The following is a 115343-nucleotide window of genomic DNA, read 5'->3' as shown; positions in this document are numbered from 1 at the left end:
TTGAGTTTCTTTAAATCTATAAAAATACAGGACATAATAAAACCATTAAGAAGGATTGAAGAAATAAAGTATAGTTAAGATGAATCATTCTGATTTTAAGCTTAAAGCGAAGCTTATCTTAACACTCTTGGCACCTTCATAATCTTAATGGTTCAAAAGAAATACCTCATATTATAGGTAATATCAATAATAGGATTAGAATAAAACATGAAATTAAATTTTACACAATGTAATTTTATACAATACATTTGCCACGTGAAATTATTCGTAAATTTATTACCATTTCACACCAATTCAAATATTAAAATTACATACGAATGGATACAAACCTGGAACAAAAAATCAGAGGGATATTTCAGCAGCAGAAAACCTTTTTCAAAACCAATCAGACCAAAGATATTGAATTCAGAAAAGCACAATTAAGAAAATTCCGTGACGTTTTTCTTCACCATACCGATGCTCTTTGTGAAGCTTTGGATATAGATTTGGGGAAAAGCAGAAAAGAAGCGGAATATGTGGAGATTCAAATAGTAATCAGTGAGCTTGATTATTTGCTGGAAAACATTGATGAATGGGCAAAACCTACTTCCGTACCTTCAAAACCACATCCTTCAGGCGCTGAAGTTGAGAGCAAAATAACCTATCAGCCTTATGGAGTTACTTATATTATCGGACCTTTCAACTATCCTGTTCAATTGACATTCAGTCCGCTTATCGGAGCTTTGATCTCTGGAAATACCGCAATCATAAAGCCTTCAGAAAATACTCCCCATGTTGCTCAGGTTCTTGAAGATATTGTCAAAGAATCATTTGATGAATCTTATGTAGCAGTTATTCAGGGTGCTATTGAAGAAAACACTTTATTATTAAGCCTTCCTTTTGATTATATTTTCTTTACAGGAAGTCCCAATGTTGGTAAAATTGTCATGAAAGCCGCTGCAGAACAGTTAATTCCGGTTACTCTGGAACTTGGAGGGAAATCACCTACGATTGTTCATAAGGATGCAGATCTGGATAAAGCTGTAGCCAGAATATCTTACGGAAAATGGATTAATTGCGGACAAACCTGTGTGGCTCCTGACTATATTTATATCCATGAATCTGTAAAAGATTCTTTTATAGAAAAATTCAAAGCGTATTTAAATACAGCGTATGAAGGCAATTCTCTGGGAAAAATCGGAAAGATTGTTAGCCCGAACCAGATTAAACATCTGGCAGGTTATCTGGAGGCAGCTCCTGAAAAAGTAATCTACGGAGGAAATTACGATCTTGAGAACCGTCACTTTGAAGCCACTTTAATGGATAATGTGAACTGGGATGATCAGGTAATGCAGCAGGAGATTTTCGGCCCTATTCTTCCTGTTATGACCTATAATGATATTGAGGAAGCATTGGAAGAAATCAATAGCCGTCCTAAGCCGTTGGCATTATATATTTTCACAGAAGATCAGGAATTTGCCGATTATGTTTTAGTCCATACCACAAGTGGAGATGCTGAGATTAACAGTGCTATTATCCACGTGGGTTCACACTATTTACCTTTTGGAGGAGTAGGAACTTCGGGAATGGGAAAATATCACGGAAAATTCAGTTTTGAGTGTTTCAGCCACAGCCGTTCTGTTCTTCAGGTAAAATAAGAGTATAAATGTTATAAATCAGGACTGTTCATCTTGGAACAGTCCTTTTTTTGGCAAAACAGAATTGATATTTTTATTGCAGAAAATTTGCATTTTTCTTGTAAAGAAAAGCCCTTAACAAACTTTAACCACATATAATTTTTACAATTCATTAATATTTAAGATATTTGCGCATTGTTTTAAAAATAAAGAATGAAAAAAATCTTTGTAATATCATTCATATCAGTTGGATATTTTCTGAATGCACAGAGTCTAAGCAACTCTCCTTATGCAACGTATGGAATTGGAGATGTGAAATATGATAATACGATCGAAACTACTTCTATGGGAGGTATATCTACTGCTTTTATTAGTGATTTTACCAGTAGTTTCAATTTTGCCAACCCGGCAAACAACGCCAATTTTGAACTTACGAGTATCAGACTGGAAGCTACCAACGAAAACAATTATTTCAAATCGAACTATAACGATATGAAATCTACAAAGCATTCTACGTATCTTTCCAATATTTCGATTGCATTTCCATTATCTTCAAAAGTGAAAATGGGAATCTCTTATCAGCCATACAGTTCTAAAAGCTACGACATCGTAACAGAACAGCTTGCCAGTGATAACACGACTCCTCTTTACAGAAATAACTTTAAGGGAAGCGGAACTTTGAACACGGCACAGCTTGCGGTTTCTTATAAAATTAATCAGGAATTATCTGTAGGGGCAAAAGCTAACCTTTATTTTGGAGACCTTAATGACCTTAATGAATTCCGTGCTTACAACAACAATCTTGGTACGTATGCCGGTGAATATGTTAATGGTTATGAAACTAAAAACAGAGTCCGAAACTTTAACTTTACACTGGGTACAAGCTACCAGACTTTAAATACGCGTACTGATAAGAAGTTTACAGTAGGTGCTACTGCTACTTTTGGGAATACAAGTAATATGACTACTCAGTACACCAACAGTACGTACAGATATTCTGATGCTCAGGAAACCACTAAACTTTCTGGTTCAGAAACAATCATCGAACAAAAAGAAACAAAATCTAAAAACCTTCTTCCATTACAGGCTTCACTAGGGGTTGGATACGGAAGTGAGAACCATTGGTTTGTATCAGGACAGGTAGACTATAAAAAAGGAGAAGATATCTCTTATTTTGGTAAAGATTTCAGTTACCAGGATACTTACAGAATTTCTGCAGGGGGTTGGTACCTTCCAAATTATAACAACTTTAGAAATTACTTCTCAAGAGTAATCTATAGATATGGAGCATTCTATGAAAGAGGAAATCTAAACCTGGAAGGGAACAGTATTAACAAATTCGGTATTTCTGCCGGAGTAATGTTACCATTTAAGAATAGTAGTATCACCAGAATGAGTGGTCTTGAAATCGGATTAGAAGTTGGTAAGAGAGGAACTCTTCAAAACAACCTGATCAACCAGAATTTCGTCAACCTGAGAATCGGCTTTAATTTTGCTGATAAGTGGTTCAGAAAGACTCTTTATAACTAAAATGAACTTTTCAAAAAAAATATCATATAAAAATATAGCATGCCTTTTTAGTTGTGCTATATTTTTTATATTGACATCCTGTGAGGAAGATCTTACCAAAAGAAATGGCAGCCAAAGCAAAAACTTTCCTTCACAGATCATCAACAATGCCAATATTATACAGCGTGATTCCGGCTTTATTACGTTAAAAGCCAAAGCGCCCATTATTGAAAAATACGAGCTGATTGACAGCCCATACGTGGTAGCCAGAAAAGGAATTGACATTGAGTTTTTTGATAAAAAGAAACCTAAAGTTCCTGGAAGGATTACCGCCAAATATGCCCGTATTTTTGAATATAAAAAATTCTATGAAGCTAAAGGTGATGTAAGGATAAAAACCAATGAAGGACAGAGATTTGCCATGCAGAGTATCTATTGGGATCAGAAAAAAAACAGAATCTATACCAAAGATACAGTTTATGTTACCATGGAAGACGGTTCTACACTGGTAGGTGCCAACGGAATGACCGCCAAGGATGACTTTTCCGAATACACATTCTATAACAACTCCGGAGATTTCAGTTCTAAAAGAATTTCTGAGAATAAAAAATAATTTCAAAAACAATGAAAGCTCTGGCTATTGGATTGATGTCCGGGACAAGTCTGGATGGTTTGGATATCTGTCTTGCTGAATTTGAAAAGAAGGACATATGGACCTTTCAAATCCTTAAAGCTGAGACACTCTCCTATTCTGAGGACTGGGAAATTCGACTTAGAAATTCTATTCACCTTTCCTCTGAAGATTTATTGGAACTGCATTCAGAATATGGTTTTTATCTTGGACAACAGGTTAAAAAGTTTATTCATCAACATCAGCTTGAAAATATTGACCTGATTGCTTCTCATGGACATACCGTTTTTCATCAGCCTAAGAGAAAATTTACCCTACAGATTGGTGATGGTAAGGCTATAAAACTGGAAACCGGACTCCCTGTTATCTATGATTTCAGAAGTCAGGACGTATTGATGAAAGGAAATGGAGCTCCTCTGGTTCCTATAGGTGATGAATTGCTTTTCTCTGCATACAGCGCTTGCCTGAACCTGGGAGGTTTTTCCAATATTTCTTTACGTTCGGAAGGAAAAAGAATTGCCTTTGATATCGCCCCGGTAAATATTGTTTTGAACTATTTAGCCCAACAGCTTCATAAAAATTTTGATGAAAACGGAGCATTGGCAGCAAAAGGGAAAATAGATGAAACTTTGCTGAATCAGCTTAACACTCTGGATTTCTATCAAATTTCACATCCAAAATCTTTGGGAATAGAATGGTGCCATCAACATATATTTCCGCTTCTTGAAAATATTGAAACATTGGATGCACTGGCTACTTTTACAGAACATGCTGCCCAGCAGATTGCCAATGTCATCAATGAGTATAGTATAAAAGACATCCTTATCACCGGAGGAGGTGCTTACAACACGTTTTTAATTGAAAAAATAAGAGCGAAAACACAAGCCGAAGTGATCATCCCCGAAAAAGAGATCATCAATTATAAAGAAGCCCTGATTTTTGCCTTTATGGGTGTTTTAAAAATGAATAATGAGATCAATGTGTTGTCTTCTGCCACAGGAAGTTCTAATGACCACAGCTCAGGAGTTATCGTATAAGATCTCTCATATAAAAATAAAAAAACCTTCATTTTGAAGGTTTTTATTATTTATAGGCTTCTATTTTATCGGTAAGCGTATTGATAAAGTTCTGTAAAGGCTTTTCCACCATCATTTTGATGAATGGATTGAATTTTCCTTCAAATAACATCTGAACTTCAGTCTGGTTTTCACTGATTGGGTTCAATGTAGCAGTTAATGAGAAGTCTAAGCTTGAACTTGCAGATCTTAAAATAGCTTTCTGATCGTCTACTTCATCAATTTTTAATGCGATTTCAGGCATACCCTGTAATCCAAATTTAAATCCGTTATCTCTTGTTTCAAATTTCTGAAGACCATCCGGCATAAAATCTTTATAATTTTCAGGTGATTTCAGCAACTCGGTAAGTTCTTTGGATGATTTATTGACAATAATCTTTCGTCCTTCTAAATTCATTTTTTATTTTTGTATTTAAATTCTTAACTATTACAAATGTATAAAGTTTTTGTCAACGAAAAAAAATTATTACTGTCTAAGCATCCTGAAGAACTTGAAAAAAAGCTTGGATACGAAAATTATACAACTTTAGAGATCGCATTGGATCTTTTGGAGAATACTTCTGTGCAGGAACTGAATGTGTATGGAGAGAATTTGGAAGAAATCTGGCAGGAGTTTCAAAAGCTTTTCAGAATTATAGAGGCTGCAGGAGGTCTTGTTAATAATCCTGAAGGTAAAATTCTTTTCATCAAAAGACTCGGCAAATGGGATCTTCCTAAGGGTAAAATGGAAAAAGGAGAATCCAGAGAAGAGTCTGCAGTAAGGGAAATAGAAGAAGAAACAGGTTTGAGTGATGTTGAACTTGTACAATTTATTAATACTACTTACCATATCTATGTAGAAAGAAATGGTGAAAAAATCTTAAAATGTACGCATTGGTTTGAAATGAACTTTAACGGCGAAGATACTTCCAAACCGCAAATAGAAGAAGGTATTACCGAAGTTGCATGGAAAACGACATCAGAAATTGAAAATGAAGTGTTCCCGAGTACTTTTAAAAACATCAAACTGATTGTAAAAGAATTCTGGGATTCGAAGAAATAAATAACAGAGCTAGAAGAGTGAAGCCGGAAGTTTGTATCCGGCTATTTACTTTTTCAGATAATTATTTAACAATGAAATTTTATAAAGTTGAATAAAAAAGAGAACACTCTTCAATTGCCTTCAAAAACTTCCCTCTCCCAGCTTCCAGCTTCCTTATTTTAAATAAAGTCAATCACTTTCTCCAGAGCAATTCCTCTGGATCCTTTCAACAATATATTTTCGGACTGAATTGTATTCTGTTTTAAATAGTCTGTTAATTCTGCTGTATTTTCAAACGCAAGGTCTGAAGAATTAACTGCTTTAAAATGTTTTCCAACAGTAATAATCTCATTGAAATGAAGGTCCTGAGCTAATTTTAAGATGTTCTGATGCTCTTTCTCACTTTCATCACCCAATTCCAGCATATCTCCGATAATAATGGTTTTACTGCCTTCAAAGCTGATAAAGTTATTCAAAGAAGCAGTCATAGAACTTGGATTGGCATTATACGTATCCAGAACCAAAGTTCTCCCCTCTTTTTTCACTACCTGAGATCTCATATTCGTTGGGGTGTAGAGTTCCAACGCATGTTTTATTTTTTCAAAGCTGATTCCAAAATGAAGTCCTAAACTTGCGGCAGCACAAAGATTGGTAAAATTGTACTCTCCTGTCAATTTTGAAACCGCTTTCACTCCCTGATAGGTCAATCCTACAAAATGTTCTTCTGAAAAAGATTCAAAATGATAATCAGAGGTTTCTGCTCCAAAAGTTATTTTAGGGGAATAGTTTTCAGTTTTCTCTACCTGGATAGGATCGTTTTCATTAACTACAATAGTTCTGTTATTGTTTTTAAGATAATCATAGAGCTCAGACTTTCCTTTGATGACACCTTCAAAACCTCCGAACCCTTCCAAATGAGCTTTTCCAAAATTGGTAATATATCCGAAATCAGGTTGTGAAATAGTACACAGAAATTCAATTTCTTTCTGATGATTAGCTCCCATTTCAATCACAGCCATTTCATGTTCCGGTTTAATGGAAAGAATAGTCAACGGAACTCCGATATGGTTATTCAGATTTCCTGCAGTATACTGAACATTAAATTTTTCAGAAAGAACTGCGTGAATCAACTCTTTGGAGGTTGTCTTTCCATTACTTCCCGTAAGTCCTATAAAAGGAATAGCAAGCTTGCTTCTGTGATAAATGGCCAGCTGTTGTAAAAACGCAAGAGTAGATGGAACATAGAAAATATTTTTATCTCTGTTTTCAAATTCCGGAAGTTCAACAATCGCTGCCAAAGCTCCGTCATCAATGGCTTTTTCCGCCAGCGTAGCTGCATTGAAATTCTCACCGGAAAAGGCAAAGAAAATATCATTCTCTGCTATTTTTCTGCTGTCAATAGTTACTTTTGCCGCCTGCAGAAATAAAGGATAAAACTGTTCTATATTCATTTGGAAATATATATATTTTTAGAAGTCATAAGAAATCGTTCAATCTATACGAGTGTTTTAGGCTTTTTAGCCCAAGCGATTTCATGGTTCAAAAATAAAAAAACCTTCCGAAAGTTCGGAAGGTTTTTTATAAGTATTTTTTGATAAATATTATCTTCTAGTTCTACTCTTATCGCTGGCTTTAGCATCCTGTGCAACACGGAATCCTACCCAACCATAAGCTCTGTTTTGATTTTTATATCTTCTTTGTCCCGGATCCAGCCAGTAAGCTGTATCCTGCCAAGAACCACCTTTTACTACTCTAACCTCGTTAGAAATTCCGGAAGTTCTGTCTTTAGTATCCTTCTGTAACTTCACTCTACCCGTTCCATCTACAACAAAGCTTTTCTTAGGAGCATTGTACATATCGAATCCTGCAGCAGAATCAGAAGCTCTGTAATATTCTAAAGAAGACTGTCTGTCACCATCTCTGTAATTTCTGTAGTCAGCGATAGTTTGTCTTTCGAACTGTCCAGGAAGACCTTTATATACTAATCTTCCGTCAGCTAAAGTGTCATATTTGATAGTACCTTCGTCGATCATTTTGTAAGTACCGTCACCGTTTCTTACGATCGCCTGAGGCATATTTCCTCTATAGTAGTTGAAATCGTTGTAATCTTCATCGATGATTGGTCTATAAACGTCAGCCGTCCATTCAGAAACGTTTCCGTACATTCCATAGATACCCAAATCATTTGATGGATATTGTCTTACATCAGAAGTCTGAGCAGATCCGTCATTCTTCCATCCAGCGATACCAGAATAGTCACCTTTACCCATTTTGAAGTTTTCAAGGAACATTCCTCTGTCTCTTCCTTTAGTACCTCTTAATCTTTCGATTTCAGGTTTTTTACCCAGATATTGGTTATATTCTCTGGTTTTAGCCATACCAAGAGCTGCATATTCCCATTCTACTTCAGTAGGAAGTCTGAACTTCTGTACCATGGCAGAATTTGGAGCTCTGTTAGCTGCAAGCAATCTCTGGTTGGTTGTTTTCATACCAGTTTTTTGCTGCATTCTTTTCTCATTAATGTATCCTTGCATTTCAGGATCATTCGCTTTGAATTTATCCATGTTGAAAGCAGTACCTCCCTGGTTGTTGGATTCGTTGATATACAAATCTTTAGCAATAATACCAGCCTGCATCAAAGCTTTTTCGTTCGCTCTGTCTGACAGCCATTCACAGTATCTGTTTGCCTGAGTCCAGGAAACTCCTACTACCGGATAGTAATCAAATTCCGGAGAACGTAAGTACGTTTCGTTATAATCGTTTCTTGCTAATTTGTTGTCCCATAATAAGGTATCCGGTAAAGCACCGTTATAGATCTCCTTAAAACTCGGGTCACTTGGTGGGAATACATACTTCAACCATGTAAGGTATTCGCGGTATTCGTAGTTAGTAATTTCAGTTTCACCGATAAAGAATGAACTTACCTGCATTCTGCGAGGTGTATTATTCCAATCGTGCATAACATCATCTTTCACTAATCCCATTGTAAAAGTTCCACCTTCTACATATACCATCCCAGGCCAACCCTTCTGCTTCTGTTGCTTTCCTGCAAAAAACCAACCCTGTTTTTCGTTTGGTTTCCAACCTGTTTTGCTGACAAATTTTTTGGTACCGCCACCTTTGCTGGTTCCTGATCCGCCACAGCTGGTTAATGCAAGTGTAGAACTTAATGCTATTAATGAAAACAACTTTAGTTTTTTCATAGTCGATATAAATATTTTCAAAGTACAAAGAAAAAATAAATTATTCAATAAATCAAGTAAACATTTGATTTTTTTGAAAAACGTTAACAAATTAATTTTATTGTATCACAATTTAATTCTAAAATTTTCATTTATTTTGTAATTTAGCAATTTCAATAGTAAACATGAAACGAAAAATTACGATTTTATCTTTAATCGCTTTTGCATCAACACTTTACGCCCAAAGAAACACCATTGAATGGAATGGTTCTAAAATTCAGGATTTTGGTGACACAAAATTAAATCTTCCCAATTTTAAAAATGAAGGTTTTTCTTTCAGCCAAAATAATGTTTTTATAGTAAGCAAGCAAAAAATCGGAGAAAAGCAATTAAAAATCTCAGACCTTGTTTGGGAAAACGTTTCTAACCAGGAATTGTTTGAGTTGGATAAAGGCAGGCTTCCTGATTATGATGTAGCAGATGTTTCCTATTATACTTTAGAGGGTGAAAGCTATGCCAGCATTAGTATTGCTTTATTTAAAAATGTAAAAGGGCGCGTTCAGAGATTATCTTCATTTAATGTTTCAGAAGCCTCTTCTTTTATCAATACAACAGGAACCGTTAATAAAATAGGTACTACCGGTAATCCTTTATCAAGTGGAAATTTTTATAAGATAAAGGTAGACAAGTCCGGAGTATTCAAAATCACTTCCCAGTTTTTAAAAGATAACGGAATTAATCCGAGTTCTGTAAATCCTAAAAACTTCAGGATTTATGGAAATGGAGGAGTAATGCTTCCTGAATACAACCAGGATCCAAGATACGGAGCTTTACAGGAAAACTCCATTCAGGTAGTAGGTGAAGATGATGGAGTATGGAATGATAACGACTATGCTCTTTTCTATGCGCAAGGGCCTGATGGGTATAACCTTTATGACACGGGCAATGGAAATGGTTTTAAAAGACATGATACCCGATTCAGCGAAAGAAGTAATAATGTCAAAAATATTTATGAAGATTTCTCTTATTATTATATCAATTTTGACAAAGGTGCGGGAAAAAGAGTTCCTACTGTAGACGGAAATCTTCCTGCCCAGCTGATTACAAGATATGACAGTTACCAGGTAATTAACAAAGATCAGAAAAACCTTTTAAAAGTAGGAAGAACATGGGTAGAGGATACTCCTTTCTCCAATGAAAAGACCATAACATTGACTACCAATTCACCTATACAGGCGAATGATGTAGTACGATACAGAACGCAGGTGGTGGCGTATAATTCTCAGCAGAATACGATGGATTTTAAAATCAATAATTTAAATCCACACCCACAGCAGGTAATTCCTATGGATACTCCTTCCTATCAGTATACCTTCTATCCTGTAACATATACCGGAACATTAACCAATCTTACCGGAAACCAGTTTACATTGGTTTATAATCCTGATATTTCCAAAAATCCAAATGGAACTTTCTATTTTGATTATCTGGAAGTTCAGTATAAAGAAAACCTTGCATTCAATGGTTCACAAATGAACTTCAGGGATTATTCAATTCTAAGTGGAAGCAATACAGACTACGGTTTCAGTATCACTAATGCAGCTAATATAGAACAGGTATGGGATGTAACGGATATTACCAACGTTAACAGAAGAGTGAATAAAGCAGGAGGTGGTTCTTTCAACTTTGCCTACACTGCTGCTGATCAGAATTTCAATAATGAATTTGTAGCGTTCCGTGCTGATGCTGCTTTTAGTCCACAATTTGTAGGAAGAATTTCGAATCAGAATCTTTCCGCAATACAAAACGTAGATTATCTTATCCTTACTGTACCTGAAATGATGGGGCAGGCACAAAGAATTGCCAGCTATCATCAGACCACTCATAACTACAAAGTAGAAATTGTTGACATTAACAAAATCTATGAGGAATATGGCAGCGGAAGTAAAGACCTTACCGCGATAAGAGATTTCGTAAGCAAACTCAATACTCCTCTGGGCAGACTTCAGTATGTATTTATTCTTGGGGATGCTTCATACGATTATAAAAACAGGGTTCCGAATAATTCAAACGTTGTTGCCAGCTACCAGAGTGAGCAATCTTCTGATTACGTATCATCATTTGTTACGGATGATTATATTGTCATGACCAAGCCACAGACTACATTATTAATTGAAAACAATTTACCGGATGTGCCCGTGGGTAGAATTCCGGCAGCTAATGTAAGTGAAGCCGGGGATATGATCAATAAAACACTGGCTTATAACAATTCTCTTCAAGGGCAGTCATCTCCTTTCGGAGACTGGCGTATGCGACTTGACTTTGTAGTGGATGATAATGAGGAAGGAGGAGGTCCTTTTCATAATGTAATGAACAATTCACTGGTGAATATTTTTGAACAGCCAGGCCAGCTGGATCTTAAAGAATATAATGTTAAAAAATTATATATGGATGCCTTTACCGCTCAGAGTACATCTGGAGGGCGAAGATATCCACAGGTAAACCAGGCTATTTCCAATGCGATCGGAAACAGTTTATATTTATTCTATTTCGGGCATGGAGGAATCAATGGTTGGGCACAGGAAAGAGTGCTTACCAGCACAGAGGTTCAAAATGCCAACAACTTCTCTAATGTATACAGCAGATTCCCTTTTGTCTCTACCATCACTTGTGAATTCACATTATGGGACGAACCTGCTACCAATTCTGTTGGAGAACAGTTTATAAAAATGAAGCAGGGAGGTGTTTCTACCATGATTACTTCCAGCCGTGCTATTGGGGTAGATTACGGACGTGATTTTACCAATACATTTACTCAGAATATTTTTAAATTAACCAATGACGATTTTAATTCTTTAGGAAATGCCCACTTAATTGCCAAAAAACAAAAAGGACCAAACAGCAACCATTTAAAAGTAAACTTCCTGGGTGATCCTGCTATGAAATTAAGCAGACCTCAAAGACTTTTGGTTATTGATAATATTGAAACTCCGGTTCCAGGATTGATCAGAGGTTTGGATTTTGTAAAAATTAAAGGACACATCAATAATCCGAACGGAACACTGAACAATACCTTCAACGGAAAAGTCAGCATTAATATTTTTGATAAGAGATTAAACAAGAAAACACTTAACAACAGTGGAATTTTAACTCCGGTTTTAGATTATACTGAAGAAGGAAGTGCGATTGTAAAATCTGCCGGAACTGCGGTAAACGGAGTCTTCACTGCTGAATTCTATGTTCCTAAAGATATTAACTATGCTGTAGGACAAGGAAGAATACTAGCCTATGCTGACAACAAATCAACGGATGTTTTTAACAACCAGGCCGTACAGGTGGGAGATATCAATCCTAATGGAATCAATGATAATCAACCTCCAAAAGTAAAACTGTATATGAACAACACCAACTTTGCAGATGGTGGAATCACCAATCAGAATCCTATGCTTCTTGCCTGTCTTACCGACGATACAGGAATCAACTCAACAGGATCCGGCGTAGGACATGATATTACAGTATATCTTGACGGACAGATTATCAATACCGTGGTCTTAAATGATTTTTATGCTCCGGGAGAAGGAAACGGATGCTTAAACCCAAGTCTTGCCGAATATCAGAAAGGGAATGTAACCTACCCTTTCAGAAATCTTTCCATAGGGCAACATCAATTATCATTTAAAGTTTGGGATATAAACAATAATTCGACAACTGCTACGTTAAATTTTGAAGTTAAAGATGAGTCTGACCAACACCTGACGATCAACCGTCCGTTGAACTGGCCAAATCCATTCACCAATAAAACCTATATTCAGTTTGAACACAACTGTGATGATATTCTGGATGTAAACGTACAAATTTATACAATAACCGGAAGATTGGTAAGAACTTTATCGCAGCCAGTGGTTGCAGAACCGTTCCTACAGGGCTTTAGAACCCCTCGCCAGGCAATAGAATGGGATGGAAGAGATGATTTTGGATCTACAGTAGCAAAAGGTACGTATATTTTTAAGATATTTGCAAAAAGTCAAAATCAAGAAAAATGCAAAGGAAGTGCTACAGCTGTAGAAAAAATGGTACTTTTGAAATAATAAAACAGAACAATAGATAATAATATTAATAAAAAACTGATAATATATAAAAGACAACATATGAATTTAACTACTAAACTGCTATTAGGATTTGGTTTGAGTGCTGGTTTTTTAGGCTATTCGCAAGATTTAGGTAAAGTAAACCCAGTTCTTACCGGAGCTCCTTTCTTAAGAATTGCACCTGATGCAAGATCGGGAGGTATGGGAGATCAAGGGGTGGTAACCTCTCCGGATGCATTTTCACAATTCTGGAATGCGGCTAAATACCCTTTCAGCAGGACAAGTTCTTCCGTAGGTCTTAACTATACGCCTTACATGGGAAAACTTACCAATGATGTATTCTTATTATATGCTTCGTTCCATAAGTTTTTAGGGCAGGAAGAAAGATCTACAATCTCCGCGAGTATCTATTATTTCAATATGGGACAGGTAGACCTGACTCAATTGGTGGGTACAGAAATCGCGTCTATGGGTACATCAAAACCAAACGAATTCTCCATTGACGTTGCCTACGCTTTGAAACTTTCTGATTCATTCTCCGGAGCTGTTACCGGTAGATTTATCCGTTCAGACTTAGCCGGAGGATTCAACACAGATACAACACTTAAGGCTGCAAACAGTTTTGCAGTAGACGTTTCAGGATACTATACCTCTCCAAGATTCTCCAGTATTGGTGGATATGATGGTAAAGTGAATGCAGGTCTGGCTATTCAGAACTTAGGTCCGAAACTGGATTATACAGGAAATGAAGAGTCAAGATCTTATCTTCCTACTATGGCAAGATTAGGGGTTGGATACGATATGTACCTGGATGACATGAACAGAGTGGGAATTTCTGTGGAAGGTTCAAAACTATTGGTTCCTGGATCTGAGTATGCAGGAATAGACCCGAATACAAGACAGCCTATTTATCAGATCCCGAATGTAGGACCAATGGCTGGTATCGGAAAATCTTTCAAAAATAAAAACAGTATCATGTACAGTGGTGCTTTAGAATATTCTTATGACAATGCATTTTCTGTAAGAGGAGGTTACTTCCATGAAAGTGAAGAGCAGGGAGCAAGACAGTTTGCTACTGCAGGGGTTGGTTTAAGATACCGTTCTTTCGGACTTGATCTTTCTTATCTGATCAACATGTCTAAGATCAACAGTGCTTTGGATAATACACTTCGTTTCGGTCTTACCTGGAACATTGGAGAAGAAACATCCAACAACGATCGTTAATAAAAGCAACAGCTCTATAAAAAAAGCCTCATACACTGTATTGAGGCTTTTTTTATGTCAATGGTCAATGGTCAATTCGCTTCGCTTGTCAATTTATTTTACTCACTGCAAGCATTCACCATTCATTTTACAAAGCAGAAATTCACTGTTAAAAGATTCGTCAATGGTCAATGGTCAGTTCGCTTCGCTTGTCAATTTCTTTTACTTATTGTAAGCATTCACTTTGCGGAGCAAAAATTCACTATTGACCTTTGAACAAATTAATGGTATAATCAAGGAGCTTTCCGTCGCCATATTCTCCATGTCCGGGAACTACAATTTTCACATCCGGATATTCTTTTTTTACTTTTTCGACAGTATTGGACCAGGCAGAAACATTAGCATCACCTAAATATCCTTTACCCGCCTCCTGCTCTTTTAATAAACAGCCTCCAAATAAAACATTCTCAACCGGGAAATACCCTACAACATTATCTTTTGTATGTCCTTCACCAAAAAATTTTGCGATAACATCTTTGTCTCCTACTTTTAGCTTTACAGCATCATTGAAACTATTTTCAGGGATAACAAAATTATTTTCTTTGGCTAATTCGATGGTTTTAGTATAAGCATAAGAGGGAATATTATGTTTATGAAAAGCCATCAATCCTCCTAAACTGTCATCATGAAAATGGGTTGGAATAATAGCCTTAATTTTTGCATCGAGCTTTTCATTAATCCATTGTATCAGTTCTTCTGAACTTTTGTCATTAGTAGGTGTATCAAAAACAATCGTTTCGTGATGGTCTTTCACAATTAATCCATTACAGGGTACATTCCCGAAATCATTCGTCTGTTTAAAGGAAGTATGAATAAAAGAATTTTCCGAAATCTGAGTAATGATCAGGTTTTTTGATTCATAAATTTTCTTTGCTTTAAAATGATCTTTGCTCTGCGAAGTACAACTTAGAATAATAAAAGAGCACAAAATGACAAGTATATTTTTAATAATGATCTTCATGAAACAATTATTTAAGATTGATAAGCTAAAGTAAGAATTCATGGAACAAGATTTGTTAGCTGTTGTGTTAAAAGTGATCGATTGTGAATTGTGAATCATTCCTATGTTTCCTCTGCCAGTTTATTTTAAATAGCATACAGCTCAATTAAAAAAAATATAACATTTAAGTTGTGAAAAGTCTCTTTTTTATGGCAATTTTCTTAAATTCAATAGCTATTTTTGTAGTATGAACTATTCGGCAGAACTAAAAAAATTTGTAACCAGTCAGTATGTATATTCTGCCATCAGAATTACATTAGCTACTGTTCTGCCTTGTTTAGTCCTCGCCCACTTCGGGATTTTGAAAGAATATTTTCTTTTTCCACTGGGAACCAGCTTTGTAGCCCTTACGGACCAACCCGGACCTTTTATCCGAAGAAGAAATGCCCTTACTTTTGCCATCTGCTGTTTTGTATTTGTAGCGCTCATTGCAAGTCTTGTGATGAATATCAAAGTACTGGTATTGCTGGAAGTCATTGTTTTCGGGATGTTTTTCTCCCTCATTGGCGTTTATGGGCAGAGATTGGCCGCTGTAGGTTCACTATCACTTGTAGTACTCGCGATCTTTATTGACGGCCACCTTACAGGAAGTAATATCTTTAAAAGTTTATTGATTTTCGCTTCCGGCTGTATATGGTTTTTGCTTATATTCCTTATTGTAACCACCATTCGTCCTTATAAACTGGCAAGCCAGATGATTGGAGAAAATTATCTTCAGCTGGCAGAGTTTTTAAAGATCAAAGCTAATTATTATCAGAAAAATCCTGATTTTAATAAGCTGACAACTCAGGTTATTGCCAAACAGATTGAAATAAAAAACCTTCAGGAGGATACCAGGGAAACGGTTTTTAAAACCAGAACCATCGTCAATGAATCTACAACCACCAGCCGTTTATTAATGCTGATGTTTCTGAACTCAATGGACCTTCATGAAAAGCTGATGACTTCTGAAAGTGATTATCAAAAGTTACAGCAGAGTTTTGAAGACAGTATGATCCTGGTAAATATCCATGATTATCTTAACCTTTTGGCAGAAGAGATTACCAATATCGGAATTGCATTACAAAGCGGTACCAGAGCAAAACCTATGTCCAATCTGGAACTGGAATTAAAGAACTTAAACTACAATTATTTCGAACTCAGAAATAAACAACTTTCACCTGACAACCTGGAAAATTTCATGATCCTGCGCCAGATCCTGATGCGTATCTATGAAATCACAAAAGAAATTAACGAGATCTATAAAGTATTTTCGCAGGATATAAAGCTGGCGAAAAGTTTATCTACAGGGTTGGATCTTAAGAAATTTATGCCTAATGAACCTAAACTTAATGCTAAGGTTCTAAGAAATAATATATCATTATCATCATCCCATTTCCGCCATGCCATAAGAATTACAACAGCATTATTGCTGGGATATGTTTTTTCTATGTTCGATTTTCTTGGACTGGGACACACCTATTGGATATTAATTACCATTACAGCAATCTTAAAACCTGCTTATTCCATCACTAAACAGAGAAACCTTCTCCGTCTCTATGGGACAATTGCAGGAGCAAGTATTGCTTATGGCATTCTCTATTTTATACATATTAACGGAGTTTTATTTGCTATTCTGCTCATTAGTATGATCATGTGTTTCAGCTTTTTGAAAGGACGGTATTTCTGGGCAGTATTATTCATGACGATCTATGTTTTCCTCAGCTTTAATTTTTTAAATCCCGGGAAAGTCAATATTATATTTAAAGATAGAATCTTTGATACTGCTATTGCCGGAATCATAGCTTTTGTAGTATCTTATATCGTATTGCCTGTTTGGGAACATACCCAAAATCTGGATCTGATGAAAAAGTCTGCCGCGGACAACCTTATTTATTTCCAGAGTGTGATTTCTAAATTTTTAGAAGGAAAATTCGATCTTGAAGATTATAAGGTAAAGCGAAAAAATGCCATTATTTCACTGGCTAATCTTTCCGATAATTTCCAGAGAATGATTTCCGATCCTAAAAACCAGCAGAAAAAACTGGAAGTTGTGCACCAATTTGTGGCTACATCACATCTGATTACGGCATATACCGCTTCCCTGTCTCAATACTCCAAAAGTAATGAGCAATATCCTGAAATAGATGCTGAAAGCTGGAGTAGAAAGATTGAAGCAGAAATGCAGCAGACCTCTACCCTTCTCAACGGAAATGATGTCAACGAAACATTGAAAATGGAAAGCCGTCTTGAGCCGGAAGATTCCTCCATTGAAGATATGCTTCTGAAAAGAAAGACTGAGATTGAGGAAAACGAAATTGTAGACCGGAGAGATCCTGATAAAATATCACATTTAACAGAGCTTAAAAACATCCACGATATTCTGGAGCTGATCTATGATGTCGCAAAGGAACAGAGAAAAGTGATCGAAAAATATAAAAACGAAACTGAGCCTACTCCTCCACAATCGTAAAGCAGTAATCGTCAAAAAACTCTACCCTCGCTTTGAACTCGTCTGAAAACTCATCATCATATACACGACAGCTTATTTTATGAAGGTGCTTCAGTTCAAAAGGCTTTACTTCATAATTCTTTTTTAAAGACCAGTATTTAGAGTGATGGATTTTGTACATACTTTCCTTTACACTCCATATAATAGTATAGAAAGTATCAGCTTTATCCTCAGGAATAAATCCACGCTCATTTTCATAGGTGAATTTATCAATTACCCTTAAAATTTTAGGATTGAATTTTTCAACATCGATTCCTATTTTATTTTTAGATATAGCAATCGCTGCAAAGGGAAAAGAATGCGTAATAGAAATTTCCGCATCATTGGGAGAAAGAAAAGGTTCTCTTTCTTTGTATAAAATTTTAGAATTCGGCTTCAACCCTTTCAGGAGCTTGCGTACCATAAGGACTTCCAATAATTTTTTAGGATGATAATCTTTTACCTTCTCGGCATTTTCAGGCTCCAGAAGTTGGTTGATATCAAGTTCTTCACTTTCATCGTACTTCCAAACCAGAATTGTGGCGTTATCATCTGAAAAATCTCTGTAGAGGGGCATTCTTTTTTTATTGGACAAAAATACTAAAAAAAGCTTGAAGATGGGAGCTAGAGGATGGAAGTTACTATTTGTTATAAAAATAACAGATCAATAAAGTTAGAAGAATTCATTGATGAAAAAAAGAATGGAAGATGGATGCGGGAAGGCGGAAGTTACTATTCGTTATAAGAATAAATTAAAGATTAAATAAAAAAATGTTCATGAAAAACGGATTCTTTGTTTCCTTAATCTTTACAAGCTTCCAGCATCCAGCTTAATTATTTAGACTGATGATTCACATCATTTCTATGCTCTATAATTTCCAGATTCGAATCTACAAAATAAGCGCTTCCGAATCCGTTGACATACGACCCTTTTACAGGCTGAAGAGCAATTAAAATAAAATCTCCCATTTCGGAAATTACATCTACCACTTTGCCGTGATTTTCTTTAAGTTTAGCAACTACAGTATTCCATACTTCAGAATCTCTTTCAATCTGAGAAGTAGCTGCTTCAATTGTTAAACGTTCACGGGCATAAATCTGCTTGGTTGCTGATTCATCTTCAATAAACATAATGGATGTTTTTCTTCCGTCCGCAAGGTTTTTAGTATGTTTTGCCATGAAAGATACCAGAATATAAAAAGTCTGATCTACCTGTACAAAAGGAGCATAACTTGAGTTAGGATTTCCTTCTGCATCCACAGTAGCCAGAATGATGCTCTTAGATGCATTGATTAATTCTTTTACTTTAGGAGTAACTGGTTTGGATTTCTTTTCTGTATGAGTTTGATTCATAATATATTTATTTATCAGCTAAAATTAACTATTTATATTAAGACTAAATAATATTAACTCATGTTTAATCTCATAAAACTGATCTTGGTTTGTCGTTTTTATATCTTAATTATAAATCGTAATTTTGCCTTTCGTTATCAATTGAATTTAAAAACTATTCATTACATATGAGTACTACAACACAATACGTTCCTTATAAAGTTAAGGATATCTCCCTTGCAGAATGGGGTAGAAAAGAAATTACCCTTGCAGAAGCAGAAATGCCAGGTTTGATGGCTATCCGTGAAGAATACGGACCATCTCAGCCACTGAAAGGAGCAAGAATCGCTGGATGTCTTCACATGACAATCCAAACGGCTGTGCTTATCGAGACTCTGGTAGCTTTAGGAGCTGAAGTTACTTGGTCATCTTGTAATATTTTCTCTACACAGGACCACGCTGCTGCTGCTATTGCTGCTGCTGGAATTCCGGTGTATGCTTGGAAAGGTTTGAATGAAGAAGAATTTGACTGGTGTATTGAGCAGACTTTATTCTTTGGTGAAGACAGAAAACCATTAAACATGATTTTGGATGATGGTGGAGATTTAACAAACATGGTTTTTGATAAATACCCTGAATTTACAAAAGATATCAAAGGTCTTTCTGAAGAAACAACTACAGGAGTACACAGACTTTACGAAAGAATGAAGAACGGAACTTTAGTAATGCCTGCCATCAACGTAAATGATTCAGTAACTAAGTCTAAATTCGACAACAAATACGGATGTAAGGAATCTGCTGTAGATGCAGTAAGAAGAGCTACAGATGTAATGTTAGCTGGAAAAAGAGTGGTAGTTTGCGGATACGGAGACGTAGGTAAAGGTACTGCAGCTTCATTCAGAGGAGCAGGTTCTATCGTTACGGTTACAGAAATTGATCCAATCTGTGCACTTCAGGCTGCAATGGACGGTTATGAAGTAAAAAGATTAGACACTGTGGTAGACAATGCTGATATCATCATCACTACAACAGGTAACTTCAACATCGTTAGAGGAGAACACTTCCTTAAAATGAAAGATAAAGCTATCGTTTGTAACATTGGTCACTTTGATAATGAAATCGATATGGCTTGGTTAAACAAAAACTACGGTCAGACTAAATCTGAAGTGAAGCCTCAGGTAGATATCTATACAATTGAAGGAAAAGAAGTAATCATCCTTGCAGAAGGTAGATTGGTAAACTTAGGATGTGCTACAGGTCACCCAAGTTTCGTAATGTCTAACTCTTTCTCTAACCAGACATTGGCTCAGATCGAATTATGGAACAATTCTGCTGCTTATGGAAACGAAGTATACATGCTTCCTAAGCACTTAGATGAGAAAGTAGCTGCTTTACACCTTAAGAAATTAAGCGTAGAGCTGGAAACTCTTTCTCCTGAGCAGGCTGAATATATCGGAGTAGACGTAAAAGGACCATTCAAGCCTGAGTACTACAGATACTAAGATCTCAACAAAACATGATATGATCCCACTATTTCTAAGATAGTGGGATTTTTTTATGGGGAAAAATAAAGCATTCGTTATTTTTGTCCCCTAAAAAAATAACATGAAAAAATTCTTATTTCTGGGACTCATGAGTTCTGTTGTATTCTTTAACAGCTGCAGCAGTAATGATGATAATGAGGGAAACAATACCTCTTCTAAGGTATTATTGAGCAAAGTTACTATAGTTTATTATGACAATCCGGCTCAGCCGCAGACAAGCATACAGACTCTGGAATACAATAATCAGGGTGAACTTATCAAAACATCGACAGCTTTAGGAACTTCCAAGTTTGAATACAGTAACGGAAAACCTGTTAAAACTACTTATTATAAACCAGATGGTACGGTAGACTATTATTCAGCTTATACTTACAATGGTGATCTGCTTACCAAGGTTCAGGCCATCTATACTAGTAACCCGGATTATAACAGAACGATTACTTATGCTTATAATACCAACGGACAGGTAATTTCTTCATCTCTTTGCCAGTCACCAGCCTGTTCCAATCCTATTGTGGATACTTATACTTATGATGGAAACAATATTTCAACAGAAATTTCAGAAGGTGGAGGATCCAGCTACAGCACTAAAATTGTTTATTCTTATGATGATAAACTGAACCCATACGTGAATATCAACAAATACTTAAAAATTATGATGGGAGGAGCTTATGCTGTAAGCCCAAACAATTATCTTGTAGAAAAGATAAGCTTTAAAAGTAATGGAACCTGGACACAAAACCAAACCCGAACTTCCACCATTCAATATAACAGCGCCGGTTTTCCTACTCAGGTGATCTCAAAAGAAGCCAACGGAAACCTTTCCGCTCAATATAACTACGAATACATCACTCAATAATACAAAGCTCTCCATTTTGGGGAGTTTTTTTTGGGCTGATTCCCGCTATCCGCTCATATTCCTCACGCCAGTCCTATCATTCAATAGGAACGGGCTTTAGCCCGTTTATATAAAATAAAAATAACATCCATCGGCTTTAGCCGAAACATAAACCTGCTTCATCCTTCTATCCAGTATTTTTGTCCCCATTCTTATGGCTGTTTTTACCAATAATTAATATATTTAGCCTTTATTTAATAAAAACTTTTAATACATGAAAAACCAATTATTTATCGGGTTGATGAGCTCATTTTTATTCCTCAACTGCAGTAGCAATAATGACGAAAATAATGAACCCAATCCTTCTGACTCTCAAATATTATTAAGTAAAGTCACTACAGTTTTTTATACAAGTCCCTCCGGTCCACAAACCAGCATTACAAAATTAGATTATAACAGTCAGAAACAGTTAATAAAAATTACATCAGAAACTACAACCTCCGTTCTGGAATATGACGGTGCCGGAAAACCTTCAAAAATTACTTACCATAAAGCAGATGGTACCGTAGCTTATTATAAAACCTTTACCTATAATGGTGATCAGCTTACGATGATTAAGAAAATAGGTACAGATACTCACGATAACACAACAATGACTTATACCAATGGTAAAGTTACTGCCACTTCTACTTGTGAGTCTTCCAATTGTCCAATCCCGTCTACCATGTCATATACTTATAGTGGTGATAATGTTTCGGAAGAAATCTCGGTCGGTGATGGTATTGGCGGTCCGCATACTAATAAAAAAGAATTTTCATATGATAATAAAGTAAATCCCTATTCTTTGATGGGCAAATATTTTAGAATGATTATGGGAGGAGCAGAGTTTTTAAGTCAAAATAATTATACCACAGTAAAAATAAGTGGCAAAGATGGCACTGGAAACTGGAGCCAAATTATGAATTTTACCTATCAGATAGAATATAATAGTAATCAATTGCCAACTCAGGTCATGGTAAAAGTGGATAATAATGATTATGCAAAATATACTTACGAATACATCACTCAATAAAACAAAGCTCTCCATTTTGGGGAGTTTTTTTATGAGCTGATTCCCGCTATCCGCTCATACTCCTCACGCCAGCCCAATCATTCAATAGGAACGGGCTTTAGCCCGTTTATATAAAATAAAAATAACATCCATCGGCTTTAGCCGAAACATAAACCTGCTTCATCCTTCTATTCAGTATTTTTCCCATATTTTCCCTTTGTCAGAGCTCTATTTATAAAAAATGAATATCTTAGCCCTCTTAAATAAAACATTAAACTATGAAAAAACAAAGAGTATCGAATGCATTCGTCGCTGCGTCGTGGGTAGCATTGGGAGCGGGAATGATTGGCTTTATTGTTGGTCTTGCAAGAGCAGAAATGCTGCTGAATGAGAAGGGATATTATTTCACCATCCTTCTTTATGGTTTATTTGCCGTGGTGTCTTTACAGAAAGCAGTACGTGACAAGTTAGAAAACATTCAGGTAACAGATATTTATTATGGAATCTGCTGGTTTGCCACATTATCATCTATTGTATTACTGGCCATCGGACTTTGGAATGCCACCATCCTTCCAAGCGAAAAAGGTTTTTATGCCTTTGCCTTTCTACTGGCCCTCTTTGGAGCCATCGCAGTTCAGAAAAACACCCGTGATAATATGCTTCAGGAATAAAGTAAACTCTCCAAAACGGAGAGTTTTTTATTTAAATAATTTCATTAAAATTTATAAATTACTACAAACTTTACATTTAAGTTAAAAATATATTAAGTTTTTTGCTATTTTAGTAGTGCTTATTTCACAAACTAATGACATGTACAAAAAACTATTAACTTCTTCTCTATGTATTCTATTATTTCAGCTTTCAAAAGCACAAAACGAATTTATCACCATTTGGAAAACCCAGAATGCACAACTCATTAAATTTCCCGGGAGAGGAACTAATTTCAAAGTCTACTGGGAGGAAGTAGGATATCCTCAGCATAACGGGACAATCAATAATGTAACTTCCACTACTGAATTTACCATCAACGTAGGAACACCTTTCAATCCTACTCCATCTCAAACCAGCTACAGAATTAAAATCAGTGACGGCAACGGAAGTTTTGATCAGGTGAGATTCTTTGACAATACATTAGTTCCAGCTTATAATGCTTCAGACCGTTCAAAAATTACTCAGATTACCCAATGGGGAAATATAAAATGGAAGAGCTTTGACAATGCTTTTGTGTACTGTGATAATATGGACGTAACAGCCACGGATGTCCCGGACCTCAGCATGGCCACCAGTATGCGTCAGATGTTTTATTTATGTACTTCACTCATCGGCAATTCTTCTTTTAATACATGGAACACCTCTACCATTACAGATATGTATTATATGTTTGGTGACGATAATCTCTTTAACCAGCCTCTGGGAGATTGGGATACTTCGAATGTTACAGATATGTCTTACATGTTTGACTATACAGGATTCAACCAATCTTTGAGTAAATGGAACACTGCAAAGGTGACCACCATGGAACACATGTTTCATGATTCAGAAAATTTCAACCAGGATATTCAGAACTGGAATACAGGGAGTGTCACCAATATGAACGAAATGTTCCGTGACACCGCTTTTAACCAAAATATAGGAAGGTGGAATCTAAGTTCATTAACAGCAGCTACCAATATGTTTCTCAATTCTGCTATGAGCTGCCTGAATTATGATAAAACACTTTTTGGATGGAGCCAGAGTTCTTCAACACCTAATAATATTGATTTATCAAGTGCTTCTCCATTAATTTACTCTCATGCTGATGCAGTAACTGCCAGAAATTATTTAATGAATAATAAAGGCTGGACTATATCGGGCGATGTTTACAACGGACTCTGCAACCAGACCCTTTCAACTTCTGAAAAGGATATAAACAACAAAGCCGCCATTTATCCCAATCCGGCAAAGGATATGATTTATCTGAAAAACATTCCACATCCGGTAAGCTTTATCATCACCGATATAAGTGGAAGAACTATTATCAAAGAGAACCTGAAAAACGATAAAATTCCTGTTCATGTTTTAACTCCGGGGAATTATATCTTACAGATTATGACAAAGACTACGGCTCATTCTTTTCCATTCATCAAGAAATAGTCATAAAACTAATAACCATAAACTATGAACATGATTTTAAAAAAAATTCCAATACTCATTTTTCTTTTGCTGATATTCATGGCAAAGGCACAAAATGAATTTATCACGGTATGGAAACCCAGTCTTACCCCACCTTCCTATCCTTATGCAGGAATTCCTGTTAACTCAAACAATAATCAGATCTGGTTTCCCGGAAGAGGAACGAATTATCAGATCTATTGGGAAGAAATTGGCTACCCTTCACACAATGCCACTTTAACGAATATAACTTCTACCTCTCAGCTTCTGATCGATTTCGGAGTTCCACAAAATCCCAATCCAGCAGATGCTACTTACCGGTTGAAAGTAAGCAATGGAAACGGAAATTTTCACCAGATAAGGTTTGCCGACTGGGACATGTACAATGATAACGGAATTGTAGGTGATGTACATAAAATACAATTAATAGAACAATGGGGAAATATTCAGTGGTCTTCTATGGAACAGGCATTTCAGGCATGCAAAATTTTAGATTTTACGGCAACAGATATTCCTGATCTGAAGGAGGTAACAGATTTGTCCTATATGTTTTCAGGATGTTATGGTTTAATAGGAAACCCAACAATCAACAACTGGAATACATCTAACGTAACAACATTGCTTGGAACATTTACAGGATGTTTTGTTTTTAATCAGCCGGTTGGAAACTGGAATACTTCCAATGTGACTATGATGGGAATCACATTCAATGTAGCTAAACTTTTCAATCAGCCATTAGACAATTGGGATACTTCTAAAGTAACTTCTACTACAGCCATGTTTAATGGAGCTGCTGAGTTCAACCGACCTATTGGAAATTGGGATATGTCTAATAATCTTGATTCAGAATTTATGTTTTCCGGGGCTACGAAATTTAATTATCCACTTAAAGACTGGAATACTTCAAAAATCATAGAAATGAATCACATGTTTAATGGAGCAAAGGCCTTCAATCAGGATTTATCTATTTGGGATACAAGCAGTGTCACCATTATGAGTGGTATGTTTTATAATGCTGAGAGTTTTAACAGCAATATTTCCAATTGGGATACAAGAAAAGTAGAATGGATGCAGGATATGTTCAACGGTGCCAAAAGTTTTAATCAGAATATAGCAAAATGGAATGTAGCTTTAGTAAAAAACATGAATAACATGTTCAGTAATGCCATTCTTTTCAACCAAAATTTAGGAAGCTGGAATTTGAGTTCTTTATTGAACGCTTCCAATATGTTTAAAAACTCTGCGCTGAACTGTCAGAATTATGATAGTACTCTTTACGGCTGGAGCCAGAATCCTTTAACCGCAGATAATATCAATCTGTCCTCAGTTTCACCACTTACGTATTCCCATAGTGCAGCAGTAACGGCCAGAAACTATCTGATTAACAACAAAGGCTGGACAATCAGTGGAGATACATATAACGCAGAATGTCAATCTTTCCTTGGAACTTCTGATGTAAAAGTAAAAGGCGAACTAAGCATTTACCCGAATCCTGCCAGTCATATTATTTATGTAAAGAATTCCAAAGCTAAAGACTTCAAAATTATTGATATGAGCGGCAGAATTGTTTTAAGCGGGAATTTGACAGATGCACAGATCAACATCCAGACTTTAACTTCCGGGAATTATATTCTACAGCTTTATTCAAAAGAAGATATCCAAAACCTGAAATTCATCAAAAAATAACTATACAACTAATACCTATAAATAATAGACATGATTTTAAAAAAGATTCCTACACTTATTTTTCTAATGCTGGCCTTCGTTGCGAAAGCTCAGGATGAATTCATTACCATCTGGAAACCCGCATCTACCGTATTACCAGCAGTAAATGTAGACGCTCCCTACCAGGCAACAACTCAGCAGATATGGTTTCCCGGAATTGGTGATAATTATGATATTTACTGGGAGGAAGTAGGCTATCCGCAGCACAATGGTTCCCTTCTCGATGTAACTTCCACAAAACAGGTTCTTATCGACTTCGGGACGTCAATCGCAGAAAAAAATGATGCCAAATACAGGGTAAAAGTTACGAATGGTAACGGAATTTTCAGGCAAATAAAATTTGGAACGCCTCAACTATTTCCTGGCCCTGAGCAAGTTTTTCCTATCTGGCAGATCAATGGAAGTTCAGATAAAATACTGGAAATAGAACAATGGGGAAATATTTCATGGACTACCATGGAGAGTGCCTTCAGCCTATGCAGACTTATGCAACTTACAGCAACAGATACTCCTAATCTTAATAACGTGGAGGATGCTTCTTTCATGTTTTATGGCACAACCAGTTTTATGGGTGCCAGCTCTATGCAAAACTGGGATACTTCGAAAATTAAGAATTTTAGTTTTATGCTCTCTCTTTTATTTGATGTGAATCCTTCTACTGCATTAACAGAGCAGTTCAACTCACCTTATCTGGACAGCTGGAATATGTCTTCAGCAACCAACCTCAGCTATATGTTGGGAAACAGAACCGTTTTTAACCAGACTCTCAATAGCTGGGATGTCTCAAAGGTGACGGATATGAGCTGGATGTTTGGACAATGTTTAAGCTTCAATCAGCGTCTGGATAACTGGGATACTTCAAGCTTAGAAGACATGCATTTTATGTTTCATATGATTCCTGTTTTTAATCAGCCATTAAACTGGAATACTTCCAAAGTGACCAATATGGCCCATGTATTTCATGGCTGTACAACCTTTAATCAGTCTTTAGACAATTGGGATATGACAAAAGTGACCAGAATAGACCAGATCCTTAATTTTGCTTCAGGTTTCAATCAGTCATTAGGAAACTGGAACTTAGTTTCTCTTACCAATGGTAATGCTGCTTTAACAATGTCTGGTCTTAATTGTGAAAATTACAGCAAAACCCTTCTGGGATGGGCAGACAATCCCAATACAGCCAACAATGTTTCATTAGGTTCTGTACAAGGATTAAAATATGCTTCCAATGTATCAGACAAAAGGGATATTCTCATTAATAAAAGCTGGTCAATAGTAGGTGATGCTCCTGGAAGCTGCCTATTATCTTCATCAGATATAAAGCTGAATAAAAAACTTTCGCTATATCCTAATCCCGCTGTGGATGACATTCACGTTGAAGGTTTAAGTGATATAAAAATTTATAAAATTTATGATGCCAGCGGAAGATTGGTAAAAGAAGGAAATCCCAATAATGACATCATCAATGTAAGCTCCCTGCCTAAAGGAAATTATATGATACAACTGATCATGAAAGAAAACACCTTCACTTCAAAATTCATTAAGAAATAACTATAAAATTTGTCTATGGTACTCAAAAGATTTTTGGTCGGCTTTTTTATTTTGCTGGCATTCATTGTGAAAGCCCAGAATGAATTTATCACCATCTGGAAACCTGCTTCTACTGTAGTTCAGCCAATCACTGTAAGTGCTCCTTATCAGGCAAGTACTCAACAAATATGGTTTCCCGGAATTGGTGAAAACTATGATATTTATTGGGAAGAAGTAGATTATCCCCAGCACAACGGTTCGCTTACTAATATAACCTCTACAAAACAGGTTCTTATTGATTTTGGTACATCAATCGCAGAAAAGAATGATGCAAAATATAGGGTAAAAGTAAGTAACGGAAATGGGATTTTTCAACACATAAAATTTGGAGATGCACAGGAGGTTCAGCTTCCGGATCAGATCTTCCCGGTGTGGCAGATCAACGGAAGTGCGGATAAGATACTGGAAATAGAGCAATGGGGAAACATTACCTGGACAACAATGAACAGTGCTTTCAGCCAATGTAAACTTGTTCAGCTTACTGCTCCAGACATTCCGGATCTTAGTAATGTTGAAGATGCTTCTTATATGTTTTATGGTGCAAAAACCTTTACAGGCGCAAGCTCCATGCAAAACTGGGACACTTCCAGAATTAAGAAGTTCAGATTTATGTTTGCTATTATCTTTGATAGTATCAATAACTCACTTCCCGATCAGTTCAATCCTCCATATTTCAACAGCTGGAATATGTCATTAGCAACTGATCTTAGCTTTATGTTTGCAGGGAGAGGGATCTTTAACCAGACATTAAACAACTGGGACGTTTCAAATGTCACTGATATGAAATGGATGTTTGCTCTCTGCCCAAACTATAATCAACCTATGGATAACTGGGATACGTCAAACCTTGAAGACATTCGGTTTATGTTCCATTTTGATTCTGGTTTCAATCAATCTTTAAATAATTGGAATACGTCTAAAATTACCAATATGGCCCATGCTATTCATGGCTGCACAGCTTTTAACCATTCTTTGGAAAATTGGGACATGACCAAGGTTACCAAAATAGACCAGATTCTGAAGGAAACGCCGAACTTTAATCAATCCCTTGCAAGCTGGAATCTTGCCAGCGTTAATAATGGAGCCCAGGCTTTGATGCAGACAGGAATGGATTGTGAAAATTTCAGTAAGACCCTTGCCGCATGGGCAGATAATCCTAATACTGCCAATAATGTTGATTTAGATATTGTAACACCTTTAGCTTATGCTTCCAATGCAGCAGATAAAAGGAATATTCTCATCAGTAAAGGATGGACAATGTCTGGTGATACAGTAGGAAATTGTTTACTCTCTTCATCGGATGTAAAACTGAATAAAAAACTTTCACTATATCCCAATCCCGCTGTGGATGATATTCATATTGAAGGACTAAGTGACATTAAAAAGTATAGAATTTTTGATGCAAGCGGAAGACTTGTACTGGAAGGAAACCCCAATAAGGATATGATTAATGTAGGATCTTTACCCAAAGGAAATTACATTTTACAGCTCATTCTGAAAGATACTACCCTCTCTTCAAAATTCATTAAGAAATAAAACAAAGAAGCCTCGCTGAAAAGTGAGGCTTTTATTTTGAGTTTAAAACTCAACTATTTATCAAAATGATTAGGATGCTGGGCTTTGATATCATCTACCGTTCCCAACACTTTATCTTTTAAAGAATCCTGATATTTCTGAAGCTTAGCTGCTACTTCTTCATTACCACTTCCTAAGATTTTTGCTGCTAAAATTCCTGCATTCAAAGCACCGTTCAAAGCTACAGTCGCTACCGGAATTCCACCAGGCATCTGAAGAATAGACAACACAGAATCCCATCCGTCTATGGAATTACTGGACAAAATCGGAACTCCAATCACCGGAAGTGTTGTACAGCTTGCCACCATTCCCGGAAGATGTGCTGCTCCACCTGCTCCAGCTACAATGACCTTAAGCCCTCTTTCCTGAGCAGTCTTTGCATAATCGAACATTCTTTCCGGTGTTCTGTGTGCTGAAACTACAGTTAATTCATAAGGGATATCAAGGCTTTTAAGAAAATTTGCAGCCTGTTCCATGATCGGCAGATCACTCTGACTGCCCATAATAATTCCTACCATCTTCAATTTTATTAGATGTTCAAAGATAAAAAATAAAGATGGAAGTTGGAAGAAGGAGACTGGAAGTTCTTTTTGAACATCATCAAATACTTAAGTCTATACTAACATCAACCATTCAACTAGCAACTTTTCCTTGCTAATCTGTACCAGTAAAAAACAAAACAACTGTACCCATTATAATCATTTTAAAACCTCTACATTTGTTTGTTACACTTTATTTACGTTGAAAGATTATAAACTTATTTTTGCTGTTCTCACTGTTGCCATTGTCTGGGGAACGACTTTTTTGGCCATCCGTGTTGCTGTGGAAACAATTCCTGCATGGTTTGTTGCCGGAATCCGACAGTTTCTGGCTTCTGTTATCATGCTTGTCGTTCTTCTTTCGAGAAAGGAATTCAAGTGGATTGGCTGGAAGAGTTTAGGATACCAGATTATTTTCGCATCCCTGATGCTGGTCGTTGCCAATGGAATGACCACTGTGGCTGAAGAAACGGTTTCAAGCAGCCTTGCCTCGTTAATCAGTGCATGCTCACCTATTCTCGTGTTCCTGGGAAGTGTGGCGGTAGGACTTCAGAAATTTAGTTTACGGGCGCTTAGCGGTGTTCTGCTTTGCTTCAGCGGAATTCTTTTTATCTTCTGGGACGGACTTAAAGATCTTGCCAATCCTGATTACAGAATGGGAATGATTTTCCTGTTCTGTGCCATTGCAGGTTGGGCTTCGGGAACTATTTTCACCAAAAAACTCAATATTCAGAGTGGAAATATAACATTGAATTTATTCTATCAGTTCCTGTTTGCAGGAGTAGTTCAGGTTATCCTTGCATTTCTGTTTTCTGAAAATTATAACTTTGGAAACTGGAGTATTAAAAGTATTTCAGCTATGTTATATCTTGCGGTCTTTGGTTCTGTAGCGGCTTTTTTTGCCTTCCATTATGCACTGACAAAAATTTCACCCGTTCAGGTTTCTATTCTTGCTTATATCAATACCATTATTGCTATATTTTTAGGCTGGCTGATTATGGATGAAAAGGTGACTTTCAAATTTATTCTTGCAGCTGTCATGATCATTTGTGGTGTTTTTATTATTAACTACAAACCGGAGATGTTCAGGAGGCAGAAAGCATTATAATACGTGAAAACTTCCTTATTTTTTCATTTGCTCTATTGTATTTCCATCCATTAAATTCGGTTAAAATTTACAGGTAAGTATCAGAATTTCTTTACATTTGCCCAAACACAACTAATTATAACCATGAAGCAAAAACTATCCATCATTGCGGTTTTACTTCTTCCTGCATTTTATTTTTCTCAAAAAGCAGAGCCCAGGGAAGATATCAAACTGAAAAGCTTTGAGTATAAAATCTATATTCAAAACAAAAAAGACAAAGAAACCGATCAGGAATTATATCTGATTCCTAATAAAGGCGATACTATCAGAGAAAATGCTCTTGTTAAAAAAATATCAGGGGAAGAAACTCACAGAGGTATGTACAGAATTAACAATACAGAAATTCATTTTGTAGATATTGATCTTACCACAGAAAAAATCAACCATAAAATCTATAGTCCCAATAAAAAGGGAGTGCTAACATTAGTCAAAGAAAATTCAAATCTGACCTCTTACTCAAAGGATCTTCCGCCAAAATTTAAAGATAATAAACCTCCGCATCCTGAATTCGCAGGTGGAGAAGCAGCCTTATATCAATGGGTTGAAAAAAACATATATCCGGTCCTGGAAAAGAAATATAAGAAAAAAGAGAAAGGGAATTCTGTTCTTGTTTTAGATATAGAACCAAACGGAATTCCAACTTTTGTAGAAATAAAAAATTTGAATATTTCTGATACCATCAAAAAACAACTCACCGATATCGTAAAAACATCTCCTGTCTGGAAGACCAATATACAAGGGGTTGACGTGTCGGGAATTGTCTTTATTCCTTTAGAATACTAAGGATTATCGTCAGGGAGCATTTTCATATTCGTTCTATTTTCCTTATATTGTATACTCCAACCGATACAATATGCTGAAAAACACATTTTTTTTATTTCTTACCGCCTCTTTCCTTTTGATAAGTTGTGACTACAAAGAGAAAGAGAAAAACCTGACAGACAGGGAGAAACAACTTTTAGACAAAGAGAAACTATTTGCGAAGAAAGAATCCGAATATCAGTCACTTCTGAAAATGAGGGACAGTATTTTTTCCAAAAAAGATTCTGTAGTTATTACTTCTTCATGGCCTACGGAAATTTCCGGCCCATGGAATGGTAAAGTAATCTGTACAGAGTCCAACTGCAGCGAATATGCGGTAGGCGACCAACGTACTGACATCTGGGAGTTTGATAATGATTCTACCCAGCCTATTACCAAAATCATCAACAATAATAATCTGGTAAGGCTATACACAGGCAAGTTTGAAAACAATGAGATCAGACTGTCTTTCAAAACCGATTCTACAGCCAAAAAGAATGTAGAAATGAGCGTTCTTCTTAATGATATTTCGGACAACAAGATCAAAGGAACCAGAACCATCACATCGGATGGCTGTACCGCCAAGTTCTCTGTTGAATTAGTACGTTCCACAAAATAAACACCTATGATTTTACTGAGTATACACAACCTGAGTCTTCCTATAGAAGATCCGGTACTGAAGTTCCTGTTGGTACTGGTCATCATCCTGGCAGCACCATTGCTGCTAAATAAAATTAAAGTTCCCCACCTTTTGGGGCTTATCATCGCCGGAGCCATCATTGGTCCAAACGGATTCAATGTATTATCCAGAGACAGCAGTATTGTAGTAACCGGAACTACCGGACTTCTTTACATCATGTTTCTGGCAGGGCTGGAGATTGATATGGGTGACTTTAAAAAGAATAAATGGAAAAGCCTCACCTTTGGTATTTATACCTTTACGGTTCCCTTTATATTGGGATATCTGGGAGGATATTATCTTTTACATTTCTCCATGCTGACTTCCATTCTGTTTGCCAGTCTTTTTTCTTCTCACACTCTTATTGCATATCCGTTAGTGAGTAAGTTGGGAATTGCGAAAAATAAGGCAGTTAATATTACCGTTGGAGGAACAATGATCACAGATATTCTTGCGTTATTGGTGCTTGCTGTGATTGTGGGGATGTCTCAGGGAGATGTAGGAACTGAATTCTGGGTTAAACTATCAGTTTCATTTGTAGTTTTTGCCCTGATTGTACTTATTGTATTCCCCATCATCGGACGTTGGTTTTTTAAAAGAGTGGATGATAAAATCTCTCAGTATATTTTTGTACTGGTCATGATTTACCTGGCGGCTATGCTTGCTGAACTGGCCGGTGTAGAAGCCATCATCGGGGCATTCTTTGCCGGATTAGCTTTAAACAGACTTATTCCTCACACGTCTTCTCTGATGAACAGGGTTGAGTTTGTAGGAAATGCCATCTTTATTCCTTTTTTCCTGATCAGTGTAGGAATGCTGATTGATTTCAAGGTATTCTTTAAAAGCTGGGAAACACTGGAAGTTGCCGGAATTATGCTGGTAGCCTCTATCGGAGGGAAATATCTCTCTGCAGTGGCGACTCAAAAGACCTTCAGGCTGACCAAAGAGGAAGGAAAACTAATTTTCGGATTAAGTTCTGCTTCCGCAGCAGCAACACTGGCTTCCGTAATGGTAGGATACAACATCATCCTTTCTGAAACCGAAACCGGAGAACCTGTAAGATTATTGAATGAACATGTCTTGAACGGAAGTATTTTACTGATTCTTATTTCCTGTACCATCTCCTCTTTCATTTCTATGGCAAGTGCTCAGAAAATTGCGGAAAGTGATAATGAAGATACCGTTTCCGGAAATACCCATGAGGAAGAAAACATTCTCTTAGCTATTAATCATGAGGCAACTGTTGAGAGAATGGTCAACTTAGGAATTCTGATCAAAGCACACTCCAATACTGAAGATTTGTTTGCGTTGAATGTCATCAATGAAGATAAAAATGAGTCTTCAGTGAAGAATGCTGAAAAACTACTCCATCAGGCAGCAGATGCGGCGGCAGCGGCAGATGTGAAATTACAGGCTTTAAAAAGATATGATAATGATGTCATCAATGGAGTCAATAACGTGATTAAAGAACAGAAAATTACAGACCTTATTATCGGACTGGAAGATGAAAAAGGGTTCTCCCCTTCCTTTGTGTATAACCTTTACAACGGTTATCTGCAGAATGATGATGTGAATGTACTGGTATATCACGCTGCACAACCGCTTTCCACCATTAAAAAATATGCAGTGATGATTCCTGAAAACGCTCATCAGGAGGCAGGATTCTTCCATGCATTGCTGAGAGTATGGAACATTGCCCGAAATTCCGGTGCTACGGTTGTTTTTTATGCTCCTGAAAACATTATTGATATTCTTCAGAAAATCATTAAAAAAGCCAATATAGAAGCAGAATTCATTATCATGAGCACATGGCAGGATGGTGAAAGAACAGCGGCACAGCTTAAAGATGATGAAGCTTTAATTATTCTGATGGCAAAACGTGGAATGAAATCTTATATTCCAAGAATGAGGCTGATCCCTGAACTTCTGAACAGGAATTTAAGCGATAATAATTATCTGCTGATTTTCCCTTTCTCAGAATATGATAAAAACAGTCCGGAAATACGTTCGGTAGGAAATCATGGAGATTTTGTGGAGATTGGAAATGTGATTCAGAAGATATTTAAATAAGAGATTGGAAGCTGGAAGAGGGATGATGAAGGTTATTGATATATGAATAATCATTTTTATTAAATCATCAAACCATTCAGTCATCAATATGAATGGGTTATTATCCTAAGCGCAGTCGAAGGGAGCCCGATATAAATAAGAATAACATAAATAAAATTGGCTTTAGCCGAAACCTAAAATTAAGTTTCAGCTAAAGCCAATTCTTATTGAATTTCGTATTTTGGTCAAAAAAATAACCTATGAAACAAACTATCGGATTTCTCTTCTTTTTTCTGTCCATCATTCTTTCTGCACAAAGCCTCACTCTTTCGGATAAAGAACTGAAAAAGAAATTGGATTCTATCAAAACTGAAGGAAATCTACTCTATTCTTACGAAAATGCATCATGGCATGCAGGAGATCTTGTAGGCAGCAATAAAAGGCTTGCTGAAAATACCGGAAGCTATATCACATACCAGAAAAATGACACCATCAAAACTTCCTTTCTTAATAAAGCCGGTAATATGGTGATCGCAGAACTTTCTTTCAAAAATAACCAAGCAAAACCTGTAAAAGAAAATTTTAAAGAAAGGGTAATTAATGAAACTGAAAACACTTTAAAAAATATCCGTTCAACTGTTATTCCTCAGCTGTCTGATCCAAAATATGCGGTAACGGTACCACAAGGCTATAGTCTTAATATGATTATTATCCCGTTTAATGAAAACTATAAAGTTTATTTAATACCAGGTACGGCACAGTCCGGAGTCATTCCTTTCGGAAATGATTATCTTTTTGTTTCTGATAAAAAAGGGAATATTATTTCCCATAAAAAATTTCATTCAAGACTTATTCCAACCTCTACAATATTGGAAAATGGAGGAACAGTAACAATGTCTACTCACAGCCATTTGGTAACCAATCCTTTTATTTCAGCAACGGACATTTGCACGTTTAAACTCTATGCACCGCTTACAACGCTGGAAGAATTTTCTGTTTTGTCAACAGCTTTAGGAAGTTATATGAAATACAATTATAAAAAAGACAATATTGAGGTGGTTAAGAAGCCTTAATTATAAAAATATTTAAACCATCAATAGCGTCGGGCTTTAGCCCGATGTGAACAATCGAAATAAAATTGGCTTTAGCCGAAACCTAAAATTAAGTTTTGGCTAAAGCCAATTGAATAGATAATTATTGATAAACGGGCTAAAGCCCGTTCCTATTGAATAAAAACATAACAAAAAGGGAGCTGTTTTAAAGATAAAAAACAGCTCCCTTATTTATTGTAAACTGATATTATTCAGCAATCACTCTTACCATTCCTTTCACCTGTATAAGCTTTTCCATAAGCTCTTCTCTGGAATCTGCAAGAACGTTGATGTGCCCCATTTTTCTTCCCGGCTTGGTCTCTGTTTTTCCGTATAAGTGAATGTACGTTTCAGGAAGCTTAAGAACATCATCCATTCCTTCATACACTACTTTTCCGGCATATCCTTCTGCTCCTACCAGATTCAGCATTCCGCTGTAAGTGATGGCATCGGTATCAGCTAAAGGTAAGTTTTTAACGACACGGTACATTTGTTCAAACTGGGAATTCGTATTTCCTTCCTGGCTCTGATGTCCTGAATTGTGCAGTCTTGGAGCAGTTTCATTCACCCATACTTTTCCTTCTTTATCAAGGAACAATTCGATGGCAAATAATCCCGGAGAATTCACCGCAGCTAAGAATTTCTCAGTAATAGAATCAATCTGGTTCTGAACATCTTCTGTTAAAAGAACCGGACATACATTGAAGTCTAAAAGATTCAGCTTTGGATCGGCTACCATTTCTGTTACAGGGAAAATATTGGTTTCTCCTTTCTCGTTTCTTGCTACGATAACAGAAAGTTCTTTTTCAATATCTACAAGACTTTCGATAACAGATGCTTCCGTCCACAGATGCTGATAGTCTTCTTCCGTTTTGATTACCTGTACTCCTTTTCCATCATAGCCTCCCGTATTCATCTTCTGAACAAATGGCAGCGGCATGATGATCTTTTCATCACTGTTCCATACCACCTGAAATTCCGGGCTTGGAATATCATGAGCTTTATAAAATTCTTTCTGAAGGATCTTTTGCTGAATTGTTTTGATGATATTGGCATTCGGAACCACTTTTATTCCTTGTTTTTCAAGTTCTGCCAATGCATCAGCATTTACGTGCTCAATTTCAATGGTGACAACATCTTTATCTTTTCCGAAGTTCAAAACCGTTTCATAATCATTGAAATTTCCCTGCGTAAAATACGAGATATTATGGCATGGTGCATCAGAAGCCGGATCCAGAGTATAAAACTCATCATCATACTTCAGTGCACTTTGTATCAACATTCTTCCCAGCTGTCCGCCTCCCAGAATTCCTATTTTCATTTTTTATTTTTATTAGATTTACTCTTATTGAATTTTATCAATTTTTAAATAGCCCAGTCCCATTGGGTTCTCCTGATTTTCTTCATCAGACTTTTGAAGAATGATAGTATATTTTTCTTTCATATAGGCCGGAAGGATATCACTTACATTGAAAATATCATCAATATCCACTCCATGCTTATCATCAATATGACTTACTGCACCTTCAAACCCCATGGTCTGATAAAATTCCGTAGCTTTTGCTCTTTTTATAATCTCTCCCATAGACTGTCCTACCATTAAGTGCTGCTCATGAAATTCTTCAAAGAAGCCTGGTTTATAACCTCCTAGATTCAGAAAAAACAATTGGTTTTCTGATGTTTTTTCACCTTTTTCTGCAATTTCCACCTTGTAGCCGTCTGCAAATCTCACTTCCTGATAACAATCCAGGTGAATTTTTCCTTCTGCTTCCTTCCAAAATTCTTTCATATCAGGAATCAGATCTTTCAGATTCTCCGCTATTCCGAAGAAAACATCGTGCTGCTCTATATTTCTGCCTTTGGGTGTTGCCCCGAGGATGACATAAAATAATTTCAATTCATTTTTCATGCATACAAAAATACGTTAAATTTATCTTTTTCAAATGTTTGGCAGACTACTACAATAATTTTATATTTGTAGTATTATTTGTAGTATGTCAGAAATCATCATACTCTTCCTTGGCGCAATTTCCGCGGGTCTTTTAGGTTCACTTACGGGTTTAGGAGGAGGAGTTATCATCATTCCTTTATTAACGCTAGGTTTTGGCGTTCCAATGCATTATGCTATCGGTGCTTCGCTCATTTCTGTGATCGGAACCTCTTCCGGTGCGGCTGTAGCTTTCGTAAAAGAAGGTTTTACCAATATGAGAATCGGGATGTTTCTCGAAATAGCCACCACCGCAGGAGCTATTGTGGGTGCTCTGGTTTCAGGAATGCTTAACCCAAATACAATTGGAATTATTTTCGCAAGTATTCTTCTTTTAACGGTTATTTTAAACCTTAAAGGAAAACCAGATCATCAGGAACCTTTGGTGAAAGGAAGTCTTGAAGAGAAACTGAAACTGTATGGAACGTTCCCTGATAAAGGAGTTTTGAAAAGCTATTCTGCAAGAAATACCATTCCCGGATTTTTGATGATGATGTTTGCAGGGGCAATGTCCGGACTTTTAGGAATTGGTTCCGGTGCGTTGAAGGTCTTGGCGATGGACAATATGATGAAGCTTCCTTTCAAAGTATCTACAACTACCAGTAATTTCATGATTGGAGTAACGGCAGTAGCCAGTGCCCTGATCTATTTCCAGAGAGGTGAGATTATTCCGGTAATTGTAGCACCGGTATTGATTGGTGTTGTCATCGGAAGTTTTATCGGTTCAAAAACCCTGATGGTATCAAAGACCAAAAAATTAAAAGTATTTTTTGCCATTGTGATTACCATTCTTTCAATTTATATGATGTATAACGGTATCAACAAAAGCTTCAGATAATGAAAAAGAATTTTACAGATGTAGATCTGAACCGTTCGGTAGGAAACCTTCTGAGATTGGGTGTTATTCTTTCTGTGGCTACATCGCTTATTGGTTTTATCAAGTTATTTTTTGAAGGCTTTAAAATGCCCGAAAAATATACCAGCCTTGTTGTAGGTACTTCTTCTGAAAAGGTATGGGGACATTTTTGGGACTCTCTATGTAAAGGAGAAGGTACAGCTATTATTCAGCTAGGTATTCTTTTGTTGATTTTCACGCCCCTGATGAGAATTGTTTTCGCTTTAATAGGCTATTTAAAAGAAAAAGATTACGTATATGTAATCATTTCTTCTATTGTTTTAGCAATTATGGCAGTGAGTTTCTTTGCAGGTTACGCACACTAATTTTTACATTTCATAGAACTCTAACGGCAGCTGGTCGGGGTCCTGGGTAAAGAAAAATTCTTTTCCGGTAAATTCATCTATGCGGATTTCTTCACAGATTAATCCTTTTGCTACCAGTTCATTTCGTTTTTCTGTAATATTCTCCACCGAGAAAGCAAGATGCCTTAATCCACATGCTTCGGGGCGTGACGGACGTTGCGGCGGATCAGGAAAAGAGAATAGTTCTATTACATAATGCTCCCCGATTGCCAGATCAAGTTTATAAGACTGTCTTTCTTCACGGTATACTTCACGGATGATATTCAGCTCTAAAATTTCCGTGTAAAATTTCTTTGAAACAGCATAATCTGAACAGATGATGGCAATATGATGGATCTTCATTTTTTTAATTTTAATCTATTTCTTAATTCTACTATTGTATTTCTTTACAGTTATCTTTTCTTCTTGTGTCAATAATATACTGAATTTTCCATTCATTATTCTGCTTCACCAGTTGAAAACTATTAGCTCCACAATGTGATAATTTTCCTTTTAAATAAAAAGAGTAAGGCGTAAATACACTTGCCAGATTATCATCCGTATGAATGGCTTCTACTGTAATTCTTTCTTCCAGATCTCCTTTTGAAAATTTGGAAACCGAGGTAATGAAATCCGTAATACTATCACTTTTCACAGAACCGTCTTTTGTGATGGTTTGGAGCACTGCATTCTCCGCAAAAGCTGATTTTACTAATTCCGGATCTGCATTTTTCATACCAAGGAATAAGTTACGGATAGGTTTTTCAATCTCTTTATTCTGCTGCCCGAAACCTGAAATACTGACGAGCAGAAGAATGCCGGCAATTTTTTTCATATGATGAATTTTAAGAAATAAAAATAGATAAAATAAAATTTAAATTGATTAACAAATTTTAAAATTCATTTTCCTTAAATTGTGGTCAAAATTATTTCAGAGCTTTTATATGTGGATTATTTATCTGACTTTGGCCATACTTCTTCTGGTCATGACATTATTACCAAAAATTCAGCATTCTCACTGGATATTCAGGGTTCCGGAATTTGCTAAAATACAGATTACTTATCTTACCTTTTTCACTTTTACATTAGGCTTTTTTACTGATTCTAAAGAATATTTATGGTATTATCAGGGACTTCTTCTGGTCTTATTTGTTCATCACAGTCATACCCTCATCAAATATACCCGTTTTTATCCTGTAAAAAAATACAGACAACGTCATAAGTCTTCTGATAGGCTGCATTTTATTTCTGCCAATGTTTATCAGTTCAATAAAGAGTATGAGAAATTCATCGGACTTGTTAAAAAGCATAATCCTGATTTTTTCATGACCATGGAAAGCAATGGTGATTGGGAAAAGGCCATGAGATCTTTAGAAAAAGAATATACTTATCAGCATAAGGTAACTCTTGAAAATACCTACGGCATGCATTTTTATTCCAGGATTGAAATCAAAGAAGCAAAGACTCATTATTTTGTGGCTGATGATATTCCGAGTATTGAGATCCATATGAAAACAGCTGATGGCTTTTCTTTTGTTTTCTTTGGGGTACACCCGCCACCGCCAAGTCCTACAGAAGAAGAAACCTCAAAGGAAAGAGACGGCGATCTTCTAAGCACAGCCAAATGTGTGAAAGACATCAAAAAACCTGTTATAGTGGTAGGAGACTTCAATAATGTTGCATGGTCGAGATCATCTGTACTTTTCAGAAAAACGAGTCATCTTATAGATCCCAGAATCGGGCATTCTTTTGTTTCTACTTTCCATGCAAAATACCGCCTTTTAAGGTTTCCTATTGATCTGATGTTTCACAGTGAAGATATTTTTATTAAACAGCTGAAAACCTTGGAAAATTTTGGTTCAGACCACCTTCCGGTATATTGCGAGTTTTTCATAGATCATCACAATGATGAACAGGAAAAGCTTATAGAAACAGCAACTGCTGAAGAAAAAACAGAGGCTGAAATCATGATAGAAGAAGGGAAGAAAGAAGATGGAGACCGGGAAACTGTTGTTACTGAAGATTAAAAAAGTGGGCTAAAGCCCACTCCTATTGAATATTTATTCTTATTTAAAATTTCATTATATCCTTCACTACTCCATTCTTTTGAGTGTATTTTAATAATTCAGTTTCAATGAAAGTTTTGATCTGTTCTTCAGAACCATTACTTGGAAACAGAAGGTGAACATTCGCTCCGGCATCCAATGTAAAGAATAAAGGAAGTCCGGTTTCTCTTCTGAAATCCCAGATTTTATTGATGACTTCCAATGTTCCTGTTTTCATCAGGATAAAAGCCGGATCGCTCATCATCATCATTGCATGTAGCGTAAGTGCTTCATGCTCTACCAGCTTGATAAAGCTTTCCATGTCACCGCTTTTAAGGATTTCTTTCATCGGAACAAAGTTTTCTCTTGCTTCCTGGAATCTTCTTTCTGCATAAGGATTCGTATTCATCAAGCCGTGTCCTACGGTTGAAGAAACACTTTTCTGACCTTCATGAATCAGCAATACCCAATCATTAAAATTTTTGAAAACTTCATGAATTTCGGTATCGGGATACTGTACTCCGAACAAATCTGAACTTCCTGCTACCTCATCAGTTTTTCCCCATACAACAAGACCATTATATAAGCTTCGGCATGCACTTCCACTTCCTAATCTTGCTAAAAATGAAGCTTTTCTCAAAGATTCTTCTTCAAAAGTTTTTTCTGTAAAGGAAGCATCCAACGCCATCAGACATTTTGCAATGGCTCCAAATCCTGAAGCTGAGCTGGCAATACCGGAACTGTGTGGAAATGTATTCTCTGTTCTGATGATATATTTCCCTTTTAAAATCCACGGAAGATACTGTTCTATATTTCTGAAATATTTTTCAATTTTTTCGGCAAATTTCACTTCTTCGTTTCCAGCCAGGAAAGTCTGTACTGAAAAAGTTTCATTGGCTATAAATTCCATTGAAGTATTGGTTTTACAATGGTTTAAAGTATAGCTGACACTTGGGTTTGCAGGAATCTGATCAGCATATTTTCCCCAGTATTTAATCAGGGCAATATTAGACGGACAGCTTTCTGAAACCGTTTGGGTATGAATGGTGAAATTTTCTTTTCCTATAAAATCTTGTGTCGTCATAGTTTAATTTAAATCATTATTTTGAACCACCCTGTCAAAAATTTTTTTGAATTTTCGCTAGCTCTCCAAGGAAGGGGAATTTTCACATCTTCAGTTGTAATTGATGTGAAAACAGGGGGTCAAAAAAATTTTAGTACATCTTCTCTATAATATCTGCATATTTTTTAATAACCACATTTCTTTTGACTTTCAGTGTAGGAGTTATTTCTCCTGTATTGATATCAAATTCTGCCGGCATTAAAGTAAATTTCTTCACTTTTTCATAGTCTGCCAGATGGTCCTGTAATTCTTTTATTTTTTCTTTGTAAAGATGAACTATCTTTTCATTTTTTGCAGCCTCTTCCCAATTGGTAAAAGGAATATTATTCTTTTTGATATAATCCTGTAAAAATTCAAAATTAGGAACAATCAATGCTGAAACAAACTGTCTTCCTTCCGCAATCAGCATAATCTGCTGAATAAAATTATTGTTGGTCAAAAGGTTTTCAATTTGTTGTGGAGCGATGTATTTTCCGTTGGAAGTTTTCATCAGGTCTTTGATTCTGTCTGTGATGATCAGGTTTCCTTTATCATCAAACTTTCCAGCATCACCGGTTTTGAACCATCCGTCTTCTGTGAATACTTTCTCAGTTTCGTCAGGTTTATTGTAGTATCCTTTCATGATTCCGTTCCCTCTGGCCTGGATCTCATCATTTTCTCCGATACGCATTTCTACTCCCGGAAGAGGTTTTCCACTCGTCCCATGTTCAAAATGAGTAAGAGGAAAAAGAGTTAATGTAGCAGTAGTTTCCGTTAATCCGTACCCAACCGTCACATGAATTCCTACCGATTCAAAGAAACGAGTCACTTCCGGTGACAATGATGCTCCACCACAAGGTAAGAACCAAAGTCTGCCACCCATTTTTTCTTTTATTTTACTGAAAACCAATCGGTCTGCTATAGCTTCTTTGAATTTTAATCCAAAAGGAACTGGTTGTTCATTTCTTCTTAATTCGGCAGTCTCCCATCCGGTTTTAAGCGCCCAGTCGAAGATTTTCTTCTTTAATGATGAACCTTCTTCTGCTTTTTCCAGAACTCCTGCATATACTTTCTGGAAAAATCTTGGTACCGCACACATCATAGTAGGTTTTACTTCTTCCAGTGCTTTGGCAACATTTTTCGGGTCTTCAAGGAAATACACGCGGGCACCACCATATAAGCATAATAAACTCCAGCTTCTTTCAAAAACATGGCTTAACGGTAAGAATGCCAGTGAGAGCTCTTCTTCAAAGTTTTTAAACTTAAAAAATTCAAAGTGTGAGTCGAATGCTTTGATGAAATTCCCATGGGTAAGCATTACTCCTTTTGGGATTCCGGTAGTTCCGGAGGTATAGATTAATGTAGCGATATCATCATTTTCTTTCTTACAGATCTCCAGCTCCGGTGAAGCTTTTGCAATGAAATCTTCAAGATAAAAACTGTTGAATTCTTTCTTGATCCATACTGCTTTTTTGGAAACAATAATCGTTTCCAGATGATTGTCTTCTTTATGTAAAAACTCAAGACAGGCATCGTACTGCATCTGATTTCCTACTAAAACTGCTTTAGCTCCGGAATCGTTGATGATATGTTCTGCCTGTTCAGCATTATTGGTTGAATAAATTGGTACTGTGACTGCACCGATAGCCATTGATGCCAGATCCATGATCATCCATTCTGATGAATTATCTGAATAAATTGCCACTCTGTCATTCTCCTGAACTCCGGATTCTTGTAAGGCATTGGCTGTTTTAAAAATAATTTCACTGAATTTTTTCCAGCTCAGCTCTTTCCAGGCCGCATCTTTCTTTTTAAATCCGATGGCCGCTTTTATAGGATGTTTTTCTACATTTTTAAGGATAATTGCCTCTGCAAGATTCATTTCTTCAGCTTTTTGTCGTTAATATAATTATTCAGGTGAAAGTCAATACTTTCTTTTACGGGAATAAACTGATAGTTCAGTTTTTCTTTGACTTTGTGATTGGAAATGGTGTTGAATGAAGAGATGGCCTCAATATTTGATTTGGTGACCATTTTGAGTTTTGGAATCAGCCATCCGAATAGAGTGTTGGCTATTCTTCCGATATTGAGTACAGATTGGGAAAGAATTCTTGCATCTTTAAGCCCCAAGCGGGTTCTTACCTGTTTGGCAAGGTCTGCATATCTGTTATTTTCAGCAACAATAATAAAACGTTCTCCGAAAAGGTTATTTTCCATTAATCCAATAGCTGTATTGGCAACGTCTCTTACGTCAACATAGGCAGAACCTCCTGAAAAAGTAAAGCTATTGTCTTCAAAGGTTGAGAAAAGCTCACCGCTGCTTTGGCTCCAGTTTCCGCTTCCTACAATCATTCCAGGGTTGATGATCACTACATTCAGGCCTTCTGCTGATGCTCTCCATGCTTCCATTTCTGATAAATGCTTAGAAATGGAGTATGCAGAATGTTCCAATTTCGGATTAAAGTCAGAATCTTCGTCCAGTTCTCCTTTTTCATTGAAATTATCGAGAACAGCAACAGAACTTACATGGAGGAATTTTTTAACGTTTGATCCTTCGCAGGCAAACAATAGATTTTCTGTACCCTTGATATTGGTATGGTACATTTCTTTTTCATCTTTGGGATGAAAGCTTACTTTTGCAGCACAGTGATACACCTCATCTACACCTTGCAGTGCAGTTTTTAAAGAATCGAGATCATCAAAATCTACGTTGATCCATTCAATTTTATTGAAAAAATCATCAGGATTCTCCGTATAAAAGCTATATGAATGCTTTACTTCGTTTAAATTACTGCCCGGTCGTTTGGAAGCACGTACGTTTTCCCCTCTTTTAAGAAGTTCCAGTACAATTATTCTTCCCAGAATTCCGGTAGCACCTGTTACAAAAATCATTAATTATTTTCTTGATTGCTGACTAAAATATAACAATATTTTCTATCCGGCAATTCTTCAGGTTTCTGTAAAAATTACCCCGAAAAAATGCTTTTGCAAATTTGCGATTTTTAAAGCATAATTCAAGTTAATTTAACCAATATTATCATTCACAGAACAACAAACCGGAAAATTTTAACAACATCAGGGTATTAAATTTAAAAGTCCTGAAAGAATTGACAACTTTCAGGACTTTTATGGTTAAAAAACACTTTGTTTTTAAGCCATTACTTCATTATTTCTTCTTGGAGCTTTATCGCAAAGAACATCTGCAATACTCTTTGAAATAAGGTTTCCTTCTGTAAGATTATCCAGCCAGAAGAATTCTCCTGCAGCATTGATCTCTATGAAGTAATATTCATCTTCAGGAGAAACAATCATGTCTATTGCTCCGTAATCAACATTATAAATATCAAGCAGTTCTAGGAGTTTTGCTTCCACATCTGCCGGAAGTTCTGTTCTGTTCCATTTATCGATAAGATTCACACCATCTTTTCTCCAGTCTACTTTAGCATCTTCAGACTGCTGAGAATCTATTTCGAATGCAAAAACATCTCTTCCCACAATGGTAATACGAAGTTCTTTTTTCTTTTGAATCATCTGCTGAAACTGCATTGGACAGTACAACAATGAATCCAGTTCTTCCAGTTTATCTTCGCCAACAACGTTCGTAAACACTACATTTTCTACTCCTTCTTCATAAATGGCAAAACCGGTCTGCATTTTGGCCACCACATTTTGATGTTTTACAATAAATTTCCTTGCTTCATCCGGATTATTGGTAAGACAGGTTGCAGGAATTGTCAGACCTAATTTATCTGCAATTTTCAATTGTTCTTCTTTACTGTCGAGTCTTCTGTACACACTTGGTTTACCTAAGGAATAGGCATCTACAGATTCGAAGAAACCGAAAAGGGTATTACGGATTTCTCCCATTGCGGCACCGTAAAATTTAGTATCCATTTCTTCTCGCAGACCTTTTCCTATGTTGTATGCTCTTCTGTACCAGATTGCAGAAATATCATCCAGTCTGTGTTTTGCTTCAGGGGTTTCAAGAATACTTACCCATTCTCCATCCTGGAAAATAGTGGATAGTTTGTTTTGTAATGGATAAACGTCTACATCAAAGCGAATGACTTCACAATTATTTTTTTCAATGTATTCTGTTACTTTTTCAATGGAAAAATTATCTGCGGTATGGGTAATTATTAAAATTTTATTCATGGAAATTGATTCTTTTGATAAGATTGTCGGCAATTCTTTCTGCAATAGGAAATCCCAGCTCTTTCTGAAGCATTCCCCACTCTCCCTGAGGATTGACTTCAAGGAAGTAATAAATACTGTCTCTTCCCTTGATCATATCGATCGCTCCTATATAAAGTCCCATTTCTTTCATCATGGAAGTGAGATTGGCTTTAACAGCATCAGGTAATTCATATGCTTCCCAGAAATAGCCATCACGGGCTACTCTCCAGTCTGCATTTTCACTGTTATTGATTTTTCCTGTGAAGAACTCACCATCTACATATACTATTCTTAATTCATATTCTTTGTCAATGTAGGGTTGAAAAATCATCGGACAGTAAGCAATATCTGAAAGGTGTTCTAAAGATTCTTCCTCAATAACTGTAGTGGAAATCATGTTTTCCCCTGACATTGTTTTGGCAGTAACTCCGTGAAGCTTCGCAATGGCTTTTCCCCGGCAGTATTGATAGAAAAATGTCGTTATTTTTTCTTCATCATTGGAAAAAATGGTTTTGGGAATGGTTAAGTTATTTCTTTGTGCTATTTTCAGCTGAAATATCTTATTTCCATCTATTTTTTTTTCATTTTCATAAGGGTTGATCCAGGGAATATGTTCTAAAGCAGTCATCAGATTATACCTCAGGCTTCCATATTCATTGAGAAAAATTTTTTCATAATCCAGATCCAGTTCTTCGGGAGCACTGATCCTCCAGGCTTTTCTGTGCCATACGCCTTTTATAGTGTCAGAATGGATCGTATTTCCCGATTCATCCGTCAGTTCAAATGAATTTTCATGAATACTAATTTTCTGAAGGTGATTCAGACGATCGGAATTCAATCTGAAATAAGGAATATTTTGGGAGTTCAGATATTCGAAAAAAAGATCAATATTATAAAAATCCTGTGAATGGGTGATGCAGAGAATCATTTGCCGGTTGTATTAAAAAGGGAAACTTACTATTTAAGTTTCCCCTACTATTTTATTTAAAATTCGTTCTGATCTTACAGTGGAAGAGTGATTGTATCATCATCACCATCAGAAGGATATTTCAGCGTGTGCATCATATCATCTTTTGGAGAAGTTACCGTATCTATTGTCGGTTTTGTGATCAAATCTCTTTCAGCAAGTGTAATGTCACTTCCTCCTTTTACCGTTTCCGGATCTTTAACCTGTTTTTCTAAGAATGATGCGAAAAACGGCTTCTTCTTTGAGTTGTTGCTTTCCATAATGTTTTAGTTTTGGTTTGATATATAATTTAGCTTAAGCTTTAGTATATTTCTATGCTTCTAAAACATCCTCATCACCGTCAGAAGGATATTTCATCGTTACATTGTCATTGTCAGGTTTTGTAACATTATCCTTAATAGGAGTAGTAATCTGATCCTGAAGAGATGTAGTAATCTGATCTGCCAATACAGAAGTAATACCCCCTCCTTTTACTGTTTCAGGGTCTTTAACCTGTTTTTCTAAGAATGATGCAAAAAATGGCTTCTTTTTTGAATTTTTGTTTTCCATAAGTTAATATTTTTATTGTTTTTTGAAAATCCAAAGTACAAAAAATTCAAATCATGGAGAAATAATATTACGTTTTAATAAAAATTTAACATAATATCACAATTCAAAGAATAAAATTAATTCAAACCCAGAAAATCCTTCACTACATTTGCAAAATCAACCGGGTTTTCCGCTTGTACCCAATGTCCTGCATTCTTCACCGTTACTATTTTAGCTTTAGGGAATTGCTGCTTGATTCCGAATTCGTCCTGTGGCAGGATATAATTGGATTTTGCCCCTGCTATAAACAAGGTTTCACCTTCAAAAACTCCGAATTTAATCGCATTGGAAACAAATTCAGTATATTTTTCAGATAAAGTATTAAGATTGAATCTCCAACCCAGTTTTTTATTGTCATCCCAATACAGGTTTTTCGTTAAAAACTGCACGGTAGATCTTTCCGGAATATATTGGTTCAAAACAGCTTCTACTTCATTTCTTGAAGATACTGTATCAAAGTCTACTGTTTCCAGCGCTTTGATAATTCCCTGATGATGTGGTGGATATGCTTTAGGTGAAATATCTACAACAATCAGTTTTTCAACACGTTCAGGATATTTTACAGCAAACTGCATTACTGCTTTTCCGCCTAAAGAATGCCCTAAAACATGTGCTTTCTGAATGCCATAATAATCCATATAACGAGCTATATCATCTGCCAGATCATCATGAGACATGCTCTCTGAATGAAAGCTTCTTCCATGGTTTCTAAGATCGATCAAGTGTACCGGAAGATATTCTCCAAGATCTTTTCCGAAACTTCCCCAGTTGTCAAGCATTCCGAACAATCCGTGAAATACAAGAAGTGGCGTATTCGTTACATTTTCGCCGAATATTTTTGAATTTAAAATTTCCATATTTTTAGAAGTTAGATGTGAGAAATCAGAAGTTAGATAATATAAGAGATCAGAAACAAAGTTGTACTAACTTCTAGTATCTAGCTTCTAATTTCTTATTTATTACCATTTTGCCAGTCTCTTCAGATAAGCCTGAACAGTGTTTTCCAATCCCATGTAAAGTGCTTCTGAAACCAAAGCATGCCCAATAGATACTTCCAAAAGGTTGGGAATGGTATCTGCAAAGTACTTCAGATTTTCTAAACTCAGATCATGTCCGGCATTGATTCCCAATCCTAATTTGCTGGCTTCAACAGCCGTATCGTAATAAGGTTTTATGGCCTGTTCTTTATTGATAAGATAATTTTTTGCGTAAGCTTCGGTATACAGTTCAATTCTGTCTGCTCCTGTTTTAGCTGCATATTCTACAAGCTCAGGTAAAGGATCCAGGAAAACAGAAGTACGGATTCCTGCTTTTTTAAATTCAGCAATGATCTCTGTAAGGTAATCAAGATGTTTTTTTGTATCCCAACCTGCATTGGATGTAATAGCATCATCAGCATCCGGTACCAGAGTCACCTGTTCAGGCTTCACTTCCAATACCATGTCAATAAAATCCTGATGAGGATTTCCTTCAATATTAAACTCAGTCGTAACCAATGGCTTCAGATCATAGACATCTTTTCTTGTGATGTGCCTTTCATCAGGTCTTGGATGGATGGTAATCCCCTGTCCTCCGAATTCCTGAATTTTTACAGCAGCTTCTGTAACACTTGGGGTTTCACCTCCTCTTGCATTTCTTAACGTCGCAATTTTATTAATGTTTACGCTTAGTTTTGTCATTTTTTATTTTAGATGTTAGATATGAGATGTTAGAAGTCAGAAGCTTGGGGTTGGACTAAAATCCAGACTTTACACTTCTTTTGGTCTTCTAATTCGTTATCATTTAAAAGTTTATTATAAATTTATTTAAACGGGCTGAGCCTTCCAGCTTTATACTTTCACGCTTACCTGCATCACCTGAAGTTCAAATTCTTTTGAAGCCACCAATAAATGGTCAAAAATATCGGCCTGAATCTGCTCAAAACGCTCCCATTTGGAATCATTGGCAAAACAGTAAACCTCAAGAGGCAGCCCTTGTGGGGTAATCTCCAGCTGACGAACCATTCTGGTTCCGTTTTTATCTATATCAGGATCATTTTCAATATATTTCTGTGCATAATATCTGAAAACACCGATATTGGTAAGCTGTCTTCCATTCACGATTTTATCTTTATGTTCAAGCCTTTCTTTTTCTTTTTTGATCTCTGAAGCTCTTTCTTCGAGATAATCTGAAATTAAATTAATCTCCTTTAAACGCTCCACATCTTCGTCCGTCAGAAATTTAAAAGAATTGATGTTAAAGTAGATTGATTTTTTTATTCTCCTTGTATTGGATTCAGACATCACCTGCATATTTTTGATCTCAGTGGTCATCAGATCATAAGTGGGAATCGTTGAAACGGTTTTATCAAAATTGGTGATTTTGGTAGTCAGAAGATTGATTTCCGTAATATTTCCTTCGATGCTGTATTTAGGAATGCTTACCCAATCTCCTACTTTTAAATTTTTAGAAGTAGCTACATGCAGACCGGTTACAAACCCCAGAATAGTATCTCTGAAAACTAATACCAGCACCGCTGTAATGGCCCCAAGACTTCCTACAATAGTGGTTCCCTTGATTCCGAAAATCACACAAAGTCCTACTACAGTAAATATAAAAAGTCCTAAGATTTTTACGGTTTCTGAAATGGCATTCAGTGCCATTATTTTATAGAAATCCTGTTTGATGCTGAAATAATTTCTGAAAGCAGTCAATGATCTGTACAGCATTCCTGCTAACATGAGTACCAATCCCAGATTGATACATCGTATAATAAAAATGGTTGTTTTTGGCAATGCATTTTCCGGAAATATGGATCCCTGTATGCCGGCAACAGCAATCAAAGCTGCAAAATGTGCTACGGAGTTGGTGATTTTGGCCTGATAAATAGATTTTAAAATGGGAAACTTCTGTTCATTATGAAATAACCTGAAGACAGAATTAATGATGAATTTAAAAATAAAATCAGTAATAAAAAACAGGACAAGAAGTAAACTTAATTTTACAATAATATGGAAAACCCAGTCCAGCCCGGAAGGTGATATCTGGGTAATATAAATGTAAAGCTGTTCGCTCAGCTCCTGTATAAAGTTTTTAGTTTCTTGTAACTGGTCATTCATTACAGCAAATTTATGAAATTAAGAATCATCATTTTACTATTCATAATCAATTTTCATCCCAAAAAGCAGTAAACGAAAAATATTGTGAATCAATTTTTAAAATATCAAATCTTCGACAACCCTTAATTATAAATGAAAAATCAACTACAAATAATCAATTTAAGTAAAAAATATTAAAATAAATTACAATTTTAATGTTTTAATATTAAAAAATTATTACATTTGATTAAAACTAAACCCATCAAAACCAATTAAATATGAAACAAAATTACTTGTTCATCATGCTGTGTAGCCTTGTTCTGTTAGTAAACTGTAAAGGCGGTGATGACCCAATCAATCCCGAAGATTCCAAAACAATACCCACCGGAACAATAGAAGGTAAAGTATTTGCTAAAAACGGAACAAAACCTATTGGCGGGGCTATTGTATTCACTATTGACAGTAAAAATCAGGTTTACCATACCTATTCCAATGCTGACGGAACATTCAGCCTAACGGCACCTGAAGGAAACTCTACCCTTCACATTCAGACAGGGAATGGTTTAAACTTCAGAACAGAAGTTCCTGTTACCGTTAAAAAAAATGAAACCACCAGTGTGGCCGACAAAGATTCAAAACTGAATCAGATTGCAAAAATAGCTTATGTAGAAGGCAGTTATGACGAAATAGAAAGTATAATTACAAGTCTTGGTTATACAGCAACCGAAATTAGCTATCAGGATTTAAAAAATTTCAACACCATTTCTCAGTACGATATTATTTTTCTGAACTGCGGTTCCCGTAACTTCACTTACTCAGGAACCAACACACCGAGTAACGACCTTTCCATTTTCAGTAATCTCTCTACTTTTATCACGAATGGCGGAAGCATTTATACTTCAGACTGGGCAGCTGCCTATCTGGTAGGTGGAGATAAAAATGCTCCGTACTGTGGTGTTTATGGAGGTTTTCTGGATCTTACAAAGATATGCTTTAATACCAATGGTAATAGTGCAATGTATAACAACTGCAGCGTTTCCAATGCTGCTATGGCTTCAGCAATAGGATTTAGCACATTAGATATTCAGTATGATCAGCCTTTGTGGCAAAAAATCCAGCATTATGATCCTTCGTTCTGGGAAGTATTGGTACAGAAAGGTAATGAACCATTGATGATAAGAACCAATAAGTACGTCAATACAACAGCTCCTAAAACACCTGTGGGGACATCGCTAAACAATAATCAGATGACCATCTGCCATCAAACGGCAAATGGCAACAATATTACCATTACCATTAATCAGAATGCATGGAACGCTCACCAGGCGCATGGTGATTATGTAGGATCATGCTCAGCAACTACCAGCAGCGGAAATATCTACTATACCACATTCCATAACCACGCCAGTGGAAATATTGGTAAATCAGGACCGATTCTGGAATACGTAATCTTAAATTTGTAATAAAATTTTATAACTCAGTTCTCAAAGTGGTCTTTTATAAGGCCACTTTTTTTATATTGCATGTATATTTTTAAAAGAATGGATACAACGATTATTAATATTTTCTGCCTTATTCTCTTATTTATTGGAATATTGGGAACTTTTCTTCCGGTATTGCCTGGTCTTTTGCTGAGTATCTGCGGACTGTTGATCTATAAATTCGGGACGGATGCTAATCTTTCCATGATTTATATATGGGCATTCGGAATTCTTACGCTTGCTTCTGTGGTGTTAAGTTATGTAATTCCGGCAAAAACCAACAGAAAATATGGAGGTACGCGTTGGGGAAGTATCGGTTCTGTCATTGGAACTATTGTTGGGATATTTATTCCTATTCCATTAGGTTTTCTGATAGGAATGTTTGCAGGTGTATTTATTGGTGAATTACTTCACGACAGTAAGGATATGAACAAAGCCCTACGATCTACTAAAGGAGCGCTGATTGGATTCATTTATGGAACCGGATTCAGTTTTGTGGTAGGAGTGGCAATGTTTTTGGTAGTATTACTTAATATGTTTAACGTCATTTAATTAAATATAAGAAACTATGTTCCATAAAATTGTCATACTCAGTCTGGGAATATTTGCATTAACAGGATGCGATGCCCAAAAGAAATCCAGGATTAATACAAAAGCTACTGAAATGTCCACAGGTACAAAAACAACAAGCTCTGATCATCAGAAAGACGGTGTTATTTATCTGACTGAAGGAGAAAATAAGTTTTTACGAGAATACCAGATGAATGTGACATTCAAAGGAGTTTCTGAAGACAGCCGTTGTCCGGAAGGAGCTCAATGTATATGGGCGGGTGTTGCTCTTGCTCAGGTGGAAGTAATGGGAACATCTACCCGACCGATGACTCTGAACCTAGCCAGTGCAGATTACCCGGCAAGAAATTATCACCAGTCGACAGAATTCAACGGATATACTATCACATTACAGGACATTGCTCCTTATCCAAAATCACAGGATGGAACAAAAGCATTAGCCGGAAAATATAAAATCGGAATTAGGATAAAAAAAGCAGATCAATCTGCTGATTCTACCAGGAAATAGGATTCTTCCCTTTGGAAACAAGATATTCATTAATTTTTGAGAAAGGCTTGCTTCCAAAAAAACCTCTGTACACAGAAAAAGGAGAAGGGTGTGCCGATTTAATAATAAAATGTTTAGCCGGATCTATAAGTTCGGCTTTTTTTTGTGCAAAAGCACCCCATAAAACAAAAACCACATTCTCTTTTTTATCTGAAATTTCCTTAATAATAAAATTCGTGAACTTTTCCCAGCCAAGGTCTTTATGAGAATTAGGTGTATGTGCACGAACCGTTAAAGTAGCATTCAGCAATAAAACGCCCTGCTTTCCCCAGTCATCAAGCTCTTTAGAGGTTCTTACCACTCCCAGATCATCTTTTAATTCAATAAAAATATTCTTAAGTGACGGTGGTGCTGCCACCTGCTCAGATACAGAAAAACATAATCCGTTCGCCTGATAGTCATTATGGTAAGGATCCTGGCCAATAATCACAACTTCCACATCATCAAAAGCCGTAAGCTCCAATGCTCTGAAAATCTGATTTTTTGGTGGAAAAACTTTGGTTGTTGCATATTCATTCTTCACTTTCTCCCAAAGGGTGGTAAAGTATTCCGTACTTTTTATCGGGGCTAAAATTTCTGTCCAGGTCATAGTGCAAAAATAATAATATTAAAATAAGAGCTTCAGTTATACCTTAAATATCTTCACTTTTCTTTCTATCAGCATATATGAAAAATAGGACAGCAATAATGAAAGGGAAATTAATAACAGATTATTAAGATGATAAGAATTTACAATAACGAAATTCTGTTTCTTCACCATATAATGGATGATGTATAAAGAGTAGGAAATATTTCCTAAAAAATACACCACTTTAGTTTCTAAAAATGCTTTCAGATAATTTGACTTTCCTTCATACAGATATTTGATCATCAATGCTGATAATAAAGGAATAAACAAAAGTCCTTTTTCAATAAACAGCATGGATACAAACAATAGGAGAATGATATAAAGGAACAGGTTTTCCTTTTTTATTTTAAATGGTGGCAGAAGGGCAATTCCAATTCCAAGAAAATAGGAAGAAACCGTTCTTAGCAGAGAAACCAGTCCGTAAGGAAGATCAAGATATCTTGGTGATTCCCCTACTTGCATTGGATGTTCAGAACCTATATAGAAATGATCGGGAATATAAGGAAGTGCAAACCTCAAAACCAAACTGGCAATAATTAAAATTTCGCTACGTATTTTATAATGCAGGACAAGCCATAGCATAAAAGGGAATATTAAGTAACAAACCCATTCTGTACTTAGCGACCAATAGACTACATTCAGCAGATAATCAGGATCAAAAAAACATTGTAATAATGTAGCATTAATCAGAAATCCCGCTATAGAAGTCTTCACCAAAAACAATGCAATAAAAATAACCGATACAATGTATACAGGATAAATTCTATTGATTCTTTTTTTATAAAAAACCTCTATTATTTTATAATTCAGATTCTTAAGCTTCCCGGAATAAGAAACCGTAAGCAAAAAAGCACTTAATACAAAAAAAATATCAACCGCTACATACCCCTTTCCTACTATATCCTGAATGAATTCATTCCTAAAAAAGCTAAAATGAAAAAACGCTACCCATAATGCAACAATCCCTCTAAGTCCCGTTAAAGATTTTATTTCATTTTTCATATGTAATTTCAATCGGTGATAAAGATAGAGAAAAACCTGTTAGATTTCCTACGGACGATTTCCGGATAGCCTTTTCAAACTGAAAATAATATTATCCGGAAAGCCTTCATCTTTTTTTCCTTCCTGCAAAATAAAATGATGTTTTAAAAGAAGTCCTTTTGAATTTTCATTGAATGTATTGGTAATGGCTACAATTTCCTGTAAATGGAGTTCGTTAAACCCATACTCTACTACCGCATTCAATGCTTCAGACATAATTCCCTGCCTGTGATACTCTGGTAATAGCTCATAGCCAACTTCTGCTGTTTTCCGGTCTTCAGAAAAATTCCAGAGACAGATGGTTCCGATAAGATGAGACTGATCTTTTAAAGAAATTCCTAAATAGACAGTTTCGTTATTGTGAATTCTTTCTTTAATGGTTAAAATAAACTGAAGGGCATCATAATTATTTTTGGGCGATTTTCTTAAAACGAACTGATTGATCACTTCATTGCTTCGAATCCGTAAAATATCCTCAACGTCGCTTTCGTTGATATCTCTCAGTAATAATCTTTGGGTTTCCAGTTTCACATTTCAAATGTAATAAAAGAATATCATCTTATTTTTAACATTCCCATCTTTTTCAGAAAAAAGTAACACCATAAAGTTCAAATTCACAGGTAATTTATTCTGTAAATCTCTCAGATATACGGAATAATCAAAATTCTCACTAAATTTGCACTGTGTATATAGATAAAGAAGATTTAGACGAATTAGAGTTTCCGCAATTGCTCGCGGAAATCTCCCCATTTGCGTATTCTCCGAAAACAAGAGAAAAAATTCTTCAACTTCGTCCGATGGAAATTGACGAGGCGGAACTTTCATTAAAAAAAACCTCAGAATATCTGTCGAGTTTTGAAAGTTCAAATGCGATTCCGTTTGATGAATATGAAGATATTGAAAGTGAGCTGAAATTGATGCAGATTGAGAACTACCGTCTGGAAAATGCTGCTTTCATCAAAATAAAAACCATCACGGAACAGATCGGAAGGCTTCAGAAATTCTTCCCTACCATGCCGGAAACGTTTCCTACTTTATTGGAAGAGGTTTCTGTACTGGAATTCAGAAAAGAGATCATTGAGAAAGTAGATAAGGTTTTTAACCGTTTTGGTGAAGTGAAAAATGAAGCTTCTCCAGCTCTGAAAGGGATAAGAACTGAAATTCAGCTTGCTAAAAAGGCCATTCAGGAAAACTTCAACCGTGCGCTTACCACTTATGGACAGAGTGATTTTCTGGATGATATCAGGGAAACGATTATTGACGACCAAAGGGTTCTGGCTGTAAAATCAGGATTCAAAAAAAGGGTTGCAGGAAGAACATTAGGAATTTCCAAAACAGGTTCCATCACGTATATTCAGCCGGACAGTGTGGTAAAGCACTATTTCAAGCTGCGTGAAAATGAAGAGGAAGAGAAAAAAGAAATTGATAAAGTTCTCCGTAAACTTACTGCAGAACTGGCCGAATTTCAACCTCAGCTTTGGAGATATCAGGTTTATATTTTTGACCTTGACCTTACCAGGGCTAAAGCGAAATTTGGTGAAGTGATCAACGGAGTTCTTCCGAAAATCAACCATCATAAAACGCTGAGATTAAAAGATGCTTATCATCCTCTTTTATGGTTAAGAAACAAAGTTGAAAATAAAATTATTCACCCTCAGACCCTTACTTTAACAGATCATAACAGGATTATCTGTATTTCCGGTCCGAATGCTGGTGGAAAATCAATTACCCTGAAAACAGTTGGACTATTACAGCTGATGATTCAGAGTGGTATTCTGGTTCCGGTTCATCCTAAGTCTGAAATGTTTTTCTTTGAGAAAATCATGACTGATATTGGGGACAACCAGTCCATTGAAAACCACTTATCCACCTATTCATCGAGGTTGAAGAAAATGTCAGGAATCATTCGTGAGGCAGATGCCAATACCCTTCTGCTTATTGATGAGTTCGGCACTGGTTCTGATCCGGAGCTTGGAGGTGCACTGGCAGAAAGTTTCATGGAGTTTTTCTATGACAAAAAAAGTTTTGCGATTATCACAACGCACTACACCAACATTAAACTGGTAATAGAACAGCTTCCTAACGCCCAGAATGCAGCCATGCTTTTCAATGAAGAAACACTGGAACCGATGTATAAACTGGAAGTAGGACAGGCAGGAAGTTCATTTACTTTTGAAGTTGCAGAAAAGAATAAAATTCCGAGATTCATTATCCATTCTGCCAAGAAAAAAGTAGAACATGATATTGTTAATCTTGACAAAACAATTGTAAAACTGCAGCAGGAAAAATTTGAGGTTGAAAAACTAAAATCTGATCTTGCAGAAAGAAAAGAGTCTGTAGAAGATAAACGTGATAACCTTCAAAAACTGAATGAGCAGCTTCAGCAGAAACTATTCAATTTCCAGAAGCTGTATGAGGAAGAACACCGTAAACTACAGTTCGGGAATAAGATTGAAACATTCATCGACAGCTATACCAAAGGAAAATCCAGAAAGGATGTGGTAAAAGATTTTGTGAAGCTTCTTGAACAGGAGAAATTCAGAAAACTGGGCAGTGACAAGGATGAAACCAAACGCCTGCAGGTTGTTAAGAGAAAAATCGCTCAACAGCTGAAAAAGGAGGATGTTATTGAAAAAATTGCTGAAACCAATGAAAAGCTGGAAGAAAAACGTAAAACCGACCGTGCTGTATGGATGAAAATCGGGCAGCGTGTTCGTATTACCGGAAGCACCAGTGTAGGAACCATTGAAAAAATTTCCAGAAATAAAGTGATTGTCAATTACGGAACTTTCAAGACTACGATTGATGCGGATGAACTTGAAAGAATTTAATGAATAACAAATTAAATTAACGCAAATACAAAGAGAGAGTACCTTCTGGTGCTCTCTCTTTTTTTTATTTCTTAATGAATTTTAATCGAGTTACCTTTTCTTTATCTTTCAGCTGGATAAAATAAATTCCTTTGGACAAATTACTAAGGTTTACTTTATGGTCAGAAGCTTTTCCTTCTCCCGTTTTCTGCCCCACCGCATTATAAATTTCATAATCTGCTGCTTCTGAAATTCCTGAAATATTTAAAACATCAGAGGCGGGATTAGGATAAATTTCAGGTTTTACAGACTTTCCTGATTCTTCCACTCCAAGGGTGAGATTGAGTAAATCTACGCCATAATCTTCAACTTCTCCGTAGGTAAACGTACTACAACCATCTGCAGGCATTATTTGACTGGAAACAATCCTCATGGTTACACCACACAGTGTCACTGCTGCCAAACTTGGAATTGTAAAAACAGACACTGCCGGAGCAGCCTGGGTGATATTATTCGCCACCATAACTCTTTCGGAGGATTCAAAAATTCCGTTGGCATTAAGATCTATCCACGCTGTTACTGTTGTTGTCCCTGGTGTCCCCATCCACGTATTGGTTACTGAAAGTATATTTCCTGTACTTCCTATAAAAAATTTGACCTTACGGCTTACATCACTTCTGTAATCTGTATAATTGGAAGGTCCGGAATTGCTGACCATTGGAGTGGTAATTCCGGCAGAATTTACGGTCACATTGGAAATATGCATCAGGCTGGTATCTGTAGATGCACTTGCACAATAATTAAGTGTTGTTGTAAAAAATACGGGATTAGACCATGTTCCCTGTACAGTACACAATTTTACCACCTGCACTTCATAAGTTGTACAAGGCTGCAGATTAGTAATAGTATAAGAATTTTGCCCAGCTACAGGAGTAGCAACCATCCAGATAATGGTTCCAGGTATTCTATATCTGATAAAATTATTCGGAGTATTGGGATCAGCAGTCCAGGTAACAGTTCCTGAGGTAAGAGTTGTAGTAGACACCTGCACGCCGGTGGGAGCATTGGTATCACAGTAAAATAAAGATTGGCGTTCTTCTTCTATTTTGTGAGTTGCCTGAAAGTTGGATATTCCCAAAATAAAAGAGAATACAAAAAGTAGTTTTTTGGTCATGTTTATTAGTTTTAAAATTTTCTTGAAAAATAGGGTATTTTTTCAAATATAGCTTAGACTTTCTTCATATAGCATTGTATTTTTTAATATATTTGATAATAAAGTGTAAAACACACAGAAACTTCATGCTTTTAATATGTTCAAAAGTATTTCTACTCTCTGGATTTTTTATAAAAAAATAATAATTCCCACCTTGATATTTTCTTTATTAGCTTCTTGTTTATCCTCTTTCAGTATTGAGAATTTTGGATTGAGTTTTCTTTTAATATCTCCTGTCCTTCATTACTTTATATATGAACTCCGGTTTAAAAACGAATATTACTTTTATGCCAATTTAGGATTTTCCAGAAGTTTCCTTTGGGGATTCACGGTATTTGTCTGTGTAATGGTCAAAATAATAACAGGAATTTTATGAGTAAGCTTCATATTGACAGCATAACCAAGTCTTTTAAAGATCATAATATCCTGCAAGATATTTATTTAGGATGTGAAACCGGGCAGATTATTGGAATTCTGGGCAGAAATGGTGTTGGAAAATCAACATTATTAAAAATTATTTTTGGAACTGTCAGTAGTGATACTCAGTTTATAAGATACAATGACAAAGTTCTGAAAAGTATTTCCGATAGAAAAAACAGAATTGCTTACCTGCCACAGGACATTTTCTTGCCGAAATACAATACCGTTAAAAGCTTAATTCCTCTTTTTTGTAATAAGAAAAATACAGATCTATTATTCACTTCAGATCTGATCCGTCCTTTTTTGTCAGAGAAACCTAAAAATCTTTCCAGAGGTGAGCAAAGGGTTATTGAAGCTTTAATGATTATTTATTCTGAAGCAGATTTTGTTTTACTGGATGAACCCTTCCATAGCCTTTCTCCGAAAATCTCTGCAGCATTGAAAACAGCGATCATTGAACATTCTGCGAATAAGGGATTCATTATTTCTGATCATAATTATCAGGAAGTTCTTGATATTTCAGACCACCTATATCTGCTTTCTGACGGCCATCTAAAACAAATACAAGATTTTAAAGAACTGCAGCGGTATAATTATCTCCCGAAAAGTATTTAATTTATATATTTGGGGATCAAAAAAAATTTCATGATGACTTTTATAAATAAAGCATTCTATTTATCTGCATTCAGTATTTTATCTATAGCTTTTGTAAAAGGGCAGACAAAAGTTCCTTTTGGAGTTGTAAAAGCTGAAGAAGGATATGCCAACGTACGTGTACATAAAGACGACTACCGAAAAATTGTAGACAAGATCCGTATGCGTAAAGGAGATGTTTTTGTTTATGTAAAACCTGCTCCAGGAGAAACAGAGTGGATCTGGATCAAATATCCGGAGAAACAGGATGATGACAAGCCTTTTGTACGTTATGAAACTCTTGATAAAGAAGGAATGGTGAATAAAGGACGTATTGCCTATGTGGACCAGCTTCCTGCCTACACTCCTTCTAAATCTAAAAATGGAAAATCCCTTATTTTCACTGACAATTCTGACCCTAAGATTCCTACTGCCCAAAGAAGCAAAGTAGTGATTGATATTTATCCTTCCAATGCCGGATACCGTAAAAAGGAAAAAGATGCCGATGGAAAAATTCTCACCATTGATAAAGTGAAACCATGGGGAATCGGGAATGATCTTCCTGAAGGAATGACCGAAATCAAATCTATTAGAGTCCAGCAACCCGGAAGAGGTTCTGTTTTTGTAAGAGAAGCCATTAAAAACATGTTCCAGCCTACCATGGATTTTGAGAACATTGGAGTAACTTCCCTTGACAACGATAATATTTTCCTTTATATGATAAACGGTTCAGGAGAAAACAGATACACTACACTCTGGACGATTAAGAAAGGAAGAGTAATCAGCCAGATTATTTATCATAATCCGGAATAAATTCATTATTTTTGCACCCGAAAAAGTTTTACACTTATTCATCACAGAAATTGGTTCTGCATCACTGCAGATTAAAAGGGAACCGTGTGAAAATCACGGACTGTCGCGCAACTGTAAGTAGCTGAAATCTTTATCAAAGATCCACTGTGCGAGGCATGGGAAGGAGATAAATGATGCTACAAGTCAGGAGACCTGCCTTTTTCTTAAACATGTAACTTTCGCGATTTGAAGTTGTATTGATCTGATGGATTGTTTCAGGAGTTCTGTAAGTTCCTGTCATTATTCTGTTGTTTTAATATCATTTCTTATCGCTTTAATTAATAATGATATATGACTACAGAAGAAAGAATTGAAGCATCCGAAACCAGAATCTTTAAAGCGGTTTTCCCTAATACAACCAATCATTATGATACTCTTTTTGGAGGTACAGCGATGCAGCTGATGGACGAAGTAGCTTTTATCACAGCAACCCGTTTTGCCAGAAAAAGAGTGGTAACGGTAAGCAGTGATAAGATTGATTTCAAAAAACCTATTCCTGCCGGAACCATCGTTGAGCTGATCGGAAAAGTTTCATATGTTGGAAAAACCAGTATGAAAGTAAACGTTGAAATTTACACAGAGCAGATGTATTCCTATGAAAGAGAAAAAGCAATTATAGGTGATTTTACTTTTGTAGCGATTGACGAATTCAAGAAACCAATTCAGATACTATAAATAATAAAGCTTCGGGCGGCCATTGGCCGCCCGAAATTTTCACCTTCAAAAACAACATATTATTTCTCAGCCAAAAATTGATTGAAATTCATTTGTTTTTTATTTACTTTTAGCATGGCAAAAAAATTATTTTTACATTGCTGTCACTAAAAACTATAGAAGAACCGATATTTCATGAAAAAGATTATTTTAATCATTACCCTTATCCTTTCAATTTCATTAAGAGCACAAAAAGACGTAAAAATTGAACTTTCGGAAAGTTACGAATTGGGAAATATTATTCTGGCCCTCACTGAATATGGCAGAACAGATCCTTATGATGTTCAGAAAATCCCACCGTATTACGATGAAATTATTACATATTTTGAACCTGTAAAAGATCATCCTCTGCTGAAACAAGTCAATTATTCAAGAAAAGACTGGAAAAAATTCTTAGGCTTCCGAACTGATTTCTATGCATTTTCTTTTGATGAAAAAGGTTTACTTAAAAGAGACTTTCCTTTCAATTCCTTTGGTCCTAAAGAAGTAGATGAAAATCTGGAGCTTATCAATGATTTTGTAAAGAAATCGAATTACAGAGCCTTTTATAAAAATCATCAACAGTTTTATAATACTTTAATTGCTAATTACAAAGAGTATTATTACATCAATGATACCTATGCATTCCTGGATAAAATTGCCGGACAACCTAAAAATAAAAATACTAAATCCTATGTTATCGCCATTTCTCCTTTAGTAGGCGGACAAAATTGCCACAGAGAAATCAATAGCTCATTAACCGTTGATTTTCCTGATATCGGAAAAGATCTTATTCTTGGAAATTTAAAAAATAATATTGCCAGGAGAATTCTTGATAATCACACTGTATTTTCAGAAATCGATCATGGATATGTAAATCCTATTTCAGAACACTATTCAAAGGAGATAACGGAAAGCTTCAACCTTACGAATTGGGATAAAAAATCAGGATACGTGGGAATAAATTCATTCAATGAATATATGACATGGGCTGTTTACGATTTATTCATTAAAGAAAATTTTCCAAAGGAAAAAACAGACAGCCTTTCAGCAATCTACCATAAAGTGAATATCCGACGCGGTTTTATTGCTCAGAATTTATTTTCTGAGAAGCTTATAGAACTTTATAAAAAAGAAAAGAACCTGGAAAAATTATATGTTCCATTATTAAAATGGACGAAGAAAATAGAAAACCAAATTTCCCAGCCTTCCGTTCTCAATTCCAATAACAAAGACTTTGAGAAAGCTGATCTCAATAATATCGTGGTAAAATTCACAGAGCCTATGAAAAAAACAAAGACTCTTCAGCTCAAATTATATGAATACATTGATGGAAAAGAAACCCGCAATACAATCATTATCGTTAAAAATCCGGTCTGGTCTAAAGATGGAAAAGAAGTAAAATTCAAACTGGATACTTCTTATAAGAATTTTGTACTGGGATTTTATGTACCGAACAATATGACGGGGTTTTATTCTAAAAAAGGAATTTTATTAAATCCCGACAATTACTTATTACTATCCTCTTAAAACGTTTCAGATGATCTATAAAAAGACACTGCTCAGTAACCGGGCAGTGTCTTTTTAAATTATTTCAATACTTTTTCTGTTTCCAGGCTTTTACTCAATAAAAGCTCAAAAGCCTCTCCCATTTCATCTGATGCTCTGCTGATCGCATTTTCAAGCATATTTCGGATTTGTCTTTCAGTCACTCCAGCCTCAGTCCAGCTCTTTCCGGAAGTATGAGAATTTAAGATAAACGGCATGATTCTGTCGATCCCACACGCAAAAATAGCATCAGGAGTTTTCTCATCCTCAAATTCAAGCCATAAATTAAAAAATTCTGTGCGCAAAGGTTCATCCAGAATTCCAAAGATTTTCTGAGCAGAAGCTTTCTCTCTTTCAAACTTTCCTACCATTGCTTTTTCATCAAAAATAAAAGTATCTCCGGCTTCAATCTCCACAAGATCATGAATGGAAAGCATTCTTATTACTCTCAACAAATCAATATCCGCACGGTTTTTAGCATAGGGATAAAGAATCTGAGCCAGAATAATAATCTGCCAGGAATGTTCCGCCGTATTCTCTCTTCGGGAATCATCTGCATTATAATTTCTTCGTTGTACATTTTTAAGCGCATCTACTGCCAGGATAAAATCGATCTCTTTCTGAATTTTCATCTTACTTCTTATTTCTGTTATATTGATCTGATGGATATACCTTTGTTTTGGTAATCCATTTATTATTTATCTTTTCTTTAGTGGTCACTTTTACAGAGCCTTCAACACTCATATCCTCTTCTTTTTCAAAAACTTTATCAAGTCCTTTATTCGGAATTACGGCATATTCTGTTGTAAAAATATCACAACAGCCGGACTTTCCATAAGAAATAAGACGTTTACGCTGGGCATCGACATCAAAAATATCAAGACCGTTTGACCCCAGCTCTGTAAGTTCCTCGCTTTTTACAAACACCATTCTTGTTTTGTTGAAGACATATACATCATAAGATGCCCCGCTATAATTTCCCATATTTCCGTTTCTTATGGCAACATCTTCCGTTCCATCGAAGTTAAAGTCATCTAGGATCACAGCACGTTGATCTTTCAAAAGTGGAATCAATTTCCCCTGAATAGGTTTTTTACCTTGTTCTGTATATAAAACCAGATCATCAGAAATAAAAGTCTGTACCTTGCTATTCTTATGATCAAACAATTCCACCGTTCCCTTTCCTCCACATCTGTCATCATAACAATTTTCTATCTGGATGACGGCATCATAGCTTTTTGATACATTTTTAACCTCAAATTGATATTGCCCGAAACTTAAAGGACCCAATAAAAGAAATACCGATAAATGCTTGTACTTATTCAAAATATTCATGGTAATAGTAAATGATTTAGGTGTTTTTTTATTTCTAACAAAAATACGAATCATAATAGCAATCTCAAAATCCCGGTATCATTATCTGTCAGAATTACCTTTTCAATAAGAGTGTATTCATAAATAAGAAGCTGTCTCCCGCTATCCGCTCATACTCCTCGCTCCTGCCCCAAAGCCATGGCTGCTGTGGGGTAACCGCTGCTATCGGGGCTAGAGCATGAGTGATAAGTGATAAGTGATAAGTGATAAAAGATCTTTTTTTCTGTCCAATTTTCAAAATTCTATTTAAAAATTTTCAGACATTTTCTTCTAAAATCCGTTTTACTCAAAATTCATAATTAAAATTATTATACTGATTATCAATACTTTGAATAATTTATTTTAAAAATTTCACTACTTTGTATTGCATAATACCATTTTATTTACATATCTTTGTAATGTAAAATCGAAATAGGTACAACTAGCTAGGTTCCGAACTTCGAAAATTATATAACTAATTAACAAAACTTATCAAAGATGAATACCGAAAATACCAAAGCGCAAATGCGAAAAGGAATTCTGGAATTCTGTATTCTAAGTCTCATCAATAACCGTGAAATGTATGTTTCTGATCTTATTGACGAACTGAAAAAAGGAAAACTGGATGTAGTAGAAGGAACCCTCTACCCTCTTCTTACAAGACTTAAAAACGGAGAGTTTCTCTCTTACAGATGGGAAGAATCTACAGGAGGACCACCCAGAAAATATTATCAGATTACAGAAAAAGGAAAACTTTTCCTGGATGAACTTCTCAATACATGGAATGAACTGACAGCCTCAGTAAACCAAATCACCCAACAAAATTAAAAAACAAAGCTATGAACAAGACACTCTCAATAGGACTCGCAGGTTTTTCTTTTACCATAGAAGAACACGCATATATAAAGCTCAGCGATTACCTGAATGCACTGAGAAGCTCTCTGGATGCTTCTGAGGCTGATGAAGTAATGCATGACATAGAAATAAGAATGGTAGAGATCTTCAAAGATTCTTTAGGAAAACGTGAAGTGATTAACGATACCGATGTAGAAAAGGTAATCGCACAAATCGGAAGCCCTGAAAAAATCGAAGAACAGGAAGAAGCTTATTTTTCTGAAAAAACATCTACCAGAAAAGAATATTCAGGATCCAATTATACCGATAAAAAGCAACTGTTCCGTGATCCGGAAAAACAAAAAGTAGCAGGGGTTTGCGCAGGTTTAGCTCAATATGTAGGAATGGATATTACTACCATGAGAGCAATCTGGCTGGGAATCTTCGTATTAGGAATTTTTACCGCAGCCATTTCCTCTTCATTAATAGGTCTTTTATATGTAATCCTTTGGATCGTACTTCCAAAAGCTGAAACAGCAGCAGATTTCCTGAAAATGCAGGGAAAGCCTATGAACTTCGACAATCTTAAGAACGAGTCTAATAAATTGGTACAATTTGCCAATGAATCTACTCAGAGGGTCGGAGAAATCTATAACGAAAACAAACCTTACATCAGCAACGCGAGCAGCGGAGTTTGGAATGTATTCAAGTATATTGTAGGAGGATTCTTTGTATTGATGGCTGTAAGTAGCATTATCGGAGTATTTGTATTATTTGCCCTTTTCGCAATGGATACAGACTTCCCGGGAGCTAATGAAATCAGATTCTACATGGACGATCAGGGACTTGATAAAGTACTGGCTGCCATGATGGTGATCGGAAGTTTAATCCCGGCAATCCTTTTCAGCTTATTAAGCATCAAAATATTCTCACCAAAAACAAAACTGAGAAATATCGGATGGGTTGTAGGTGGTTTATTCCTTCTTTTAATCGGACTGGGAACTTACTTCGGAATCAGCATGGCTAAGAAAGATATGATCTACAGAGGAAGCAAGGAAGATGTAGAAAATGTTGCTATCAACACCACTTCAGATACAGTGTATGTAGATATAAAACAGATCAACATTCCACAGAATTTCAAAGGTTACAACAATGATATTTATTCAGATAAAAGAACAGTGTATGAAGAAGATTATATTTCTGTAGATGTAACCAGAAAACCAGATATTAAAACACCTTATCTGATCATTAAAAAAGAAGGAAAAGGATATAACTTCCCTATCCAGATGACAGTTCCTGTAGAAATTGTGAACAACAAAGTATTACTTCCCAACTACATCAAATATCCGTACGAGCACAGATTCAGAGATTACAGCCTTGATTATGAACTTGTGGTTCCGCAAAAAGCAGTGGTTATCTCTATGAATAAAGACCGCATTCACATGGACGGAGATTTAGACGGAGATGGCATCAATGACGATGATCAGGACAGAGATGAAGACCATAACAATGTCCGAATTGAAAAAAATAAAATAACGGTAAACGGTTCCAGTATCGAATACAACTCTGATGACAAAGACAGCATCATTGTAAACGGTAAAAAAGTTCCGAACAACCAGGCAAAGAAAGTTATTGATTCTGCAGTGTCTACTATCAAAAAATCAAATAAAGATATGGACATCAAAATCAAAGACGGAAAAAACGAAATTTCCATACAAACTAAATAATTAACTTCAGAGAGTGGTAGAAGGTGTGGGTGGATGGCAACCGTTTGAAATTCACACCCTTCTTCTCTCAGAAAAGTGAAAATAAAACTACATTTAGTTTCTTATGTGAAAAAAAAGTTTTAATTTCGTAAAGCTAAAATTTAATAACCAAACAATCAAAAACACAGCCATATCATGATACAATTTGCAATGGAATTCGTAATGAAAATCGTAGATTTAATTAGCGGTTTGTTTTAAGAGCAATAATATTTCAATATATTTGTAAAGTATAACCAAAGTTTGGTTATACTTTTTTGTTTTTAATTCAAGAAATCTATGAAAAAGCTGTTAGGCAAAGCAATGTTAAAAGTATTAGGTTGGAAAGTCGTTCTTCAGGGCGATGTCAACAATCTAAACAGGTGTATCCTAGTGGTAGCCCCACATACCCATAATATGGAATACATTTTAGGAAATTTCGCCTATTGGTCTTTGGAGAAACCTTTAAAAATCATCATTAAAGATGCCCACACCAAAGCCTGGTATGGAAGTATCGTAAAAGGACTTGGTGGTATTGGGATCGACAGAAGCCAGAAAAACGATCTTGTAAATTTCGTAGCCAATCAGTTCTCCAAAGAAGATTTCAGTCTTGTGATTACTCCGGAAGGAACCAGAAGCTGGGTACCGAAATGGAGAAAAGGATTCTATCATATGGCTTTGGCAGCAAAAGTTCCTATCGTTCTGGCAGCAGGTGATTTTAAAAGACAAATTGTGTACCTGGGCTACACCATTCCTTATGAAAGAATAGCATCAGTTCCTTTTTCAGAAATCATGCAGGAAATTCAGGACTATTATGTAAAAAATGATATTGTTCCTAAAGTACCGGAAAACTGGAATCCTAATATTATGGGAACCGGAAATGAAACGGACAGCTTAAAACAAGATTAATCAATCATCATTTATCAATTATTAAAATGAAAGGTCAGACAAAAGAAGAAATATTAGCATTCATCAATAACTGGGGAGATGTAACTCTTGCCAAAACACTTGAAATCAAATTTATCGATATTGATCTCGAAAATGAAACCCTTACCGCAACAATGCCCGTTCTTCCAAGAACTCATCAGCCTTTTGGAATCATGCATGGAGGAGCAAGTTGTGTTTTAGCTGAAACCTTAGGGTCAAGCCTGTCTAATATTTTTATCGATGGCGAAAAATATTATGGTGTAGGAACCAATATTAATTCTAACCATTTAAGAAGCAAAAAAGACGGTATTGTAACTGCTACAGCACGTTTTATCAGAAAAGGTAAAACAATGCACGTTTCTGAAATTGAAATTCGTGACGAAAAAGGAATTTTGATCAACCATACTACGATGACGAATAATATCATCAATAGATAGTAAGTTACAACAACATAAAATAAAGAGCTTAAAATAAATTTAAGCTCTTTTTATTTTGACATCTTTAAGACTAGTAATACCTTTGTAAAAAGGAAAGTTACACTGGGAATTTCCTATAGTATTTCCGGCTGTTGATTTTCAAAATTCCTTCATAGCTCATGATTTATTTCAAACTTCCTTTCGACGAAAGATTATTGTCTGCAGACAAAAAAAATAATAAAAATGCAGTTAACTTTTTTTCTTATAATGGCTTAGATGAGATTAGCTTCAGCGGAGATATTTTTGAAATAAATCCCGCTGAATTTAACCAAACTTTGATTACCAGTGAAGTACTGAATAATGATACCACAAATTCTTCCGCTGAAACAAAAGAAGAATATTGCCGCACTTTACAGCAGGTCATTGAAATCATCAAAGAAAATAATCTGCCAAAGCTTGTTTATTCAAGAAGGAAGATCTTTACAGATTTTAATACAGTTAATTATACAGAGAGTTTTCAAAACTTATGTAATTCTTATCCCAATGCTTTCAGATATCTGTTTAATGATGGAAAAAATGCCTGGATGGGAGCTTTCTCGGAAGTATTAGGGAAGTTTAATAAAACTACTCACGAGTTTGAAACTATGGCCCTTGCCGGAACTCTTCCGGTATCTGAAGAATGGTCTGAAAAAGAAATTGAAGAACAAAAGCCGGTTACCAATTATATTCAGAATATTCTGACAAATTATTCTGACAACATAGACCAGTCAGAAACATATGACCATATTTCCGGTAATATCAAACATTTACGAACAGATTTTAAAACCACTATAAAGCCTGAAGATCTTGACAGAATTATCAAGGATCTGCACCCTACTCCTGCAGTCTGTGGTATTCCTAAAGATTTTTGCAATGAGAATATCCGTAAATATGAAAAATTTCCCCGTGAATTTTACGCCGGTTATATCAAAGTTGAAACGGATGAGAGTATTCTGTACTTTGTCAATCTGCGTTGTGCAAGACTTTATAAAGACTCGGTACATGTTTTTGTAGGAGGCGGAATCACATCGCAAAGCAATCCTGAAAAAGAATGGACCGAAACAGAACTGAAGTCTGAAGCTATATTGAAAAACCTGGTTATTTCTTAGAAGATATTGTTTTACATGTGAGAATTTTCCAACACATTTCACAGATTTTCAGAAGTGTTTATGCTCATTTTTCTTTGCTCAATGGCAATGCCTTTGCGAACCGGTTTTAAAGCCATTTATCATCTTTCTGCAAGCTTTGCACAATAATGTAGGTTTTGGCTAAATTTTATACTCTATTTAACGGGCTAAAGCCCGTTCCTACTGAATTAATCAGATCAATTATTTATGTAATATATGGATTGATACTGTCAGATTTGCACAGATCGTTGTATATTTTCTTTGCTGAGTGCAACGCCTTTGCGAACGATTTTAAAGCTATGAATAAAACTTTGTGAGCTTTGCGTTGTATTCATAAGTTTTGGCTAAAGCCAATTGATCTATTATTTTTTTTGAACGGGCTAAAGCCCGCTCCTACTGAATTAATCAGATCAATTATTTATGTAATATATGGATTGATACTGTTAGATTCGCACAGATAGTTGTATATATTTTCTTTGCTGAGTGCAACGCCTTTGCGAACGATTTTAAAGCTATGAATAAAACTTTGTGAGCTTTGCGTTGTATTCATAAGTTTTGGCTAAAGCCAATTGATCTATTATTTTTTTTGAACGGGCTAAAGCCCGCTCCTACTGAATTAATCAGATCAATTATTTATGTAATATATGGATTGATACTTTTAGATTCGCACAGATAGTTGTATATATTTTCTTTGCTGAGTGCAACGCCTTTGCGAACGATTTTAAAGCTATGAATAAAACTTTGTGAGCTTTGCGTTGTATTCATAAGTTTTGGCTAAAACCCTTCCCTATTGAATAAGAAAAGCAGATATAGATATTGATAGCAAATCTAACCCCTAATCCCTAATCCCTATTCCCTGCTACCTAACATCTCTTACCTAACAAAAAACAAAAACCTCCTTCAAAATGAAAGAGGTTGTATCTATATTGAAATATCAATTTATTTCTTTACACCGATTCTGCTCCAGGTATCCATAACAAAAAGCAGGATAAGGCCTATTGCTGCAGCTCCGGCTGAGAATGCAAACCTAATGTTATCTTCATCTCCTAGGATATCAGTTGCTTGCCAGTTGATAGCATAAAGATTGATGGTGATGAATACAATAAACAGTACTAAAAATACTTTATAAAACTTCTTCATGACTCTTAAAAATTAATATAATTCTGCACCAGTTGAGCAAAATTTGCGGTGAATAATTTAATTGAAATTGCCAAAAGGATAATTCCGAAAACTTTCTGAAGGATCATCAAAGTAGCATCCCCAATTTTCTTCTCCAGCCATTTCGCTGATTTCAGCACCAAATATACGAAAATTGTATTAAGAATAATTCCGCAAATAATATTAATATCATGAAATTCAGCTCTAAGAGAGAGTGCAGTGGTTAACGTTCCAGCTCCTGCAACCAGCGGAAATGCGATGGGTACAATGGATGCAGCCTTTGCCTCGGTGGTTTTATTAATTTCAATTCCTAAAATCATTTCCAGTGCTATGACAAAAATCACAAAAGCTCCGGCAATCGCGAATGAATTTACATCCACTCCAATAAGCTTAAGAATCTTATTTCCTACGAACAGGAAAACAATCATAATAGCTCCTGCAGTAATGGCTGCCTTTCCGGCTTCAATCTGTCCAAACTTCTGCTGAAGGCTTACTATAATAGGAACTGAGCCGATGATATCGATAACGGCAAAAAGAACCATAAAGCTGGTAACAATCTCTTTAAAAGAAAAACCATCAAAAATTTCCATCTATTTGTAATTAAAAATTTCGCAAAAATATGAAAATAAACTGATTATTTGCTAATTTGTGAATATAAATTAACAATAGTTTTCAAAAGTTCTTCAAGAGCTTCAGCAGATTTCACAGGATTGTATTTTTCCATTTGAACTTTCTGCTGCAGTTTGCTGTATTCTTCTGCTACCAAAGAACCTTTGTGCTTTTCAAGAAATGTCTTAAACTCCGGAGTAGAGCTCTGAAAATACTGTCCTCTTACTTCTTCATCCAATTCTTCCAGAGTTATAAAGAACTTTTCATACTCTCCATTATCTTTAAGATTTTCCAGATATCCGAAATAATCATTGATATCCGTTTTCATCGATTCTCTGATCTCTTTTTCTGTTTCGGCTACTGAACCTAAAGGTTTCGATGGTACAGTTTCCCTAACTAATGTACGTTTTTTTTGCCAATTTTTAAATAGCAGATACCCAACAAATAAGCTGATCAGAATAGCTATATTGGTCAAAAGAATATTCCAGTGGAATTTGCTTTTTTCTTTTACTTTAAATGAAGTGGTTTTTAATACCGGAGTATTTACCGTCTCCAGAAGATTATTGGTGTATTCGTTTACCTTTTCTACGGTAGAACGTGCCTCCAGAATCTGGTCGTGAGAAAATGCATTTAGAGCCAGTGTTTTCTGTCCAAGGTCTACATATTCTTTACTCTCAGGGTCAAAGAAAGCAAATTGTTCTGTTTTAATTGAAATGGCACCTGATTTTTTAGGAATAATCACATAATTAGCCAGGATTTCTCCTTTCATTCCTGAAGTTCCCGGAGCTACTTTAGAGGTAATTTTCGGGGCAAAAACTTCATAATCCGGAGAGGCAGCAATTTTAGGAAGTTCCATATCCGGTAAGTTACCTTCTCCTGAAACTTTTACCACCACATTCAGAGGTTTTTTTGCTTCCGGTTTTTCCTTGGAAGCATTATATACGTTGACATTAAAGTTTCCAACGGCATTTTTAAAACATTCGGGAGCTCCTTCAGGAAGCTTTCTTACGTTGATTTTAACTTTATTGGAAACAATTTTTGTTTTATTTGAATAGGTATTTACCGAAGCTGATACACCAGGAACTTCCACATATCCTGCTTCATTCGGAAACACCATAAACATAGCCAGAACCTGTGAAGGCATATTTCCATATCCGGAAGGATCTATCTCAGACTTATCAAAATTGATAGGATGTACGTTGATATTATCCTGCTGTGGAAGATGGATATTTTTCACCTTTCTTAGGTTATCCATATTTCTTGAATACACTCTCAGAACGGCTATAGTAGGCTGATCCTGATATACATCCCGATCATCAATTTCCATATTCAGATAAACATCATTGGAAGTATTCGCAGCCAAAGATCTTCTGTCTACAATATCACGGATATTGACATCAAAAGGTTCTGTTTTATAGATTCTGTTATTTACGGTAACGAGAACGGAACCGATTTTTATTTTCCCTTTTTTCTTAGGTTCAAGGGCAATTCTGGAAACTTTCTGGGTAATTAAAGTATTGGTAGCCGGATCAATTACAGTATTGGTAACAGATCCGCTTCCTATAATATTAAATTTTGAAAGATCCGGAAGCTGGAAACCTGTTTGCTGTACTAGGTCACTTCCGTTAAGTTCAAGAACAATGGTCAGATTGATGATATCCTTACCCCCATATTCGGTTTTATCTGCATCCATAGATAGATTTACCTGTCCGTAAGTAATTACGGATGTCAAAGTAAGCAATATGTAAATCAATTTGTGCTGCATCACCAATCTTTCTCGTTGCTTTCAGGCATCGAATAAGAATTTTTGTTTAAAATTCTTCTGGCGGTTTCTTTTTCTTTTTCGTTTATTTTATCTAAGATCGCATTTTCAAGATTCTTAGGCATTCTGCCTTCATTATTTTGATCCTGCTTAGGATTGTCGCCCTGGTCACCTTTACCTTGGTTTTGAGGGCCGCTACCCTGATCCTGTTTTTTGTCTTTGTCGCCTTTCTGATCATCTCCCTTGTTCTGATCATTTCCGCCGCCACCTTTTCCTGAGTTATTCTGTTCGTTTTTTTGCTGTTGTTTTTCTTTCTCTTTCAGTTTGGCAATCTCATAATTTTTTCTGGTTACCTCACTGTGGGGATCCTGCTTCAAAGCTTTCTTGTAGTAGTCAGCGGCTTTTTCCGGCTGATTCATCTGCATATAAGCATTCCCTAAATTATGAAGCGCAGCAGTTTTGTCCGGAAGTGTTTGTGAAAGTTTTTCCGCTTTTTCAAACTCTGCTTTTGCCTCTTCATATTTTTTACTTTTATACAACGCATTCCCCATATTGTAGTGAGCGGTAAAATCTTTATCATTGGATTTAATCGCTTCCATGTATTTTGAGGAGGCTCCATCATAATCTTTACCGTCAAATTTCTGATTGCCTTCATACACTAAATTCCTATAGCTTTCCTGCCCAAACATGAAGCCTGAGAATGAAATGGCAACAATAAACGATAAAAATATAATTTTAGTATTCATCACTTGCAAAATTATTCCTTTATATGTTAAGAAACAGAGTTTTATTTGTTAAAATTCGGTTAAAGTACTTGTAGAATTTCTTCTATAAATAAAGGAATTCTACACATTAAAGTCTTTTTTTGGATTAAAAATATAAATTAAAAAGAAAAACAGAAGAGATACCGCAAGAAAATATTGATAATAATGATTGGCATTCTGCGATTTCACCATCGTTTCAGCACCTGCCGATTTTTTATTGACAGCATCTACAATCCTGTCCGGAGCTTCATTGATATTATTTCCATCAATATAAGTTCCGTCTGTAGATTCCGCCATTTTCTTTAATGCTTCCGTCTGTCTTTTTGAAATAACCGTACCTCCGTTGGCATCGGTTTTATATCCCATCAATTGTCCGAACACATATTCCGGAACCGGAGCACCTTCATCTGTTCCTACACCTACAGAAGTAATGCTTATTCCTTCTTTATTAGCTAATCTGATGGCAGCGTTATCATTTCCTTCGTTATCCTCACCATCACTCAGTAGAATCACTTTTCTTGATCCTTTGCTTACATTTTTAAATTTTTCAGCAGCAGCCTGCATTCCTTTCAGAAAATCTGTTCCCTGAATCTGCATAGAACTGGTTTCAATACCGCTGATATAAGTTTCTGCAGAATTATAATCTGTTGTCAGAGGCATAATAGACATTGCATTCCCAGCAAAAATCACAATACCTACCTTATCATTATTCATTTTCTTCATGGTAGCCAGCATCAGATTTTTGGCTTCCGTCAAACGGCTTGGTTCTATATCCTCAACATTCATAGAATTGGATACATCCAGCATAAAGATTACATTATTCAGTTTCTGGGTACTTTTCACTTCTTCTGAACCGTTCAAAAGGTCAATGATAGAAAATATCAGAAATAATGTTCCCAATAAGTATAATGCAGGAAAAAACTTTGTAAATCCTGATCTTTTTTCAAATAAATTCTCATGAAACTGGCTAGCGGCAAAAATTTCTCTTTTTTTATTTCTCCATTGTAAAAAACGGATCAAAAAGATAGCTAACAGCGGCAGAAGCAACAGTAAAAATAAATACCAATAATTTCCTAAAGACCAACTCATCAGCTTAAAATTTTATAAAAAACCCATCTCAGCAATGCATCCAACACCAACATAGCAAGCGCAATCCAAAGGAATATTTTGAAATACTCTTCATAATTGTACAGCTTGGAAACCTTCACATCAGATTTTTCCAGTTGGTTGATTTCATTGTATACTTCTTCCAGACTACTGTTTGAGGTAGCTCTGAAATATTTACCTCCCGTTGTTTGTGCTATTTCTCTCAAGGTATTTTCATCGATGGTAACCTCTGTTTCGGTAAAGATAAGCTCTCCAAAAATGTCTTGCGATGTAGGCATCAGCGCATAACCATTGGTACCGATTCCGATTGAATATACCTTTATATTATTATTTTTTGCCAGTTCAGCAGCAAGCTGTGGAGGAATTGCATTCTGAATATTGCTTACTCCATCCGTCATCAGGATGACCACTTTACTTTTGGCTTTGCTTTTAATCAAATGATTCACTGCTACGGAAAGACCTTCCCCGATAGCTGTTCCGGGTTCAAGACCTGCAGAATTCAGATTTTTAATTTCATCAATAACAACCTGATGATCTGAGGTTACCGGAACTTTAGTAAAAGCTTCTGCAGCATATGCTACCACTCCTATCCTGTCATTCGGGCGTTTCTGAACAAATTTTACGGCAATATCTTTCAAGGCGGTAATTCGGTCCGGGCTCAGATCCTTCGCCAGCATACTTAAAGAAACGTCGATAGACAACATAATATCCACTCCCTTTGTATCATCTCTGTCCTGAGAAATAGTAAACGTTCTCGGCCTTGCCATGGCAATAATCAACGCAGAAAGAATGATATATTTTGATATTTTCAGTAAAAAAAGTATTCCTTGGATACTCCCGCTGTGATCCATGTTTTTTATGGTAGGAACTTTTATACCTTTTCTTTTATTTCTTCCAATATCTTTAATTAAAAGTGGAATAAACAGCAGAAAAAGCAGCAAAAACCATGGGCTGTAAAACTCAAAATTAAACATCCTTTCTTAAGTTTTCGAATTCTAAATCTTTGGATGATCTTTTCACAAAATCCCTGATATTGGCAAAATCTCTTTCCATTGTTTCCTGATCCGGGAATGTTTTGGCAAATTTCACCAGGTCTCCTCTAAGGAAAACATCTTCTATTATTTTTTCGTTGTCCTGCGAGATTGTATTATTTTTTTTCATGACATCTATAAGATCATCAGTAAGAAGTACATCTGCCGGAAGGCGATATTGTTTTGTAATAAAGGTTCTGGAAATATCAATCAGTTCCACATAAAACGAACGGAAGTTTCCTCCTTCAATATATTTTTTCTTTTTAAGAGAATCAAGCTCTTTTAATGTCTGATTGGTAGCCACTACAGGAGAACTCTTTGATTTTCTTCCCCATTTTACAAACATAATAATGGCAATAACCAGTGCAATACCAGCCAATGCTGCAAGAATATAAAACTTGTAAAGCTCCCAATAATCCTTAGGCTCAAGTTTCACCTGCTTATTATTCATAATGTCATTGATCTGATCTGCTTTTTGAGCCGTATTAATGACATCTATTTCATAAGGAATTGTTTTAAGAATTTTATCTCCTACTCTAAACTCCAGTTCAGGAATGGTAAATTTTCCCTCTTCAAAAACAGCAAATTCTATCTTTCTTTCATAGGTATTAGCCGTTTGCCCGATACTGTCTTTCGTTTCTTCAAAATGGAAAGGTAAGAGTTCATTCTTAGCTGCTGAAGTAACCTGCTGCTCATTAAGGTTATCAATCTTTATGGTAAGATGATTGATTTCTCCCAGAGCGAGGGTTTTCTTTTCTACGTTAGAGGATAATATCTGTGAAAAAGCATTTGCACAGATCAGAAAAGATAATATTAAAAGTATTTTTCTCAATGTTAAAATAATAAAGGCAAAACGCCTTATGTTTTTAGTTACGAGCTCAGCCCGATGTTATTTTTTCTGAAAGTAATTATACAATAATTTTGAATAATCTGAGCCTGTATTAATATTCATAAAACTGGCAGAGCTATTGGCAAAATCTTCTTCCAGAGCTCTCAGTTTTTGTTTTTGAGCTTCAGCGAAGGTGTAGCGCCACCTTGCACTGGAAGTATTGGCCCATATTTCTTTTCCGGTTTCCACATCCATTAAACGGGCATAGCCTACATCAGGAATCTCATTATCTTTTTCATCATAAATCCTCATTCCCAACAGCTGGTGTTTTTTTGAAGCTACTCTCAGCATTTTGGAATCATATGCATCTTCAAAATCTGAAAACAGAAAAACCAGAGATTTCCTTTTGAAAATCCCCATCATATATTCCATTGCCTTATCTATTTTAGATTCTGCCGGAACATAATCTGCTGTGAGAATATTGCTGATAATAGAAAGAATATGTTTTCTCCCTTTTTGTGGAGGAATGACTTTATACACTTTATCGGCAAACAAGATCAATCCTACTTTATCATTATTGCCAGCGGCTGAAAATCCTAAACTGGCAGCAATCTCGGCTACATATTCTCTTTTCAGCTGAACTTTTGTTCCATAATCCATGGAAGCAGAAATATCTACAAGAATCATCATAGTAAGTTCCCTTTCTTCTTCCATTACTTTTACGAATGGCTCACGGAAACGTGCGGTTTTATTCCAATCGATTCTTCTTATCTCATCTCCAAACTGATAGGGACGAACTTCCGAGAAAGTCATACCCTGCCCTTTAAAGGCGCTGTGATATTGCCCCATTAAAGCAGCCTCCGTCTTTTTTCTGGTACGGATTTCAATCTGCTTTACTTTTTTTACAATATCTTTTATCTGCATAGACGAGTTCAAGGTTTAAAATTCAAAGTTTAATGTTGAGTATGGGTTTCTGGTTAATCTTTAAACTCAATGGATACGTTCGACCACTCATTGTCAAACTTTGTGTTGTATTTTTTATAAAAATTGATGGCAGGCTCATTCCAGTTTAATACCTGGAATACCATTCCACTGTAATTATTGCTTTTACCATATTCCAGTGTTGCATCAAATAATTTCTTTCCAATCTGCTTTCCTCTCAATCTTTCTGTTACAACAAGATCTTCAAGATATAGCCTTCTTCCTTTCCATGTTGAATATCTGTCATAATACAGGGATATTCCAACTATTTCACCTTCATATTCTGCCACGAAAGCTCCCCACACAGGAGAAGTTCCGAAACCATCCTGAATAAAATCATCCAAAGTCACGGTTACTTCGTGCAGCGCCTTTTCATATTCCGCCAGTTCTTTAATTAAATTAAGCATGGAAGAACAGTCTTCCAGAACAGCTTTTCTTATGATTACATCACTCATTATGGTGCCTGGATTTTTGCTAAAATTCTATTGATAATTTCTTCTGTTGAAATCTCTTCTGCTTCAGCTTCAAAGGTTAAGCCCATTCTGTGCCTCAATACATCTTTTGCCAATGCTTTTACATCTTCCGGAATGACAAATGCTCTTCCTTTTAAAAACGCATAGGCTCTTGAAGCAATAGCAAGGTTAATGGATGCTCTTGGAGAAGCTCCGAAACTGATATAACTTTTAAGTTCAGAAAGCCCATAATTTTCCGGATAACGTGTTGCAAACACCATATCCAGGATATATTTTTCAATTTTCTCGTCGAGATAAATCTGATTGATCAGTTCTTTTGCATCTACAATATCCTGAAGAGAGATTACAGGTTTTACCGTTGGCTGATGCGAAGTTGAAACCATTCTCATCACCTGTCTTTCATCCTCAAAAGCAGGATAATCTATAGTACATTTCAACATAAAGCGGTCGCTTTGTGCTTCAGGTAGCAGATAAGTTCCTTCCTGATCAATCGGGTTTTGTGTTGCCAATACCAGGAATGGTTTTGGAAGCTTCATTGTTTCATCACCAATCGTCACCTGTTTTTCCTGCATAACCTCCAGAAGCGCTGACTGTACTTTTGCCGGTGCACGGTTGATCTCATCTGCCAAAACAAAGTTTGCAAATACAGGTCCTTTTTTTATAGAGAAATCATTGTCTTTGATATTAAAGATCATAGTTCCTACTACATCTGCAGGAAGTAAATCCGGTGTAAACTGAATCCTTGAGAAATCTCCATGAACAGCATCAGCCAGTGTTTTTATCGCTAAGGTTTTAGCCAACCCTGGTACCCCTTCAAGAAGAACGTGACCATTCCCCAAAAGCCCTACCAAAAGACGGTCTACCATGTATTCCTGTCCAATAATAACTTTGTTGATTTCCTGTCTCAGAAGAGAAAATAAGTAGTTTTTTTCTTTTACTTTTTCCGTCAATTGGCGGATATCTTCAGCTTGATATATCTCTGACATAGCTTGGTTTAAAATAAGTGGTAAATTTCTGATAAATACTTGCATTAATCAACATAATAAATGCCATTTTTGAGTTAAAGTTTGTTAAAAATCCGGCATTGACAAGATATTTAAAGCTATAACGCTGAATTTCTTATGTATAAACAAATTCAAAAATTCAAATTAAAGCAAGCTATATCTCTATTTTCACTATCATTCACAAAAAATGTCACAAAATTATTTTTGCAACATTTTTATTTTAATCAGAAACTTGATTATTTAATTTTAAAGCTTAGTTATTGTAATGGTGAATATATTTTCAGGAGCATCAGTAGTATCTTCATACGCTCCGACATTTATAAAATATTCTGTTCCAGATACTGTGGTAATGGTAAGCGTTTCCGCAGCACCTCCGCCACCATTGTCTACGGTTCCGGTACATGACAAATTACTACAGCTGCCACTATACACGCCTATCTGCGGATCATAGCTACTACCAGAAGGCATTGTCGCTTTAATGGTATACTGACTTCCATCACCAGTAAACTTAAACCAGGTACCATCATTCATTCCTGTATCTCCATTACTTGTACATACACTTATATTTCCTGTGTTATTGGTTGTAGATACAGCGTCATTCTGAGTGTAACTGTAAGGAAATACGGATACCGTCAACGCTCCCGCACATGCATCGTTTACAGGTATTGGGGGAACAGTTTTAAAAACAAGTTCAGAACATCCTGAAGATTCTGTATTCCCGGAAACTGATGTTACTTTTAAATAATAAGTTGTTCCGGCTGTAAGTGCTGTGGAAGGGGTAAAGCTATTTCCTGAAACGGTCTGCTGATTAATAATATCAGAGCTTCCTGAACTTGTTCCCAACGAAACTTTATAGGATGTAGCCCCTGAAGCCGGAAGCCAGTTGAAATTGGGAGTTAAAGAAATATTCTGAGTATTATTTACCGGATAAACAACAAAAGGACATGCCGGTCCGGCACTTGGTGTAAGGCCTGAAATGGTAACCGACGATTTATAATCCGCCCTGATTCCTCCCGGAGGAGATGCAATATCCACTACTGCACGATCTCCTTTATAATACAGCGTTGAGTAAGGGATATGAGGGTAGACATGAAAAGCTTCATCAAAATTATTGATATCGATATTCGGAGAATTCTCTTTTGCTGCAATAACCAGATTATCAACATTATTATAAGCAAATGGTGTTGTAAAAACAACTTCAACTTTATTATTGTTCTTGGTTACAGCTCCTGTGAACACCTGAGTCAACTGTGCAGTAGGAATCCAGTCTGTACCGGAAGCAAAGGCTGTTTTTGATGTATGTCCGAGATATACGGTCCAGTTTGAAGATTCAGTAATTGTAGAGGAAGGATCCACATAAAATGTAAGTCCAGTAATATTGCCTGCAGCATTGGCATTAACTTCCTGCTTAGGATATATCTGCTGTACATAAGAATAGGAAAAAAAACTGCTTACAGGAGCAACACCAACATTTGGGCTCCCAATATTGATATTGATTTGGGCGTTCATTACCTCCACTACAAAAAACAAAGCTAAAAGTAAAATTCTTTTCATTATTAATAACATTAATCTGGTATATCATGCTAATTTAATAATAAATACTTTGATTCTAGCAATAAAAAAAATATTTCATCATACAATTTAACACAAACATATATTAAAACCAAAAACAATCAACAATCAACAATAAAATAACCACAAAACATAAAAATAAAATAAACTAAAGGTAATTTTGATATACATTTCATATATTTACACTAAACATCCATAACATGTATAAAAGACTACTCTTTTTCAGTTTTTTCATTACCCATCTCGTTTTCGCCCAAACGACAATGACAAATATAATTTCAGATGCTGTCTATTATGACGGTTATGCAGCTACAGTATCCAACCCTGTTCCTGCAGGTTTAACCAGACTGACGAATGCCAGGTATACAAGAAAACTCACTGATGCAGAATTAGATGCTTTTAAAGCCAAAATTGCGATGCGTGTAACCATTGCCCCATTGTGTGATAATTATGACCGTCTTGGGGAAGTCTTTTTGGCTATGGTTCCTAAAAACCAAGCTACTTATACAATCAATGACGCTAATGTCAAAAGAATTGAAATAGGCAGATATATTACTCCTTTCATGAATAAAAACAGAACTCCTTCAGAAGTTCCTTACACTTATGATGTCAGCAATTTATACAGCATATTTCATGATACAGCATTGCGTGCCATGTATGATCTTTATATGGAATTGGATGTTTTCGGGGTTCCTTACGCAGCTCAAACCCAGGTTTCAGGCTGTGCAAACAGAATTGATGTTTTTTCGGGAACTCTTACCTTTTTCTCAACGGATACAGGAGCAACCCCTACAGACACCAACAGCATTGCACCTATATTAAGTTATAACACCCTTAATAACTATAACAGCACCGATATTGCCGGAGAAACCGTTAGAATTGTCACTTTTAATCTTCCAAACCCTATTACCAATGCCCGCTTCTTTGTAATATCTACTCCTCATGGCGCCAACAGTGGCGGTGAAGAATATATCAGAAGACAAAACTACACCTATATAGATGATGTACAAGTACTCACCTATACTCCCGGAGGTATTTCATGTGAACCGTACCGTGTATACAATACTCAAGGAAACGGAATCTATGGTTCTACTCCTAAAACTTTTGCTGACTGGACCTCATGGAATAACTGGTGTCCCGGAAATTCTGTTCCTATCAGAGAATTTACATTACCCAACTTAACTGCAGGCAATCATACTTTGAAACACACAATTCCAACAGCAGTTTTCAATCAACAGCAGGGATATGTCATGTTATCAGTTTATATGCAGGGGAAAAGCAATACAGCTTTGAATGTAAAAGAGATCAAAACAGTAGATGTGAATATTTACCCCAACCCTACTTCTGACTTTGCCAATGTAAAATCAAAAGTAGAGGTCAGCTCAATAAGTCTTTTCAATATAGAAGGAAGAAAACTTTCCGAAACTTACAAAGAGAACAGAATAGATCTTTCCTCATACAGCACAGGAGTCTATTTTTTACATATTGTTTTAAAAGACGGAACTACCTTTAAACACAAAATCATAAAAAAATAACTTCGACACATCTTTGAAATAAAACAATAAAAACCCTCTCTGAAACTTCACTCAGGAGGGTTTTTCTATTGATCATCATATAAAATTAAATGTAAAAAAACATTCTGATATCAATAAAAACCAATTAAAAAAACAACCTTAATTCACTCTTTTTTCCAATAGTTAAAAAATTTTAACTTTAATCCTCTAGTCAAAAAAATTGTCATTTTCAGTTTATTAAACTATTTTTGGTGATTAAAAATTTTGCAAAATGAATTATCATTTTCAAGCACACAGACAAGTAAGAAAGAACCTTTTAGATATCCTTCAGAATACATCTCATGAAGATTTGATTCTGATTCCGGATGGTTTCAACAACAATATTTACTGGAATATTGCACATACCGTTGCTACACAGCAGCTATTGCATTATTACCTGAGCGGAAATCCGTTCCGTATCGACAAATATTGGATTGAAACTTACAAGAAAGGAACTTTACCCAACTTAGATGTTCAAAAATCTGAAGTGGAAGATTTAGAATTTTTGCTTACAGAAACTTCAAAGATTTTAATGAAGGATTATGACAGTGATTTCTTCTCAGATTACACTCCTTACACCACAAGTTTCGGAATGGATCTGAAAAGCATCCAGGATGCCATTATCTTTAACAATATGCACGAAAGCCTTCACTACGGATATGTGATGGCGCAGAAAAGAGCAATTTTAGGAGAGAAAGGGAGATAGTGAATCTTGCTGTGCAAATCAATGGTCAAATGTGAATATATGCACATCAGAATTGACTTACAGCGTAAAATTCACGATTGACAATTCACTCTATAACTATATAATAAATTTTCAATGAAAGACGATTTTATTTTCGGGCTGCGTCCCGTGATTGAAGCAATTGAAGCGGGAAAAACGATTGACAAGATCTTTGTGCAAAATGCACTTCAGGGTCCTATTTATGCTGAATTAAAAGCCATTTTAGCGAAAAATAAAATCCGTCCCAACTATGTTCCGGTTGAAAAACTGAACCGTTTTACAAGAAAAAACCATCAGGGTGTGGTAGCTTTTATTTCGGATGTACCGTTTCATAAAGTGGAGGATATTGTTCCACAATTATTTGAACAGGGAAAAACACCTTTTCTTTTGATTCTGGACAGACTTACTGATGTAAGAAACTTCGGAGCCATCTGCAGAACGGCAGAATGCGTAGGTGTTGATGCTATAATCATTCCGGAAAAGGGTGCGGCTCCTATTAACTCTGATGCGATAAAAACTTCTGCAGGTGCTATTTACAATATTAAAATATGTAAGGAAAATAACCTGGCTCATGCTGTGGATTTTCTTCAGCAAAGTGGAATTTCCGTATATGCAGCCAGTGAAAAAGCTCAGAAATTAATCTATGATGTTAATATGACTGAGCCATGTGCTATCGTTATGGGAAATGAAGAAACCGGAATTTCTAAAGAAGTATTACATCATGCTGATGAAAAAATAAAACTTCCTATTGAAGGAAAAACTCAATCCCTGAATGTTTCTGTAGCATGTGGAGCGATTTTGTATGAAGCGGTAAGACAGAAAATGTCCGTGGTACCTAATCCATAAACCATGAAAATACAATCACTTTTACCATTATTTTTTGTGCCGTTAGTTTTTAATGCACAGACGAAAAATGTAGCTACAGACAACCGTCTTACGACTGATCTTGATAAGATGGTTCAGAAAGAAGCTCTCGCTTATATGCAGAATCCTGCCCGTGTAGGACTTTCAATAGGTGTTTTTAAAAATGGTAAAAGTTATTTCTATAATTATGGTACAACGGAAATAGGAAAATCAGAACTTCCAACATCCAAAAGCCTGTACGAGATTGCTTCCATTACCAAAACTTTTACCGGAACACTTCTGGCTCAAGCTTTAGTAGACGGAAAAATTAAAATGGATGATGATATCCGGAAATATATAGGAAATTATCCTAATCTTGAATTTGAAAAGCACCCGATAACGATCGGTAATCTAACCAATCATTCATCAGGATTGCCACAGTTTCTGCCGGATCAGTCTGAAACATTCAAAAAAACAATGGACTCTGTTGCTATGGCACTGTCTGATTTTTATAAAAACTATTCAAAGAAAAACTTTTATGAAGATCTTCATCAGGCCAAAGTGGATTTTGTACCCGGAACAGAGTATAAGTATTCCAATGTAGGAACACAGATTGCCGGGGATGTCCTTGAAAAAGTATATCATAAAAGCTATGAAAACCTGCTTTCAGAGTATATTACAAAGCCACTGAAAATGAATCATACCATTATTGGTACGAATTCTGCACAGCTATTGACTCGTTATAACGAAAAAGGAAAGGTAATGCCCAGAAATTTCACTACAATCTTTGCTCCTGCAGGAGGAATTTTGTCCACTACGGAGGATCTGGTGAAATACATACAGTATCATCTGGATGAGAATAATAAATATGTGAAAGCATCCCATACTCCTTTTGTAAAAAGTAAAGGAGATGCTATTGGATTATATTGGAGATTGTACACCTATGAAGATGGTACCCAAACCATTTATCATACTGGAGGTACATTTGGCTTTTCAAGTGTGCTTCAGATTTATCCGTCAAAAAACATGGGAGTGGTAGTACTTTCCAATGAATCTGATGGAGAATCTCAGGGGAAGCTGCACGATATCGCAGATAATTTATTAAGAAATAGTAGTAAAAAATAAAGTTAAAAAATCAAATGAAGAACATTGCAGCGCTTGCGCTTATATCATCAATAGCCCTTGTATCTTGTAAAAAAGAAACAGCAAAAATAACGAAAGTAGATCCTAAAACCGGAAAAACAGTAACTGTAGAAGTTCCTGCTGATTCTGTAGCAAAAGTTTCAGAAAACCCTGCAATCAAAGATTCTGCGGGTGTGATTACACAGACTTTTAAACTTGAAAAAGGAAAAACATATCCTCTTACCACTTACCAGAGAGATGTAAAAACGATGACGGATCCTCAGGGGAAATCTATCACAGCAACAAGTGAGTCTACAGATGAAATGAATTTTGTAGTAGATGATATTAAAGGAAATGTATATGAAATGACCCTTAACCTTGTAGCAAAGAGAAATTCTCAGTCTGCACAGGGAAAAACGGTGGTAGTAGATACCAAGCTTCCTCTTCCTAAAGAAGACGATCTTAAAATGATCTGGAATGTAAACAAAGCACTTACCGGAAACAAACTTCAGATGAAGATGGATACAAAAGGGAATGTAATTTCTATTACAGGATTTGATGCTGTTTACACGAAAGTAGGTAATGCAGTAGGTACGCTTATCAAAGATGCCAATGAAAAAGCAAGCGTAGTAGCAAGTCTTAAACAATCATTCAACGAAAAGGTATTGAAAGATCAGTTCCACAAAAATCTGATGATTATTCCTAAAAAAGGAGTAAAAATGGGAGAAAAGTGGTCAACTTCTGAGAATGCAGACCCAAGCGGAAGCGTAAAAGTAACATCTAATTATGTACTGAAAAGCCTAGGAAACGGAGCTGCAGAAATTGCAGTAACCGGAGGTATTCCTAAGAAAACCGAAAAGAAAGCTCAGGGACCAATCACGCACAGCCTGAGCAGTGAACTGGTTCAGAACGGAACCATTAAGTTTGATGAAAGCACAGGATGGATTACCAACCAGAATATCAACGTAAAAACAACTCAGATAGAAACCATTTCAGATGGAAAACAATCTCAGTCTATGAAAAGCGTTTCCAATTCTTCGGTAATGGTAAACCCATCTGCTAAATAACTGAAGTAAACATTCAGGGTTTACAATATACTTTAAACCCTGAACTTTAAATTTTTTAAATTATGAAGTACATTCTTGAGTTAGTACTCACTGCCATTATTATTTTCTTTGTCTGGAATATTCTGAAAAGAATTTTCTTTAAGACATTTTACAGCTATCGTTTCAATAATGATAACCAGAATAACAGACAGCAGGACCTACACAACTCGAATAAGAATAACCAACAAAACCTTAAGTGGGATGCAGAAACTGTAGACTACGAAGAGGTGAAAGAGAGTAAGGACAAAAGGTAAAAATTCCAAGAAATAAAAGATAATAACCAGCATGGCAAAAAATAAAAACTTAATTTATATTGCAGCTTCATTAGTAGTATTTATAGTTTTAGCATTTTTATATTCCACTCCTGTATTTTCAGGAAAACAGCTTTTCCAGCACGATATTGTGCAGTACAGAGGAGGAGCAAAAGAACTGCTCGACTATAGAGCCAATACCGGAAATGAAACCTATTGGAGTGATTCCATGTTTGGAGGAATGCCGACTTATCAGATGGGAAGCCAGTTCAAAGGTGACATCATCAAAAAAATCGACAGCAATCTGAATTTCCTGCCAAGGCCGGTTAATTATCTCTTCCTGCTATTTGCAGGTTTTTTCCTTTTGGGAATGGTAGTGGTCAGAAACTGGAAATATGCTCTTTTAGGGGCCACTTTCTTCGGGCTTTCAACCTATTTTTATATTATTATTGCAGCCGGACATAATGGTAAAGTCAATACCATTGAATATTTTGCCCCGTTGCTGGCCGGTATTTTACTGGTGTATATCAGAAAACAATACATCTGGGGGTTCATTGTCACTACCCTTTTTATGGGTCTTCAAATTGCTGCCAACCACCCACAGATGACCTATTATCTGTTCATTGCGTTAGGATTCTTATTCCTTTCTGAACTGATCAGAGCTATCCAGAAAAAAACACCGATGAAGCATTTCCTTATTTCATCAGGAATTATCGCAGCATCATGTATTATTGGAGTTGGAATGAATTCACAAAGAATCATGGCTAATTCTGAATATGTAAAAGAAACCGTTCGTGGAAAACAAATTTTAAATAACGACAGCCATACTTCAGGAAAATCCGGAATGGACAAGGAGAGTATGCTAATGTGGAGCTATGGGCAACTGGAAACTTTAAACCTTTTTATTCCGAGATTAATGGGTGGAGGAAGCCAGGAACCTGAAGGAAAAGAAATCATGAACAGAGTTCAGGAACTGGTTCAGGAAAATGTAGGCTCACAAGCTGAAATGGATAGAATTTCCAAAGGTTTCAGCGGGGTAACCTACTGGGGAGACCAACCGGGTACATCAGGACCTGCTTATCAGGGAGCTATTGTATGTTTCCTTGCCTTATTAGGATTCTTTTTTGCTTCGAAAAAATATCGTTACTGGATTTTGGGAGCTTCCATCCTGACTATTTTACTGGCTTGGGGAAGTAACTTTATGCCGTTATCCGATTTCTTTATTGATTACGTACCGTTCTATAATAAATTCAGAGCTCCTTCTTCAATCTTAGTTGTAATAGAATTGTTATTCCCATTAATTGCCATTCTGGGATTATACAGATTCTTTACAGATGAGAAACTGACCGAAGAATACAAACAAAAGACCCTTCTTTATGTAGGAGGTGGAACGTTAGGATTTTTATTGATTCTTTTAATCTTTGGAAAGTCATTATTAGGCTTTGCTACAGAAAGTGAAAAGACCTACTTCCCTCCTTTCTTACTTGATTATCTTGTAGATGAAAGATATAAACTATTCAGAATAGATGCCATAAAAGCATTCATTTATGTGGCGATTACTGCTGCTGCATTATTCTTAACTTTAAAGAAAAAGCTGAACCAGAATATTGCTTTGGTAGTGATTGGACTTGTAAGTTTATTCGACCTCTGGACGGTAAACAAACGTTATCTGAATGACGAAAACTATGTAGATAAAATCTTCGCAGAAAATCCTTTCCAGACAGAAAGCTCAGACCTGTTGGCTGAAAAAGTGCAGGAAAATCCAAATCTGGAGTCTATTTTATCCAATGTCAACATCAACAAAACATTGGAAACTATCGCTGAAAAAGATAAAACGCACTACAGAATTTACAACCAGACATTGGGAGTAACCAGCGAAACCAATACCTCATACTTTAAGGCTTCCATTGGAGGCTATCACGCTGTAAAATTAAGAAGATACGATGATGTATTGAATGAGTACATCAATAGTATTGACAGTGTAAAAACACCTAATGTATTAAATTTACTGAATGCAAAATACATGGTTTTCGGAGGTCCTGAGCAGCCACAGGTTGTTCCTAATCCTAAAGCCAACGGAAATGCATGGTTTGTAAGTGATTTAAAATTTGTAGATACTCCTAATCAGGAAATTAAAGCTATCGGAAGTATTGACAACAAAAAAACGGCTGTCATTGCTTCATCTGACAAATCATATTTTGATAACAAACCTGTTCAGGCAGATTCTACAGCATTTATCACTCTTACAAAATACCAGCCTAACGAACTTGAATTTAAATCTCAGTCTAAGACTCCTCAATTGGCTGTATTCTCTGAAGTGTATTATCCTCACGGATGGAAAGTATTGGTAGACGAAAAAGAAGTTCCGTACATCAAAGCAGATTACTTACTTCGTGCAGTACATGTTCCGGCAGGAAATCACCATATCAGAATGGTTTTTGAACCTGAAGTGATTGAAAAAGGAAAATGGCTTTCGCTTCTTTCATTCGGATTATTTATCCTGTTGGCTGCATTTGGAATTTTCTGGATGAATAAAAACAAGAAAAAAGAAATTGTAGCAGAACAAAAAGCTTAAATAGTATAATAAGGTTTTTAAATAATATTACGAATGTTATTCTTCACTACGCTTCTGCTTCGTTCAGAATGACATAGGAATCAATTAAAAATGGAACAGAAGAAAATATTGATTATCACCTATTACTGGCCTCCTGCGGGAGGTCCTGGTGTTCAAAGATGGCTGAAGTTTGCAAAATATCTACCTGATTTTGGTTGGAAACCGATCATCTATACTCCGGAAAATCCAAGCTATCCATTGCTGGACGAAACATTGATGAAAGATGTTCCGGAAAACATCGAGATGGTAAGAACCAAAATCTGGGAACCTTATCAGCTTGCTGAAAAACTGAATAAAAGCAATAAAAAATTCAAAGCAGGACAATTTGATGTAGGTAAAAATCAAAGCTGGAAATCCAAACTTTCGATTTGGGTAAGAGGTAATTTTTTCATTCCTGATGCCAGAGTTTTTTGGGTAAAACCATCCGTTACATTTCTGGAAAAATACCTGAAAGAAAATAAAATAGATACAATCGTTACTTCCGGCCCACCTCACTCACTTCATCTGATTGGTTTGGGACTTAAAAGCAAAATGCCAGATCTGAAATGGATTGCCGATTTCCGTGATCCATGGACAGAAATTTCTTATTATAAGCATCTGAAATTAACCAAAAGTTCAGATAAAAAACATCGTCAATTGGAAAGTTCTGTATTTAAGAATGCAAATATCACTTTGGCTACAAGTTATACTGATGCTGAAAATTTCAGAAAAGCAGGAGCTAATGCAGTTTGTATCACGAATGGATTTGATGAAAGTGATTCAGGCAAAAAAGAGGAAAGACAAAAGAGTGAAAACAAATTCACCTTAAGCTATATCGGGGTTTTGGAACAGTTGAGAAATCCTGAAAATCTATGGAAAGTACTCGACGAATTGGTGAAAGAAAATTCTGAATTTGCAGCTGATTTTAAGCTGAAATTTGTAGGAAGAATAGATGATAAAATCCTTCAGACTATAGAAAATTCAAGTCTGAAAGATCATATTCTGAATCTTGGGTATCTGGCTCATGGGAAAGCTGTAGAAGAAATGCAAAACTCAGATATTCTTCTTATCACTAATTTCCCGAATGATTCTTCAAAAGGTATCATCCCTGGAAAAATATTTGAATATCTGGCTTCAGGAAAACAGATTCTGTCTTTCGGTCCGGATAAAGCGGATGCAGCAAAAATTCTGGAAGAAACGCAGGCAGGAAAACATTTTAATTATCAGGATGCAGAAACTATCAAAAAGTTTATTCTTGAAAAATATGAGCTGTGGAAAAATGACAGCCTTCTTGAAAACACCCAGCATATTGAACAATTCTCAAGAAAAAATCTTACTCAGCAACTGACTGAAGTTTTGAAATAAAAAGAGAGAGGAAGTTAGAAGCTGGAAGTTTATTCCATTTCCCTGCTTCTAACTTCTAAATTCTAGCTTTTATATTGTCCATTGGTCATTCACAACAGCAATCAGATAATATTTACCCTGAAATTCTTCAAATACAAAACGAACGGTTTTCCAATCCATTTCGCTATATTTTTCGGTTCCTTTGATATAATTTTCGGTGAAATCAGCTTTAGGATAAATCTCTTTTAAATTATTCAGAGAATTCCCTCCACCTATAAATTTATTCAGTGAATATTGTGATGTTGTAAAATCTTTAGAAAACACCCACTTACCAAGATAATCATTGATTGTTGCTTTATAAGGATCCCCTGAACCGTCATGTGCGCCCCAGGTAAACAAGGTTTTGGTAGGCTGATATTTTTCAAAATCTGCTTTAGAAAAATGTTTATCTTCCTTCAGATTAACAAAAGCATACATTGAAAACCGGATTCCTTTTTCCGGATGAATCAAGGATGCAAAAGTTGTATAATCTTTAGCTTTCAGCGCTTTCGAAACCTCATCATTGGTTTGCTTTAAAACCGCTTCTTTATTAGGATTATTCTGAATGGTGTCTGTAGTGGCTGTTTTATTTTGTGCAATGGAATCTATTTCACTGGGAACAGGTTTCCCTACTTCTTTCTTACAGGCAACAACAATACTCATAGCGAAAACCGCAATCAATAATTTTTTCATATTTTACATTTTGAAATTGGTAAAAAACACCAAAACTGATGCCAAGCAGTAAATGATGTAAAGAGATAAAGACTATGAGACTTGATGGGTTTTGCCTTCTCATTTTAAAAATTACATCGTACATTTGTTAGATGGAAATGTTGGATATTCTGATTATCGGGGCCGGCCCCATCGGTTTGAACTGTGCCCTTGAAGCTCAAAAAAACAATCTCAGTCATATAATTATAGAAAAAGGAACTATTGTCAATTCACTATACAATTACCCTTTATATATGCGTTTCTTCTCTACTGCAGAAAAACTGGAAATTGACGAAGTGCCATTTATTTCTACTGCTCCAAAGCCTGGAAGACAGGAAGCTCTGGAATATTATCAGGGCATTACAAGACAAAAAAATCTGAATATCAATCTTTATGAAAGAGTTTTGAATGTCCTGAAAAAGGATGAAATATTTGAGATCAAAACTACCAAAGCAATCTATCAGGCTAAAAATGTAGTTATTGCTACCGGATTCTATGATATTCCCAATCTCATGAATATCCGAGGCGAAAATCTTCCAAAAGTTAAGCATTATTATACAGAACCTTATCCATATGCAAAACAGAAAATTGTTGTTGTAGGATCAAGCAATTCGGCTGTAGATGCAGCATTAGAAACCTACAGAAAAGGAGCTGAAGTAACCATGATTGTCCGTCATGCTGAGATTTCAAAAAGTGTAAAATATTGGGTAAAGCCAGATATAGAAAACAGAATTGCAGAAGGCAGCATTAAGGCTCATTTTAATGCAGAAATGATCGAAATTAAAGAAAATTCTGTGATTTTTAAAGATGAGAAAGGAGAAACACACGAAGTTGAAAATGATTTCGTACTGGCTATGACGGGTTATCTTCCGGATTTTGATTTTCTTAGAAATTCAGGGATTGAACTTCATGGAGATTGTATGAATCCTTTTTACCATCCTGAAACCATGGAAACCAATATTTCTAATCTCTATCTTGCAGGAGTAGTTTGCGGAGGAAAAGACACTCACCTCTGGTTCATTGAAAATTCCAGGGTTCATGCGAATATGATCATCAATTCGATTATTTCAAAATTTTAATCGTAAACGACTAAGATATATTAAAAAGGCTTCGGGCAATTTCTACGAAATTGCCCGAAGCCTTTTATTTTAAAATTCATCAATCAAAACCATTATATCATCTCTTCTTCAGCTTTATTTTTATCTTTAAGCATCCACGGAATGATAAAATAAAAACCAATGGCAATAAATACGGCAAGCAGTCCGGTTCCGATCCATAATACATTGAATCCTAATTTTTCGGCAATGAGTGTTCCTATATAAGGTGTAATGATAAATGCAATGGAAAATGATATCCCGTTCAATCCCATGTAAGCCCCTTTATTGTGCTCTCCCGAGCGTAATGCTGTAATTGTAGACATAAATGGAAGTGTCCATATTTCTCCTACACAAAGTAAGGTCATAGACAGCACAAGGGTAATCATACTGTAATCAAACGCCAGCATTGCATAGGAAATACCACACAGGAAAGTCCCGAACAGCATTGTAAAAGCTAAAGTAAAATATTTCTCAGCGATTTGTACCAGTCCCATTTCAAGCAGTACGATCAGAAAACCGCTATATCCCAAGATATATCCAATGTTTTGCTGACTTAAATGTGCTGTATCCTTATAAAATATCGTCAGAGTACTGAACAACTGGAAGAAACATATGGAAAACAACATACAGAATACACAGTAAATCAAAAATTTACCATCGCGGTAAGGCGAACTTTCTTTTTTAATAATGATAACTTCTTTTACTTTTTTCGCTTTCTCTTTCGCCAGTCTTGCACGGTCTTTGAAGAACCAGATATACATCAATCCCGCCAGCAAAGCAGCTAGTGCATTACTGAAAAACAGAAATTCATAAGAAATAGCTGACAAAATACCACCCAGCGCAGGACCAATTGAAAACCCAAGATTTACAGCCATACGGTTTAGAGAGAAAGCTCGGGTGATATTTTCAGGTTTTGCATATTTGGTAATTGCCACGGAGTTTGCCGGACGGAAAGTTTCACTTACAATACTTTGGGCTAAAATAATTCCTGCCAGGCCAGCTTCCGTTGTAAAAAGCGGAATTAAACAAAATAAAGGAACACTGAGCAATAAACTCAGACTCTGTACCCTATATTCCCCTATTTTATCCGTAATCATTCCTCCCAGCCAGGATCCGATAACGGAACCTATCCCGAAAAAGCTCAGTACAATTCCTGAATTTTCAATACTGAAATGTAAATGATTGGTCATATAAACTCCCAAAAACGGAAGCACCATAGAACCGGCTCTGTTGATGAGCATTACCAACGCCAGCATCCAACTCTCTTGCGAGAGTCCTTTAAAAGAACTCGTATATACGTTAATTAGTTTCACAATAATATTTTGGAGGGGAAATTCGAAAGTGCAAAATTAGATAAAAATAACCCAAAAACCCTTGTTTAAACCCTGTTTTTATAAATAAAGTCTATAAAAACAGATCATCATCTGTATCCTTAAAAAAACATTTTTTTTTACTATATAAAACTCTAAGAGCTTTATAAAAATCGTAAATTGCAGTAACAACAGGTATTTTGAGCTAAAAAAGACTCTAAAACATAATAAAAACTTAACCAATACGTAAGAATGATAACCTACGAAAATTTGCATGATACCCTATCTTTTTACAGTATTGACTGCCGCCAATCTTATTATATTTCTTCAGGAAAACCCATTTTTGAATTTCCCAAAGCGCCTTTCAGAATGGATTATTATGCACTCTGCATTTGTACCGCAGGAGAAATCAATATTGAGATAGACCGTCAGAAATATAAAGTGGATGTTCACAGTTTTTTGATGGCGGCTCCTTCCACCATTGTAAAGTTTGGAAAAACCAGCGATGATTTTACGATGAAACTGTTGTTTTTTGACAAGAATTTTCTGATTAAAAATATCTCTAATCCTTTCATCATCGAGAAAATGAATCTTTTTTCCAAAGGTTCGTACAGCATTGTAAAAACGTCTGCAAAAAATTCTTCGCAGCTGCAAAATCTTCTGGATTATCTTGATAAAAAATCGAAGAAACAGGGAAAATTTACAGAAGAAATTATCCGTACCATTATTTTCAATCTGTTGTTGGAGACGGCTGAGATTATGGAACATCAAAACACATCAAATCCGGCAAAAGAAGAAGGAAAAAAAGATCTTTATCTGAAGTTCAGTAAGTTGATCAGAGAAAATATCAACAGGGAACGAACCGTTCAGTTTTATGCAGACCAGCTCCATGTTTCCAATAAATACCTAATAGAAATCATAAAAAAAGCAAGCGGAAAAACACCTCATGAAGTGATTGATGAAGCCTTACTGAAAGAAGCTTATGTCATGCTCGGAAATCCTGATATAACGATTTCTGAAATTGCATTTGAGCTACAGTTTAATTCCGCTTCGGCATTCGGCCGTTTCTTTAAAAAACATACTACGCTTTCCCCTTCAGAATACAGGATTAAAGAAAATATTCAGTCATGAGAATTTGGGGATAATAATTCTGAACTTGGGGATATATATTGCTTTGTGAATAGAGCTACCTTTATACTGTTAATTAAAAACAATACAAAATGAGTACGATCAATTCAAAATTCGACAAAGTTTTAAATGCCTCTGAGCAGTTTGGAAAAGTGAACCACGAACCGGATTCAAGTAAAGAAGTTCAGATTAACACTCCTGAAAAAACTATGCCTTTCTCCGACCAGATCGGAAACTATCAACGTAATAAAGGAATTCCTTTACAGTCTTACGAAAACAGTAAAATCTATATTGTAGGAAGCGGAATTGCCGGCATGTCTGCCGCTTATTATTTTATCCGTGACGGCCGTGTACCGGGCAAAAACATTATTTTCCTTGACCAGCTGAATGTTGAAGGCGGATCTCTGGATGGAGCCGGTAATGCAAAAGATGGTTACATCATCCGTGGGGGTAGAGAAATGGATATGACTTATGAAAATTTATGGGATATGTTCCAGGATATTCCTGCTCTGGAGCTACCTGCACCCTACAGTGTCTTGGATGAATACCGCCTTGTTAATGACAACGACCCAAATTATTCTAAAGCAAGACTAATCCACAACCAGGGACAAATTAAAGATTTCAGCAAATTCGGTTTGGAGAAAAAAGATCAGCTGGCAATTGTAAAATTGCTGTTAAAGAAAAAAGAAGAGCTGGACGATCTTACCATTGAAGATTATTTTTCTGAATCATTCCTCAACAGTAATTTCTGGTTCTTCTGGCGTTCTATGTTTGCCTTCGAAAACTGGCACAGCTTACTGGAATTGAAACTGTACATGCACAGATTCCTTCATGCTATTGACGGAATGAAAGACTTCTCATGCCTGGTTTTCCCAAAATACAACCAATATGATACCTATGTAACACCACTCAAAAACTTCCTGGTAGAAAAAGGGGTACAAATCCAGTTTAATACTTTGGTAAAAGATCTTGACATTCACATCAATACAGAAGGAAAAACAGTAGAAGGTATTATTACAGAACAGAACGGAGAGGAAGTAAGAATTCCAGTGGGTAAAGAAGATTACGTTATCGTGACTACCGGATCAATGACTGAAAGTACTTTCTACGGCGACAACAATACCGTTCCTGAAGTGACAATAGATAACAGCAATGCCGGACAAAGTGCAGGATGGAAGTTATGGAAAAACCTGGCTGCAAAATCTGAAGTATTCGGAAAACCTGAAAAATTCTGTAGCCATATTGAAAAATCTTCATGGGAATCTGCTACATTAACCTGTCGTCCTTCTGCTTTTACAGAAAAACTGAAAGAACTGTGTGTAAATGATCCTTATTCAGGAAGAACAGCTACAGGTGGTATTATTACCATTACAGACTCTAATTGGGTGATGAGCTTTACCTGCAACAGACAGCCTCACTTCCCTACCCAGCCGGATGATATCCTTGTTGTTTGGGTATATGCTTTACTGATGGACAAAGAAGGTAATTATATTAAAAAACCAATGCCTCAGTGTACCGGAAACGAGATTCTTGCCGAGCTGTGTTATCACCTTGGAATGACTGATCAACTGGATAATGTCATAGAAAACACCATTGTACGTACAGCATTCATGCCTTACATCACTTCTATGTTTATGCCGAGAGCGATGGGAGACCGTCCGAGAGTAGTTCCTGAAGGATGTACCAACTTAGGCCTTGTAGGGCAGTTTGTAGAAACCAATAATGATGTTGTCTTCACTATGGAAAGCTCTGTGAGAACGGCGAGAATAGCTGTTTACAACCTTCTTAATCTCAACAAACAAGTTCCGGATATCAATCCGTTACAATATGACATCCGACATTTATTAAAAGCTACCCAGGCTTTGAATGACTATAAGCCTTTCTTAGGAGAAGGAATTTTAAGAAAAATATTAAAAGGAACTTATTTTGAACACATCCTTGTAAACCGTCCGGAAGAAAAAGAAGAACACGAGTCTTTCTTAACCAGATTTCAGGAATGGGTAAAAGGAGTAAAAGACTAAAAATAAATCTCATGGATTTTAAAAATATAACGATAGCAGGAAGTGGTGTATTGGGATATCAGATCGCCTTCCAGACTGCCTATCACGGTTTCAACGTTACCGTATATGATATCAATGATGAAGTATTGGAAAAAGCCAAAGGTAAATTCACTGCGTTAAGTGAAGCTTACCAGCAAGATTTGGGAGCAACAAAGGAACAACTTGATGCCACATTTAAAAATATCAATTATTCATCAGACCTTGCTGAAGCGGTGAAAGATGCCGATCTTTTGATAGAAGCAGTTCCTGAAGATCCGACTATCAAAACGGAATTCTACCATAAGCTGGCACAGGCAGCCCCTGAAAAAACAGTATTCGCAACGAACTCTTCTACGCTTCTTCCAAGCCAGTTTGCTGAAGATACAGGCAGACCGGAGAAATTTGTAGCCCTTCATTTTGCCAATGAAATCTGGAAGCATAATACCGGAGAAGTGATGCGTCACCCTGGAACTTCGCAGGAAGTATTTAATTCAGTTATCCAATTTGCAAAAGATATTGGAATGGTAGCATTACCTATTCAGAAGGAACAACCTGGATATATTGTCAATTCACTATTGGTTCCTTTGCTTGGTGCAGCTGTCAATCTTTGGGTTGATGAAGTATCAGATATAGAAACAATTGATAAGACATGGATGGTAGCTACAGGAGCACCTGCAGGACCTTTTGGTATTCTGGATGTTGTGGGAATTACAACGGCATATAATATCAATAAAATGGAAGCTGAAGAAACTCAGGACCCATTAAAGATCAAAGCTGTAGAAAAATTAAAAGAAGATTATATTGCCAAAGGAAAACTGGGAGTACTGACCGGGGAAGGATTTTATAAATATCCCAATCCTTCATATCGCGACAAAGATTTTCTGAAATAGAATCTTATACTTCAGATTTTAAACTATTAAGAAAGCAGGCCTTATTATAGGTTCTGCTTTTTGTTTAAGATTGATTCTCTTCTAAAATATCTGTTGGAAAACGCAAAGGCGCAAAATAATTTTTCCGAAACGTTTTAAGGCGCAAGGATTTTATCTCCGATAAAATTGAACACTGTTGATTTCTAAAGTTAAAAATATTGATTGACTAGATTGTATTACACTTGCTGGAAATCTTCGGTTTCCTTGCTCCTTAAATATTCACCCATGTATAAAATTCTTAGCGCCTTTGCGTTTTCCAACAAAAAAAGCAGAACTTCAATGAAGTCCTGCTTTATGTATTATATATTTCCGAAAATTATTCCGGTTTAAAAGAATCTTTTAACGTTACTGTACGGTTAAATACCAAAGTATCTTCTGTAGAATCCTGATCTTTTGTAAAGTATCCGATTCTCTGGAACTGTAATGGCTCTCCAACAGCAACATCTTTCAGGCTTGGCTCAGCAAATCCTTTTACCGTTGCTACAGATTCAGGATTGATGAAGTTTAAGAAGTCTACATCTTTTTCAGCGTCAGGCTGTTCCACTGTAAACAGTTGGTTGTAGATTCTTACTTCTACAGGAATAGCATGCTTCGCAGATACCCAATGTAAAGTTCCTTTTACTTTTCTCAAACTTTCTTCTGTTCCGCTTCCTGACTTACTCTTCTCATCATAAGTAGCATAAATGGTAGTAATCTCACCATTTTCGTCCTTCTCTACTCTTTCAGCTTTTATGATGTAAGCAGATTTCAAACGAACTTCGCCACCTAATTTAAGTCTGAAGAATTTATTGTTAGCTTCTTCTTTGAAGTCTTCACGTTCTATATAGATTTCTCTTGAGAATGGTATTTCTCTTGTTCCTGCATTTTCCTGTTCAGGATTATTCTCAGTTTCTAACCACTCTTCTTTGTCTTCCGGGTAGTTTTCGATCACCAATTTTACAGGATCTACCACTGCCATTACACGCTTGGCAACCTTATTCAGATCTTCACGTACACAGAAGTCAAGCAACTGGATTTCGATAAGATTTTCTCTTTTCGCTACTCCTACTTTCTCAATAAAGTTTCTGATAGAAGTAGGAGTAAATCCTTTTCTTCTCATCCCTGAGATAGTTGGCATTCTAGGATCATCCCATCCCGTCACTACTCCCTCAGCTACCAATCTTTGCAGCTTTCTTTTGGAAGTAATCATATAGGAAACATTCATCCTTGCAAATTCTCTCTGCTTGTTTTTAACATTTCCTTCTTCGTAAACCTGATCTAAATACCAGTTATACAAAGGTCTGTGATTTTCAAACTCCAAAGAACAAAGTGAATGCGAGATTTGTTCGATATAATCAGATTCACCATGAGCCCAGTCGTACATTGGATAAATTTTCCATGCTGTACCGGTTCTGTGGTGAGGCTTATTCAAAATTCTGTACATCACAGGGTCACGCATATTCATGTTGGGTGAAACCATGTCAATTTTTGCACGAAGAGACATTGAACCACTTTCAAATTCTCCGTTTTTCATCCTTTCGAATAAATCTAAAGATTCTTCAACAGGACGGTTTCTGTATGGAGATTCAATTCCCGGTTCTGCAGGATTTTTTCTCTGTTCAGTAATTACTTCAGAAGGCTGCTCGTCTACGTAAGCTTTTTCTTCTTTAATTAACTGAACGGCCCAATCGTAAAGCTGCTGGAAGTAATCGGATGCGTACAAAACTTTATCCCATTTGAAACCTAACCATTCAACGTCTTTCATGATAGAATCTACGAATTCCTGTTCTTCTTTTTCAGGGTTCGTATCATCGAAACGAAGGTTTACGGGAGCATTGTATTTTTCACCCAGACCAAAGTTGATGCAGATCGCTTTTGTATGCCCTACATGCAGATAACCATTAGGTTCAGGTGGAAAACGGAAACGGATCTGATCTCTTTTCAAACCGTTTGCCAAATCATCTTCTATAATTTGCTCAATAAAATTGAGTGATTTTTTTTCTTCTTCCATTAAAGTAGCTTTTATTTTTTCGCAAAAAAAGTTTCACAAAGTTACGGAAAAATAAGCTTTTGTAAAAGTGATAATTTAAAAGCCTTATGTATTGTATTTCAATATTTTTCACTAATTTCGGGATGCTAATACCATTTTAACCAATTAACCGTCATGGCCGTTTATATCTTAAGCAACCGGAAAATTATCCGGCACAAAGGCGAAAGAGTAGACTCTTTTTCCAATGAAGAATACTCGATTCCTAATTTCAGGATCGCCAAGTGCGATTTTGACAATTATAAGGAACCTACCGCACAGGTCAAAAAGAAGAAAGATTATACCAACAGAAATATTCTGAATTACAAGCTCTTTTCCGAACCCGAAAAACAAGGGTATGAAGAAGTCTTAGATGTTCTGTTAAATGAAAAAGGAATCAAAAAATCCTCTCTTACAGCCAATAATCTTGGCGGAACCCAAAGAATGTTTTATGAATTGTACAAAAATATGTCTTCTACAAAAGACAGAAGTGATGTACTGATATTCATCCATGGTTATTTGTATGATTTTGATGATGAATTAAAGGCCATACTTGATCTAAAAAAAATATTCATTGATAATCCGGCATCTCCTGTAGAGCATATCTTATTTGTCAGTTGGCCCGCTTCCGGCAGTATGATCCCTTTGAGTTATTTTGATGATAAGGCTTCCAGCATCAATTCCGGAACTTCTCTGGTGAGATTGTTTTATTTCTATACTCAGTTTTTAAAAGATATTTTTTCTAACCGAGATCTTGCTCCCTGCAATCAAAGAATACATCTTATGGCTCACTCTATGGGAAACAGAGTCCTTCAAAGTATGTTATACAGCCTTAAGAGAGAGAATATACTGCGCGTTATTGACCAGGTTCTCCTGTTGAATGCGGATGTGAGTTACAAAGTGTTTGAAGATTCTGAGGATTCATTCAATAAACTGCCATTATTAGCCAACCGGATTTCTATTTACTTAAACAGACAGGATATTATTCTGGGGGCTTCTCAGTTTACCAAAAATATTCTTACCCCAAGGCTTGGTAAAAATGGACCAAGTGATATTGCTCATTACAAAGATATTGTGTCTATCATTGACTGTACCTTTGTAAAGGATGATCTTCTCAACAGTCTTAAATATGAAGTAGGAAATCATTGGGGATACCTTTCCAGCTCGCAGGTACAGAAAGATATCTTTCAAAATTTAAACGGAATTGACAGAAATCTTATCACCAACAGATCAAAGGATAACGAAAATATTTTCACAATTATTTCTTAACAAATAATTAAAATAATTCTTAAAAAATGAACTCTGTGTTAAAATTAGCCTCAATTTACAGTATGGCACAGAGATTGCTAATTCAAACGTTAGGGAATTACAATTTTTTATTATGGGACAGATTAAAAAAAGGTTTTCTGATATATTAAACTATATCAAGAAAGCCATCTTCGTAAAAGATGTGATTTAACTGAGTAACAACCTCTAAATCAACAAAATATTCGATACACAACTACTACATCCTCATAAAGACCGGATTAAAAATATCCCTCACCTATTCTGCATAGGAAGGGATTGCTAAATTGAAAAACCGGAACCATTACCTTTAGATTTTAAACAATACAAGCTTTTTAGTAAAATTGTTAAATATTACTAAATAATTCCCCATGTGTTGTATAATTAAAAAAAGTTATCGACATTTACTTACCAATCAAATAAAATCAATAACATGAAAAATCTAAAGAAAATCAAAAGAGGAGAATTAAAATCCATCAAAGGAGGAAGACCACCTCTTGGATGCAACAGCTGGAATCCGGTTGCTATGTGCTGCAGATCATGGGCACCTGACTATTGTGGGCAAACTACTTGTCCAGATTCACCTCCACCATTATGCTAATTAATTTTTAACAGTTATATTTTGAACCACAGCAGCTCATTTCTGAGTTCTAAATCGGATTCAAAATTATTGACAAATAAAGCTCCAGTGCCTAAACCTTGAGGCATTGGATTTTTTTTAGTAAAGGTATACTGAGCAATAGCATTTAAGCCGATATTACTTTCCAAAGCTGAAGTAATCCACCAGCCTATATTCTGATTTTCTGCTAGAGAAATCCATTCATCTGAACCAGAAAATCCTCCCACTAAAGCAGGTTTTAGAATAATATACTGAGGATTTATCGTTTCTAAAAGTTGTTTCTTTTTTTCAGGATCAATAATTCCGATCAGTTCTTCATCCAATGCAATGGGAGTAGGTGTTTTTGCACATAGTTCAGCCATATCATTCCAATTTCCGGCTTTAATAGGCTGTTCAATAGAGTGAATATGAAGATCAGCAAGCTGCTGTAACACAATGACCGCTTCCTCTTTACTGAATCCACCATTAGCATCCACACGAAGTTCCAGCTGATCTTTGGAGAACTTTTCTCTTAATTTCTGGAGAATAACATGCTCAGATTTCCAATCGACACCAATTTTTAATTTGATACAATGGAAACCTTTTTCCAGTTTCTCCTGAATCTGTTCTTCCATATATCCAGCATCGCCCATCCATATCAGCCCGTTGATGGTAATAGCAGATTTTCCTTCGGTAAATTCACCAGGAAAATAAAGACTGTCTCCATATTTCAGATTCTGAACTGCCTGCTCGTATCCAAACCAGATGGAAGGAAACTCTTTCAGTTCTTCTTTTAAAAAAGCTGTATCCTGATTGATATTTTCACAAAGCCACTTCAGTTTTTCTTCGTAATCAGGTCGGTCATCAAAACTCAGTCCTCTGAAAATGGCACATTCCCCTACTCCTTTTTTTTCGTTTTCCGAAACTGTAAGAATATAGGTTTCTTTATCAAGCAAAACGCCGCGAGATGTTCCACTCGGGCGTTTAAATTGTAATAAATATTGTAAGTACGTTGCTTCCATTTATTTTACGCTGTCGATACGCATAAATTCTTCTGCTTTCTCCACCATTTCAATGCTTCCGCAGAAGAAAGGAATTCTCTGGTGAAGTTCTGTAGGTTCTATTTCCAGAATTCTTCTGAATCCGTCTGTTGCTTTTGCTCCGGCTTGTTCAGCAAGGAATGCCATTGGATTACATTCGTATAAGAGTCTTAATTTACCATTTGGAGCCTGTGAATAAGAAGGATAAATATAAATCCCTCCTTTCAGCATATTTCTATGGAAATCTGCAACTAATGAACCGATATATCTTGAAGTGTAAGGACGATCACCTTCTTCCATCTGGCAGTACTTAAGGTAGTTTTTTACTCCCTGAGGAAATTTGATATAGTTTCCTTCGTTAATAGAATAGATCTTTCCTGTTTTTGGGAAAGTCATGTTAGGATGAGAAAGATAATATGTTCCCAAGGATGGATCCAATGTAAATCCGTTTACCCCATTTCCTGTTGTATAAACAATCATGGTAGATGAACCGTAAATAACATATCCCGCTGCAATCTGATTGATTCCTTTCTGTAAAAAGTCTTCCAGCTGCACTGGAGTTCCAGGTTCGGTAACTCTTCTGTAGATAGAGAAAATAGTTCCTACGGAAACATTTACATCAATATTGGAAGATCCGTCTAAAGGATCGATCAGTACAACATATTTACTTAAATGACCATTTTCACCGCATTTGATATCAATAAAATCATCATTTTCCTCAGAAGCAATACCACAAACAACCTCTCTTTGAGACAAAGCCGTAATAAAAATTTCATTAGCGATTACATCCAGTTTTTGCTGCTCTTCTCCCTGAACGTTTTGGTTTCCCGCAGCTCCTGTAATATCTACAATTCCCGCTTTATTTACTTCTCTGTTTACCACTTTCGAAGCCAATCTTATTGCACTTAGAAGACGAGAAAATTCACCTGTAGAATACTGAAAATCGTCCTGTTTATCTATAAGAAATTCTCCTAAAGTCTGTAATGGTTGATTTGACATATTTTTCTTTTTACGTTTTGCCCAAATTTCGGAAAATTTATCGCATTAAGAAAATTTAATTAAAAAAGAGGTTAATCACTGTATTTCAACTAAATACAAACACAACATAACATAATACCAGATCTTTATTGAAAATTAAGTCTCCAAATTTGTTACATCAGACTCGCGAAAAATTAAAATTATTTCATTATTTGTTGATTTTAAGGAAATCTTAATTCTATCTCCTCACTAGGCTATTTCATATCTCGTTGTAAATTTATAATTTTGACGTCCGTAAAAAACTCATGTAATTTTTTATCTAACAATTTTATTTTTAACAATTTAATGAAAATTTTCAAGTTTGGTGGAGCATCGGTAAAAGATGCTGACAGTGTAAAAAACGTGTCCATGGTTCTAAAAAGCCAGGGATTTGCCAAATGTTTGCTGGTAATTTCAGCAATGGGCAAGACGACAAATGAGTTGGAAAAAGTTGTAGAACTTTATTTCAAAAAAGATAACTATCAAACTGAGATTGAAAAGATAAAACGAAAACACATGGAGATTGCGGAAGGACTATTTCCTGAAAATCATGCGGTTTTTGCTGAAATCAATCTCTTTTTTGATGATATTGATTCTTTTTTACGAAGAAATAAATCTCCTAATTACAACTTTGTGTATGATCAGGTGGTAAGCTGCGGAGAAATGATTTCTACTAAAATCGTGAGTGAGTATCTGAATGAGATCCAATTTACGAATCAGTGGCTGGATGCCAGAGATTATGTAAAAACGGATAATTCTTACAGAGAAGGTACGGTAGACTGGACAAGAACAGAAGAATTTATTTCTCATCTTAATCCTGAAATCTGCTATGTAACTCAGGGATTCATCGGTTCTGACGACAATAATTTTACGGTGACGTTAGGAAGAGAAGGATCTGACTATTCAGCTGCTATTTTTGCATATTGCTTAAATGCTGAAGCAATGACGATCTGGAAAGATGTACCTGGAGTAATGACCGGAGATCCGAGAAAGTTCAGTGATGTAACTCTTCTTTCCAATATTTCTTACGAAGAAGCAATTGAGATGGCTTACTATGGAGCAAGTGTTATTCACCCAAAAACATTACAGCCACTTCAACAAAAAAATATTCCTTTTTATGTAAAATCTTTTGTAGATCCTACTAAAGAAGGAACAAAAGTAGGTGCTTCCGAAAAAAACCAACAGGAAGAATCTTATATTCTAAAAGAAAACCAGGATCTTTTGAAAATCTCTACAAGAGACTTCTCTTTCATTGCAGAAGATCATATGAGCCTGATTTTCGGATTTTTATCTAAATATAAGATCAAAGTTTCCCTGATGCAGAATTCTGCGATCTCTCTGGCATTGTGCCTTGAGGATAAATTTAACCATCTTGATGAGCTCAACGAAGAGCTTCAAAAAATTTTTAAAACCGAAGCAATTAAAAATGTATCTTTATTCACAGTAAGAAATGCGAAGAAGGATCACATTGATAAATTTTACCATGAAAAAAATGTATTATTGGAACAAATCTCCAAGAATACTCTTCAAATGGTAACACAATAATATTAATTGCGACTAAACACACATGAGTTTAATTTCGAAAAACGATCTGATCAAAGCTTCCGGCTTAAGTAAACTTGGGTTCCTCAAGAACCCGGTAGCATCTGCTGTGATGAGCATTGCTAAAATAAACGAAGTAAATAAATTATACGATAAATTAAAAGACAAGGAAGGCAAAGACTTTTTCGACTCATTTGTGAGAGAAAGAAACCTAAGCTATGTAGCTTTTGAAGAGGATCTGGCAAAGATTCCGAAAACGGGACCATTTGTTTTGGTTTCCAATCACCCGCTGGGTGCTATTGACGGGATTCTGATGTGCAAGGTCTTATCAGAGGTTCGTCCGGATTTTAAGGTAATGGGAAATTTCCTTTTGGAAAAGATCAAACCTATGGAGCCGTATGTAATCGCTGTAAATCCTTTTGAAAACAGAAAAGAAGCTTACAGCAGCTCTTCAGGAATGCGTGAAACACTCAAGCATTTACAAAACGGAGGCTGCGTAGGTATTTTTCCGGCAGGAGAAGTTTCCAACAAGAACAATCCTTACGGAGAAATTTTAGATAAGGAATGGGAAAAAACGGCACTTAAGCTTATCAGAATGGCTAAAGTGCCGGTAGTTCCTATGTATTTCCACGCTAAGAACAGCCGACTTTTTTATCAGGTGGCTAAACTTCACCCGAATTTGCAGACTCTTATGCTTCCAGCAGAAATGATGAATGACAGGGAAAAACCTATCAGAATCAGAATCGGGCGTCCTATTACCGTAAAGGCAATGGACGAAATGGAAACGATTGAGGAGTTGGGAGAGTTTTTGAAACGCAAGGTTTATATGATGAAATCTTACTATGAAAAGAGAAAATCCCTTGCTCAAAGTATCAATCTCCAGAATTTATCTGTCAAATTTCCTTTATTGAAGGAAGAAAACATTGTTCAGAATATCATAGATGAAACTCCTCTTGAAGACATTATTAAAGATGTTGATAAATTGAGAGGAACGGATAAAATGCTGTTCAGTAACGGAAATTATGAGATCTACTTTACGACTTATGAGGAAATTCCTTCTATTATGAGGGAAATAGGACGTCAGAGAGAGCTTACTTTCCGTGCGGTAGGTGAAGGAAGTAATCTTCCGTTTGACCTGGATGAATATGATAAACATTACCACCATCTTTTCCTTTGGGATAATGGGGAGAAAAAACTGGCTGGAGCTTACAGAATGGCACTGGGTAGAGAGGTAATGAAGAAATACGGTATTAAAGGCTTCTATACAAGCTCTTTATTTGAGTTTGAGCAGGACATTCATCCTTTCTTCAAAAAGGTAATTGAAATGGGTCGTGCTTACATCTGTCAGGAATATCAGCAGAAACCACTTCCGCTTTTCCTTTTATGGAGAGGAATTGTACATGTATGCCTGAGAAATCCTGATCATAAATTCCTTATGGGAGGTGTGAGTATTTCCAACAAATTCTCAGAATTTTCAAAATCACTGATGATCGAATTTATGCGTTCTAATTATTTTGATTCTGCAGTAGCTCAATATATCACTCCAAGGAATGAATACAAAGTAAAGCTTCGTGACAGGGATAAAAACATTTTCTTTGAGGAAATGGAATCTGACCTTAATAAACTGGACAAGATTATTGATGATCTTGAACCAGAATTGAGACTTCCTGTTCTGATCAAAAAATACATCAAACAAAATGCTAAAGTAATTGCTTTTAATGTTGATCCCAACTTTAATGATGCAATTGATGGATTGATGTATATCCGAATCAGTGATCTTCCGGAAAACACGATCAAACCTGTATTGGAAGAGATGAGTGAACAGATCAGAAAGGAGCAGGAAAATAATCCGACTGATAATCAGTAAGTTTTTAAGTTTATTCAAAAAAAGTACGATGAATACTTGCTTTGTATACTAAAACTTACTACTTTTGCATCACTTTAAAACAACGAAGTAAGTCAAACAAAAATATAATGGTTTCTTAGCTCAGTTGGTAGAGCAATGGATTGAAAATCCATGTGTCCCTGGTTCGATTCCTGGAGAAACCACTTTAAAACCTCTAATTCATTTTAGAGGTTTTTTTGTTTTTTTTATCTATGCCTATTTTCTTACGTCTACCCTCTTACTGCTCTAGTAAAATATAAACTTCGTTATCTATTTGTTCAAAAAATAAAAAATTAATCAAAATTATGGGAATTATTTCTTTCCTATTTAATGAGTAAAGCTTAATTTAGTAGGAGAAACCTAATACAAATACAATTATGAGAGTAAAATTATTAGCCAATACTTTTCTGGGTATTGCCACTCTGCTTATTTTTCAATCATGTGCAGAAACCCCTATGGCAACAGAGGACACCGTTGCAGCACAAAAAATACATCAGCTTTAAAAAATACATCATCCTTCAACGTTCCGGTTGCAGGAAATTCTTTTTTAACGGTAAAACCATCGGGAGCCAGTGAAGTGATCACCTCTACTAACTTAGGGAACTGGACCAACTCTAATACTGTTATCAGTACTTATTTCAGAGTGAGTAATACAGGAACATTAAACCTTGGATTAAAAGCTTCTGTCCCATCAGGAACAAGTGTTGTAAAAATAACGGTAGGAAATACATCCAAAAATGTGACTCTAACAGGAGCTTCGAATAAAGAGTATGCTGTTGGAGATTTTACCGTTTCTACTCCAGGCTATGTGAAAGTTGACCTTCAGGGAGTTTCAAAAACCGGAGGATATTTTGCAGATGTTACAGATATTACTTTCAGTGGAGCAGCTTCTACAGGAGCCAATATTTACAGCAATGATCCGTCATACTATTATTGGGCACGCAGAGGACCTTCCTGCCATCTGAACTATGTAGTTCCAACAACCAATAATGTTAGCTATTATTACAACGAAGTAACAGTTCCTGCAGGAGAAGACAAAATCGGCTCTTATTTTATGGCTAATGGCTTCAGTGCGGGCTATTTTGGGATGCAGGTGAACTCTGCCACAGAAAGAAGGATTTTATTCTCTGTATGGAGCCCATTTGATACTGACGATCCCAATAATATTCCTCCTGACCACAAAATTATTCTCAACAGATCAGGTACCGGAGTAACCATCGGAGAATTTGGCAATGAAGGTTCGGGCGGACAAAGCTATTATAAATACAACTGGAGTGCCGGGCAAACCTATAAATTCTTATTAAAAGGGGAACCGGATGGCAGCGGAAAAACAGACTTCACCGCCTGGTTTTTATCTCCGGATACTACCACATGGAAGCTAATCGCCAGCTGGAAGAGACCCCAAACCAGCACTTACCTTAAAAGCTTCTATAGTTTCGTTGAAAATTTCAATCCCGAGAATGGATATCAGGGCAGAAAAGCAGAATTTAAAAATCAATGGGTAAGAACTTCCGCTGGTAACTGGATTGCCATTTCAGGAGCAAAGTTTAGTGTGGATAATACCTACAATGCACAGCAAAGAATAGATGCAATGGGAGGAACAAGCAATAATGCTTTCTTTTTACAAAATGGAGGATTCTTTAACACAACTGTTGCGCCTGGCTCACAGTTCTCTGTTACTGCTCCTACACAAGCTCCTAATATCAATTTTTCAACCCTTCCTTAACATTTTATCCTAAAAATAATCAGCCAGCTACTTTAAATAAGAGCTGGCTTTTTTATTATTCTGTTTCATGGTCTATACTTGCCTGAACTCGGTGTAAACTTTCTTTTAAATCAGAAAGTCCATAATATTTATTTTTATGAAATACTAAGATGATTTTTTTATCTTTTACAACACTATTATAAAGTAAACTTTCAGCATTCCATACGGCATTCCCAGAATTAACCCCAGCAAAATTCAAATAAAATGGATCAACTGTATTCCCAATATAAGCAAGAATTTTATATTTTTCTTCTGATGTAAACTTGGTATTATCTTTCAATGCATATCCAAAATTCTCTAAAGCATTCAAAAGCCTATTTTCGTCTGATTTTGTGTGCTCTTTTATATACTTTAACAAGTCAACTCTTATTTCTAATTCTCCCTTACAATTTTTAACAAAAATAATATCACCAATATCAGAGGAATTTTGAAAATTACTCAAATAGTCATTCATCGTCAAATCATTGAACTTTGGTTCTTTAGTATATCCAAAAGTTTTTACCATTAATTTCACAAACCTTATATCATTACTTATCAACCAGTCAACATAAGATTTATTATCATTAAACAGGTACATATTTCTAGCAATAATTGTTTTAATATTTTGCTTTCTTATATTTTTTAAATCAGCTATATCTTTCCAATAATATATCTTGACATCAGTTATATGATTATTATTCTCAGCATCTTTTTCATATTGCAATAATTCAGGATATTTAGTATAATCCAATATTTCAGGGATGCTGTATAAATCTGAAATGAAAAGTCCATTTTTAAAAACATACGTACTGTATGGATTAACATCAATACTATTTGAGTTTTTAAAAAGATTAAAGTCTTTTGAACATTTATCTTCAAAATTAATATGCAAATACTTTGACTCTGATCTCGGATCAATTATCCTATTGAATACTTTATTGACCATATTAGCAAAGTCTTCTTTACCTGGCTTTTTGTATCCATTGTCTTCTAATTCTTTTGATATGATAGATTCTGTAGCTTCTAAATCTTTTAATGTAAATTGATAGGTTGGATAATCTGTTTCACTTTTTTCTCCACTTACTCCAGCTGACAGCTGTGATTTAAGAACAGTTAGAAAAGCGTTTTTTATGCCCAATAACATATTTTGTGAATAAAATTCACTCGATATTAAGATAGCCAGAGAAATTATAATCTTCTTTATCATTGTTGTGTTTTTAAAATAAAAGCACAGTTAAATTTAACTGTGCTTTATATATTATTTTTTAGGATGTTGTTTTCTCCATTCTGTATAGTCCATAGGTTGGTATCCTGAACCGCAGCTTCCTTCATATTCGCACTCGCCTACATAATAAGCATCATAATCTGCATTATCCCACCACTCTTTAAATTTTGGAAGACTGAAAAAATTATTTTCTTTTATAACCTTGAAATCAGCATCATTCAAAAAATAACGAAGTCTAGCCATCATCTTATTATCATCATCAAATTTTTTATCATAATTATACTGTTCAGCAAAATATGCCAAGTTAGCCATTAGTTTTAATTTTTCATTTCTTGTAAGATCAGTGGATTTATCACGTCCCAAAAATTCTAAATAGCTTTTGATATTATCAATAATAAATCTATTTTCAGATGGGTCATTAGGTATATGAATTTTTTGTAAAAGCTTGAAGGTATCTGCATGCAGTTTGAATTTTCCATTACACACTTTAACCCAAAAAAGCTTACCAAAATCCCGAGGATCCTTTTCATCAAACTTTGTTCTTTCAGTAACCCATTTTAATAAATCAGGATCTTGTGTATACCCGAAAGTTTTTACTAAACTCTCCATGAAATTTTGATCATTTAAAATAAGCCATTTGAATTGTGGCTTACTATCATTAAAAAGGTATATATTACGGGCAATAATATATCGTGGAACTTTAATTTTAAAAGAATTATCACCATTAATATTTATTAGTTCCTTTAATAAAAGCATTGGAAAAATAAATTGTTTATTAGTATTAATGAAAGTATTCTGAGTAGTTGAATAAAGTTCATACTTATTTTGTTCAAGTGTCATAGGATTGCCATCAAGATGATTACCAAATACTGTTATGTACCCATTCGTTTGATCGATACTCACGCATTTATTAGAACTATGACTGATTGAAAAAATAGTTTCAATTTTATTTTTAAAGGATTCAGCTTTTGGTTCAATATAACTGTTACTGATCAAATCATCATAGATAATAGAAGAAGCTAATTTTAGATCTTCTACATTCAAATTATAAGGATCATCATATTCCACTTCATCAGACTCAATTTTTTCTTGTAGTTTAATATGTTTTTTAATGTTTTCAACATCAATTTTGCTATCTAAATTTTCTGATTTTGCATATTGTCTATTTGCAGTGCTCATATTATTGTCTTGTCCCTTATAGTTACAAGCAATCAATAGTAGAATAATTGTGAAAACATTTGAAATTTGTATCATTAATTATGAATTTAATCCGGAGCGCCTACACTATCAAATCCCTCTGCGTAACTAATTACTTCTTTTAAATTTGAAAGATTATAATAATTATTTTTCTGCATTTCTTCTTTTAACTTAGGCCATTTAATCTTACTTCTTGAATCATCTTCAAAATATGCTCCTAAAATATTCCATCTAGGATCCCAGCCATCCTGATTCCTATGATTTTTTTTGAACAGGAAATCATAAGTATTTGCAAGATAAGCTACCATTTTAATTTTTTCATTCTCTGAATAATTATTGTATTCATCTGTTTCTAATAATTTTGAACCAAACTCCATTAATCCATATAAATCTTTAGGATTTGAACTTTTTCGATAAGCATCAGTCAAACTCTGCAATATTCCCTCCCGTACTTCTAATTCATTATTACAATTTTTAGCAAATACAAGTTCACCTATTTTATATTGATCTTTAGATTGAATATATTCATTAATAAGCATTTCATTAAATTTAGGTTCTTTATCATAACCAAAATTTTTAACCAGCAATTTTATAAAGTTTTTATCATGAGTTACCAGCCAAATAATATATGTTTTATTATTATTGAACAAATACATGTTCCTTGCAATAATTCTTTGAATATTTACTTTTCTTTGTTCTTTTAAACTGGTAACATCTTTCCAATGGGGAATTTCAACATCCACTTGTGAACTTGATTTTCTAGTAATTTTGTCAGACTCAACGTTATTTAGTGTAGGATATTCTTTTTGATAATCAATAATTTCGGGCAGGTAATAGAAGTCTGTAAAAAGTTTTCTTTTTTTGTCAATATATCCTCCTTCATAATCAACACTATTATTACTATAAGTTACAAAGCTTCTGTCACATTTATCAAAATAGTTTACATATAAAAATGGATTACTTGAACTATTATCAATTATTCTCCCAAAAACAGCTTTAATTTTATCATTAAATTCGGCAACAGATAGTTCCTTAAATCCATTTGATAATAATACTTTTTTTGCAGTTTCAGTAGATGCTTCAAGCTCTTCGATTTCAAACGGTACTTTAGCTAATTCAGCTCCTGCCTCGTCAATTGATTTACTTGAACCTTCCTGCAACTGCTTCTTAAGAACTTTTTGTATTATGGTATCATCATTCATACTTAGGTTTTTTTGACTATTGTCTGAATTTTGTTTTTTTTCCTGGCAGCTTGAACTGCTCATTATTAATAAGAAATATATTGTTAATCTAATTTTACTTTTAATATTCATAGAAATTGTATTTTATTATCTGGAACTTTCCTTAGAGTTTTCAGCACTTACATCATACTTTGGAAGTTCTTTATCTTTTTCAGATATTGTATATTTTTTAGGTTTTGTAATCGCAATAATTGATTTACTCTTTTTATCAACAGAGCCTAAAATTATTTTTTGATGCCCTGCTGTTTTTTCGCCATTCCCCTGATTTCCCCCCAAATATACATATCTTGTTCCATCTAAATTTTCACCGGCTATTAATGCCACGTGTGAGAAATCAAAAACTATTAAAGCTCCTACAAAAGCTTCACAATCTTCTCCATTTTCCCATGTACTTCCTTTCCACCCAAAAGCTGCTGCACTTTTGGCAGTATTAATCCTTTTATAATCCTGAGTTTGATCAAAACACCATGCTAGAAATGCCCCACACCAAGGATTTGTATAATCATAATCTAGCCCCGCAGCAGAAGACACATCAAAATATTCTGTGATCTTTTCTTTTAAAGGACTATCTATTTCCCTTAATCCTTTATATTTTTCATATTCTTTCCAGGCAACCTGGAACCATGGAGCATCTCCTACCAAATTTAATCCTGTACCTTTACCACATTCTTCTACCTTAAATACAGATTTCATAGAATCACCAGCTTTAACTTCCCAGTTACCTAGCTTACCTCCACGATACCAGATTTTACGGTTCAGCCTTGATGGTGTAAGCTTATTTAAAATATCAATAATAGAATCTACTACCACATCATCAGCTGATTTGCCTGTATCATCAGCTTTCAAATACATAGAATCCTTATACCAATCTGCCATTCCAGTTATTGCAGCTTCCTTAGGCGTATAATCTCTATCTACTCCATCAACAATTGAAACACCAGAGTCACTAGCTTTTTCATCTATTTTCTTCTGAATTTCTTTATAATTACCTTTTCCTGTTATTTGTAATAATCCTCTACCCCTGAAGTTCCAAGTATCATCAACTGATTCATTCCCAAGTCTTCCTCCATATGCTATTTCCGCTATCTTTTTTTCATTAGATTTATAACCGTTTTTGGAACTTCTACCATACTCATAAGCCAGATCATTTGGGGGGCTTTGTTTACCCAGTTCAGGATTTGCCCTGAATTTTTTAAAGTGTTTTGGCAGATCTTCTGCAGCATAATCTAAACTTTCCCCATGAAGACCTCCCTCTAAATTGGTTCCTGCTTCTTGTAATGATTGCGCAAAAAAATGAGCTTTTCTTGCACATGTATTGAGTTCAAAGATATTTCTGTATTTATTTAAAGTTAGCGCTAATTCCTGAAGATCCTCATTTTTTGCATTTTTGTATACTTTTTTGAGAATATCAATTGTAATTTCTGCTTTACATCGTGGACAACCACTTTCGCCATCCCTCTTCACCTCCGCCATTTCCACCACCACTGGCATCACATCATTTTCAATAGCTTCAGGAGTTTCTTTCTGAGATACTTTAAGGCAGCCACTTTCATAAAAAATAAACTGTTTCCTAAGTTCCAGTATTTCTTCTTTTGTAAAAGGAGTTCCGTCTTTTTTGTAGGCTTTGATTCCCAGTTTTTCCATATCCTCTGTTCGAACCAGATCAGCAGGAAGTGTATTGTTGATGGTAAACTGGCTTTTTTCTATTTTCCAGACTTTCTTTTTAGGATCAGCAGGATCCTGCACCTGACGGGAAACCTGTGCTATATAGTAATCAAAATTTTTCGGTGGGTTCTTCCATTCTTCTTTTGCTGTGAAGGAAACTTCCAGTAAGCCGTCTTTTCCTGTTTTTTCTTCGTTGTAGCTTTGTTTGCTTTCGTGGGTATAAGTGATATGATCTGTTTCGTTTAAACCTTCTTTAGGGATTTCCTTCAGAACGTCAATCTTCAGAATTTCTTCAGTCATATTGACGGTGTGTACCCAAATTTTGTGGGTTTTACCATAGAAAGTCTGCATCCGCTGAATATCTTTACCATCTTCAGTAGAGAACATGATGGAAACAATTTTCTGTTCGGAAGTAATGATCAGTTCTTCATTGGAATCTAAAACTTCCAGATAAGTTGTAGTATTGTCTACCACCACAGGTTTCGTTCCCTGAATGGTAATGTTTCCCGGAAGTACAATATCTCCGGATGAGCTTGCCTGCAATTCTACCGTAAATACTATTCGGTATGATGGATTGGGATTTTCCGTTGTTTTGGGGATAGCTGCCAGCAATTTTTTCTTGTAATCATCATTCGTTGTGATAAGGAAAGACGCTTTACCTTCATTATTAAGGGTAACTGTTTTTTCCTCCAGCATATATTTATCTTTCTCTTTATAGAAATCATCGCCTTTTCCTTTTACCCAGACTTTTACTTTTAAGGCCTGATTCTGAAGCCCATCCAGTTCAATAAATCCATA

General features: G+C 35.7%; 101 protein-coding genes, 1 tRNA gene and 1 riboswitch (1 of these 103 cut by a window edge). Of the genes, 55 read left to right on the top strand and 47 right to left on the bottom strand.

Going from position 1 to position 115343, the window contains the following annotated elements:
- Window positions 1–317 precede the first annotated feature (317 nt).
- From mdlD to REB14_RS11110, 4 genes are all read left to right on the top strand, one after another.
- On the top strand, window positions 318–1637 hold the full coding sequence (gene mdlD, locus REB14_RS11125; protein WP_309522202.1) for an NAD(P)-dependent benzaldehyde dehydrogenase MdlD: 1320 nt from the start codon (window positions 318–320) through the stop codon (window positions 1635–1637).
- A 192-nt stretch (window positions 1638–1829) separates the two neighbouring features.
- The gene (gene bamG, locus REB14_RS11120) at window positions 1830–3146 is read left to right on the top strand and encodes a BamG family beta-barrel-assembly machinery protein (protein ID WP_309522201.1); all 1317 of its coding nucleotides are present in this window, start codon (window positions 1830–1832) and stop codon (window positions 3144–3146) included.
- A gap of 1 nt (window position 3147) precedes the next feature.
- Window positions 3148–3738, top strand: coding sequence for an LPS export ABC transporter periplasmic protein LptC (gene lptC / locus REB14_RS11115; RefSeq protein ID WP_079242560.1), 591 nt, complete (start codon window positions 3148–3150; stop codon window positions 3736–3738).
- Between the two features lie 11 nt (window positions 3739–3749).
- Window positions 3750–4793 carry an anhydro-N-acetylmuramic acid kinase gene (locus tag REB14_RS11110; RefSeq protein ID WP_309522200.1) on the top strand — a complete coding sequence of 348 codons (1044 nt, stop codon included), beginning with the start codon at window positions 3750–3752 and terminating at the stop codon, window positions 4791–4793.
- Between the two features lie 46 nt (window positions 4794–4839).
- On the opposite strand, the gene REB14_RS11105 is transcribed toward REB14_RS11110, so the two are convergent.
- Window positions 4840–5229 carry an orotate phosphoribosyltransferase gene (locus REB14_RS11105; protein ID WP_079242574.1) on the bottom strand — a complete coding sequence of 130 codons (390 nt, stop codon included), beginning with the start codon at window positions 5227–5229 and terminating at the stop codon, window positions 4840–4842.
- Window positions 5230–5265: 36 nt separating this feature from the next.
- Between REB14_RS11105 and REB14_RS11100 the strand changes: the two genes are divergently transcribed.
- Window positions 5266–5874, top strand: coding sequence for an NUDIX hydrolase (locus REB14_RS11100; RefSeq protein WP_309522199.1), 609 nt, complete (start codon window positions 5266–5268; stop codon window positions 5872–5874).
- Window positions 5875–6032: 158 nt separating this feature from the next.
- Here REB14_RS11100 and REB14_RS11095 read toward each other — a convergent pair whose 3' ends face one another.
- Together REB14_RS11095 and gldJ are read right to left on the bottom strand one after the other, a co-directional pair.
- The gene (locus REB14_RS11095) at window positions 6033–7304 is read right to left on the bottom strand and encodes a UDP-N-acetylmuramoyl-tripeptide--D-alanyl-D-alanine ligase (RefSeq protein ID WP_309522198.1); all 1272 of its coding nucleotides are present in this window, start codon (window positions 7302–7304) and stop codon (window positions 6033–6035) included.
- A 150-nt stretch (window positions 7305–7454) separates the two neighbouring features.
- The gene (gldJ, locus tag REB14_RS11090; RefSeq protein ID WP_079242660.1) at window positions 7455–9056 is read right to left on the bottom strand and encodes a gliding motility lipoprotein GldJ; all 1602 of its coding nucleotides are present in this window, start codon (window positions 9054–9056) and stop codon (window positions 7455–7457) included.
- 164 nt (window positions 9057–9220) lie between these two features.
- On the opposite strand from gldJ, the gene porU reads away from it, so the two are divergent.
- Both porU and porV read left to right on the top strand, forming a co-directional pair.
- Window positions 9221–13123: a type IX secretion system sortase PorU gene (gene porU, locus REB14_RS11085; RefSeq protein ID WP_079242661.1), complete on the top strand. Its 3903-nt coding sequence runs from the start codon at window positions 9221–9223 to the stop codon at window positions 13121–13123.
- A 60-nt stretch (window positions 13124–13183) separates the two neighbouring features.
- A complete protein-coding gene (gene porV / locus REB14_RS11080; protein ID WP_034699905.1) occupies window positions 13184–14347 on the top strand; it encodes a type IX secretion system outer membrane channel protein PorV in 1164 nt (387 codons plus the stop codon).
- 241 nt (window positions 14348–14588) lie between these two features.
- Here porV and blaCHM read toward each other — a convergent pair whose 3' ends face one another.
- Window positions 14589–15347, bottom strand: coding sequence for a CHM family subclass B1 metallo-beta-lactamase (gene blaCHM / locus REB14_RS11075; protein WP_309522197.1), 759 nt, complete (start codon window positions 15345–15347; stop codon window positions 14589–14591).
- A 226-nt stretch (window positions 15348–15573) separates the two neighbouring features.
- Here blaCHM and REB14_RS11070 point away from each other — a divergent pair, with 226 nt between their 5' ends.
- Entirely contained in the window at window positions 15574–17838 is a 2265-nt protein-coding gene (locus tag REB14_RS11070) for an FUSC family protein (RefSeq protein ID WP_079242663.1), read from the top strand.
- Here REB14_RS11070 and REB14_RS11065 read toward each other — a convergent pair.
- Together REB14_RS11065 and REB14_RS11060 are read right to left on the bottom strand one after the other, a co-directional pair.
- Window positions 17819–18433 carry a 4'-phosphopantetheinyl transferase family protein gene (locus REB14_RS11065; RefSeq protein ID WP_034699899.1) on the bottom strand — a complete coding sequence of 205 codons (615 nt, stop codon included), beginning with the start codon at window positions 18431–18433 and terminating at the stop codon, window positions 17819–17821. The genes REB14_RS11070 and REB14_RS11065 overlap by 20 nt on opposite strands.
- A gap of 257 nt (window positions 18434–18690) precedes the next feature.
- Window positions 18691–19209: a pyridoxamine 5'-phosphate oxidase family protein gene (locus tag REB14_RS11060; RefSeq protein WP_079242665.1), complete on the bottom strand. Its 519-nt coding sequence runs from the start codon at window positions 19207–19209 to the stop codon at window positions 18691–18693.
- Between the two features lie 167 nt (window positions 19210–19376).
- Between REB14_RS11060 and ahcY the strand changes: the two genes are divergently transcribed.
- The 8 genes from ahcY to REB14_RS11020 all read left to right on the top strand — a co-directional run bounded on the left by ahcY (window position 19377) and on the right by REB14_RS11020 (window position 29623).
- Window positions 19377–20690, top strand: a complete 1314-nt coding sequence (gene ahcY / locus REB14_RS11055) for an adenosylhomocysteinase (RefSeq protein WP_034699895.1) — start codon at window positions 19377–19379, stop codon at window positions 20688–20690.
- A gap of 103 nt (window positions 20691–20793) precedes the next feature.
- Window positions 20794–21591: a hypothetical protein gene (locus REB14_RS11050; RefSeq protein WP_309522196.1), complete on the top strand. Its 798-nt coding sequence runs from the start codon at window positions 20794–20796 to the stop codon at window positions 21589–21591.
- A 253-nt stretch (window positions 21592–21844) separates the two neighbouring features.
- Window positions 21845–22642, top strand: coding sequence for a hypothetical protein (locus REB14_RS11045; RefSeq protein WP_309522195.1), 798 nt, complete (start codon window positions 21845–21847; stop codon window positions 22640–22642).
- A gap of 257 nt (window positions 22643–22899) precedes the next feature.
- Complete coding sequence (gene yiaA, locus REB14_RS11040; RefSeq protein WP_047434004.1) at window positions 22900–23292, top strand: inner membrane protein YiaA; 393 nt, start codon at window positions 22900–22902, stop codon at window positions 23290–23292.
- A 139-nt stretch (window positions 23293–23431) separates the two neighbouring features.
- Window positions 23432–24754, top strand: a complete 1323-nt coding sequence (locus tag REB14_RS11035; RefSeq protein ID WP_309522194.1) for a BspA family leucine-rich repeat surface protein — start codon at window positions 23432–23434, stop codon at window positions 24752–24754.
- 30 nt (window positions 24755–24784) lie between these two features.
- Window positions 24785–26458, top strand: a complete 1674-nt coding sequence (locus REB14_RS11030) for a BspA family leucine-rich repeat surface protein (protein ID WP_309522193.1) — start codon at window positions 24785–24787, stop codon at window positions 26456–26458.
- Between the two features lie 30 nt (window positions 26459–26488).
- Window positions 26489–28048, top strand: coding sequence for a BspA family leucine-rich repeat surface protein (locus REB14_RS11025; protein ID WP_309522192.1), 1560 nt, complete (start codon window positions 26489–26491; stop codon window positions 28046–28048).
- A gap of 15 nt (window positions 28049–28063) precedes the next feature.
- Complete coding sequence (locus tag REB14_RS11020; RefSeq protein ID WP_309522191.1) at window positions 28064–29623, top strand: BspA family leucine-rich repeat surface protein; 1560 nt, start codon at window positions 28064–28066, stop codon at window positions 29621–29623.
- Window positions 29624–29676: 53 nt separating this feature from the next.
- On the opposite strand, the gene purE is transcribed toward REB14_RS11020, so the two are convergent.
- On the bottom strand, window positions 29677–30180 hold the full coding sequence (purE, locus tag REB14_RS11015; RefSeq protein ID WP_034699885.1) for a 5-(carboxyamino)imidazole ribonucleotide mutase: 504 nt from the start codon (window positions 30178–30180) through the stop codon (window positions 29677–29679).
- A 223-nt stretch (window positions 30181–30403) separates the two neighbouring features.
- Between purE and REB14_RS11010 the strand changes: the two genes are divergently transcribed.
- From REB14_RS11010 to REB14_RS10990, 5 genes are all read left to right on the top strand, one after another.
- Window positions 30404–31309 carry a DMT family transporter gene (locus REB14_RS11010; RefSeq protein WP_309522190.1) on the top strand — a complete coding sequence of 302 codons (906 nt, stop codon included), beginning with the start codon at window positions 30404–30406 and terminating at the stop codon, window positions 31307–31309.
- Between the two features lie 123 nt (window positions 31310–31432).
- Window positions 31433–32131: a hypothetical protein gene (locus tag REB14_RS11005; protein ID WP_309522189.1), complete on the top strand. Its 699-nt coding sequence runs from the start codon at window positions 31433–31435 to the stop codon at window positions 32129–32131.
- A 70-nt stretch (window positions 32132–32201) separates the two neighbouring features.
- Window positions 32202–32768, top strand: a complete 567-nt coding sequence (locus REB14_RS11000; RefSeq protein ID WP_309522188.1) for a hypothetical protein — start codon at window positions 32202–32204, stop codon at window positions 32766–32768.
- 6 nt (window positions 32769–32774) lie between these two features.
- Complete coding sequence (locus REB14_RS10995) at window positions 32775–34898, top strand: cation:proton antiporter (protein WP_309522187.1); 2124 nt, start codon at window positions 32775–32777, stop codon at window positions 34896–34898.
- A gap of 239 nt (window positions 34899–35137) precedes the next feature.
- Window positions 35138–35950, top strand: coding sequence for a hypothetical protein (locus tag REB14_RS10990; protein WP_309522186.1), 813 nt, complete (start codon window positions 35138–35140; stop codon window positions 35948–35950).
- A 226-nt stretch (window positions 35951–36176) separates the two neighbouring features.
- Here the strand turns inward: REB14_RS10990 and REB14_RS10985 are convergent, their stop codons facing one another.
- Both REB14_RS10985 and REB14_RS10980 read right to left on the bottom strand, forming a co-directional pair.
- Window positions 36177–37289: a 5-(carboxyamino)imidazole ribonucleotide synthase gene (locus tag REB14_RS10985; protein ID WP_309522185.1), complete on the bottom strand. Its 1113-nt coding sequence runs from the start codon at window positions 37287–37289 to the stop codon at window positions 36177–36179.
- A gap of 24 nt (window positions 37290–37313) precedes the next feature.
- Window positions 37314–37877 (bottom strand): DUF1543 domain-containing protein, encoded by a 564-nt coding sequence (locus REB14_RS10980; RefSeq protein WP_238594277.1) that lies wholly within the window; start codon window positions 37875–37877, stop codon window positions 37314–37316.
- 85 nt (window positions 37878–37962) lie between these two features.
- Between REB14_RS10980 and REB14_RS10975 the strand changes: the two genes are divergently transcribed.
- Complete coding sequence (locus tag REB14_RS10975) at window positions 37963–38793, top strand: sulfite exporter TauE/SafE family protein (RefSeq protein ID WP_034699871.1); 831 nt, start codon at window positions 37963–37965, stop codon at window positions 38791–38793.
- A complete protein-coding gene (locus tag REB14_RS10970; RefSeq protein WP_309522184.1) occupies window positions 38793–39176 on the top strand; it encodes a DUF1634 domain-containing protein in 384 nt (127 codons plus the stop codon). Before REB14_RS10975 ends, REB14_RS10970 begins: the two co-directional genes overlap by 1 nt.
- Window positions 39177–39179: 3 nt before the next feature.
- Here the strand turns inward: REB14_RS10970 and gloA2 are convergent, their stop codons facing one another.
- Complete coding sequence (gene gloA2 / locus REB14_RS10965; RefSeq protein WP_079242678.1) at window positions 39180–39557, bottom strand: SMU1112c/YaeR family gloxylase I-like metalloprotein; 378 nt, start codon at window positions 39555–39557, stop codon at window positions 39180–39182.
- Window positions 39558–39588: 31 nt separating this feature from the next.
- Window positions 39589–40029 carry a nuclear transport factor 2 family protein gene (locus REB14_RS10960; protein ID WP_309522183.1) on the bottom strand — a complete coding sequence of 147 codons (441 nt, stop codon included), beginning with the start codon at window positions 40027–40029 and terminating at the stop codon, window positions 39589–39591.
- Window positions 40030–40138: 109 nt separating this feature from the next.
- On the opposite strand from REB14_RS10960, the gene REB14_RS10955 reads away from it, so the two are divergent.
- Window positions 40139–41221 carry an endonuclease/exonuclease/phosphatase family protein gene (locus REB14_RS10955; protein WP_309522182.1) on the top strand — a complete coding sequence of 361 codons (1083 nt, stop codon included), beginning with the start codon at window positions 40139–40141 and terminating at the stop codon, window positions 41219–41221.
- 43 nt (window positions 41222–41264) lie between these two features.
- Here REB14_RS10955 and REB14_RS10950 read toward each other — a convergent pair whose 3' ends face one another.
- From REB14_RS10950 to REB14_RS10905, 10 genes are all read right to left on the bottom strand, one after another.
- Complete coding sequence (locus REB14_RS10950) at window positions 41265–42323, bottom strand: diphosphomevalonate decarboxylase (RefSeq protein ID WP_309522181.1); 1059 nt, start codon at window positions 42321–42323, stop codon at window positions 41265–41267.
- A 130-nt stretch (window positions 42324–42453) separates the two neighbouring features.
- Window positions 42454–44223 (bottom strand): AMP-dependent synthetase/ligase, encoded by a 1770-nt coding sequence (locus REB14_RS10945; RefSeq protein WP_309522180.1) that lies wholly within the window; start codon window positions 44221–44223, stop codon window positions 42454–42456.
- Window positions 44220–45233 (bottom strand): NAD-dependent epimerase/dehydratase family protein, encoded by a 1014-nt coding sequence (locus REB14_RS10940; protein ID WP_309522179.1) that lies wholly within the window; start codon window positions 45231–45233, stop codon window positions 44220–44222. Before REB14_RS10940 ends, REB14_RS10945 begins: the two co-directional genes overlap by 4 nt.
- A gap of 258 nt (window positions 45234–45491) precedes the next feature.
- On the bottom strand, window positions 45492–46496 hold the full coding sequence (locus tag REB14_RS10935; RefSeq protein ID WP_079242684.1) for an MvdD family ATP-grasp ribosomal peptide maturase: 1005 nt from the start codon (window positions 46494–46496) through the stop codon (window positions 45492–45494).
- Entirely contained in the window at window positions 46489–47445 is a 957-nt protein-coding gene (locus REB14_RS10930) for an MvdC family ATP-grasp ribosomal peptide maturase (protein ID WP_079242685.1), read from the bottom strand. Before REB14_RS10930 ends, REB14_RS10935 begins: the two co-directional genes overlap by 8 nt.
- Before the next feature lie 74 nt (window positions 47446–47519).
- Window positions 47520–47744 (bottom strand): microviridin/marinostatin family tricyclic proteinase inhibitor, encoded by a 225-nt coding sequence (locus tag REB14_RS10925; protein WP_079242686.1) that lies wholly within the window; start codon window positions 47742–47744, stop codon window positions 47520–47522.
- A 52-nt stretch (window positions 47745–47796) separates the two neighbouring features.
- Window positions 47797–48033: a microviridin/marinostatin family tricyclic proteinase inhibitor gene (locus REB14_RS10920; RefSeq protein WP_034699857.1), complete on the bottom strand. Its 237-nt coding sequence runs from the start codon at window positions 48031–48033 to the stop codon at window positions 47797–47799.
- Between the two features lie 116 nt (window positions 48034–48149).
- Window positions 48150–48929, bottom strand: coding sequence for an alpha/beta fold hydrolase (locus tag REB14_RS10915; RefSeq protein ID WP_309522178.1), 780 nt, complete (start codon window positions 48927–48929; stop codon window positions 48150–48152).
- Window positions 48930–49031: 102 nt separating this feature from the next.
- Window positions 49032–49751 (bottom strand): pyridoxine 5'-phosphate synthase, encoded by a 720-nt coding sequence (locus REB14_RS10910; protein ID WP_079242688.1) that lies wholly within the window; start codon window positions 49749–49751, stop codon window positions 49032–49034.
- 150 nt (window positions 49752–49901) lie between these two features.
- The gene (locus REB14_RS10905) at window positions 49902–51170 is read right to left on the bottom strand and encodes a mechanosensitive ion channel family protein (protein WP_309522177.1); all 1269 of its coding nucleotides are present in this window, start codon (window positions 51168–51170) and stop codon (window positions 49902–49904) included.
- A 257-nt stretch (window positions 51171–51427) separates the two neighbouring features.
- On the opposite strand from REB14_RS10905, the gene REB14_RS10900 reads away from it, so the two are divergent.
- The 3 genes from REB14_RS10900 (at window position 51428) to REB14_RS10890 (ending at window position 53708) form a co-directional block, all read left to right on the top strand.
- Complete coding sequence (locus tag REB14_RS10900) at window positions 51428–52612, top strand: carboxypeptidase-like regulatory domain-containing protein (protein WP_238594279.1); 1185 nt, start codon at window positions 51428–51430, stop codon at window positions 52610–52612.
- A 78-nt stretch (window positions 52613–52690) separates the two neighbouring features.
- Complete coding sequence (locus REB14_RS10895) at window positions 52691–53182, top strand: DUF456 domain-containing protein (protein WP_309522176.1); 492 nt, start codon at window positions 52691–52693, stop codon at window positions 53180–53182.
- A 16-nt stretch (window positions 53183–53198) separates the two neighbouring features.
- Entirely contained in the window at window positions 53199–53708 is a 510-nt protein-coding gene (locus tag REB14_RS10890) for a hypothetical protein (protein WP_079242691.1), read from the top strand.
- Here REB14_RS10890 and REB14_RS10885 read toward each other — a convergent pair.
- From REB14_RS10885 to REB14_RS10875, 3 genes are read right to left on the bottom strand one after another with little or no spacing between them, the layout of a single operon-like run.
- On the bottom strand, window positions 53695–54336 hold the full coding sequence (locus tag REB14_RS10885) for a uracil-DNA glycosylase (protein ID WP_079242692.1): 642 nt from the start codon (window positions 54334–54336) through the stop codon (window positions 53695–53697). The genes REB14_RS10890 and REB14_RS10885 overlap by 14 nt on opposite strands.
- 36 nt (window positions 54337–54372) lie before the next feature.
- Window positions 54373–55377: an acyltransferase family protein gene (locus REB14_RS10880; protein ID WP_309522175.1), complete on the bottom strand. Its 1005-nt coding sequence runs from the start codon at window positions 55375–55377 to the stop codon at window positions 54373–54375.
- Window positions 55378–55425: 48 nt separating this feature from the next.
- Window positions 55426–55947: a GNAT family N-acetyltransferase gene (locus REB14_RS10875; RefSeq protein ID WP_309522174.1), complete on the bottom strand. Its 522-nt coding sequence runs from the start codon at window positions 55945–55947 to the stop codon at window positions 55426–55428.
- A 152-nt stretch (window positions 55948–56099) separates the two neighbouring features.
- On the opposite strand from REB14_RS10875, the gene REB14_RS10870 reads away from it, so the two are divergent.
- Window positions 56100–58247, top strand: coding sequence for an endonuclease MutS2 (locus tag REB14_RS10870; RefSeq protein WP_309522173.1), 2148 nt, complete (start codon window positions 56100–56102; stop codon window positions 58245–58247).
- A 64-nt stretch (window positions 58248–58311) separates the two neighbouring features.
- On the opposite strand, the gene REB14_RS10865 is transcribed toward REB14_RS10870, so the two are convergent.
- Window positions 58312–59400 (bottom strand): T9SS type A sorting domain-containing protein, encoded by a 1089-nt coding sequence (locus tag REB14_RS10865; RefSeq protein WP_309522172.1) that lies wholly within the window; start codon window positions 59398–59400, stop codon window positions 58312–58314.
- A gap of 411 nt (window positions 59401–59811) precedes the next feature.
- Here REB14_RS10865 and REB14_RS10860 point away from each other — a divergent pair, with 411 nt between their 5' ends.
- The 4 genes from REB14_RS10860 (at window position 59812) to REB14_RS10845 (ending at window position 63567) form a co-directional block, all read left to right on the top strand.
- Window positions 59812–60474: an ATP-binding cassette domain-containing protein gene (locus tag REB14_RS10860; protein ID WP_309522171.1), complete on the top strand. Its 663-nt coding sequence runs from the start codon at window positions 59812–59814 to the stop codon at window positions 60472–60474.
- A 30-nt stretch (window positions 60475–60504) separates the two neighbouring features.
- The gene (locus REB14_RS10855) at window positions 60505–61305 is read left to right on the top strand and encodes a hypothetical protein (RefSeq protein ID WP_309522170.1); all 801 of its coding nucleotides are present in this window, start codon (window positions 60505–60507) and stop codon (window positions 61303–61305) included.
- Between the two features lie 34 nt (window positions 61306–61339).
- A riboswitch (cobalamin riboswitch) is annotated at window positions 61340–61519 on the top strand.
- A gap of 116 nt (window positions 61520–61635) precedes the next feature.
- Window positions 61636–62019: an acyl-CoA thioesterase gene (locus REB14_RS10850; RefSeq protein WP_034699813.1), complete on the top strand. Its 384-nt coding sequence runs from the start codon at window positions 61636–61638 to the stop codon at window positions 62017–62019.
- Window positions 62020–62193: 174 nt separating this feature from the next.
- Window positions 62194–63567, top strand: a complete 1374-nt coding sequence (locus REB14_RS10845) for a DUF4932 domain-containing protein (RefSeq protein WP_309522169.1) — start codon at window positions 62194–62196, stop codon at window positions 63565–63567.
- Between the two features lie 59 nt (window positions 63568–63626).
- Here REB14_RS10845 and REB14_RS10840 read toward each other — a convergent pair whose 3' ends face one another.
- Together REB14_RS10840 and REB14_RS10835 are read right to left on the bottom strand one after the other, a co-directional pair.
- The gene (locus tag REB14_RS10840) at window positions 63627–64217 is read right to left on the bottom strand and encodes an HD domain-containing protein (RefSeq protein ID WP_079242701.1); all 591 of its coding nucleotides are present in this window, start codon (window positions 64215–64217) and stop codon (window positions 63627–63629) included.
- A 1-nt stretch (window position 64218) separates the two neighbouring features.
- Window positions 64219–64920, bottom strand: coding sequence for an XAC2610-related protein (locus REB14_RS10835; RefSeq protein WP_309522168.1), 702 nt, complete (start codon window positions 64918–64920; stop codon window positions 64219–64221).
- A gap of 516 nt (window positions 64921–65436) precedes the next feature.
- Between REB14_RS10835 and REB14_RS10830 the strand changes: the two genes are divergently transcribed.
- The 5 genes from REB14_RS10830 to REB14_RS10810 all read left to right on the top strand — a co-directional run bounded on the left by REB14_RS10830 (window position 65437) and on the right by REB14_RS10810 (window position 70005).
- Complete coding sequence (locus REB14_RS10830) at window positions 65437–65766, top strand: PadR family transcriptional regulator (protein ID WP_002977573.1); 330 nt, start codon at window positions 65437–65439, stop codon at window positions 65764–65766.
- Between the two features lie 11 nt (window positions 65767–65777).
- Window positions 65778–67499, top strand: coding sequence for a PspC domain-containing protein (locus REB14_RS10825; RefSeq protein WP_079242703.1), 1722 nt, complete (start codon window positions 65778–65780; stop codon window positions 67497–67499).
- A gap of 315 nt (window positions 67500–67814) precedes the next feature.
- On the top strand, window positions 67815–68423 hold the full coding sequence (locus tag REB14_RS10820; protein ID WP_079242704.1) for a 1-acyl-sn-glycerol-3-phosphate acyltransferase: 609 nt from the start codon (window positions 67815–67817) through the stop codon (window positions 68421–68423).
- 26 nt (window positions 68424–68449) lie between these two features.
- Window positions 68450–68878, top strand: a complete 429-nt coding sequence (locus tag REB14_RS10815; RefSeq protein WP_079242705.1) for a PaaI family thioesterase — start codon at window positions 68450–68452, stop codon at window positions 68876–68878.
- A gap of 158 nt (window positions 68879–69036) precedes the next feature.
- Window positions 69037–70005 carry a chorismate-binding protein gene (locus REB14_RS10810; RefSeq protein ID WP_309522167.1) on the top strand — a complete coding sequence of 323 codons (969 nt, stop codon included), beginning with the start codon at window positions 69037–69039 and terminating at the stop codon, window positions 70003–70005.
- Window positions 70006–70962: 957 nt separating this feature from the next.
- Here REB14_RS10810 and REB14_RS10805 read toward each other — a convergent pair.
- The 11 genes from REB14_RS10805 to REB14_RS10755 form a co-directional block, all read right to left on the bottom strand.
- Window positions 70963–71163, bottom strand: a complete 201-nt coding sequence (locus REB14_RS10805) for a hypothetical protein (RefSeq protein WP_047434073.1) — start codon at window positions 71161–71163, stop codon at window positions 70963–70965.
- Window positions 71164–71168: 5 nt separating this feature from the next.
- Window positions 71169–71771, bottom strand: a complete 603-nt coding sequence (locus tag REB14_RS10800) for a MarC family protein (protein ID WP_062674416.1) — start codon at window positions 71769–71771, stop codon at window positions 71169–71171.
- 44 nt (window positions 71772–71815) lie between these two features.
- A complete protein-coding gene (locus tag REB14_RS10795) occupies window positions 71816–73555 on the bottom strand; it encodes a BatD family protein (RefSeq protein ID WP_309522166.1) in 1740 nt (579 codons plus the stop codon).
- Entirely contained in the window at window positions 73555–74298 is a 744-nt protein-coding gene (locus REB14_RS10790; RefSeq protein WP_079242713.1) for a tetratricopeptide repeat protein, read from the bottom strand. Before REB14_RS10790 ends, REB14_RS10795 begins: the two co-directional genes overlap by 1 nt.
- Before the next feature lie 99 nt (window positions 74299–74397).
- A complete protein-coding gene (locus tag REB14_RS10785; protein ID WP_309522165.1) occupies window positions 74398–75405 on the bottom strand; it encodes a vWA domain-containing protein in 1008 nt (335 codons plus the stop codon).
- Entirely contained in the window at window positions 75405–76397 is a 993-nt protein-coding gene (locus REB14_RS10780; RefSeq protein WP_079242715.1) for a VWA domain-containing protein, read from the bottom strand. Before REB14_RS10780 ends, REB14_RS10785 begins: the two co-directional genes overlap by 1 nt.
- Window positions 76390–77286 carry a BatD family protein gene (locus REB14_RS10775; RefSeq protein WP_079242716.1) on the bottom strand — a complete coding sequence of 299 codons (897 nt, stop codon included), beginning with the start codon at window positions 77284–77286 and terminating at the stop codon, window positions 76390–76392. Before REB14_RS10775 ends, REB14_RS10780 begins: the two co-directional genes overlap by 8 nt.
- A 57-nt stretch (window positions 77287–77343) precedes the next feature.
- On the bottom strand, window positions 77344–78207 hold the full coding sequence (locus tag REB14_RS10770; RefSeq protein ID WP_079242717.1) for a DUF58 domain-containing protein: 864 nt from the start codon (window positions 78205–78207) through the stop codon (window positions 77344–77346).
- A 53-nt stretch (window positions 78208–78260) separates the two neighbouring features.
- Window positions 78261–78719, bottom strand: coding sequence for a GNAT family N-acetyltransferase (locus tag REB14_RS10765; protein WP_079242718.1), 459 nt, complete (start codon window positions 78717–78719; stop codon window positions 78261–78263).
- Window positions 78719–79723 (bottom strand): AAA family ATPase, encoded by a 1005-nt coding sequence (locus tag REB14_RS10760; RefSeq protein ID WP_309522164.1) that lies wholly within the window; start codon window positions 79721–79723, stop codon window positions 78719–78721. Before REB14_RS10760 ends, REB14_RS10765 begins: the two co-directional genes overlap by 1 nt.
- A gap of 264 nt (window positions 79724–79987) precedes the next feature.
- Window positions 79988–81295: a hypothetical protein gene (locus tag REB14_RS10755; RefSeq protein ID WP_309522163.1), complete on the bottom strand. Its 1308-nt coding sequence runs from the start codon at window positions 81293–81295 to the stop codon at window positions 79988–79990.
- A gap of 218 nt (window positions 81296–81513) precedes the next feature.
- Here REB14_RS10755 and REB14_RS10750 point away from each other — a divergent pair, with 218 nt between their 5' ends.
- From REB14_RS10750 to REB14_RS10715, 8 genes are all read left to right on the top strand, one after another.
- Window positions 81514–82848 (top strand): peptide-N-glycosidase F-related protein, encoded by a 1335-nt coding sequence (locus REB14_RS10750; protein WP_309522162.1) that lies wholly within the window; start codon window positions 81514–81516, stop codon window positions 82846–82848.
- A gap of 250 nt (window positions 82849–83098) precedes the next feature.
- The gene (locus REB14_RS10745; RefSeq protein WP_079242721.1) at window positions 83099–83572 is read left to right on the top strand and encodes a DinB family protein; all 474 of its coding nucleotides are present in this window, start codon (window positions 83099–83101) and stop codon (window positions 83570–83572) included.
- A 114-nt stretch (window positions 83573–83686) separates the two neighbouring features.
- On the top strand, window positions 83687–84436 hold the full coding sequence (gene rlmB, locus REB14_RS10740; protein ID WP_079242722.1) for a 23S rRNA (guanosine(2251)-2'-O)-methyltransferase RlmB: 750 nt from the start codon (window positions 83687–83689) through the stop codon (window positions 84434–84436).
- Window positions 84437–84439: 3 nt separating this feature from the next.
- Window positions 84440–85558, top strand: coding sequence for a serine hydrolase domain-containing protein (locus REB14_RS10735; protein WP_309522161.1), 1119 nt, complete (start codon window positions 84440–84442; stop codon window positions 85556–85558).
- Between the two features lie 14 nt (window positions 85559–85572).
- Window positions 85573–86622, top strand: a complete 1050-nt coding sequence (locus REB14_RS10730) for a DUF6263 family protein (protein ID WP_079242724.1) — start codon at window positions 85573–85575, stop codon at window positions 86620–86622.
- Between the two features lie 62 nt (window positions 86623–86684).
- The gene (locus tag REB14_RS10725; RefSeq protein WP_079242725.1) at window positions 86685–86915 is read left to right on the top strand and encodes a hypothetical protein; all 231 of its coding nucleotides are present in this window, start codon (window positions 86685–86687) and stop codon (window positions 86913–86915) included.
- Window positions 86916–86946: 31 nt separating this feature from the next.
- Window positions 86947–89487 (top strand): YfhO family protein, encoded by a 2541-nt coding sequence (locus REB14_RS10720; RefSeq protein WP_309522160.1) that lies wholly within the window; start codon window positions 86947–86949, stop codon window positions 89485–89487.
- Between the two features lie 90 nt (window positions 89488–89577).
- Window positions 89578–90870, top strand: coding sequence for a glycosyltransferase family protein (locus REB14_RS10715; protein WP_309522159.1), 1293 nt, complete (start codon window positions 89578–89580; stop codon window positions 90868–90870).
- Window positions 90871–90939: 69 nt separating this feature from the next.
- Here REB14_RS10715 and REB14_RS10710 read toward each other — a convergent pair whose 3' ends face one another.
- The gene (locus REB14_RS10710) at window positions 90940–91581 is read right to left on the bottom strand and encodes a hypothetical protein (protein ID WP_309522158.1); all 642 of its coding nucleotides are present in this window, start codon (window positions 91579–91581) and stop codon (window positions 90940–90942) included.
- A gap of 131 nt (window positions 91582–91712) precedes the next feature.
- On the opposite strand from REB14_RS10710, the gene REB14_RS10705 reads away from it, so the two are divergent.
- Window positions 91713–92678: a YpdA family putative bacillithiol disulfide reductase gene (locus tag REB14_RS10705; RefSeq protein ID WP_079242729.1), complete on the top strand. Its 966-nt coding sequence runs from the start codon at window positions 91713–91715 to the stop codon at window positions 92676–92678.
- Between the two features lie 92 nt (window positions 92679–92770).
- Here REB14_RS10705 and REB14_RS10700 read toward each other — a convergent pair whose 3' ends face one another.
- Window positions 92771–93952, bottom strand: a complete 1182-nt coding sequence (locus REB14_RS10700) for an MFS transporter (protein WP_079242730.1) — start codon at window positions 93950–93952, stop codon at window positions 92771–92773.
- A gap of 306 nt (window positions 93953–94258) precedes the next feature.
- Between REB14_RS10700 and REB14_RS10695 the strand changes: the two genes are divergently transcribed.
- The 3 genes from REB14_RS10695 to REB14_RS10685 all read left to right on the top strand — a co-directional run bounded on the left by REB14_RS10695 (window position 94259) and on the right by REB14_RS10685 (window position 98063).
- Window positions 94259–95137, top strand: a complete 879-nt coding sequence (locus REB14_RS10695; protein WP_309522157.1) for a helix-turn-helix domain-containing protein — start codon at window positions 94259–94261, stop codon at window positions 95135–95137.
- Between the two features lie 89 nt (window positions 95138–95226).
- Window positions 95227–97155 carry an oleate hydratase gene (locus REB14_RS10690; protein ID WP_309522156.1) on the top strand — a complete coding sequence of 643 codons (1929 nt, stop codon included), beginning with the start codon at window positions 95227–95229 and terminating at the stop codon, window positions 97153–97155.
- An 11-nt stretch (window positions 97156–97166) separates the two neighbouring features.
- The gene (locus REB14_RS10685; protein WP_079243967.1) at window positions 97167–98063 is read left to right on the top strand and encodes a 3-hydroxyacyl-CoA dehydrogenase; all 897 of its coding nucleotides are present in this window, start codon (window positions 97167–97169) and stop codon (window positions 98061–98063) included.
- Between the two features lie 355 nt (window positions 98064–98418).
- Here the strand turns inward: REB14_RS10685 and REB14_RS10680 are convergent, their stop codons facing one another.
- Complete coding sequence (locus REB14_RS10680; protein ID WP_079242733.1) at window positions 98419–100092, bottom strand: glutamine--tRNA ligase/YqeY domain fusion protein; 1674 nt, start codon at window positions 100090–100092, stop codon at window positions 98419–98421.
- Between the two features lie 153 nt (window positions 100093–100245).
- Between REB14_RS10680 and REB14_RS10675 the strand changes: the two genes are divergently transcribed.
- Both REB14_RS10675 and REB14_RS10670 read left to right on the top strand, forming a co-directional pair.
- Window positions 100246–101376: an alpha/beta hydrolase gene (locus tag REB14_RS10675; protein WP_079242734.1), complete on the top strand. Its 1131-nt coding sequence runs from the start codon at window positions 100246–100248 to the stop codon at window positions 101374–101376.
- Window positions 101377–101824: 448 nt separating this feature from the next.
- Window positions 101825–101992 (top strand): bacteriocin-like protein, encoded by a 168-nt coding sequence (locus REB14_RS10670; RefSeq protein WP_156106428.1) that lies wholly within the window; start codon window positions 101825–101827, stop codon window positions 101990–101992.
- 14 nt (window positions 101993–102006) lie between these two features.
- On the opposite strand, the gene REB14_RS10665 is transcribed toward REB14_RS10670, so the two are convergent.
- Window positions 102007–103011: an o-succinylbenzoate synthase gene (locus REB14_RS10665; protein WP_079242735.1), complete on the bottom strand. Its 1005-nt coding sequence runs from the start codon at window positions 103009–103011 to the stop codon at window positions 102007–102009.
- Window positions 103012–104028: a class 1 fructose-bisphosphatase gene (fbp, locus tag REB14_RS10660; protein WP_034695188.1), complete on the bottom strand. Its 1017-nt coding sequence runs from the start codon at window positions 104026–104028 to the stop codon at window positions 103012–103014.
- Between the two features lie 324 nt (window positions 104029–104352).
- On the opposite strand from fbp, the gene REB14_RS10655 reads away from it, so the two are divergent.
- From REB14_RS10655 to REB14_RS10640, 4 genes are all read left to right on the top strand, one after another.
- Window positions 104353–105591 (top strand): aspartate kinase, encoded by a 1239-nt coding sequence (locus REB14_RS10655; RefSeq protein ID WP_079242736.1) that lies wholly within the window; start codon window positions 104353–104355, stop codon window positions 105589–105591.
- A 22-nt stretch (window positions 105592–105613) separates the two neighbouring features.
- A complete protein-coding gene (locus REB14_RS10650) occupies window positions 105614–107455 on the top strand; it encodes a lysophospholipid acyltransferase family protein (protein ID WP_309522155.1) in 1842 nt (613 codons plus the stop codon).
- Window positions 107456–107564: 109 nt separating this feature from the next.
- Window positions 107565–107637, top strand: a tRNA-Phe gene (locus REB14_RS10645).
- A gap of 275 nt (window positions 107638–107912) precedes the next feature.
- Entirely contained in the window at window positions 107913–109199 is a 1287-nt protein-coding gene (locus tag REB14_RS10640) for a DUF3472 domain-containing protein (protein WP_309522154.1), read from the top strand.
- Window positions 109200–109254: 55 nt separating this feature from the next.
- Here REB14_RS10640 and REB14_RS10635 read toward each other — a convergent pair whose 3' ends face one another.
- The 4 genes in view from REB14_RS10635 to REB14_RS10620 are tightly spaced (at most 51 nt apart) and all read right to left on the bottom strand, a layout consistent with a single transcriptional unit that may run on beyond the window.
- Window positions 109255–110424: a hypothetical protein gene (locus tag REB14_RS10635; RefSeq protein WP_309522153.1), complete on the bottom strand. Its 1170-nt coding sequence runs from the start codon at window positions 110422–110424 to the stop codon at window positions 109255–109257.
- A gap of 51 nt (window positions 110425–110475) precedes the next feature.
- Complete coding sequence (locus tag REB14_RS10630) at window positions 110476–111696, bottom strand: hypothetical protein (protein WP_309522152.1); 1221 nt, start codon at window positions 111694–111696, stop codon at window positions 110476–110478.
- 11 nt (window positions 111697–111707) lie between these two features.
- Window positions 111708–112952, bottom strand: coding sequence for a hypothetical protein (locus REB14_RS10625; RefSeq protein ID WP_309522151.1), 1245 nt, complete (start codon window positions 112950–112952; stop codon window positions 111708–111710).
- A 15-nt stretch (window positions 112953–112967) separates the two neighbouring features.
- Window positions 112968–115343, bottom strand: partial view of a hypothetical protein gene (locus REB14_RS10620; protein WP_309522150.1) — the 3' portion only. The gene runs 1857 nt beyond the window's last position; the window shows 2376 of its 4233 coding nt (coding positions 1858–4233); its start codon lies off the right edge, out of view — the gene reads right to left on this strand; it ends in the stop codon at window positions 112968–112970.

The sequence above is a fragment of the Chryseobacterium metallicongregator genome, assembly GCF_031324065.1.
GTDB lineage: Bacteria > Bacteroidota > Bacteroidia > Flavobacteriales > Weeksellaceae > Chryseobacterium > Chryseobacterium metallicongregator.
The sequence above is the reverse complement of the archived record's forward strand: the minus strand, read 5'-3'. Positions and strand labels throughout refer to the sequence as shown.

Coding starts and splice junctions, on each gene's coding strand:
- ahcY (WP_034699895.1), top strand. CDS start 19,377: ATGAGTACTACAACACAATACGTTCCTTATAAAGTTAAGGATATCTCC.
- bamG (WP_309522201.1), top strand. CDS start 1,830: ATGAAAAAAATCTTTGTAATATCATTCATATCAGTTGGATATTTTCTG.
- REB14_RS10670 (WP_156106428.1), top strand. CDS start 101,825: ATGAAAAATCTAAAGAAAATCAAAAGAGGAGAATTAAAATCCATCAAA.
- REB14_RS10990 (WP_309522186.1), top strand. CDS start 35,138: ATGAAACAAACTATCGGATTTCTCTTCTTTTTTCTGTCCATCATTCTT.
- REB14_RS11100 (WP_309522199.1), top strand. CDS start 5,266: ATGTATAAAGTTTTTGTCAACGAAAAAAAATTATTACTGTCTAAGCAT.
- REB14_RS11025 (WP_309522192.1), top strand. CDS start 26,489: ATGATTTTAAAAAAGATTCCTACACTTATTTTTCTAATGCTGGCCTTC.
- REB14_RS10885 (WP_079242692.1), bottom strand. CDS start 54,336: ATGACCTGGACAGAAATTTTAGCCCCGATAAAAAGTACGGAATACTTT.
- REB14_RS10805 (WP_047434073.1), bottom strand. CDS start 71,163: ATGAAGAAGTTTTATAAAGTATTTTTAGTACTGTTTATTGTATTCATC.
- REB14_RS10915 (WP_309522178.1), bottom strand. CDS start 48,929: ATGGAAATTTTAAATTCAAAAATATTCGGCGAAAATGTAACGAATACG.
- REB14_RS10650 (WP_309522155.1), top strand. CDS start 105,614: ATGAGTTTAATTTCGAAAAACGATCTGATCAAAGCTTCCGGCTTAAGT.
- porU (WP_079242661.1), top strand. CDS start 9,221: ATGAAACGAAAAATTACGATTTTATCTTTAATCGCTTTTGCATCAACA.
- REB14_RS10665 (WP_079242735.1), bottom strand. CDS start 103,011: ATGGAAGCAACGTACTTACAATATTTATTACAATTTAAACGCCCGAGT.
- REB14_RS10790 (WP_079242713.1), bottom strand. CDS start 74,298: ATGAATACTAAAATTATATTTTTATCGTTTATTGTTGCCATTTCATTC.
- REB14_RS10800 (WP_062674416.1), bottom strand. CDS start 71,771: ATGGAAATTTTTGATGGTTTTTCTTTTAAAGAGATTGTTACCAGCTTT.
- REB14_RS10955 (WP_309522182.1), top strand. CDS start 40,139: ATGTGGATTATTTATCTGACTTTGGCCATACTTCTTCTGGTCATGACA.
- REB14_RS10795 (WP_309522166.1), bottom strand. CDS start 73,555: ATGCAGCACAAATTGATTTACATATTGCTTACTTTGACATCCGTAATT.
- REB14_RS10900 (WP_238594279.1), top strand. CDS start 51,428: ATGAAACAAAATTACTTGTTCATCATGCTGTGTAGCCTTGTTCTGTTA.
- REB14_RS10750 (WP_309522162.1), top strand. CDS start 81,514: ATGTATAAAAGACTACTCTTTTTCAGTTTTTTCATTACCCATCTCGTT.
- REB14_RS10705 (WP_079242729.1), top strand. CDS start 91,713: ATGGAAATGTTGGATATTCTGATTATCGGGGCCGGCCCCATCGGTTTG.
- purE (WP_034699885.1), bottom strand. CDS start 30,180: ATGGTAGGAATTATTATGGGCAGTCAGAGTGATCTGCCGATCATGGAA.
- yiaA (WP_047434004.1), top strand. CDS start 22,900: ATGAAAAAACAAAGAGTATCGAATGCATTCGTCGCTGCGTCGTGGGTA.
- REB14_RS10950 (WP_309522181.1), bottom strand. CDS start 42,323: ATGACGACACAAGATTTTATAGGAAAAGAAAATTTCACCATTCATACC.
- fbp (WP_034695188.1), bottom strand. CDS start 104,028: ATGTCAAATCAACCATTACAGACTTTAGGAGAATTTCTTATAGATAAA.
- REB14_RS10745 (WP_079242721.1), top strand. CDS start 83,099: ATGAATTATCATTTTCAAGCACACAGACAAGTAAGAAAGAACCTTTTA.
- REB14_RS11005 (WP_309522189.1), top strand. CDS start 31,433: ATGAAGCAAAAACTATCCATCATTGCGGTTTTACTTCTTCCTGCATTT.
- REB14_RS10930 (WP_079242685.1), bottom strand. CDS start 47,445: ATGATTCTCTGCATCACCCATTCACAGGATTTTTATAATATTGATCTT.
- REB14_RS10655 (WP_079242736.1), top strand. CDS start 104,353: ATGAAAATTTTCAAGTTTGGTGGAGCATCGGTAAAAGATGCTGACAGT.
- REB14_RS11050 (WP_309522196.1), top strand. CDS start 20,794: ATGAAAAAATTCTTATTTCTGGGACTCATGAGTTCTGTTGTATTCTTT.
- REB14_RS10830 (WP_002977573.1), top strand. CDS start 65,437: ATGAATACCGAAAATACCAAAGCGCAAATGCGAAAAGGAATTCTGGAA.
- REB14_RS10925 (WP_079242686.1), bottom strand. CDS start 47,744: ATGGAAAGCAACAACTCAAAGAAGAAGCCGTTTTTCGCATCATTCTTA.
- REB14_RS10855 (WP_309522170.1), top strand. CDS start 60,505: ATGATGACTTTTATAAATAAAGCATTCTATTTATCTGCATTCAGTATT.
- REB14_RS10975 (WP_034699871.1), top strand. CDS start 37,963: ATGTCAGAAATCATCATACTCTTCCTTGGCGCAATTTCCGCGGGTCTT.
- REB14_RS10715 (WP_309522159.1), top strand. CDS start 89,578: ATGGAACAGAAGAAAATATTGATTATCACCTATTACTGGCCTCCTGCG.
- mdlD (WP_309522202.1), top strand. CDS start 318: ATGGATACAAACCTGGAACAAAAAATCAGAGGGATATTTCAGCAGCAG.
- REB14_RS11035 (WP_309522194.1), top strand. CDS start 23,432: ATGTACAAAAAACTATTAACTTCTTCTCTATGTATTCTATTATTTCAG.
- REB14_RS10765 (WP_079242718.1), bottom strand. CDS start 78,719: ATGAGTGATGTAATCATAAGAAAAGCTGTTCTGGAAGACTGTTCTTCC.
- REB14_RS10690 (WP_309522156.1), top strand. CDS start 95,227: ATGAGTACGATCAATTCAAAATTCGACAAAGTTTTAAATGCCTCTGAG.
- REB14_RS10760 (WP_309522164.1), bottom strand. CDS start 79,723: ATGTCAGAGATATATCAAGCTGAAGATATCCGCCAATTGACGGAAAAA.
- REB14_RS10970 (WP_309522184.1), top strand. CDS start 38,793: ATGAAAAAGAATTTTACAGATGTAGATCTGAACCGTTCGGTAGGAAAC.
- REB14_RS10725 (WP_079242725.1), top strand. CDS start 86,685: ATGAAGTACATTCTTGAGTTAGTACTCACTGCCATTATTATTTTCTTT.
- REB14_RS11030 (WP_309522193.1), top strand. CDS start 24,785: ATGATTTTAAAAAAAATTCCAATACTCATTTTTCTTTTGCTGATATTC.
- REB14_RS10635 (WP_309522153.1), bottom strand. CDS start 110,424: ATGATAAAGAAGATTATAATTTCTCTGGCTATCTTAATATCGAGTGAA.
- REB14_RS10890 (WP_079242691.1), top strand. CDS start 53,199: ATGTTCCATAAAATTGTCATACTCAGTCTGGGAATATTTGCATTAACA.
- REB14_RS10700 (WP_079242730.1), bottom strand. CDS start 93,952: ATGCTGGCGTTGGTAATGCTCATCAACAGAGCCGGTTCTATGGTGCTT.
- REB14_RS11095 (WP_309522198.1), bottom strand. CDS start 7,304: ATGAATATAGAACAGTTTTATCCTTTATTTCTGCAGGCGGCAAAAGTA.
- REB14_RS10625 (WP_309522151.1), bottom strand. CDS start 112,952: ATGAATATTAAAAGTAAAATTAGATTAACAATATATTTCTTATTAATA.
- REB14_RS11060 (WP_079242665.1), bottom strand. CDS start 19,209: ATGAATCAAACTCATACAGAAAAGAAATCCAAACCAGTTACTCCTAAA.
- REB14_RS10945 (WP_309522180.1), bottom strand. CDS start 44,223: ATGAATCTTGCAGAGGCAATTATCCTTAAAAATGTAGAAAAACATCCT.
- porV (WP_034699905.1), top strand. CDS start 13,184: ATGAATTTAACTACTAAACTGCTATTAGGATTTGGTTTGAGTGCTGGT.
- REB14_RS10820 (WP_079242704.1), top strand. CDS start 67,815: ATGAAAAAGCTGTTAGGCAAAGCAATGTTAAAAGTATTAGGTTGGAAA.
- REB14_RS10880 (WP_309522175.1), bottom strand. CDS start 55,377: ATGAAAAATGAAATAAAATCTTTAACGGGACTTAGAGGGATTGTTGCA.
- REB14_RS11045 (WP_309522195.1), top strand. CDS start 21,845: ATGAAAAACCAATTATTTATCGGGTTGATGAGCTCATTTTTATTCCTC.
- rlmB (WP_079242722.1), top strand. CDS start 83,687: ATGAAAGACGATTTTATTTTCGGGCTGCGTCCCGTGATTGAAGCAATT.
- REB14_RS10860 (WP_309522171.1), top strand. CDS start 59,812: ATGAGTAAGCTTCATATTGACAGCATAACCAAGTCTTTTAAAGATCAT.
- REB14_RS10710 (WP_309522158.1), bottom strand. CDS start 91,581: ATGAAAAAATTATTGATTGCGGTTTTCGCTATGAGTATTGTTGTTGCC.
- REB14_RS10850 (WP_034699813.1), top strand. CDS start 61,636: ATGACTACAGAAGAAAGAATTGAAGCATCCGAAACCAGAATCTTTAAA.
- REB14_RS10940 (WP_309522179.1), bottom strand. CDS start 45,233: ATGATTTTTGTAACAGGTGCTACCGGAATTCTGGGAAGAATAATTGTA.
- REB14_RS10985 (WP_309522185.1), bottom strand. CDS start 37,289: ATGAAAATAGGAATTCTGGGAGGCGGACAGCTGGGAAGAATGTTGATA.
- lptC (WP_079242560.1), top strand. CDS start 3,148: ATGAACTTTTCAAAAAAAATATCATATAAAAATATAGCATGCCTTTTT.
- REB14_RS10720 (WP_309522160.1), top strand. CDS start 86,947: ATGGCAAAAAATAAAAACTTAATTTATATTGCAGCTTCATTAGTAGTA.
- gldJ (WP_079242660.1), bottom strand. CDS start 9,056: ATGAAAAAACTAAAGTTGTTTTCATTAATAGCATTAAGTTCTACACTT.
- REB14_RS10960 (WP_309522183.1), bottom strand. CDS start 40,029: ATGAAAAAAATTGCCGGCATTCTTCTGCTCGTCAGTATTTCAGGTTTC.
- REB14_RS10770 (WP_079242717.1), bottom strand. CDS start 78,207: ATGCAGATAAAAGATATTGTAAAAAAAGTAAAGCAGATTGAAATCCGT.
- REB14_RS11020 (WP_309522191.1), top strand. CDS start 28,064: ATGGTACTCAAAAGATTTTTGGTCGGCTTTTTTATTTTGCTGGCATTC.
- REB14_RS10735 (WP_309522161.1), top strand. CDS start 84,440: ATGAAAATACAATCACTTTTACCATTATTTTTTGTGCCGTTAGTTTTT.
- REB14_RS10640 (WP_309522154.1), top strand. CDS start 107,913: ATGTGCAGAAACCCCTATGGCAACAGAGGACACCGTTGCAGCACAAAA.
- REB14_RS10920 (WP_034699857.1), bottom strand. CDS start 48,033: ATGGAAAACAAAAATTCAAAAAAGAAGCCATTTTTTGCATCATTCTTA.
- REB14_RS10815 (WP_079242705.1), top strand. CDS start 68,450: ATGAAAGGTCAGACAAAAGAAGAAATATTAGCATTCATCAATAACTGG.
- REB14_RS10865 (WP_309522172.1), bottom strand. CDS start 59,400: ATGACCAAAAAACTACTTTTTGTATTCTCTTTTATTTTGGGAATATCC.
- REB14_RS10980 (WP_238594277.1), bottom strand. CDS start 37,877: ATGAAAAATGAATTGAAATTATTTTATGTCATCCTCGGGGCAACACCC.
- REB14_RS10810 (WP_309522167.1), top strand. CDS start 69,037: ATGATTTATTTCAAACTTCCTTTCGACGAAAGATTATTGTCTGCAGAC.
- REB14_RS10995 (WP_309522187.1), top strand. CDS start 32,775: ATGATTTTACTGAGTATACACAACCTGAGTCTTCCTATAGAAGATCCG.
- REB14_RS10935 (WP_079242684.1), bottom strand. CDS start 46,496: ATGAATAAAATTTTAATAATTACCCATACCGCAGATAATTTTTCCATT.
- REB14_RS10835 (WP_309522168.1), bottom strand. CDS start 64,920: ATGAATATTTTGAATAAGTACAAGCATTTATCGGTATTTCTTTTATTG.
- REB14_RS10910 (WP_079242688.1), bottom strand. CDS start 49,751: ATGACAAAACTAAGCGTAAACATTAATAAAATTGCGACGTTAAGAAAT.
- REB14_RS10675 (WP_079242734.1), top strand. CDS start 100,246: ATGGCCGTTTATATCTTAAGCAACCGGAAAATTATCCGGCACAAAGGC.
- REB14_RS11110 (WP_309522200.1), top strand. CDS start 3,750: ATGAAAGCTCTGGCTATTGGATTGATGTCCGGGACAAGTCTGGATGGT.
- blaCHM (WP_309522197.1), bottom strand. CDS start 15,347: ATGAAGATCATTATTAAAAATATACTTGTCATTTTGTGCTCTTTTATT.
- REB14_RS11105 (WP_079242574.1), bottom strand. CDS start 5,229: ATGAATTTAGAAGGACGAAAGATTATTGTCAATAAATCATCCAAAGAA.
- REB14_RS11065 (WP_034699899.1), bottom strand. CDS start 18,433: ATGCCCCTCTACAGAGATTTTTCAGATGATAACGCCACAATTCTGGTT.
- REB14_RS10845 (WP_309522169.1), top strand. CDS start 62,194: ATGAAAAAGATTATTTTAATCATTACCCTTATCCTTTCAATTTCATTA.
- REB14_RS10895 (WP_309522176.1), top strand. CDS start 52,691: ATGGATACAACGATTATTAATATTTTCTGCCTTATTCTCTTATTTATT.
- REB14_RS10680 (WP_079242733.1), bottom strand. CDS start 100,092: ATGGAAGAAGAAAAAAAATCACTCAATTTTATTGAGCAAATTATAGAA.
- REB14_RS11070 (WP_079242663.1), top strand. CDS start 15,574: ATGAACTATTCGGCAGAACTAAAAAAATTTGTAACCAGTCAGTATGTA.
- REB14_RS10730 (WP_079242724.1), top strand. CDS start 85,573: ATGAAGAACATTGCAGCGCTTGCGCTTATATCATCAATAGCCCTTGTA.
- gloA2 (WP_079242678.1), bottom strand. CDS start 39,557: ATGAAGATCCATCATATTGCCATCATCTGTTCAGATTATGCTGTTTCA.
- REB14_RS11000 (WP_309522188.1), top strand. CDS start 32,202: ATGCTGAAAAACACATTTTTTTTATTTCTTACCGCCTCTTTCCTTTTG.
- REB14_RS10905 (WP_309522177.1), bottom strand. CDS start 51,170: ATGAATGACCAGTTACAAGAAACTAAAAACTTTATACAGGAGCTGAGC.
- REB14_RS10755 (WP_309522163.1), bottom strand. CDS start 81,295: ATGAAAAGAATTTTACTTTTAGCTTTGTTTTTTGTAGTGGAGGTAATG.
- REB14_RS10840 (WP_079242701.1), bottom strand. CDS start 64,217: ATGAAAATTCAGAAAGAGATCGATTTTATCCTGGCAGTAGATGCGCTT.
- REB14_RS10825 (WP_079242703.1), top strand. CDS start 65,778: ATGAACAAGACACTCTCAATAGGACTCGCAGGTTTTTCTTTTACCATA.
- REB14_RS10780 (WP_079242715.1), bottom strand. CDS start 76,397: ATGTTTAATTTTGAGTTTTACAGCCCATGGTTTTTGCTGCTTTTTCTG.
- REB14_RS10785 (WP_309522165.1), bottom strand. CDS start 75,405: ATGAGTTGGTCTTTAGGAAATTATTGGTATTTATTTTTACTGTTGCTT.
- REB14_RS10695 (WP_309522157.1), top strand. CDS start 94,259: ATGATAACCTACGAAAATTTGCATGATACCCTATCTTTTTACAGTATT.
- REB14_RS10685 (WP_079243967.1), top strand. CDS start 97,167: ATGGATTTTAAAAATATAACGATAGCAGGAAGTGGTGTATTGGGATAT.
- REB14_RS10630 (WP_309522152.1), bottom strand. CDS start 111,696: ATGATACAAATTTCAAATGTTTTCACAATTATTCTACTATTGATTGCT.